This is a genomic window from Rhizobium sp. BR 249 (genome assembly GCF_047445895.1).
GTDB lineage: Bacteria > Pseudomonadota > Alphaproteobacteria > Rhizobiales > Rhizobiaceae > Rhizobium.
The window spans coordinates 1-113,571 of the sequence record NZ_JARWKX010000020.1 but is presented as its reverse complement, the minus strand read 5'-3'; the positions used below and the strand labels follow the sequence as shown (position 1 = coordinate 113,571).

The following is a 113,571-nucleotide window of genomic DNA, read 5'->3' as shown; positions in this document are numbered from 1 at the left end:
GTCGAAGCGGCCATAAAGATGCCGGTCGCCACGGCGCCACGAGCGCTGCACCACGTCGCGCAGGTCCGCTGGGATGGCGAGCCTGTCGAGCGTCTCCTCGTCGTTGACGATGTCGCCGACCAGGTCCATGCACATGTCATGCAGTTCCTGGCTAGGCTCTTCGATCTTCGTCTCGATCTCGTCGAGTGTGAACGTATAGGCGGCATCGTCGAGCCAATAGGGCTCGCCATACATTTCATGAAAGCCGAAGCCGACCGCCCGGGCCTTGTCCAGCCAGTCCGGGCGCGCCGGAAGCGTGATGCGCTTCATGCTAACCGCCGAAGCTGAAGGACGACCGGCCCCCGAAGCCCTGGCGGGCGACGGTGCGGGTGTTGACGTTGACGGGTTTCATCGTCTGGCGTGTCGGCGCAGCCACGTCGCTGCCGCCGCTTCTCACCGTCGTTACGAGTTCACCGGAGCGATTGCGGTAGATCGGCGACGCGCCGCCATAGGAGCCGCCGCCGCTCTCCTCCTGGCGCCGGCGGTAGGTGTAATAGTCGCCGATATTGTCGAGCGCCGAGGACAGGAGATAACCGGTGAGAAACGGCATGAAAAAGCTGCCGGTCGCGCCGAGATTGTTGGTGACCGTGGCCTTCGGCTGCTCCATGCATCTGCCCGCCCCGTATTCGGCTTCGCAGGCGGCCATGCCGTCGAAACGGGGCGCGGTCGCAAGATGGGCACGCATGGCATCCTGATAGGAGGCCTGGCACACCTGCTGGTCCATGCCGGTTGCCACGCACTGGTCGACGGAGGTGAACATCACCTGCGAGTCTGCAGGATCGTCTCCGCAGCCGGAAAGCATCATGGTGGAAACGGCAATGGTGCCGAGGGCAAGAACTGGCGGCCGGCGGCCGGTCAGGCGTCTGCGCATGGCGGCCTCCTCAGTAGGTCATGCAGGCGGCATTGAGGATACCGATCACGAGGGCGATGCCGCCGCCCCACAGACCTGCCGCGATTTCGCCGCGCGTGATCTTCTCGTGCAGATCCTGCATCGTGAAGTTGGCGATGAAGAAGCCGAGCACCTGCACCAGCGTGCCGATGGCCGCCCAGATGATGTAGTCGATGATGCTCACCGAATTGGCGGCGGCCGAGGCGAGCGGCAGGCTGAAGCCGAGGAGGGCGCCGAGGAAAGCGGTGACGGCGGCGAGGTTGCCCGCGCGGATCAGCTCGACTTCCTTGTGCGGGGTGAGCCGCGTGTAAACCGCGCCGAAAACCCCGTAGGCGGCGAGACCGATGGCAAAATAAATCAGGAAGGCTGGAAGTCCCGCCACATAATCGAGCATATAAAATTCCTCCATTGATAAATTGAAAGCTCTTCAAACCCGCCTGACATCGGCAGGCGCGATGCCGTAGCCGATCAGGAATTCGATGGAACTTCCCGCAAGGCTCTGGCCCTGATCGAGATCGCGCTCGACATTGAGAAGCAGCATCTCGCGCGTTCTGCCGAGCGGGCGGTAATAGAGCATGCAGGTCTGGTGAATGGATCGCTGCATCTCGCCGTCGTCGATGGTCTCGACGAATTGCACGAGTTCGGCGCGTTCCGGCCCTTCGCCCCAGAAGCGGTTGAAGACGATGCCGTCGGCATCATAGGAGGGCTGGCCGATCAGCCCGTTCGGGCCGGTCCATCGGTTCCATTCGCTCTGGCTGACCGGCACGACGCTGTCCCAGGGCCAGTAGAAGCTCACATCTTCGATGGCGTCACCCACCGCGCCCGAGGCCGACATGACCTGGACCATGCGATGCTCGTCGTCATAATAGCGGGAGAGGGTCGTGGCGGCGTCGAGCTGCACCTGGCCGTAGGCGGCGATGATGAACGGCCCGCTCTTCGGCAGAGGCATGGCGGGCGTGCCCGGCAGCGCGTCGGCTTCGAGCGACAGGAAATCGATCTCCAGCGCCCCGCCTATGCTGGCGCCGAGAGGGCCTCGCTCGGGCGCGAAAGTCTTGTCCTTGCCTCCGCCGAACCAGCCGATCATTGTACATCCCCCAGTTGAGCCCAGCCAATCGCGGCCGAACTCAACCGCATTTCGCTGATGTAGTAAAGTGTCTCGCCGCCGTTGAGCAGCAGGTCGTCCCGGCAGTTGAGGTCGGTGACGCCTTTGTTCAGCATACCGACCAAGGTCACTTTGTACTTACGCTTGAGGCTCAGGAACACCGAGCCGTAGCTGAGCGGCGCGGCGAGCTGCGGCACCAGCAGCGAGAAGGCGGTATCGGCTGAACCGGCCGAGAGCAGGCGCGCCGCGATCTCCGACGAACCGGGATCGCGCGCCGAACGGGACAGCAATTCCTCGGCCAGCGATCCCACCGCTTCGACGCGGGGACGGCGCTGCTTGACCATCTGCGCGGTACGGTCGTCCTGGAAATAGGCGACGATGTGGGCGGCGGGCGCGTGCTCTTCGGCAATCAGCACGGCGGCCAGCGTCTCGTCGTCGTTTGCCCCGCGGATGATGATCGACCTGGCTCCTGCCGCGCCCGCGCGCGTCAGCGCCTCGGCATCCGCCAGCCGCTCGGTGCGGATGTAATCGGCGAAATCGATCGACGGATTTTCGGTGGGTTCCTTGGCGATCAGCACGCTCATCGGCTCGTGCGCTTGCCGCTCGGTGTGCAGGAGGCGCAGGATTTGCAGGGTCTGCCCCTCCTGCCAGCCCATGACGATGACATGGTCGGCTCTTTCGCCGTAATCGCCCAATCCCCGCATGCGGTTCCTCCAGATCGTGCCTATGCCTGTCAACAATTTGCCGAGGACAGCGGTGAAGATCGCGATGCCGCCGGGAAGCACGAACAGGGCGACGAGCAGCCGGCCCGCCCCCGATCTCGGCGAGATGTCCCCATAGCCGACGGTCGTCGCCGTCACCATGTAGTAATAGATGAAATCGAAGACGTCCCCGACGATCCCGCTTTCCCCGGCGAGGGCGAGCAGCACGTAGGAGGCGACGAGATGGACTGTGAAAATCGATAGCAGCGCCGACCATGTCAGCTCGCTCAGCGATAGGTAGACACGCCGCAGGATCGAGCCGAGAAATATCAAGCGAGTCCATTCCCCTGTTGCCGACCGGACATATATCAACTTATGTAAGCACCGCAAACTTTAGATTGATACTGACGACTACTTTCAGCCGACGGAGGATCTTTTGGAGACCTGGACCCTAACGACCCTGACCCGCCTATTCGCAGCCGATCCCGATCCCTTGGGCGACGTTGACGTCTCCGTTCCCGATCAGGGCGACGTCATCTGCGTGACCCTCAAGGAAAAAGGCGATCTCGACGTCTTCGTGACGGTGAGCGGCGAACGCGACATCCTTGTCAGCGCCGTTCTTCTGCCATGCAAGGACGTTCCCAAACGGGAGGCTTTCGAGCGCATGGTGCTCAAGACGCATAAATTCGTGCCGCTTTCCAGCTTCGGCATCACCACCATCGGCGGCGAGGAATGGTATGAACTGTTCGGCTCGCTCTCGGCGCGCTCGCGGGCCGACACCATCGTCGAGGAGGTGGCGATTCTCGCCGCCAATGCGGTCGATGCGGCAAGAATGGTCGAAGAGTGGAAGAAGGGAGAAATTGCATCGTGAGCACCTGGGGCAAGATTTTCACCGCCATTCGCGGCGGCATCAACGAGGCGGCCGAAGCCGCCGCCGACAGCCAGTCGATGCGCATTCTGGATCAGGAAATCAGGGATGCCGAGCAGTCGCTTCGCCAGGCACGCTCGGATCTGGCAGGCATCATGGCGTCGAACAAGAGTGTCACGCGCCGGCTCGATGAGAGCCGCGCCAAGGAGTACAAGGATACCGAAAGCGCCAGGGCCGCCATTGCCGCCGGCCGGACGGATCTGGCCCAGGGGCTCGCGCAGCGCATCGCCAATATCAGGGCCGAGGTGCAGCGGGATCAGGACGAGCTCGATCGCCTGCTGCCGCGCCAGCAGCAGATGCTGCGCACCATCCAGGACACCGAAGCGCGCATCACGCAGATGAAGCGCGAGATCGAAAACGTCAAGGCGAACGAGTCGCTCCTGCGGGCGCAGTCGGCCATCGCGCACAGCCAGTCCGGGATCAACACCCGCCTCGGCAGCGCCGTCCAGAGCCTGGAGCGCATCAAGAAGCGCCAGGAAGCGATCGCCGGCCGGATCGAGGCGGGCGCCGAACTCGCCGCGCTCGAAGACGGCAGCGATCTCGACCGCCAGCTTCGTGAAGCCGGTATCGGCGGCGCCAGCCAATCGGCCGACGACGTTCTCGCCCAGCTGATGGCGCCCACCTCGGCCCAGCCGGTCTTGCTGCCGCCACCGTCGGACAAGAAATAATAGGGATTCGGCCAGGGCCGGCTTTGCCGCCGATCCTGGCCGGGTTTGCCCGCATCAGCCGTTCGTCAGAAGACGGCAGGCGCGGTCTATGCGCGACAGAGCTTCGATGAGCTCATTCTCCGAGGTCGCGTAGGAAATGCGGAAATAGGGAGACAGGCCGAAGGCCGAACCCGGCACGACGGCGACATGGGCCTCTTCGAGCAGGTAATCGGTGAAGTCGTGGTCGGCTTCGATCCTCCTGCCTTTCGGCGTCACCTTGCCGATCACCCCGGCGCAGCCGGAAAAGGTATAGAAGGCGCCTTCCGGCGTGCGGCACTCCAGGCCTTCGATGGCGTTCAGCGCAGCCACGACGATGTCGCGCCGGCGGCGGAAACTCTGCTGGCGCTCCTTCAGGAAATCCTGCGGCCCGTTCAGGGCCTCGACCGCGGCGGCCTGGCTGACGGAGGATGGGCAGGAGGTCGCCTGGCTCTGAATGACGGCCATCGCCTTGATCAGGGCTTTCGGCCCGCCGGCATAGCCGATGCGCCAGCCGGTCATGGCATAGGCCTTGGAAACGCCGTTGACGGTCAGCGTCCGGCTCTTCAGCCTCGGTTCGAGGGCGGCGGGCGTGACGAAGCGGAATCCGTCATAGACGATGTGCTCGTACATATCGTCCACCATCAGCCAGACATGCGGGTGACGGAACAGGACGTCGAGCAGCGGTCGGTAATCGTCAGCACTGTAGGCCGCGCCAGACGGGTTGGACGGCGAGTTGAGCAGCACCCAGCGCGTCTTCGGCGTGATCGCTTTTTCCAACTGCTCGGCCGTCAGCCGGAAGCCCGCCTTGGCGTCGCAGGGGATCAGGACGCTGGTTCCGCCTGAGATCTCGACGATATCCGAATAGGATGTCCAGTAGGGCGTCGGGATGATGACTTCGTCGCCGGGGTCGAGGCTTGCCATGAAGGCGTTGAAGAGGATCTGCTTGGCGCCGGTTGCAACCGTCACCTCGTCAAGCGCGTAGTCGACGCCGTTCTCCCGGCGGAATTTTTCGACGATCGCCTTCTTCAGCTCCGGCGAGCCGTCGAGGGCCGTATACTTCGTCTCGCCCCGGTCGATCGCCGCCTTGGCGGCGTTCTTGATGTTTTCAGGCGTATCGAAATCCGGCTCGCCGGCGCCGAGCACGATGACCGGAAGGCCGTCGCGCTTCATGGCCGCGGCGCGGGCGCCGATCGCAAGGATTTTCGAAACGCCGACGGAGGCGATGCGCGAGGCGGGCTTGAAGCCTGCCTCTTCGATCCGGGTGGTGATCGTCATGCTGCTCTCCGATCCTATTCGATGTCGAAGGAAACGCCTTGCGCCAGCGGCAGGGCCTTCGAATAGTTGATCGTGTTGGTGGCGCGGCGCATATAGGCCCGCCATGCATCCGAACCGGATTCACGGCCGCCGCCGGTTTCCTTTTCACCGCCGAAAGCGCCGCCGATTTCCGCGCCCGACGTGCCGATATTGACGTTGGCAATGCCGCAGTCGGAGCCGTCGGCGGCGAGGAAGCGTTCCGATTCCTGCATGTCGCGGGTGAAGATCGACGAGGAGAGGCCGGCCGCGACCGCATTATGATCTTCGATCACCGCGTCGAAATCGCTGTATTTCATGACGTAGAGGATCGGCGCGAAGGTTTCCTCCAGCACGGGGCCGGCCTGCTTCGGCATTTCGATGAGCGCCGGCTTCACGTAATAGCCGGCTTCATGGCCGAGGTCGACGCGCTCGCCGCCATGGACGGTTCCGCCGTGTTTTCCGGCCTCGGCGATCGCCTTCTGCATGGCGTCGAAGGCAGCCTTGTCGATCAGCGGGCCGACGAGGGCCGCGGATTCGAGCGGATTGCCGACCGATACCGACGCATAGGCCTTTTTCAGGCGCGGAACGAGTTCGGAGTAGACGCTTTCATGAACGAACAGGCGGCGCATCGTCGTGCAGCGCTGGCCGGCGGTGCCCATGGCGCCGAAGGCGATGGCGCGCAATGCCATGTCGAGATCGGCCGAGGGGCAGACGATGCCGGCATTGTTGCCGCCGAGTTCGAGAATCCCACGGGCGAAACGCTTGGCAAGACGCGGGCCGACTTCGCGGCCCATGCGGGTCGAGCCGGTGGCCGAGACGAGCGGCACCTTCGGGTGGTCGACCAGCACTTCGCCGATCGCCCGGTCGCCGATCAGCACCTGCGACAGGTTATCGGGGGCATCGCCGAAGCGGGTAAGCGCGCGCTCGAAGATCGCCTGGGCGGCAAGCGCGGTCAGCGGCGTCTTTTCCGAGGGCTTCCAGATGACCGGATTGCCGCAGACGATGGCAAGTGCTGCATTCCAGGCCCAGACGGCGACCGGGAAGTTGAAGGCGGAGATGACGCCGACGACGCCGAGCGGATGCCAGGTTTCCATCATGCGATGGCCCGGCCGCTCGGTGGCGATCGTCAGGCCGTAAAGCTGGCGGGAAAGCCCGACGGCGAAATCGCAGATGTCGATCATCTCCTGCACTTCGCCGAGCCCTTCCGAGGGGATCTTGCCGGCTTCGAGCGAAACGAGGCGGCCGAGATCGGCCTTGGAGGCGCGAAGCTCCTCGCCGAGGATGCGGATCAGCTCGCCGCGCTTTGGCGCCGGCACGAGGCGCCAGGTGCGGAAGGCCTTGTCGGCCTTTTCGATCCTGGCGGCGGCTTCTGATGCCGAGACGGTTTTCAGGCTGGCGACCTGCTCGCCGCTGACGGGGCTGTAGGACGGCATGTCGCCGCCGGTATAGAGATCCTTGGCGACGCCCAGCTTCTTCAGAAGTGCTGCGGCTTCCTTGGTGACGTCGATTTTCGTGGTCGCGATATTCATGAGCGAGCTCCTGTTTTCTCTTTTTCGACTGAGCCGAACCGCACGCTGCCGAGCCTGGCCGGCGAGGTGAGCGCTTTCAGGCCGGCGGCCATATGCTTTTGTTTTTCCGGGGTGTAGCGATCGTAGAAAGCCTGGTTGCGGCGGCCGATGGCGTGTTCGGCGCTGAAGCTGCCGTCATATTCGCCGACCGCGGTCTCGATCACCCAGTCGCGAAGCCGGCTTTCGAAGGTCTCGTCCTGCAGCAGGTGGCTGTCTTTGGGCACGACGAGGTTGAAGTGCACGCCGCCGTCGCCGATATGGCCGAAGTCGCAGATGGCGACGCCGGGGAATTTCGCCGGCATGTCGGCCCTCATGCGGTCGCAGAAGGCCATGATGTCTCCCCTGCGGAAGGAGAGGTCGAAGGCGATCAGCTTGCCGAGATGTTTGACGCCTTCCGACAGGCAATGACGCAGAGCCCAGATCTCCTGCGGCGGGCCGGGTAGGGCATCGGCCAGAGGTGCCGCCGGCAGTTCCCAGATCTCCGCCAAAGCGGCTTCGAGCACGGCGTCGAGCGGTTGTTCGCCCTCGCGCGGCGCCCAGGTTCTGCTGATCTCGGTCAGGATGACGTAATCGGGGACCTTGCCGCCCTGGAAGGGATTGCGCAGCGACGGCACATGCGCGAAGGCGGCTTTGACCGCGTTGGCGGACATGCCTTCGAAGGCGGAGAGGTAGGCGCCGAGCCTCTCTTCCATAGCCCGCAGCAGCGGCAAAACATGCGCGCCGCTTGCCGGCACCAGAAGCGCCGTCGCCACCTGCCGGGGCAGCGGCTCGAGATTCAGCACGCATTCGGTCACGATGCCGAAGGCGCCCGACGTGCCGATGAAGAGCTGCTTCCAGTCGACGCCGGTATTGTCCTTGCGCAGATGGCTTTGCAGGTCGAGCACGCTTCCCTGTTCGTCGGCGAGCACGACCGTCAAGCCAAGCGTGTTGCGGCGCACGTCGCCATATTTGAGGAAGCGGGAGCCGCCCGTGTTCGTCGCGACCATGCCGCCGATGCGGGGATCGGCGCCGAGATCGATCGGAAAGAACAAGCCGTGCTCTTCTAGCCGTCCGTTGAGCTCCGAAAGCAGCATGCCGGCATCGACCCGCACCGAGCGGTTGTCGAGATCGAGATCCATTCCGGCGCTGAGCCGATCCAGGCTGAGAACGGCCTCGTTTCCGGAGGCGTCGGGCGTCGAGCCGGAAACCAGCCCCGTATTGCCGGACTGCGGGATGAGCGGGATGGCGTGGCGCACACAATAGGCGACGGCGGCCGAGACCTCGGCGGTCGTTCTCGGCCTCAGCACCGCGGCAGCGCGGCCGCGGTCATAGCGCGCGCCGGTTTCATAGGCTTCCATCCCGGCCTGCGCCACGACGCCCTTATCGCCGAGGATGGCGGTCAGGGCATCGATATGTAAGCGCTCCAGCGTCATTCCGCGGCGACCGAAGACAGGGCGCCGAGGGACTTTTCGATGGAAGCGGCCTCGATGCCGGCATAGTGATCGAACTCGTTCAGCACCGTGGCGCCGAGATCGGCTTCGAAGCGCTTCTGGTTCGGGCTGGCGACGAATTCCTGCTGCGCGGTGTCGCCGAGGTTCGACTGGAAGATGCCGGCGGCGCTGACGGGGAGGAAGTCCTCGTAGACGATCGGGTCAAATCTGATGAAACCATCGGCGATCAGCGCGTCGAGATCGCGCGAGGCGAGCGGGCCGGCCGCGCGGCCCTTATCGGTCAGGGAATAGCTGAAATAGCCGAGGCCAGCCGCGCGAATGCCGGCCCAGCTGTCCGGGAAGCCTTCGAACGCCTTTGCCAGCGCCGCCTCGTATTCGCGGGCGTTGGAACCGTCTGCCGCTGGGCGGACGATCTTGCGGGAGGCTTCCAGCAGTTCGTCGTAAAGGGCGCGCCCCTTCGGCGTCAGCGCAATGCCGCGCTGCTCGATTTCGCCGAAGCGGGCGGTGTGCGAGCCCTCCTTCCAGCTGCTGTCGCCGGCGGCGAAGGAAACCGGTTCTTCCAGCGCCTTGAACGAGGTCTGGCGCAGCAGGATCGGGCACTTGCGCGTCGGCGGGCCCTCGACCACGGCCTTCGGCGCGATGCCGTATTCCGGCATCAGCGCCTGAACCCTGTCGATATCGAGCGTGCGGGGCGTCAGGTGGTTGATGTGCGGCCCCTTGAAGGAGACGACATCGGCGATCAGCCGGTGCGCATCGTGCAGGCGCTTGTACATGCCGGCATCGACATTGGCCTTGTCATGCCAGCGGAAGGTTTCGAGCACTTCGGAAACGAAGTGGCCGGCGTCCGCCTTGTCGAGCCCGCCGTTGCGTTCCGCCTTCTCGGTCAGTTCGACGGCGCCGGCCGTGAAGATCCGGCGCTTCGCCAGAACGGCCCCGGCCTCGGCGCGCAGGCTCTCGTCCTTGATCAGGTCCAGACGCAGGAGCGAAGTGAAGACGCGGAACGGGTTCTTCTTGAGCGCGGCTTCGCCGACCGGCCGGAAGGCGGTGGAATGGACGGGAACGCCCGCCGTGGAAAGATCGTAATAGCCGACGGGATACATGCCCATGACGGCGAAGACGCGGCGCATCATCGCCAGTTCGGCAGCGGTTCCCAAGCGGATGGCGCCATGGCGCTCCTCGGAGATGCGTTCGAGCGAATCGGTGGCGTCGAGGCGTTCCTTCAGATCGGGATCGGCGGCCAATGCCTCGTCGTTCACTCTTGCGACCAGTTCCATCAGCGTGTCGTAGGCCGGCACTTCCTGGCGATACATGGCGGACATGGCGGCGGAAAAGGCTGAGCGGATGTCGTCTGAGGAAACTAGGTTTTGCATGGCCACCTTCTTGAGGAAAATTCCGATTGGCTGGCGGCCACCTTATGCGTTGCAGTCCCCTTCGTGTTGTGAGATTAGATGTTCAGTTGATGCGGAAATGGAATGACCATGCGCCGAAGGTTGATACCCGACATCGCCAATCTGCAGGCTTTCGAATCCGCTGCGCGCCACGGAAACTTCACCAGGGCGGCGGCGGAACTCAACCTGACGCAAAGCGCAGTCAGCCGGCAAATCAGGGATTTGGAGGAGCAGACGGGGCTTCTGCTTTTCGAAAGGGTGCGCCAGCGCGTGGTGCTCTCGGAAGCCGGCGCGCGCTTTCTGCCCGATGTCCGCAAATTGCTCGGACAATCCGAAAAGCTCATGATCGGCGCCATGGCCGCCGAGCACATGAAGCAATCGCTGCACATCGCGACCCTGCCGACTTTCGGCGCCCGCTGGCTCGTGCCGCGGCTCGGCGGCTTCATGGCGCTCTCCGATGTCGCCGTCACGATCGAGTCCCGCTCGCAGCCCTTCGTCTTCGAGGAAGAGAATTTCGATCTGGCCATCCACTACGGCCAGCCCGTCTGGCCGCGCGCCACCTGCACCTTCCTGTGCAACGAGACCGTGCTTCCCGTCGTCAAGCGGGAGGTGGCGGAGAAATGGGCGCTCGAAGAGCCGGGCGGCCTGTCGGCGATACCGCTCATCCACCTGACGACCCGTCCGCGGCTCTGGTCGGACTGGTTCGACGCGCACGGCGTCGTCAGCGAGAACGCCTATCGCGGGCTGCGGCTGGATCAGTTCTCGATGATCATTTCGGCGGCCGTCGCAGGGCTCGGTGCCGCCTTGCTGCCCTCATATCTGATCGAAGAGGAACTGCGCAGCGGCATATTGGTCTCGCTGTTCGATCTGCCGATGGCGACGGAAAACAGCTATTACATCGCTGTTCCTGAGGAAAAGCAGCAGAACGCGGCCACGAAGAATTTCGTGGAGTGGCTGACGTCGCAGGTCGGAGGCGATATCCGCGCGTCGTGATCGCAGCCGATCAGGCGCGATCAGACCTCGTCGCGCTGGGCGCGCAGATTGGTGACGACGCGCCGGTTCTGCACCTTGCAGGAGCGTTCCGTGCAGTCGCGGACTTCGCGGTCGTTGCCGTAGCCCTTGGCCCACATGCGCCTTGCATCCACGCCCTTCGAGACGAGATAGGCCATCGCCGCGTCGGCGCGCTGCTGCGACAGCGTTTTCATCTTGGCCTCGGAGCCGGAATCGTCGGCAAATCCCTGCAGCTTGATCAGCCAGTTCGGATTTCTGGCGAGCCAGGCGGCCTGGCTGTCCAGCGTCGCCATGGCGACGGAATCGAGCCTGGCGGAGTCCTGGGTGAAATAGATCCGCCGGCCGACATTGAGAATGAAGTCCTCTTCGCTGCCGGCCGACACATTCTCGAAGCCGGGCGCGGGATCGTTGGTCTGGCCGGTCATCGGCGCCGCGGCCGGCTCTTCCACGGAAGCGATATCGGTGGTGGAGCAGGCGGAAAGCGCCAGCAGCATGGCCGCGGCGAGAAGGCGGCTCTTGTATCCGTTCGAAGCAGACATCAGGGCGTGTTCCTTATTCGACCGCGGTGACTTCGGTGACCGGAGGCGCCTGGTCGGCGATATGCGGCAGGACCTGCACGGCGGTGCCGATCGGGCAGCGCTGGTAGAGATCGATGGCATCCTCGTTGAACATGCGGATGCAGCCGCTGGAGGCATCCTTGCCGATGCTCCAGGGCTCCAGCGTGCCGTGGAAGCGATAGCCGGTGTCGACGCCGTCGCGATGCAGATACATGGCGCGAGGGCCAAGCGGGTTTTTCGGCGAGCCGCCGGCCACGAATTCAGGCAGTTCGGGATGGCGCTTGCGCATCTCCGGCGGCGGCGTCCAGCGCGGCCAGAGCGATTTGCTGTCGATCGTGGCGCGGCCGAACCATTTGAAGCCGTCGCGGCCGACGCCGACGCCATAGCGGATGGCGGTCTTGTTCTCCATGATCAGGTAGAGAAAATGGTGCCTGGTATCGACGACGACGGTGCCGATCGGCTCGCTGCTGAAATATTTGACGACCTGGCGATGCCATCGCCTGTCGATCTTGGCAAAGTTCGTCGCGCGAAACGTCACGCCGTTGTCGACCGATGTGCCGGCGAAAAAGGAAGAGGCCTGGGCGAAAGCCGGCCTGCCGACCGCGCCGGCGCCAAGTAACGCCAGACCGCCAAGCAAAATATCCCTGCGTGTCCCCACCATCGGCTATATCCCCCTTTAGCCCAAGCAGCGGAGTGGCAGTAAAGCAGATTTTTCATTTGCGACAATAGAAAATGCCGTCGCCGCAATTCTTTCTGCGACTGACGAGCGGCTTTTCCTGGCGAGAATATCCTCGAAACGCCGCGATGAAACTCAGCGCAGGGCTCTCCGGTGACGGGCCGAGGCAAGCCGATGCCGCTTGCCTCCGGCCCCAGTTTTAGCCTCAGGCGATGCCGCCGAGGCAGACATATTTGATTTCGGTGAATTCCTCGATGCCGTATTTCGAGCCTTCGCGGCCAAGGCCGGAGAGCTTGACGCCGCCGAAGGGCGCTTCGGCCGTCGAGATCAGTCCGGTGTTGACGCCGACCATGCCGTATTCCAGCGCCTCGGCGACCCGGAAGACACGGGCGAGATCCTTGGCATAGAAATAAGAGGCAAGGCCGAACTCGGTGTCGTTGGCCTGGGCGATGACATCGGCTTCGTCCTTGAAACGGAAGAGGGGAGCGACCGGTCCGAAGGTCTCTTCCTTGGCCACCGCCATGGCCGGGGTGATGTCGGCAAGCACGGTCGCCTCGTAGAAGCGCCCGCCAAGCGGGTGACGCTTGCCGCCGGCCACGACCCGGCCGCCCTTGGACAATGCATCGGCGACATGTTCCTCGACCTTGGCAAGCGCTGCCTCGTCGATCAGCGGACCGAGATTGATGCCCTCGTCGAAACCATTGCCTGTTTTCAGCTTGGTGACCGCCTTCGACAGCTTCTCGGCGAAGGCATCATAGACGCCCTCCTGGACATAGAGCCGGTTGGCGCAGACGCAGGTCTGGCCGTTGTTGCGGAATTTGGCGATCAGCGCGCCTTCGACGGCGGCATCGAGATCGGCATCGTCGAAGACGATGAAGGGGGCATTGCCGCCGAGCTCCAGCCCGAGCTTCTTGATGGTCGGCGCGCTCTGTTTGTAAAGCTCGGTGCCGACTTCGGTCGAGCCGGTGAAGGTCAGCTTGCGCACGATCGGGCTTGCGGTCATCTCGCCGCCGATGGCGCGGGCCGAGCCGGTCAAGACGCTGAACAGGCCCTTGGGGAAACCGGCGCGTTCGGCCAGCACGGCGATGGCGATCGCCGAAAACGGCGTCTGGCTGGCCGGCTTCAGCACCATGGCGCAGCCGGCGGCAAAGGCCGGTCCCGCCTTGCGGGTGATCATCGCATTGGGGAAATTCCAGGGCGTGATGGCGGCAACGACGCCGATCGGCTGCTTCATGACAAGGATGCGCTTGTCCTTCTGGTGGCCGGGAACGATGTCGCCGTAGAGACGCCGCGCTTCCTCGGCAAACCATTCGATGAAGCTCGCGCCATAGGCGATCTCGCCCTTGGCTTCCGCCAGCGGCTTGCCCTGTTCCGCCGTCAGGATGCGGCCGAGATCGTCCTGATGCTCCATCATCAGCTCGAACCAGCGCCTGAGGATGACCGAACGTTCCTTGGCGGTACGGGCTGCCCATTCCTTCTGGGCAAGCTCGGCCGCGGCAATCGCCGCCCTGGTCTCGGCAGCCCCCAGATTGGGAACGCGGCCGATGATCTCGCCGGTCGCCGGGTTGTCGACGGCGATGCCATTCTCCCCAGCCTCGATCCATTCGCCGCCGACCAAGGCGGCCTGACGGAACAATGTTGCGTCCTTCAATTGCATGACTGTCTCCTGCGATAGAGCATTTCCGAATTTCGAGTCGCGGCGATGCTCTATCTCTTTTCGTGTTTATGCAATTGCGTCAGATAAAATCGTTGCGCGGTTTTACTGCGCTCGTGCGCCGCCGGCCTTAGTCGAAGATCTTTTCGCCGCGGTACGATCGGACCCGGCGAGCCCGCATAGCCATGGTTCTGTCGACGAGACGGGCGGTCACATAAGCGAAACATAGGACCGCGCCGAGAAGCACGAAGAACGCCAGAGGGCCGTTCAACCCAAGCGATCCCGCGACCGGCTTGAAAACGCCGATGATACCCCGGTGCAGGATGTAGACGGGGTAGGAGATATAGCCGACCCAGGTCGCCAGGGCTTGCGCTCTTGCCGGCATCTCCAGGAAGAGCCCGAGCATCACGATGAGCGGCGCCAGGGCCATCGCGAACATCAAATCATAGTAAGGCCGCAGCACGGCGGGGACCGGAGCTGCAATGCAGATCATCAGAAGAAGGCACGGCGCCATGGCGATCCAGCCCTTCCTCCAGGCGGGTGTGCCACCGAATAAACGGCTGATGACGACGCCTGCGGTAAATGAAAACATCACCCTTGGGAGCCCGCCCACTGCCGAAGGCCACTCCCAGCCGATGTTCAGCAAGCCGTATTTCAGGCCGACAAAGGCCAAAAATGCAGCCGAGACCAACACGACTCCGCAAAGGGCACGGACGGAGAGCCGGAAAAGCCACAGCGCGAAGACGATATTCACCAACAATTCCCAGAACATCGACCATGCTGGGCCGTTGATTGGAAACATTCCCTGCATCGGCTTGGCTTGCAGGAAATACATGGGGCTCGGCAGGAAAAACGTGTTTGCCACCGTTGATGCCAGCAGGTCGATAACAGTCTGATCTCTCAGCCCCCAGCTCGTTAACAGCATGATCTGCAGGAGGCCGACCAAAATTCCGATCAGATAGAGCGGATAAAGGCGCTTGATCCGAGCCATCATAAAGGACTGGAAAAGCAGACCGCGCGAGAGCCGTTTTCCATAAATGTCCGCGATGATAAATCCGCTGAGGACGAAGAAAAAGTCGACGGCCAGATAGGCTGATGGAGCATATCGCTCCTGGAAATGCGTAGCGACGACACAAATGGCGGCAAAACCGCGCATCGCATCCAGCGTATAGTAGCGCTTGCGCTCGCCGACCGACGCTCCGAGGTCGGCGATCGTCGGTGGGGCAGAACCGTGGTTGAGACTAGCCATCTTGTAGATTGTCCTTCGGAGCCGGTGGATTGGAGCAGCGCCGAGGCGCCGTTCTGATGATTTGGGGGTTCGAACCGCCTCGGAGGGAGGGAATCACGCAGCCTTGGCGACCGCACCCCTATTACCTCTGCGCTGCCGGGCCTGCTTTATACTGCCGATCAAAACATTTAGCTGAGCTTTGCACATCACGAATATCAGGGCGCCGTAAGCAATGCCGCCTGCAAGGATTTCCGCAGCCAAACGCGGATACGGGGACCAGTGGGCCAGCAATTGGTGGAGGAGTATGACGACAGCAACCATTCCTGCACAGGCGATGCTCGGCCGGATGAATTGCGCCAGATAGGCCCGGATGCTCAGCTCTATGTGCTGCGAAACCTTCCAGCTGGTGATCGGCCAAAACAGCAGGACTTCGATCATGATCGCGAAAACAATCGTCGTCACGCCATAAGGGTAGAGAACCGCGATGGTCAGGAGGGTCAGGAGGTTTCGTGCCAGCTGGTAGTAAAACCACCAGTCCATCTCTCCCTGGCTCTTTATCAGGGATGCCTGCACGTAGCCGATCCCGGCCATCAAACCGATAACGCAGTAGAACCGGACAGGCCAAACGGCCTCGATCCAATGCGCACCGAAAATCGTCGTGATCGCATCGCCGGCAACGGCGGCAAGGCCAATGAACACCGGGTACGAAACCAGAGAGCAGCCAAATGTCGCCATCAGGAATGCTTCCCGGACTTTCTTCGGATCGGCCCGCAATGAAGACAGCAAGACATGCGTGACAGATGTCAGGCCACCGGCAATGACGTTGTTGATCATGTCGAACAGACGCTTCGAAAAGTTATAGATACCGAGCGCTGCCGGGCTCAAGAGCACGCCTATGAGCAGGTTGTCCAGGCTCATCGTCTGCAAGAACCGGGTGCCGGATGCAAAGAAGCCATAGTGAAGGAGGTCGTTGAGGCTCGATCTCTTCAGCTTGAGCCCCGGGAACCATCCCGCACCCCAGAAAGCGGCGCCGCATGATGCCGCCGTGGCGGCGATCTGTGCGATCGCAAGCCCCCACAAGCCGAAACCGGCGAGGACCAAAACAAGGCAGATGCAGGCAGACGTGATGGTCGCTATGACTGTGCGGACGGCGACCAGATGAAACGACATCTTCCTGTTGACGATCGCATTGGGAACGACGGCCGTGAAATCGAAGAAGACCTTCAGCCCCATGATGTAAATGAGCGGCGTGATTTGCTCATGTCCCACGTAAGCCGCGATCGACGAGGCAGCGAGACACAAAACGCCATAGACCAAAAATGAAAATGCAAGCGAAAGGGCGAAGATCGTATCGAGATGGCTGCGCCTTATCTCGGCTCTCTGGATGATCGCTTCGCCGAATGCAGTCGGTCCGAAACTGCCTGCGAACGACACAATGCTGAATGACAGCGCAACGAGACCGAAATCCTGAGGCTGGAGAACGCGAGAAGTCACCACGAAGACAGCGAAGGTGAGGACTGTCGGAATGAGGGTGCTGAGCGCCGACCAGAATGCGCCTGTCACGGCTGCGGCGGATCTGTTCTCACTGACATGGCTGAAGAGAATATCGTCGTCTTGTAAAACCGACAAACTGAGCTCCTACCGATAATCAGACTATGGAAGGTTGAGGGACGAGATCGGGGGCGGGAATGCTGGGACTTGGATTCATCGGTCGGCTCGACTTGTACCAAGTTCCGCCCATCTCATATGGCAGGCGAGACATTGCCGCGAAAATCTCGCCGGCATTCGTCGCTCTCTCCACCAGAGGGCTGTCGCCGGTCCGGCTGGCGATGAAGTCGTGCAGATCGCTTCCATCCCTCGCAACCGCGATATGCGGCTTGTTGAGCAGAAGACAGAGAATGTGACCGTGGAGATGGTTGGTGATGATGCGCTGCGCGCCGGACAGGATCTTGACGCCATAATCGACGTATCGAGCGGCGACGTCCTGGCGATGCTGGGCCATCATCTCTCTGCGGCTGAAGCCGTGCCGCAACGCTGACTTTACGACGCTCGATTTGCGCATGCGCGAGAAACTATCGGGACCGTTGACCCAATCGGTCAGAGGTCCATCAACGATCGCCCGCGCTTTGGCTATTTCGGCCCCGTCCTCTCCAGGAGGCTGCATGACATACAATACCCTGAGAGGATCGGCCTCGAAGGGTTTCAACGTCTCGATGCCGAATGCCGTGTCCGGGCCGGCCTCGACGTCACAGTCGAAGTTGGCCTTTGCCAGCTCGAAACTCCGATCGTCGCGCGTCACGCAGAAGAATTTGCGATGCCTCCCGATCGTATGTCTGGCGTATTCCCTGAGCGACTCGTTGGCGAAACGAATTGTTTGCGGCATCTGGATGATCGTTCGATCCGGATATTTCCACATCAAACGGTAGCGAACATCATCCCTGCCAGTTTGCGCGTCTCCAAAATCGCCGCATCCGCAAATGAATATTGGAGCATCGCCTGGTGTTGATTTTATCGCAGCAATACTTTCGGAGGCGCTACAAGTAAGTGACGGAAACCGCCCCGTTACTTCTATTAATACTTTCGCCAATCCGAGCCAGCTTGCATGGTGGCCGGGATCTTTATTTGATGGAAAGTTAATTATAATGTAAGGCTGCCCCGGCTTTACAAATTTCCTTACTATTTCAATCAACTTTTCTTTTTGTCGCCGTATTACAACTTCGCCGAGATGGTCCATATATACTACTTGCATTTTAAAAATTCAGACAGAACTACATCTGCGATTTCGGAGAGTCAATTGGATGCTTGGTTGCTTTAGGTTGTAACTGGGTAGGCAAATTGTCTCACCTCCCTGGCCGCCTACGAACACGAGGTTCGGGTGTCGGTGCTGCCTCATTCATGAGCTGCTTCGATAACGGCATGCGGAAATCCTCATCTAATCTTCTGTCCTCGCCGGCCTACCTTCCCAGCTGCCACCGAACCCGCACAAGCGCCGAACGGGCGCCTCCCAAGACGAAGTGGAGCTGACATGCATACCGATCAACTTGAAATCTCCCGCCGGGACTTGCTTATCTCGTCGGCCGCGGCGGTCGCGGTCACTGGGGCCGCGACCGCAGCAGCGGCGCAAACCGCTGGAGAAGAGATGGCTCTGACCTCCAAACTATCGCTCACCGTCAACGGCAAAAGCCACGCCATCGAAATCGACAATCGAACCACGCTGCTCGACGCCTTGCGGGAGCATCTTCACCTCACGGGGACCAAGAAGGGGTGCGACCACGGCCAATGCGGCGCATGCACGGTCATGGTGGACGGGCGCAGGATCAATTCCTGCCTGACGCTCGCCGTGATGCATGACGGCGACCAGGTGACGACGATCGAGGGGCTGGGCCAGCCCGGCGACCTCCACCCCATGCAGGCTGCCTTCGTTAAACATGACGGCTTCCAGTGCGGCTATTGCACGCCGGGACAGATCTGTTCTTCCGTAGCGGTGCTCGAGGAGATCAAGGCGAACATTCCGAGCCACGCCACAGGTGATCTCACGGCCCCCGCGCAGGTGACCCCCGCCGAGATCCGCGAGCGCATGAGCGGCAACATCTGTCGCTGCGGCGCCTACTCGAACATTCTCGATGCCATCGTCGAAGTCGCGGGGACGAGAGCATGAGAGCCTTCACCTACGAACGCGCGACGACGATAGAAGCCGCCGCCAAATCCGCTGCGGCCAATCCGAACGCCAAGTTCATCGCCGGCGGCACCAATCTTCTCGATCTCATGAAGCTGGAGATCGAAACACCGACGCATCTGATCGACGTCAACGGTCTCGGCGTCGACAGGATCGAGGCCACTGGGGAAGGCGGATTGCGCATCGGCGCGCTGGTCCGCAACACCGACCTTGCCGCCCACGAAACCGTCCGGCGCGACTACGGGCTTCTTTCTCGCGCGCTCGTCGCGGGGGCCTCGGGCCAGCTGCGCAACAGGGCGACCACGGCCGGCAACCTTCTGCAGCGGACGCGCTGTCCCTACTTCTATGACACCAACCAGCCGTGCAACAAGCGGCAGCCGGGCAGTGGCTGCTCGGCGATCGGCGGCTTCAGCCGCCAGCATGCCGTCGTCGGCACGAGCGAGGCCTGCATCGCCACCCATCCGAGCGACATGGCGATCGCCATGCGGGCGCTCGACGCCGTCGTCGAGACGGTCAAACCCGATGGCGGCCGCCGGTCCATCCCGATCGCCGAGTTTCACCGGCTGCCGGGCGACACGCCCCATATCGAAACCGTGCTCGAACGCGGCGAGCTCATTACCGCGGTTCTGCTGCCTCCGCCGATCGGCGGCCGGCAGATCTACCGGAAGGTCCGCGACCGCGCCTCCTACGCCTTCGCGCTCGTCTCCGTCGGCGCGGTCATCCAGCCCGACGGCACCGGCCGCGTGGCGGTCGGCGGCATCGCCCACAAGCCATGGCGGGTCGAAGCGGCGGATGCCGCGCTTTCCGGGGGAGCAAAAGCGGCGGCCGCCGCCCTTCTCGCGGATGCCCGACCGACCGAGCAGAACCGATTCAAGGTCGATCTCGTCGAGCGCACGCTCGGCGCGGTCATCGCCGAAGCCAAGGGATGAGAAGCCATGCAGTTCGATACGCCAGCAACGACCAATCCGATCGACCGTCTCAAGGTCGTCGGCCAGCCGGTTCACCGCATCGACGGCCAGTTGAAGACCACGGGCCAGGCCAAATATGCCTATGAGTGGCATGACCCGAACATGCCTTACGCCTACGGATATCCGGTGGGGGCGGCCATCGCCAAGGGCCGCATCAAGTCGATCGATGTCTCCGCCGCTAGGAAAGCGCCCGGCGTTCTCGCCGTCGTGACGGCGCCCGAGGTCGGCGAGCGGAAGAAGGGCAGGTTCAACACCGCCAAGCTCTTCGGCGGCGAGGAAATCCAGCACTATCACCAGGCAGTCGCCGTCGTCGTCGCGGAAACCTTTGAGCAGGCGCGCGCCGCAGCCGCGCTCGTCAACGTCGATTACATCGAGGAGAAGGGCGCCTTCGATCTGAGGGCGGCGATGGCTTCGGCGGTCAAGCCCGAATCCGGCGATCCCGATACATCAGCCGGCGATTTCGACGCCGCCTTCAAGGCTGCGCCCGTCACCGTCGACCTGTCCTATACGACGCCGGACCAGTCGCATGCGATGATGGAGCCGCATGCTTCCATCGCGGCCTGGGATGGCGACGAGCTGACGGTATGGGCATCGAGCCAGATGATCGACTGGTGGCGCTCGGACCTCGCGGCGACGCTCGACATCGACAAGGAAAAGATCCATCTGATGTCGCCCTTCATCGGCGGCGGCTTCGGCGGCAAACTGTTCCTGCGGGCCGACGCGGTGCTCGCCGCCTTCGGCGCCAAGGCTGCGAAGCGACCGGTCAAGGTCGCGCTGCCGAGGCCGTTCGTCATGAACAATACGACGCACCGGCCGGCGACGATCCAGCGCATTCGCATCGGCGCCGGGCGCGACGGCAGGATCACGGCGATCGCCCATGAGAGCTGGTCGGGAGACCAGCCCGGAGGCCAGCCGGAAACGGCCGTGAACCAGACCCGGCTGCTTTATGCCGGCGCCAACCGCATGACGGCGATGCGGCTTGCGACGCTCGATCTTCCCGAAGGCAACGCCATGCGGGCTCCGGGCGAAGCCCCCGGCCTCATGGCGCTCGAAATCGCCATGGACGAGATGGCCGAGAAGCTCGGGCTCGATCCCGTCGAGTTCAGGATCGTCAACGATACGCAGGTCGATCCGGAAAAGCCGGAGCGTCCCTTCTCTCATCGCAATTTCGTCGGCTGCCTGAAGCTCGGCGCGGAACGCTTCGGATGGAGCGGCCGCGGCAAGCCCGGTTCGCGCCGCGAGGGCAATTGGCTGATCGGCGTCGGTGTCGCGGCTGCCTTCCGCAACAATCTGCTGCTTCCCTCGGGCGCCCGTGTCCGCCTCGACCGGGAAGGCGTCGTCACCGTCGAAACTGATATGACCGACATCGGCACGGGCAGCTATACCATCATCGCGCAGACCGCGGCCGAGATGATGGGCGTCACGGTCGACAAGGTCGGTGTTCACCTCGGCGATTCCCGCTTTCCGGTCTCCGCCGGCTCCGGCGGCCAGTTTGGGGCCAATTGTTCCACGGCGGGCGTCTATGCCGCCTGCGTCAAGCTGCGCGAGGCGGTCGCCCGGAAGCTCGGCTTCAACTCCGAGGACATCGTCTTCGAGAATGGCGAAGTCAGGTCCGGCAACAGGTCGGTGCCGCTTGCCGAGGCCGCGGGCGCCGATGGCCTCGTCGGCGAGGATACGATCCAGTGGGGCAATCTCTCCGAGACGCACCAACAGTCGACCTTCGGAGCGCATTTCGTCGAGGTCGGCGTCGATGTCGCCACGGGCGAGAGCCGGGTACGCAGAATGCTGGCCGTCTGCGCGGCCGGGCGAATCCTCAATCCGATCACCGCGCGCAGCCAGGTGATCGGCGCCATGACTATGGGAGCCGGCGGCGCCTTGTCGGAGGAGCTTGCCGTCGACACCCGCCGCGGCTTCTTCGTCAACCATGATCTTGCCGGCTACGAAGTTCCCGTGCATGCCGACATTCCGCATCAGGAGGTGATCTTCCTCGATGAGACGGACCCGATGTCTTCGCCGATGAAGGCGAAGGGCGTCGGCGAGCTCGGGCTCTGCGGCGTCTCCGCGGCGATTGCCAACGCCATCCACAATGCGACGGGCATCCGGGTCCGCCATTATCCGATCACGCTCGACAAGCTGATCGGCGGTCTGCCCGATGTCGCATAGCGCAATCGACGTCTCGACGCCGGCCTTCATTCCCGGGTCCGTCCGGGCGCTTGCGACGGACGACCCGGCCGAGATTCTCGGCTTCGCCGCCGCCTGCCTCAGAGAGGGCGGCGATGTGGCGCTGGCGACCCTGGTCGAGATCCGAGGCGGAGCGGCGCGCGCGCTCGGATCGCACGTGGCGGTGGCGGCCGATGGCCGTTACTGCGGCTATGTCTCCGGCGGATGCGTCGAGGCTGCCGTCGCCTCTGAGGCGCTGCTTGCCGTGGCGGAGGGCCGTGACCGGACCGTCATGTTCGGCGACGGCTCTCCCTTCTTCGATATCGTGCTGCCGTGCGGCGGCGGCATCAGCATCGCCATCCATCTCTTGCGGGAAGGGACCGCGATCGAGCAGGTGCTCGATCGTCTCCGGAATCGCCAGCCGGCGGGGCTGCGCTATAACCCGGAGCGACAGTCGCTTCGGCTCGTCGACGCTCCCGAGCGGGCATGCTGGCAGGCCGATGATTTCCTGACGATCTATCGCCCGCGCACCCGCCTCGTCATCTCGGGACAGACGGTGGAGGCCAGCGCTGTTGCCCGTCTTGGCGCAGCATCGGATTTCGAGGTCTTCGTTCGCGCGGCCGGGCGATCCATCGTCGAGGACGCCGATGCCTTTACGGCGATCGTCTTCCTGCATCACGATCTCGACCAGGAGGCGCCGGTCCTCGAAGCGGCTCTCGGTTCGCCCGCCTTTTATGTCGGCGCGCTGGGAAGTACGAGGACGCAGCGGCGACGCGTCGAGCGCCTGAGGGAGCGCGGCTTCTGCAGCGATGATCTCAGCCGCATCAAGGCCCCGATCGGCATATTCGGCCCGACACGGGATTCGACGTCGCTGGCCCTGTCGATCCTCGCCGATGTCGCGGCCTGCCGGCTGGCGACCTATGGATGACCTGCTAGAGCAAGGAGTTTCCGTCGCCATCGTCATCCTTGCGGCAGGACGATCGAGCCGGATGGGCATGAGCGGCGCTCACAAGCTGCTTGCCGAATTCGACGGCGTGCCGCTCATTCGCCGGTCGGCGATCACGGCGGGCAATTGCCAGAGCTCGTCGGTCATCGTGGTCACCGGATACCGGCATGCCGAACTTCAGGCTGTTATCGCGGAGCTGCCGGTCAGGATCGTCCAGAATGCAGCGTTTTCTTCCGGCATTGCCGGCTCGCTCGCGCTCGGCGTTGCCGCTGCCGAGGCCGATCGGCCGGATGGGATCATGATCATGCTCGCCGACATGCCCGCTCTGACGGCGGCCGATCTCCGCGCCCTCATTGCCGCGTTTCGCCGTTGCGCAGGCCAAGCCATCATTCGCGCCGCCGCGCGGGGCAAGCCGGGCAATCCGGTGATTTTCCCCCGCGCGCTTTACGCTCGTTTGAAAGGCCTGACGGGGGACAAAGGCGCGCGCGAGCTGATCCGGAATTCGGGTCTGACCGTCGTCGATGTCGAGATCGGCGACGGCGCCCTCGTCGATGTCGATACGCCGGATGCCGTCGAAGCGGCGGGCGGCATATTGCGCGGCTGAAAACTCGCAGCGCGCCGTTATGATTTCGCGGAGATCGCGCTCAGCTCTTCGAGATCGAGATCCCGTTCCAGCTCGTCCAGCGTCTCGTCGTCGATGTCGCCGGCGCGGTGGAGCCGGATGAGTTCGCGGCGCCCGGTGGCGACGGCTTCGAGGATCAGGTCGAAATGGGCCTGGAGCAGGGGCGTGTAATGCTCCGTGCGGGCGGCATAGTCGACGATCGACACGGCCCGGCGCTGATACCTCTCCAGCAATTGCGGGTGGATCAGTTTGCCGTCGCCGTCATAGGCCCGGCTTTGCACGGTCACGAACTGCGCCTGGGCCATGGCGGCTTCCGCCTGGCTCATGGTCAGGCGCGCCTTTTCCGATTCCGGTTCGCTCAGTCTCGCCGAGCCGATCACATATCCCAATGTGGTGCCTTGCAGGAGAACGGTTCCGAGGATGACGGCAAAGGAGGTGACGAGGATGAAATCGCGGCCGGGGAAACCCGCCGGCACGCTGAGCGCCAGTGCCAGCGTGACCACGCCGCGCACGCCGGCCCAGCCGAGCACGGCGGAACCACGCAGGCCGAGCGGCGTGTGGCGACGAAAGCCCAGCGCATTGCAGAACCCGATCAGGAGATCGGAACCGAAGACCCAGGCGAAGCGCGCGAAGGCCAGCGCAAGCAGGATCGCGAGCATCGGCCATCCCATGGTGGCGATCACCACTTCGAAACCGCCGCCGCGTTCGACGACGCCTCTAAGCGAAAAGCCGATCAGGATGAAGACGGCGGCTTCCATGAGGAAAACGAGGACTGTCCAGAAGGATGTGCCGCGCATGCGCGTTGCGGCGGAAAGAACGGTGTGCTGGTGCCAGCCTGCGATCAGGCCCGCCGTCACCGTGGCGATGACGCCGGAGACGTGGATGAATTCGCCGAGCAGATAGGATGTCCAGGAGAGCAGGACTGTGGCGGCGATCATCAGGTACTCGTCGCCGAGGCGGCGCACGAGCAGGACCCATGTCGCGCCGACGGCAATGCCGACGAGCGCGCCGCCGACCGACAGCACGAAAAAGCTCGTCGCCGCTTCGCCGGCGCTGAAGGCGCCGGTGACGCCGGCGGCCACGGCGAAACGGAAGAGCACCAGGCCGCTCGCGTCATTGAGCAGGCTTTCGCCTTCGAGCAGGATCTGCAGGCGCCGCGGCAGCCTCACCCGCTCCAGCACGGCGCGGGCGGAGATCGCGTCCGGCGGCGAGACGATCGCCCCGAGAGCGGCGCAGGCGGCCCATGGGAGCGACGGGAAGAGAAGATGGGTCACCACGGCGACGACGACACAGGTGAAGAAGACCGCGCCGATGGCAAGCGAGGCGATGCCGATCATGTGGCGGCGCAGGCGCCTCAGCGCGATCGACCAGGCGCCATCCATCAGCAGCGGCGGCAGGAAGATCACCAGCACCAGCGCAGGGTCGACCTCGATGGTCGGCAGCCCCGGCACGAAGGCGAGCAGCGCGCCGCCGGCAAGCAGCGCCACGGACGGCGGCAGTTGAAGCCTGTGGGCGGCGTAATGCAGCGCGATGATCGCGACGAACATGCCGATGACGAGCTCGAACAAGTGTGTCGGGTCCATGCGCCTCCCCCGGACGGTGTTAAGACGGTCCTACTACAGAACGCCTTTTGCCGAAACCGTCAGCGGTGGCGCAAAGCGTCGAGCACCGCGAGAAATGCGGGTGAGGACTGGCGCCGGCTCGGATAGTAGAGATGGAAGCCGTCCCAGTGCGGCGAATATTTCCGCAACAGGCGCATGAGGCGGCCGTCTTCCACATAAGGCAGGATGATATCCTCGGGAATATAGGCGAGACCGAAGCCGTCGAGCGCTGCATCCAGCACGTCGAAGATATTGTTGAAGCCCACCTGGCCATCCACCCGGATCCTGAGTTCTCTGCCGTCTTCCTCGAACTCCCAGACGTAGAATGCGCCCGATGTCGGCAGGCGGAAATTGATGCAGCGGTGGTCGACGAGGTCCTGGGGATGCAGCGGTTCCGGATGGTTGGCGAAATAGGACGGCGCGCCGACGACGGCGAGACAGAAGTCGGGGCCGATGCGCGCCGAGATCATATCCTTCGCCAGGTGCTCGCCCATCCGCACGCCGGCATCGTAACGCTCCGTGACGATGTCGGTCAGGCCGTTGTCGAGCGCAAGCTCGACCTTCACATCCGGATAGGCGGGAAGAAATTTTCTAAGCTTTGGCCATAAGAAATGCCTGATCGCATAGTCGGAGGCGGCGATGCGGATGGTGCCGGCCGGCTTGTCGCGGAGCGCGCTCAGCGCATCGATCTGCATTTCGATCTCGTCGAAATGCGGAGCGATGCCCTCGAGCAGGCGTTCGCCGGCTTCGGTGGGCGATACCGCGCGCGTGGTGCGGGTGAGCAGCCGCACGCCGAGCCTTGCCTCCAGCTGGCGGATGGTGTGGCTGAGCGCCGATTGCGAGACGCCCGATTTGGCCGCAGCCCTCGTGAAGCTCCGCTCGCGTGCCACGGCCACGAAAGCCATAAGGTCATTGATGTTCTCACGAGGCATTCATGAATCCTCTTCATATGATTGCGCTCGTTATAACGTCCGAGTGATGGCTGGGACAGCATTTGATTGCGGCCTGCGGTAACGGCGCAATCAAACATTCGCGAAGGCTCGGCCGTCGCAATCAGCAAGGGGAGGATGTTCTTCGGTCTCGGCGGATGACCTCAGGGTGCGTCCTTTGCAGCACCCTTCCGCACTTCGTCTTCCATGACGATGCCGTTCAGCGCCGCGACATGGTCGCTCAGCATCGGCACGTAATCGTCGCCATGGCCGGTTGCTTCCGCATGCGTGTAATAATGCCGGGCGGCCGAGGCCATGACGGACATCACCTGCGCGTCGGCGGCCATGTTGTTGATGTAGCGCAGGTCTTTCGCGGCATTGGCGATGGCGAATTTATGGGCGTCGCGATCGCGCTCGACGACATAGCGCATGAAAGTTTCGAAGAAGCCGTTTCCGAGGCGGCTCGGGCCGATCACCTCGCGGATCATCTGAGGCGAGATGCCGACTTTGGCGCCGAGCGTCACCGCTTCGGAATACAGCGCGCCGTAGCTCATGCCGATGAAGTTCATCAGGAGCTTCATCTTGTGGCCGCTGCCGACAGGCCCCGTCCGGGTGATGCGGCCCGCCCAGCAGTCGATCACCGGCCGCACGCGCTCGAACAGCGCGTCGTCGCATCCGACCATGGCATCGAGCGTTCCTTCCTCCGCCTCCTTCGGCGTGCGCCCGAGCGGCGCATCGACCATACGCATTCCCCTGGAAGCGAGTTCGGCCGCGAGTCCTGCGGTCGAGCCGGGATCCGAGGTCGAGGTATCCACCACGATGAGGCCGGGCCTGGCGCTGGCGAGAATGCCGTCATCCGCGCCGATCACGGCTTCCACCTGCGCCGAGGTCGACAGGCAGATGAAAATGATGTCGCACCTTGCCGCCATGTCGCTCGGGCTTGCGGCCTCCTTCGCGCCCATCGACAGCAGGCTCTCCACGGGTTTGCGGTTGCTGCGGCCGCGCACCCACAATTCATAGCCTGCCTTGCGGATATTCTTTGCCATGCCGTGGCCCATGAAACCCAGGCCGATGAAGCCGATAACCGGTTTGTCACCCATGCTCGTTCCTTTCGCTCACGCTGCGTTGATGATCCGATGCCTTATCGATGGCGGGCGAGCCACGACATGTCGGGGTTGGCGACATCGCGCGGCAGATATTCCACGCCGATCGGCTGCCGCCAGCCGAGTTCGGCGACGCGCGACAGCACATAGCCGTAATCGAGCTCGCCGTGGTCAGGCGTTCCCCGGTCCGGCACCGACGCGATCTGGACATGGCCGATCAGCGGCAGCAGCGTCTCGAAGCGGCGGGTCACGTCGCCCTCGATGATCTGGATATGATAGAAGTCGAACATCAGGCGCAGATTGGGCCTGCCGACCTCGCGGATGATGTCGGCCGCCTGCTCCGCGCCGTTCAGGAAATAGCCGGGCGCATTGTAAGGATTGAGCGGCTCGATGAGGATGGTGACGGCTTCCCCGGCAGCATCGCAGGCATAGCCGAGATTTTCGCAGAATGCGCGCCGGGCGCGCGGCCCGCTGGAATTGCCGGCCATGACATGAACGGCCGATGCGGAAACCCCAGCGGCATAGGCAAGCGCTTCATCGATGGCCGCCCGCGCATCGGCTTCCCGGCCCGGCAGCGCGGAAAGACCGTTTTCCCCGATCGCGACATTGCCGCGGCTGGTGTTGAGGCCGAGCATCGAAAGACCGGTTTCCTCGAGCGCCGCCTTCGTTTCCGAAACGGGCACGCCATAGGGCCAGTGGCATTCCACCGCATCGAAACCGGCGCCTTTGGCCGCGCGAATGGCATCGGGGAGGGGGCGGTCGTTCCAGAGGAAGCCGAGATTTGCGGAAAACTTCATGCTTCCCACTCCACATTGAAATGCGTCACGATATCGGCAACCTGCCCCTTGTTCAAAAGTCGCGGGCGGCAGCCGCAGGTCAGCACCGCAAGCCGCGCATTGGCTTCCAGCTCCTCGATCGCGTTGCAGGCCGCTTCCACATCCTTGCCGGCGACGACGGGACCGTGATTGGCGAGCATCACCGCGGAGCGCTTTCCGGCAAGCCCCCGCACGGCTTCGCCCATGGCCGGATCGCCCGGCCGGAAGAAGGGCAGGAGCTTCACCCGGCCAAGCTGCATGACGGCATAGGGCGTCAGCGGCGGCAGAAAGTCGTCCTCATCGACATCGGGCATCAGCGACCACGCCACGGCATGGCAGGAGTGCAGATGGACGACCGCGCCCGCCTGGCTGCGCGTATCGTAGAAGGCGGTGTGCAGCGGCATTTCCTTGGTCGGCTGATCGCCGCTCAGATGCCGGCCCTCGGCGTCGAAGCGGCTGAGGCGGGAAGGATCGAGCCGGCCGAAGCTGGAGCCGGTCGGCGACACGAGCAGCCCGCCATCCGGCGTGCGGGCCGAAATATTGCCGGTCGAGCCATGGGTAAGGCCGCGGTCGAACAGAGATTTCGCCAGGGTGCAGATGAGTTCGCGCAGGCGGGATTCTTCTGTCATCTGTCGAGCACCGTAAGGGCCTTGGCGAAAAAGTCTTCGCTGCCGAAATTTCCCGATTTCAGGGTGATGGCGACATCGTGATTTCCGGTGCGGGCAAAACACCAGGGCACGCCGGGCGCGATTTCGGCCCCGACATCGAGCCTCGATATGCCGAGGCTCTTGGTCACGGCACCCGACGTCTCGCCGCCGGCGATGACGAAACGCCTGACGCCAAGATCCCTTGCCTTGGCGGCGCAGGCGGCGAGGGTCTCTTCGACGAGTGCACCGGCGCGTTCGGTGCCGAGCTTCTCCTGCGCTGCGCGCACGGCGTCCGGTGCCGCGGTGGCGTAGATGATCGGCGTGGCGGCGAGATCTTGGCGCAAGAGCCAGTCGAGGGCCGCCCCATGTCCATTTTCCGCGAGTTCGAGCGGGTCCAGTTTCAGGCTTGGCCGCGGCTCCGACAGAAAGGCCGAGACCTGGCGGTTCGTCATGGCCGAGCAGCTGCCGGAGAGAACGATGGCCGGCCCATTTTCGAAGCGGTGATCGCGGCCGGTCTCGTGGCGCGCGAGCAGACCCTGCTTCAGCCAGATCTCCGGCAGCGGCATGGCGATGGCGCTGCCGCCGGTCAGCAGCGTCATGTCATGGCAGGCCTCTGCGATCAGGAAGAGATCGTCATTCGCCACGGCATCGACGACGACGTGGGCAACGCCCTCGCTTCGCAGCAGCGCAAGCCTGTCGCGCAGCGCCGCCGCTCCCTTCGCCACGCTATGCCGGTTGGCAAGCCCGACGGGCGACGTCACCTGCGGCGCCAGCAGGCGCAGCAGGTTCGAATCGCGCATCGGCGTCAGCGGATGATCCTTCATCGGGCTTTCGGCAAGCGGCTGTTCGCCGACGAAGAGATTGCCCATGAAGATGGAGCGGCCGTTTTCGGGAAAGGCCGGACAATAGATCGTCTGCGTCGTTCCGAGAGCCTTCATCAGGGCTTCGGCGACCGGGCCGATATTGCCCTGCGGCGTCGAATCGAACGTCGAGCAGTATTTCCAGAAAAACCGCTCGGCGCCGGCCTTGCGAAGCCAATCGAGCGCGGTCTGCGTTTCGGCCACCGCTTCGCCGACCGGCGCGGTCCGGCATTTCAGCGCGATGATTTCCAGCGGCGCGGTGTCGGCAGGCGGCTCCTGCGGCACGCCGATCCTCAAGGACACCCGCACGCCGGATCGCGCCAGCAGGCCGGCGAGATCGGTCGCGCCGGTGAAATCATCTGCTATCGCGCCAAAATATGTCGTCATGGACTCCACCCGCTCCGATGATTGCGACCCGTTGCCCAGATCAATCACCCATATCCGGCAGTTTTCAAGCCCACATCTCGCACAATTCGGAGTTTGCCGGATCGAATGTCGATGGCCTGATGTGCGGCACAATCGCCTTTGACGACTGGGTTGACGGCAGCCTCTTTCGGCATTCCCGGGCGATGCCGGCGGCGACCTCGGCAAACCTTGATAACCAGGATTTCCGTGCAACCTCTTCGGGAGCGCCACATCCCGGATTTTTATCTCTCAAAAGATGATAAAAATAATCATATTATATTGACACAGCTTGCATCGCTCCATAGGTTCCGCCCGCATCTGAGACTGGGGACCAAGCAATGGCGCATGTTTTTTTGAATGTTTCTAATAATGTATCGCGAATTTATAGAGATACCCTATTTGCCACGACCGCGATCGTCCTGATCGGCATTGCAGCATCGCCGGCCGCCGCCCAGAGCGCTTCCACAGGTGACACCGCGACGACGCTGGAACCGATCGTCATCCAGGGTGCAGCCTCTGATAGCAAGACCGACCGGACGTCGGTGACTGCCAAGAACAGCGCCGGTGCGACCAAGATCAGCACGCCGCTCGTCGAGACGCCGCGTTCGATCTCCGTCACCACCGAGAAGGAAATCGAGCAGCGCGGCGCGCAGTCGGTCATCGAGGCGGTGCGTTACACGGCCGGCGTGACGACAGGAACGAGCGGCTTCGATCCGCGTTTCGACCAGATCTATATTCGCGGCTACAACGCCACGACGGTCGGCGACTATCGTGACGGACTGCGCCAGCCCTATATCAATTACGGCACGTTCCGCACCGATCCCTATCAGCTGCAGCGCGTCGAGGTGATCAAGGGGCCGGTATCGGTTCTCTACGGCTCGGGATCGCCGGGCGGTCTCGTCAACAAGATCTCTAAGCTTCCGACTGAAGAGCCGGTCCGTGAAGTCGGCATTACCTACGGCACCAAGGACCGGGTGCAGGGGATGTTCGATTTCGGCGGGCCGATCAGCGAAGGCAACGACGATTTCCTCTATCGCATCGTCGGCCTCGCCCGCCGCGGCGACACCAATTTCGATATTGCCGACGACCGCTATTTCCTGGCGCCGTCCTTTACCTGGAAGCCTGACGAGGGCACGACCTTCACGGTATACGGTCTGGCGCAGTCCGACGAAACCGACGCCAATGTCGGCGCGATCACGACCGTGGACGGCAGGATTCTCGATATCAGGCAGAGCGACCCCGACTATGACTACCAGAAGGTCAAGCAGCAGCAGGTTGGCTACCAGTTCGAGCATGAATTCGACAACGGCCTTACCTTCCGGCAGAACCTGCGTTATTCGCATCTCGATCTCAGGGCTCGCTACCTCGGCGTTACCGGCTGGACCGGGACCGTCGCGCATCGCGGCACGAATGCGATCCGGGACGAAATGAACGTCTTCCAGGTCGACAACCAGCTCGAAGCGAAGTTCGATACAGGTCCGCTTGCGCATACGATGCTGTTCGGGCTCGACTACACCAATCTCAAGTCGAGCTTTGGCTATGGCTTCGGAGCCGCCGATCCGGCATTCGACTTCGATATCGCCAATCCGACTTACGGAGTCTCGGGCTCAACACCGGACTATAATTTCCTGGCTTCCGATGCCGATATGCGGCAGGTCGGCATCTACGCCATGGACCAGGTCGAGGTCGGAAACTGGCGCTTCAACTTCGGCGGTCGGCAGACCTGGGTGGACCAGACGCGAGATTCGACCTTGCCCTCGGTCAGCTCGGAGGATGTCGACAAGAATGCCTTCTCCGTACAGGCAGGCGCGCTTTACCTCTTCGACAACGGCATCGCGCCGTTCGTTTCCTACGCGACCTCCTTCGATCCGGTCACCAACCGATCGGCAACCAACACAATTCTTCCGCCGACCAAGGGCGAGCAATACGAAGTCGGCGTGAAGTACCAGCCTCCCGGCTCCGATATCCTGCTCTCGGCCGTCGCCTATCACATCGTCGAGCAGAATAAGCCGAGGCTCGCCGACCCACTGACCTTTGCCTACGACTCCCAGGGCGAAGTGACTGGAAAGGGTATCGAACTCGAAGCCCGCGCGGCAATCGCCGACGGTCTCGATATCATTGCGGCCTACACCTACAACGACTCCGAAGTGACCGGGGGTAACAACGTCGGAAATACTCCTGCCGTGACCCCGACCCATATTGCGAGCCTGTGGGCGAACTATACCTTCCAGGAAAGCAATCCCTTCAACGGTCTGTCGGTTGGCGCCGGCGTGCGCTACATCGGCGAGACCTGGACGGATGTCGCCAACACCTCGAAAAATCCTGCGACTTTCTATGTCGATGCATCGGCCTCCTATGATTTCGGCGCGGTCGACAAGAAATACGAGGGCCTGACGGCAGCCTTCGCCATCCGCAATATTGCCGATGAGCGCGAAACAGTGTGCGAAGAGGGCTTCTGCTATCTCGGCCAGGGCCGCAACATGACCGGCACCTTGAAGTATCGGTGGTAGGCATGGCGGTGGAGATGAACGGGCCGTCAGAGCGTCCTTCGATCGCTGATCATTCCATCGCCCACCAGGCCGTCGATCTCGACGGCCTGGTGGGCGACGGCCCGTTCGCTTATTGCCGCGGCAAGCTGCTCAGTTCTCCCTCGCAGACAGGCCTGGTCGTTCCCTGCCGGGATCTCGGCGACCGTGACGTCTTTGACGGGATCATCGCCCGCTATGGCCAGAAGTTTCCGGGCAGCGACCGCCGCGCAATCGTCTCCATGTGGACGCTTTATTATTTCAGCATGCTGACGATCGCGCCGAGCGTCCATATGTTCGTGAACCGCATCGCGCTGCCGATGGAGATCGACCGGCTCTCACTCGTCTGCAACGAACAGACAGGCGAGCCGGAAGCATTCGTGATGTCCGCCAGTCCTGAGCCGACCACCGATCCGGCCGGCGAGCTTCACCGGCTGATGCTCGGCCATGCCGAGCCCGTCATCGCGGCGATCGCCGCCAATGCCGGCGTCGCGCCGAAGCTCCTCTGGAACAATGTCGCGGCCTATCTCTCCTGGATTCTGAAAGAGATCGCCCATCGCCATGAGCTCGCCCTCGTCGAAGGCGGCCTGGCGCTGCTCGATGACGCGCAATGGCCGGGCGGCGGCCGCAACCCGATGTTCGGCATGATCCGCATGGCACGCCAGCAATGCGGCCTCGAATTCGCCCGCCGCAAGGTCTGCTGCCTGCGCTACAACCTGCCCGGCGTCGGCGGCTGCGGCGAAGCCTGCCCGCTGCCGGACGGGCGGCATTGATCTCCTATACCTCGGCCTGAGTGGTTGCTGCCTGCCCCTCCTCCGCCTGCCGGCACCGACCCTGACAAGGATTGGGGGCAGCCATAGCCGCAAACCAAATATTACATTCCGTCTATGACGACACTGCCGCGCCCTCACGCCCGCCGGCGCAGAACGATCAGCAGCATCGGCGCTCCCACAAGGGCGGAGATCAAGCCGGCGGGCACCTGATAGGGGAAGGCGGCCATGCGGCCGGCCCAGTCGGCGATGACGAGCAGGGTCGCGCCGATGAGGGCGGCGGCGAGGAGCTGGGTGGAGGGGCGGCGAAGGCCGAGGCCGTGGGCGAGGTGCGGCGCCATCAGGCCGATGAAGCTCAAGGGGCCGACGACAAGTGTCGCGGCTGCCGTCATGATCGCCGAGAGCCCGAACAGGACCGCGCGCGTGGGGACGATCCTGAGGCCGAGTTCGCTTGCCGCCTCCGGGCCGAGTTGCAGCAGCGCAAGCCATCGGCTGGCGAGAAAGGTGGCGATGAGGCAGGCAAGCGCGATCGAGAGGGCGCTTGCGGCAACCGTATTGTCGACGAAATAGGTCGAGCCGGCCATCCAGCGGATGAGCGCGAGGCCGCGGGGATCGCCGCTTGCGGCAAGGACGCCGATCCCGGCATCGAGCATCGCGCCGAAGGCGATGCCGGCGAGCAGCACGCGGTTCGGGCCGAAGCCGGAACGGGCGCTCAAAAGGAAGATCAGCAGCAGCACGGCAAGCGCTCCGCCGCCGGCAAAGGCAAGCTGGACGGTGAGCCCCGGCGCGGTAAAGGCGAAGAGGGCGGCCGCGACGCCGAGGGTCGCCCCGGCCGATACGCCGAGCACTTCGGGGCTTGCCATTTCGTTTCCGGTCAGCCGCTGCAGGATCAGTCCGGTCACGCCGAGCACGGTTCCGGCGCCGAACGCCGCGGCGACGCGCGGCAGGCGAAGCGGTAGGATCTCGTCCCATGAGGCGGCCGGCAGCCAGCCCCAAGCGCCGTCGGGCGCGCGGCCGAAGAAGATCGCGGCGATCGCTAGTGCAACGACCGAGAGGAGCAGCAGGGCAAGCGGTGCCGTTTTGCGGCCGGTCGCAAGCCGTGGCGAGGTCATGGCAGGCAGCGCGCGCGAGGCGGTGGCGAGGCGCGGCAGAAGCGCTATCAGGATCGGCCCGCCGAGCAATGCCGTCACCGCGCCCGTCGGCACGAAATCTCCGGGAGCAAGAAGCTTGATGGTCTCGTCCGTCAGGAGAAGAAGGCCGGCGCCTGCGACCGGCGACCAGACCAATTGACTGAGGATGCGCCTGGCGCCGGCCAGCCGGACGATCTGCGGGGCGACCAGCCCGATGAAGCCGATGACGCCGACGGCGCTGGTGACGAGGGCGCTCAGCGCAATCGCGATCGCCAGGATGAAGCCCCGCGCCCATTTGATCGGCAGGCCGAGGCTGGTTGCGCCGGCATCGCCGAGCTGGCTCAGCGCCAGCGGCCGAGTGGCGAGAAGGGCAAGGGCGGCAAGTAGCGCCACCTTCGGCAGCAGCGACAGCGGGATCGCCCAGCTTTGCTGAGAGAGCGAGCCGGCGCCCCAGATGAAGATCCCTGAGAGATATTGATCGTTCATCAGAATGAGGATCGCCGCCGCCGCGCCGCACCAGAGGCCGATGATCATGCCCGACAGGATGAGGGAAAAGGGCGAAAAGCCGTGCCGGGCGCTGATCGAAAAGATGGCGAAAGCGGCAGCGGCGCTTCCGCCGAGCGCGACCGCGTCGCGGCCCCATCCCGCCAATGAGGGGACGGCGAGCATGGCGGAAACCAGCGCCAGATTGGCGCCCGCCGAGACGCCGAGCGTCGTCGGCGAGGCCAGCGGATTGCGCAGCACTTGCTGCAGGATCGTTCCCGACAGCGCGAGCGCGGCTCCCGTGATCAGCGCCGTCGCCATGCGCGGCAGCGTGGAATAGAGAAGCAGCAGGTGCTGAGCGTCGTAACCGCCCGTCGTCTCCAGATGCGGCAGCGCCGGCAGGAGATCGAGGACGGCCAGGCCGAGGCCTGAAAACAGCAGCAGCGCCGCAAGTGCCGGCGCGCCGAAGCGGGAAAATTGCGCGTTCATCAGGCGGCAGTCTCCAGAACATCGACCATCAGGGCCGAAAAGCGCAGCGCCTCCTGGACCATTCCAAACATCAGGACGCCTGGAACGACCGAGATCCGCTGCCGCCGGACGAAGGGAAGGCTGGTCCAGAGCGGGCTTTCGGAAAGCCGGGTCAGGACATCGGGCGGAAGCAGCGGGGACACGACGACGAGGTGGGCGTCTTCGCCGAGTTCGGCGAGTTGCTCCAGGCCAATCGTCTGAAATCCCCAATAGCTCGCCTTGCCGTTCCAGGCATTTTCCAGGCCGATGCGTCTCATGGCGCCGCCGTAAAGCCCGGGGCCGCCATAGATGCGCGCATGCCTCTGGTCGATGAAGTTGATGACGGCGACAGGCGGTGCGGACAGGCTTTTCACCCGCTCGCGCAACTGGCCGAACGTCGCATCGGCGCGGGACAGAAACGCCTCCGCTTGCCGCTGTCGCCCGAGCATGGCGCCGAGACGCAGCGTTTCGGCATAGGAGCGGTCGAGCGCATCGCCGTTCTCGGCATAGACGGTGAAGGTCTCCACGGGCGCGATGCGGGAGAGCTTTTCATCCAGCGCCGCCAGGAACGGCGTGCTGAGGATCAGCGACGGCCGGAGGCTGGTGAGAACTTCGAGATTGATCTCCGACGTGGTGCCGACATCGACGACATCAGGCGGCATAGACGGCTCGACAACCCATTCCGGCCAGTTCCGCAGCGCGGCGATCGCACGCGGCACGCTGCCGAGCGCCAGCATCGTCGATGCCAGTCCGTAATCGAGCGAGACGACGCCGCCGTCGCCGGCGCGCGCGACGAAAGGTGTGCTGGTCATTGCCAGCGCGCCCAGAAGAAAGTTCCGTCGTCTCAAAGCGCGGTCTCGCTCGGCTGTTTTCCGGCGAGCGGCTTGACCATGAACAGGCACGGATGGTCTTCGTGCCAGAGCTTGGCAAACACCTCCGCCCTGACGAAGCCGTTCCGGTCGTAGAAGCGGCGGGTCGCCTCGAATTGCGGTTCGTCGCGGCCGCGCGGCGCGAGTGTCTTGACCGTCAGCAGCCGGGCGCCCGATTGATGGGCGAAGCGTTCGGCCGCATCGACGAGATGCCGTCCGGCGCCATGGCCGTGATATTCCGGCCGCGTCGCGATCAGCGCGATCTCGACGGCGCCGGGCAGGTGCGGCTTCAGCGCGATCATGGCGGTGACGACATCCGCCTCGACATAGCCGAACACCGGCAGATCCTCGACCGCCTCCGCGCTCGCCTCGATGACCTCGGGCTCCGAAAACCAGTCGGGCAGGGCGCCCATGATCGATCGGCAGAGCTCCGCCTTGCCCGTCAGGATCTCAACTGTTCGTCCCATTTTTTCTCGTCTCCGGTCGGCCGATTTAAACTTGACTCCTGTTATCACCTTAAATTAGACACTGCAATCAAATCGTGTACCTTTGTTCAAAGGCAGCACCGAGGCCGAACCGACCAGCAACGACAGAGCCTGATTTTCCATTTGTAAAAAGGGTACAGGACAATGCGAGCATCGCATCGTGATGTGAACGGAAATGCGGTTGTCAACGCGATGATCGAAAACAAGGAAAAACTCCTTAAAACGATTGAAAGCGTTGTCAAATCAAGGTCATATTCTGAGGATATATTTCAGGATGGCGTCATCAAGGCTTACGGGGTGAATGTCGAAGGCATTCGTTGCCCCATCGGTTACGCATTCCGGATGGTCTATAACCTCGCGCTCGACGAGAGCCGGCGGCGGCGTCAGCAGATGAACAACTATAGGTCGATAGACCAGGTGCAGGAGATTACCGCTCCGATCCCGACCGTGCTCGACCAACTCGTCGCCGCCGAGACTTTACGCGATGTGCTCGCCTCGCTGGAAGCGCTGCCGAAGCGGACCAACGACGCCTTCATCCGCCATCGCCTGAACGGTGTGCCGCAGAAGGATATAGCGGCCGAACTCGGCGTCTCGAGGACGCTCGTCAATTTCATGATCAAGGCGGCGGAGCAGCATTGCCATTCGGCGATCACCGAACCCGCCGGCCCCGATCATGAACCTCGCCGGGATACTACCGCCGTGCGGCGTGCAGCGCCTGCTGCAGGTCGCTCCACAGCAGTTCCGGTTCTTCCAGCCCAACGGCGAAACGAATTGTCTGTTCGCTCACGCCGAACCGGATGAAGGTGGTCATCCGGTCGGGGATCTGCAGCGCGACCTTGGCCGGGACCACGAGTGTTTCCGGTCCTCCCCAGCTGACGCCGAGGCGGATCTCGCGCAGCGCGTTGACGAAGCGCGCCACATCGATGTCGGGCGTGAGGTCGAAGGCGAAGAGCCCGGCATAACCCGACAGCGTCGCCCGGCCGGGATGATCCTGAAAGGCTGGGTGGCGGACGCGCGCGATGTCGGGATGTTGCTTCAGCCGGTCGGCGAGCAGAAGCCCGCTGCGTTCATGTTCCTTGAGACGGACGCGCAGCGTACGCATGCCGCGCAGCAGGAGCCAGGCCTCGAAGGGCGAAAGCTTGGCGCCGACATAGGGATAGGAGGTCGAGTTGATCCTGGCGATCGCCTCCTTCGAACCGACGACGACGCCGGCGACCGTATCGCTGTGGCCGCCGAGATATTTCGAGGCGGCGTGAATGACGATATCGACGCCATGCTGGATCGGCTTCTGGAAGAGCGGCGTCGCCCAGGAATTATCGATGATCGTAGTGACGCCTGCCTCCTTCGCCATGGCTGACAGCGCCACGATGTCCTGAAGCTCGAAGACGAAGGAGGAGGGGTTTTCGAGATAGAGCAGCTTGGCGCCCGGCAGCGCCTTGCGCACCTCGTCATGGTCGGAGGGATCGACGAAATCCACGGTGACGCCGAGCCTGCCGAGCAGCTTCACGAGAAGGCGGTAGACGTCATTATAAAGGTGGCGGACGGCGACGACCCGGTCGCCCACTTCCACGAGGCTGAGAATGGTCGAGGTGATGGCGGCCGTTCCGCTGGAAAAGGCGCGCCCATCCTCCGCGCCTTCGAGGCGGGCGACCAGCAGTTCGAATTCGCGGACGGTCGGATTGTCGCCGCGCGAATAGATGAAGTTGCGCGCCCGGCCGGCGAAGACATCCTCCATCGCCTCATAACTGTCATAGGTGAAGAGCGAGGTCTGGAAGATCGGCGGCGACACGGCGTTGAAGGCGGCCGGGTCGACGGGCGTGAAGAGATCGTCGGCGGCCGCATGGGCGCCAAGGTCGCGCGGGCTGAAGGACTGGTTCATGATGATCCTTTCATGGACAAAAGCGGGGATGGGGACGGATAGCGCTCAGAGGTTCGGCCGAGCGCTGCCGAAGGGCGCCGAGCGACCTTGCCAGGCAGAAGCATGACAGCAGGCCGGTGAGCGCCGAGGCCAGGAACATGGCCCAGAGCAGGCCGGAAAAACCGAAGAAGGGCGGCAGGAGGGCAAGCAGCGGAAATAGAAGATATCCGTTCTGCGCCAGGCCGACGGCAAGGGCGGCTTTCGGCCTGCCCTGCGCCTGAAAGAGGATCAGCACGGTCTGCCGGATGCCGAACAGCAGGAAGGGGAGGTGGGTCGCGACGATCGCCTGGCCTGCGATCGACATCACGGATGCATCGTCGGTGAAGAATGAGGCGAGGTGTTCGGAAAAGATGATCGCCGCCAGTCCGTAGACGCCGCCGACCGCGCTGGTGACGGCGGTCAGCATGCGGGCTGACGAGAGCACCCGTGATATATCCCCGCGGCCCCAGGCAAAACTCAGGATGGCCTGCGCCCCGAGCGAAATGCCGATGACGGGAAGTGCGCCGACCGCAAGCAGCCGCAGGGCGATCCCGACCCCGGCAATGCCGTCTTCACCGTGATAAGTGCCGGCGACCGACAGCATCGCGGCGATTGCGCCGGCCGTCGCAAGGCTCGTCAGCGTCGTCGGCGCGCCCACGGCAAGCACCGGCCTGAGATGCCTGAGATCGCCGAACCGCCAGCCGAACGTCAGTCGGATCGTGCCGAGCCTTCTGGCATGATAGGCGCCGTAGATGGAGAGCGCCACGAGCTGGGAGAGGATCGTCGCAATCGCCACCCCCTGCAGGCCGAGACCGAAGCCGAAGATCATGATCGGGTCGAGGACGATGTTCAGCGCGAAGCAGGCGACCAGCGTCCACATGCTGAAGCGGGCATTGCCCTCGGCGATCGCCAGGAAATCGAGGATGATCTGCGCCATCGTCAGCGGGATCGAGACCGCGATGATGAGGAGATAATGCTGTGCAAGCGGCTCGATGGCGGGTGTCGCGCCGAACAGCAGGAAAGATGGGAACGCGACGATGGCGATGGCGCTTGCCGCGCCGAAGGCGATGCCGGCTGCAAGGCTGATCGAGGCAAGCGTGCTCGCCCTCGACCGGTCGCCGGCGCCGAGCGCCCGGCCGACCTCGGTCGCCACGCCGACGCCGATGCCTTCGCCGAAGGCGGCGACGAGCATCAGGATCGGCAGCACGATCATGATCGCGGCGATCTGGTCTTCGCCGATCATGCCGACGAAGATCATGTTGATCGTGTGATGCGCGGCATTGATCGACAGGCCGAACATGGCGGGTAGGCCGAGGCGCAGCAGCAGCCGGAAAAGCTGCGGGCTGGCAAGATCTTCCGGGGCAAGCCGCCGTTTCCGCAGGCTGCCGCTCATCTCGCTCATGTCGTTCATGATGCGGGCACCCAGAGATGATCACCGAAGAAGCGCTCGCGGGTCAGCATGACGAGAAGCGCCCGCTTGTGCGGAAAATCGAAATGCTTGACCTTGGCAAAGCCCGAGCGGTCGAGATTGCGGATCTGCTGCTCGTGGCTGGCGCGCGGCTCGCCGACGATGCGCCTGGTGCGGGGATCGTCGAGGAAGATGAAATGCATCAGCGAGGGAAGCCAGGCGCTGATCCATTTCTTGCCGCGATAATCCGGCTCGCCGATCGCCACATGCCATCCACGATCGTAATCGTCGGCATCATAATAGGGACCGAGCCGGTTCTCCTTGGCCCAGTAGACCTCGAAATAGCCGAAGGGAATATCGGCGAAACTGCCGATCAGCGGCAGGACATGCGGATCGGCGATCCTCTCTTCCAGGATCTCCCGGTGCTTGTCGATCGAGCCCGCATCCTCCCAGATCGTGTTGACCTGCTCGTCGTTCATCCAGCGATGGAAGACCGCAAGATCGGTCTCGGGATCGGCCACCCTGAAGCTGATATCCCGCTCCAGCCACGGGATGAAGCGCTGGTATACCGTGCCCTTCGGCTTTGCCGGCCGGCGCGGATGATAGCGGCCTGCCGTCATCTCCTGCACGGACGGCAGCGGATAGGACATCTGTGGCAGCCACGGGGAGGGCCATTGCCAGAGGATGGCGGAATCGAGCCGTCCGTCGATGCCTGAAATGTACCGGGGAAGGCTCGCCTGATGGCCTTCGAAAGCGACCGATTTGATCGAGCGGTCTTGCGCCGTCACCGCTTCGGCGGCCGCCATGAGAAGCTCCGCCGATTGCACGGGATTTCCCTCGTAGAAGGTCAGCGAGGCGATGCCGGCTTCGACTTGGAGGGCGACTTCGTGATTGCCGTGTGCGGTGTTGAGATGGACGATATTGGGGGCAAGCCTGACATAGCTGCGCGCCTGCAGAACCCGCCTTTGCTTGGCGGCGTCGAAATCCATGATGTTCTCCTTGATCGGCAGGGCTTTTGATGCTGCGAGCATGAAGCCCGCTCCTGCGCCGATTTGGTAGAATGACGATCCATCCCTGGGCGGATTTAGGGGTAAACGAAGAAAAAAATTCTCAGCAATTTTCTAAACTCCAGCAGGGGGGATCCGTCATTTGCGCATGACGACAATCTCTGCAGGAGCTTCGAATGGACAATCTTGAGCCCCGCGACGATCTCTGGATCGTCGTCCTCGACACCGAGCATCACTACTCGGTCTGGCCGCAGGACAAGCGGATTCCGGTGAGCTGGCAGGCGGCGGGTTTTGCCGGTTCGCGCCAGGAATGCCTTGCCCATATCCGCGACGTCTGGGCCGATCCGCGCCCGCTTTCCCTGCGCTCGGCCATATCAGCCGATGCGCGTCTCTGAAAAGGTCTGGATGGCAAGATGAACAAGCAGATTACCAATTTCGCCGATGCCCGCCCGACCGATGCTGTGGACGCCGTCTTCGAGAGCTTTCCGCTGACGATCGCGCAGAAGCGCATCTGGTCGCTGGAGCAGATCGGCAACTACACCGTCTTTCCCGACCAGATCATCGGGCTGCGATTGAGTGCCGCAATCAACGTCGAGACGCTTACCGGCGCCTGCCGCGCGCTCGTGGCTGAGAACCCGTCGCTGGCCACCCGCTTCCGCCGGCTGGCGGGCGGTCGCATCGAGCAGTATCGCGGCGCGTCGAACGCCGTGCCGATCGAAATCCTCGGCAAGGAAGGAGCCGCTCTTTCAGAGGCTGAAGCCTTGGCCGTGCGAAAAGCCTTCCGCGACAAGCGCTTCGATCTGCTGGAAGGGCCGGGTGCGCGCATCCAGATCATCCGGCTTGCCGATGGGCAATCACTGCTGACGATCGTGCTGCATCCGATCATCTCAGACGACCGGGAAAAATCCGTTCTTGCCGCTTCGCTGGCGCGCATTCTCGACGGCCAATCCGGCGGTGACATGCGGCCGGCGGAAATTTCGGCCGGAATGCGGGAGGAAGAATGGCTGGAGACGGATGCGGCGCGCGAAGCGCTCACCTATTGGCGCGAGACGATCGGTCTCGACTATGCGGCCTCGACCTTTCCCACCCGCTTCAACAGCGGCGGCCTTGCCGGCGTGGCGCGGGCTGAGCATCGGTTTGCAATCGAGCCCGAGCTGTGGGGCAGGCTCGAACAGCATGCGCAGGGCAAGGGATATCAGGTCGAGCGCGTGCTGCACGCCGCCTTCTGCGCGCTGCTTGCGCGTTACAGCGGCAACTATGCTTTGCTGACCGGCCTCCTTGTTGCGCGCGCCCGCAACGAGCATTTCGCCAGCCGCGGCCGCGCCGAACAGGTGCTTCCCCTCGTCCTGCCGCTCGCCTCCCGGCATTCGCTCGACGATGTCGTCGCGGCGATCTCGTCGGTGACGGAGGAGGGGCTTCGCCGGCTCGTGCCGCTGGAGCGCATCACGCAGGAACTGGTCGTCGATGAAGCGGCCGCCCAGGAGGCCGTGGTCAAGGCGCTGTTCGAATTCCGCGAACCCTATCCGGTCGTGAGAGATGCGGCGAATCTGGAACTATTAGGCGCGCGCGCCGACAGCGAGCTTTCCCTGGTCGTTGAGGCGCGTCTGGAAGGCGGCGCATTCGGGCTGGTCGATTACGCCCAGGATCTTTACGACGGCGCCCTGATCGCCCGCGTCGCCAAGCATTTCCGCCTGGTGCTCGAACAGATCGTCGCGCAGCCAAATCTCAGGATTAGGGATATCGAACTCGTCGGCAGCGACGAGCTCGACTGGTTGTCGGCCCCTTATGAGGACGACGCCGTCAACGATGACCGGCCGGTCCATGAGCTGATATCGGCCCATTCGCGCCGGACGCCTGAGAAGACCGCGATCGTCTATGGCGACGAGGAGTGGAGCCATGGCTGGCTGGAGGCGAGCACCAACCGCCTCGGGCATCGGCTGCGGCAGCTCGGCGTTCGTGCCGAGGTGACAGTCGCGATCTTCATCAAGCGTTCGCCGGAGGCGATCGTCGGCATTCTCGCCACGCTGAAGGCCGGCGGCGCCTATATCCCCGTCGAGCCCGACCATCCGCCGGCGCGCAACCACCACATCCTGCGCGACGGCGGCGTCAAGATCGTCCTGACCCACAGCTGGCTGCGCCACCGGCTGCCGGAAGAGCTCGATGCGATTATCCTCGAACTCGACAAGCTCGATCTCGACGGCGAGCCGGATACGCCGCTCTATCTTCCCACGCATAAGGATCAGCTCGCCTATGTCATGTACACCTCGGGATCGACCGGATTGCCGAAGGGTGTGGCCGTCGAGCATGGTCCGCTGACGCATCATCTGCAGAATACCTCGCGCGTCTACGGCATGAGCTCGGAGTCCCGCGAACTGCCCTTCCTGCCCTTCAGCTCGGACGGCGGCCATGAGCGCTGGATGAACCCGCTGATGGAAGGCGGCAGTATCATTCTTCCCGACCAGCCGCTCTGGACGCCGGAAGAGACGCTGACGGCGATGCGCAAGCACGGCGCCAACAATGCGAGCATTCCCACGACCTATCTGCAGCAGCTGGCGGAATGGGCCGACATTACCGACGGCGCGCCGCCGATGCGGCTTTACTCCTTCGGCGGCGAGGGGCTGGCGCAATCGACCTTCGACCTCCTGTCGCGGGCGCTAAAATCGGAATGGCTGATCAACGGCTACGGTCCGACGGAAACCATCATGACGCCGATGGTCTGGAAGGTGAGGGCCGGCACGAAGTTCCAGGGCGTCTACGCCCCGCTCGGCCGCGCCGTCGGGCTCCGGCGCGTCTACGTGCTCGACCCCGACCTCAATCTGTGCCCGATCGGCGTGACCGGCGAGCTTTATATCGGCGGCGAGGGCATTGCCCGCGGCTATCTCGGCAAGCCGGATACGACGGCGGACCGCTTCATCCCTGATCCGTTCTCGAAAGAAGGCGGCCGGCTTTACCGCTCCGGCGACCTCACGCGCTGGCGCGAAGACGGAACCGTCGAATTCGTCGGCCGCGTCGACCATCAGGTGAAGCTGCGCGGCTACCGCATCGAGCTCGGCGAGATCGAAGCGGCGCTGCTCCAGCAGCCGGGCGTCGGCGAAGCCCTGGTCGTGCTTCGCGACGACGATGCCGGCGAGAAAGCGCTGGTCGCCTATGTCGTTCCGAAGAAGGACGAGAGGCTCGATGTCGAGACTGTTCGATCCGGCCTCGAACGCAGCCTGCCCTCCTACATGGTGCCGGCGGCCGTGGTCGAACTCGAAAAGATGCCGACCAATCCGAACAGCAAGCTCGACCGTTTCGCGCTGCCCGCACCCCAGCCGGTCAAGCGCGCCATCGTCGAGCCGGCGACCGCGCTCGAAGAAGAGGTGCTGGATGTCTGGCGCCAGGTTCTCAAGCTGGAAGCGATCAGCGTCGAGGACAATTTCTTCGCGATCGGCGGCAATTCGCTGGGCGCAATCCGCATTCTTTCCCTGCTGCGCCAACGCAGGCCGAAGATCCCGCTCACCGTCGCCGATATCTTCAACAACCCGACCATTCGCGCCTTTGCCGGCGTGATGGAACAAGGGGAGGAGCGGGATCTTTCCGAGGTGATCGTGCTGCGGGCATCAGGCGCCAAGCCGCGGCTCTATTGCTTCCCCGGACTTCTCGTCAGCACCCGCGAATATGTGAAGCTCGTCGATTATCTCGGCGCCGACCAGCCGGCGACCGGCTTCATTTGCCATTCGCTGTCCGAGAAGAAGGAAGTCGGCGCGCCTGTCGAAGAAATCATCGAGAGCTATGTCGACTATATCAGGAAGCACAGCGGCGGCGCGCCCTGCACTTTCCTCGGCTGGTCCTGGGGCGGGCTTCTGGCCTATGAGGCTGCCCGCACGCTTGCCAACGAGGTCGACATCAGGATGATGGCGATGGTCGACGTCTGCGACCTCGGATCGGAATTTGCGATCGGCGCCAAGCCGAGGTTCCGGCCAGGTGAACGCGACGCGCTTCACCGGGACGTGCAGGCATGGCTGCAAAAGACGGCGATGCGCCCGGAATGGGACCGGCTGCTGTCGACGATGGATGCCGATACCTACGAGCAGTTCCTGCGCTTCGTCGGCGACGAGAAAGATCCGCTTCCCACCGACGGGCCTGATATCAGCAGCCGCGAACATACGTTCTGGGTGCTGATCGACAATGCCCTGATCTTCCGCAAGCACCGGCTCGTTCCCCATGACGTGCCGATCTATCCCTGGGCGGCCGATGACAGCCTCAACCGCGGCCTCAACCTGATCGATTGGCGCCGCCTGTCGCCACGCGCGCATGCGGCCGAGATCATCACCGGCACCAACCACCTGCACATGATCGGGTCGCCCGCCTTCCATTCAAGGCTTGCCCTGCGTCTCAAGGAAACAGAGAAGGATAACGCATGACCGTCGCTTTTACCCGCAGGGATGCCCTGAACGAGCCGCTCGATCTTGCCGGCATCGGCATCGGTCCCTCCAATCTGAGCCTTGCCTGCCTGCTGGAATCCGTGCCCGAGGTCCGCAGCCGCTTCTTCGAGCGGCGCGGCGCCTTCGACTGGCATCCCGGCATGATGATGCCCGGCGTCGAGCTGCAATCGTCCTTCCTGAAGGATCTCGTCACCCCGGTCCTGCCGACCAGCCGCTGGTCCTTCATCTCCTATCTGGTCGCCCATAAAAGGCTCTACGCCTTCCTGAACGCCAATTACGAGGCCGTCCCCCGGCAGGAATTCGCGCGTTACCTCGCCTGGGTCGCCAAGGGCGTGGAGGGCTTGCGCTTTTCGAGCGAGATCCGCGATGTCGAACACCGCGACGACCGCTTCGTCCTGCGCTTCGACAACGGCCAGGAAGAAGCGCGGAACCTGGTGATCGGCACCGGCTCTTCGCCCTTCGTGCCCGATTGGGCGAAACCCTTCCTCGGCGCGGATTGCTTCCATAACAGCGAGGCCAAAACGCGCATCGGCGATCTCGGCGCTTCCCGCGTCGTCGTGGTCGGCGGCGGCCAGAGCGGCGGCGAGGTGGTGGAAGCGCTGCTTGGCGATCCCGGTTCGATGACGGAACTGACCTGGATCAGCCGGCGCCATAATTTCGAGCCGATCAACGACACGCCGTTTTCGAACCAGGTCTTTTCGCCCGAATATGTGCAGGCCTATCTGAAACTCAGCGGCGAGCAGAAGCAGGCGGCGCTGAAGAACTCGATCCTGACCAGCGACGGCCTGTCGATTTCGACGATCCATTCGATCTATCGCCGCCTCTATGCGCTGCGTTATCTCGAGCCGGGTACGCTCAACGCATCTCTGTCGCCGAACCGCGACGTGATCCAGATGGAGCGGAACGGCAATGCCTATCGGCTCATCGTCCGCAACCATTTCGACGGCGGCATAGAAGTGCTGCATGCCGACGCCGTGGTTCTGGCGACTGGCTACAGGTTCCGGCTGCCGGATGCACTCGGCTCGCTCAGCGAAAGGATCAGTCTCGACAGAAACGGCTATCCCACGCTGAACGACGATTACACCATGCAGTGGACGGGGCCGAGAACCAACCGGCTGTTCGCGCAGAATGCCGGCCGCTATTCGCACGGCATCGCCGACTCGCAGCTCAGCCTCATGGCCTGGCGCAGCGCCGCCATCGTCAACACGCTTCTCGGCCGGCAGCATTTCGATGCCGAACCCGACAATGCGCAACTGGTCTGGGCGACGGAGGCAGCTTCCGCGATACCGCATCAGCTGCGCGCCGGCTATTCGGACGGCATGCTGTCGTCCTGAAACATGCGTGTATGAATGCCGGGGAGCCCTGATCGGGAGGAAATAGCCAGCGCGACGACGTGCTGGCTGCCACTCTCGATCAGACGGTGAAACCAACGCCGGTCGCGCTCGCCGTCATGGGCCGCAATCGGCAAGCCGTTCTCCCAGGAAAAGGAAACGCTGCGGGGATCTTCGCGCAAGCCCACGCCGAGCGCTTTGAGATGGCTCTCCTTGAGCGCCCAAAGTTGAACGGCGGCGCGTGGCCGTTCTTGCGCCGGCAATTCACCGAGCCAGCGTCGTTCATCCGAACTGCAATAGGCATCCAACGCCGCCTCTTCGATCTCTGCATCGGCGCGTTCGCAATCTATCCCGATGCGCTCGCATCCCGACGCAACCACGACCGCCACCATGCCGTCGGCATTGGCGAGGCTGAATTGCGGCGTATCGCGACCTTCAAGGCTCGGCTTGCCCTGTTCGTCTGCGACCAACACGATCTCACGCGGCGGCGTGCCAGTATGGGCGCTCAACAGCCGACGTAGGAGATACCGCCCGGCCATGAACGAGGTCCGATCGCGTTCGAACCGGTAGGCCGCGGCGCGCTCCAACTCATGCGATGAAAGCGACTGCCTCCAGCGCTTACCCTCGCCTTCGTTCTGCGGATATTGCCAAAGCACGACATCGATGGCGGCCGGTTGATTGTCTGATTGCTGCATGAGGCCAGTATGCGTACCGCTGCCCGATTGGCAATCAGGCAGCGGTTTAGGTCGGGCTCTATTCCGCGGCCTCAATGAAGCGATGGCGCTCATAGAGGAACTTCAGCACGGCTTCGCGGCATTTGAGGTACGTCCGGTCGGAGGCGAGTTCGATGCGGTTGCGGGGGCGGGGTATCGTGACGTCGAGCACTTCGCCGATGCGGGCCGCCGGGCCGTTGGTCATCATCACGATGCGATCGGACAGCAGCACCGCTTCGTCGACATCATGGGTGATCATGACAATTGTGTTGCCGAGGCGGGCGTGGATTTCCATCACCGCGTCCTGAAGATGGGCGCGGGTCAGTGCGTCGAGGGCGCCGAATGGCTCGTCGAGCAGCAGGATCTTCGGCTCCATCGAAAGGGCGCGCGCAATGCCGACGCGCTGTTTCATGCCGCCGGAGATTTCCGAAGGCCGCTTATCCCTCGCATGCGCCATCTGCACGAGATCGAGATTGGCCATGACCCATTCATGCCGCTCGGCTTTTGTCTTCGTCCTGCCGAAGACCTTGGAGACGGCGAGATTGACGTTCTCGTAGACCGTCAGCCAGGGCAGGAGCGAGTGGTTCTGGAAGACGACGGCGCGTTCGGGGCCCGGCTCGTTGACCTCGCGGTTTTCAAGAAGCACGGCGCCTGCGGAAACCGGGGTCAGGCCGGCAATGAGATTGAGAAGGGTGGACTTGCCGCAGCCCGAATGGCCGATGATCGAGACGAATTCTCCCTCCGATATAGTCAGGTTGATGTCTTTCAGGATCTCGGCGCGCACGCCGCCGCGATCGAAATGCTTGTCGATGCGATCGAGCTTCAGATAGGCGTTCATGGATATGTTCCTCAGTTGGCCGTGGCGCCGCGGGTGATGAGTTTGCCGAGGGCGGCCACCAGCTTGTCGAGCGCGAAGCCGACGACGCCGATATAGGCGAGCGCGACGATGATGTCGGGAAGGCGCGACGAGTTCCAGGCGTCCCAGATGAAGAAGCCGATGCCGACGCCGCCGGTCAGCATTTCGGCCGCAACGATGGCGAGCCAGGAAAGGCCGACGCCGATCCTGAGGCCGGTGAAGATGTAAGGCGCTGCCGAAGGCAGCATGATCTTCCAGAAAAATTCGAACTGGTTGAGGCGCAGCACCTCGGCGACGTTGCGGTAGTCCTGCGGAATGTTGCGGACGCCGACGGCGGTGTTGATGATGACGGGCCAGATCGAGGTGATGAAGATGACGAAGATCGCCGAAGGATTGGAATCCTGGAAGGCTGCGAGCGACAGCGGCAGCCAGGCGAGCGGCGGAACCGTGCGCAGCACCTGGAAGATCGGATCGAGGCCGCGCATCGCCCAGACCGATTGGCCGATGATCGCGCCGATGACGACGCCGGCGACCCCGGCGAGCCCGAAGCCATAAGCGACGCGCTGCAGCGAAACGAGCACGCGCCAGCCGAGCCCGATATCCTGGGAGCCGTAATTGAAGAAGGGATAGGCGATCAGGTCATAGCTGTCCTGCCAGACCTGATGCGGCGAGGGTAGGGACGCATCCGTGGAGGAACACAGCACCTGCCAGACGAGCAGGAGGAGTGCCAGCACGACGGTTGGCGGAACCACGTTGCGAAGTGCGGCCAGGCCCGCACGGCGAAAGTCGATCCGTGGTCCATGCCCGCCGGAAAACGGCAGGACCTTTGCCGCCCGCTTGACGGAGACGGCCGTGGAGGGATTTTGTTTATTTGCCAGGGCGGACATCGACGCGCTCCTCACGTGAAAAGGGGCCGGCGCGCTGATGGCGCGCCGGGGTGGGTCAGGAGACGGCCTTGATCGACAGGCTTTCGAGATAGGCCGCGGGATTTTCAGGGTCGAAGACCTTGCCGTCGAAGAAGGTTTCCTTGCCGCGGGAAGACGATGCCGGAATGTCGGCGGCAGCGACGCCGAGGTCTTTGGCCGCTTCGCGCCAGACGTCTTCGCGGTTCACCTGGTCGACCAGTGCCTTGACATCCGTCGTCGCCGGCAGATTTCCCCAGCGGATGTTTTCCGTCATGAACCAGGAATCGTGGCTCTTGAACGGATAGGAGGCGCCGTCCTTCCAGAACTTCATGTAGAGGTCGGTGGCCTTGGCCTCGCGGCCGTTGCCATAATTGATGTCGCCCTTGAGGCGGCCGAGCACATCCTTGGTCGGCACGTTGAACCACTGGCGCTTGCCGAGAATGTCGGCCATCTCCGCCTTGTTGTCCATGCTCTCGCACCACTGCTGAGCTTCCATGACGGCCATCAGCAGGGCCTTGGCGGCATTGGGATTCTTTTCGATCCACTCGGCGCGCAGCCCCAGCGCCTTTTCGGGATGGCCCTTCCAGAGTTCGCCGGTGGTGGCTGCCGTGAAGCCGATGCCCTGGTTGACGAGCTGCTCGTTCCACGGTTCGCCCACACAGAAGACGTCCATGTTGCCGACCTTCATGTTGGCCACCATCTGCGGCGGCGGCACGACGATGGTCGAAACGTCCTTGTTCGGGTCGATGCCGCCGGCGGCAAGCCAGTAGCGGATCCAGAGATCGTGGGTGCCGCCCGGGAAGGTCATGGCGGCCTTGATTTCTTTGCCGTCCGCCTTCTTCTTCTCGAAGGCCGCCTTCAGCTTGGAGGCATCGAGCTGCACGCCGGTTTCGGCATATTCCTTGGCGACCGAAATGCCCTGGCTGTCGAGATTGAGCCGGGCCAGGATCGCCATCGGCACCGGCTTGTTGTTCTGCGTCACCTTGCCGGTGTGCATGAGATAGGGAAGCGGCGACAGGATATGCGCGCCGTCGATGCCGTTGGCGGCGCCGCCGAGCACCAGATTGTCGCGCGTCGCACCCCAGGATGCCTGTTTGGCGACATCCGTTTCCGGCAGGCCATGCTTGTCGAAAAGGCCCTTCTCCTTGGCGATGATCAGCGGTGCGGAATCCGTCAGGGCGATGAAGCCCAGCTTGACGCCTTTCACTTCAGGGCCGGGCCCGGCTGCAAAGGCGCCGGACGGGAAGGCAGTCTTGACGGCGCCGATGAGGGCGGCCGCCGCAGTCGTCTTGAGCATGCTGCGCCGGGTGATGCCGGGTGTCGAATTCTTGGTCATACGCAGGTTCCCTCTGCTGGCTGAATTTGGACACAAAAAAACGCCGCCGGAATGCGTCCACGGGATGGGAGAATCCCGGATGGCAAACCTTGCGACGTCGGTGTCTTGCGTAAGCGCTTATGCCGCGCCTATCTGCCCCGGTCGCCGTTGACAGGGGCGCCTAGGAATACGCAATCGGTGTGCCAATTTTAGAGATCGTTGCTAAATATCAGAGAACAAACAAAAAATCGTCGTTTTCCGGTAGTGCTCATTTATTGAGCGGCGCGAAGAGGTGATAATTATTTGTGCGGTTTCGAGGCCGAGGTTTTTTGCAGGAGCGCGGTATTTGTGCAATGCACACAGGGGTGGCCAGTCGTGGTCACGGTATCGCAGCGCATGCCGCCCAGCTCCGTGAGTGCCGATTAGCACTCTATCAAATATTCAATGAGACATTTGGGCGAACGAAACGGTGAGATAGCCTTGAAGACGAAACGGTCCAGAACAAATGTCGAGCTCGAGAACCTGCTTCGCCAGCTTGGGCTGGCTCTGGAGGCGTCCGGTATCGGCATCTGGCAGCACAACATCGCGAAAAACCAGACGCGGTGGGATGAGCAGTTGAAGGCGATCTATGGCGTTCCCAAGGCTCCGCTCGATGTTATCTGGCTCGAAAGCGTCCATCCCGACGATCTCGCGCCGACCAATGAAATATTTCTGCGGGCGATCGAGACCAAATCGGACTATGCCTCCGAGTTCCGCATCACTCGGCCGGACGGGGCGATCCGCTATTTGCGCTCGCGCGCCCGCTATTTCGTCGATGCGGCCGGCGACCCTTGCTTCGTCGGCGCCGAATGGGACGTCACCGACGACGTGCTTCTCAACAAGGAGCTCGAAAGAAGCCGGGAGGAGGCGCGGCTCGCAGCCGATCACGACCATCTGACGGGACTCCTGAACCGGCGCAGCTTCGATTTTGCGCTCTCCGAATTTGCACGGAAGGAGAGCGTCAACGTCACGCTTTTCCACATCGACGTGGATCACTTCAAGGAAATCAACGATCGTTTCGGCCATGCGGTCGGCGACTTCGTTCTCTGCCATGTCAGCAGGATCCTCTTGAAAGCCATTTCTGCCGGAGGTGTTGCCGCGCGCCTTGGCGGGGATGAATTCGCAATCCTCATCCCGGAGGATGAGAGCGCCCGGATCAATGCGGTGCTCGATCATATCCAAGAGAGTTTGGGGAGCCCGATCCCGGTCGGCGATCAGACACTGATCGTCAGATGCTCGATCGGTGTTGCCAGTGCCGCAAGCGCTGATTTCGCCAAGCTGCTCTCGCATTCCGATCTGGCGTTGTATCACGCCAAACGGAACGGCCGGAATCGCGCCGAAGTCTTTTGCGACGAGATGGCTTCGGCGCTCGCCAACGAAAGGCAGCTCGTCCAGGATCTTCGTTCGGGGCTGGCGCTCGGCCAGATCCGCCCGTTCTACCAGGTGCAGGTCGATGCGAAGACATTCCGGATAAACGGTGTCGAGGCTCTGGCGCGCTGGCATCATCCGACAAGGGGAATACTGGCGCCAGCGCATTTCCTGTCGGTCGCCTCGTCGAACGGATTGGTCGCCGAACTCGACGATGTCATCCTGAAGGCCGTTCTGTCGGATATGGAATCCTGGGCGTCCTTGCTGGCGGGGATCCGGGTGTCCGTGAACCTTTCCGCCGACCGTCTCGACGATCCCGAATGGATATCGAAGCTCGGCTCCTTCGACATTCCGCCCGGCCGGCTGAGCTTCGAGCTGATCGAAACGATATTCCTGGACAGCCTGAGCGATCAGGTGCGCGAGAATATCCAGACGATCAAGTCCTTCGGCATCGACATCGAAATCGACGATCTCGGCTCGGGCCACGCCTCCTTGCTGGGCCTGCTCGAACTGCGGCCGGATCGCGTCAAGATCGATCGTCAGCTCGTGATGCCGATCCTGCAATCGGTGCCGAGCCGCCGGCTGGTGAGCTCGCTGGTCGACATCGCGCGGGCGCTTGATATGGAAGTCATCGCGGAAGGGGTGGAGACGCTCGACCATGCCAGGGTGCTAGCCGATCTCGGCGTCCACACCCTTCAAGGCTATGCGTTCGGGCGGCCGCAGTCCTATGCCGATCTGACGGCGCGATTGGAGCGGGAGGCGCTGGAATTCCAGCAGGCCGGCGCCATCTCGGCGTGCTGATGAGGCGCGTCGCTTCGACGCCTATTGGCGGCAGTTCCGCATGGACAGCATGCGCGATCTCCAGTTTCTCGCCCATCATCTCCATGACAGGGCGATGGTCTTGTCAGGCATGAGAAAGACTGCGGATTTCCCGCAATTGTCGCGCCGCGAACTGCAATGCCTTGGTATGACGGCGAACGGCCTTCTGGCAAAGCAGATCGGCGCCCGCCTGTCGATTTCGATGAGCGCCGTGCAGTTCTATCTCGCTTCGGCGCGCCGGAAGCTGACGGTCGCCACGACGAGCGAAGCGGTCGCAAGGGCCACCGCGCTTGAGTTGATATAAGCTTGTTCAGCGCCTGCCTTTCGTCCGTGTCGCCAGGACGTTGCGGATTGAGAAGCTGGAGTGAATCCTCAGCACGCCCGGCAAGGCCGACAGGATCTCCTTGTGGATCCGCTCGAATTCGCCCGCATTGGCGACTTCCACGCGCAGGAGATAATCCGAGCCGCCCGTCATCAGAAAACATTCGCGGATTTCCGGATGCCGGCGGACCGCTGCTTCGAAGCGGTCGAGATAATCTTCCGTCTGCCGTTCGAGGGTGATGTTGATGATCACGGCGATCATCGCATCCGCATTGCTCGTATCGAGAAGAGCCGTATAGCCGCGGATTACGCCCGTCTTTTCCATGATCTTGATGCGCCTGAGGCAGGCCGATGGCGAGAGGCCGACCTCGGCTGCGAGCTTGGCATTGCTCATGCGGGCGTCGAGGCGCAGGAGCCTCAGGATGTTGCGGTCTATTGCGTCGAGAGCGGCCACGATCGATTATTCCGAATTTTCATCGATTATGCGCATAATCTGCAAACTGCGCAATAATCAATGACAAAATGGCAGGCAATGTCGCTCATTATTTCATACACTCTTGAAAGAATTAAGAGGGCGGACATGGACGGCGATATTCTGGTTTCCCACGCGCACACTGCCACGATCATGCAGGGAGCCACGGGCTATCTCAAGATCGACCTCGCCGCCCTCGGCCGCAACTATCGCAAGCTTCTGTCGATGCTGGCGCCGGTGCGCGCGGGAGCCGTCGTCAAGGCCGATGCCTATGGCCTTGGCGCGGAGCGCGTCGCCAAAACGCTTTACGCTCAAGGCTGCCGGCATTTCTTCGTCGCTCAGTTCGTCGAGGCGGTCCGGCTCCGGCCGGCGCTTGCGCAGGACGCCCAGATTTTCGTGCTGAACGGCTTGCAGCCGGGCAATGAAATCGCCTGCGCCGAGATGGGCGTCGTCCCGGTTCTGAATTCGCTCGCCCAGTGGAAGCAATGGCAGGCGGCGGCGCGCGCGCTGAAGCGCTGCCTGCCTGCCGTCCTGCAATTCGACACCGGCATGTCGCGGCTCGGCTTTCCCCCGGAGGAAAGGGCCGAACTTGGGGCTGCGCTTCGCGACGGCGGCAATGTCGAGATCCTGTTCATCATGAGCCATCTGGCTTCTGCCGATGATGTGGATGGCGAGCAGAACGGCGAGCAGCTGGCGGAGATGGCCGGCATCGCCGAGGAGTTTCCGGGCTTCGATATTTCCTTTGCCAATTCCGGCGGCGTTTTCCTGGGCGACTCCTATCATGGCGTGCTCGCTCGTCCCGGCATCGCCCTTTACGGCGGCGCGCCGTATGCAGGCACTGTGAATCCGATGGAGCCGGTCGTCAGCCTCGACGTCGCCGTCGTTCAGACGCGCACCGTGCCATCGGGCACGAAGATCGGTTATGGCGGCGCGCATGTCACGCAAGGGGAAATGCGCCTTGCCACCATCGCCGCCGGTTATGCCGACGGCCTGCCGCGAAGCCTCGGCGACCGCGGCGCCGTCTTTTACCAGGGCATCCGCCTGCCGATCGTCGGGCGCGTGTCGATGGACAGCATCACCATCGACATATCGGCCCTGCCGGAAGGCACGCTGACGCTCGGCAGCCTTGTCGAAGTGCTCGGCCCGCATCAGACGATCGAGGACATCGCACGCGATGCCGGCACCATATCTTACGAAATCCTAACCGGTCTCGGCGATCGTTATCACAGGCAATATCGCTGAGCCCGCGGCTCCATCATTGGGAAGATCATGAAAGTCATCGTTCTGGGCGCCGGCATCCTCGGCGTCACCTCCGCTTATCAACTCGCCAAAGCAGGCCATGAGGTCACGGTCGTCGACCGTCAGCCCGGCCCGGCGCTGGAAACGAGCTTTGCCAATGCCGGCGAAGTCTCCTTCGGCTATTGCTCGCCCTGGGCGGCCCCCGGCATTCCCGCGAAGGCCATGAAGTGGCTGTTCATGAAACATGCGCCGCTCATCCTGCGCCCGAAATTCGATGTGGCCATGCTTTCCTGGATGACGAGGATGCTGTCGAACTGCACCTCCGAGCGCTATGCGATCAACAAGAGCCGCATGCTGCGCCTTGCCGACTACAGCCGCATTGCGCTCGCCGAGCTGCGCGCCGAAACCGGCATCGCCTATGACGAACGCATGCAGGGAACGCTGCAGCTGTTCCGCACGCAGCAGCAGCTCGATGCCTCGGCAAAGGACGTCAAGGCGCTCGCCGCCGACGGCATTCCCTACGAGGTCTTGGATCGGGATGGCTGCATTCGCGTCGAACCGGCGCTGAAGCACGTGCGCGAGAAGATCGTCGGCGGCCTGCTGACGCCGAAGGACGAGACAGGCGACTGCTTCAAGTTCACCAATGCGCTGGCTGCCAAAGCCGAAGCGCTCGGCGTCCGCTTCGCCTACGGCACGACGATCAAGGGGCTCGATGTCCAGGCCGGCCGCGTGCGCGGGGTCGTCACCGCTCGCGATCACGATCGCGATGGCGATGGCAATCACGAGCGCATGAGCGCGGATGCGGTGGTGGTCGCGCTCGGCAGCTATTCGCCGCTGCTGCTGAAGCCGCTCGGCATCAGCCTGCCGGTCTATCCGGTCAAGGGCTATTCGCTCACCATCCCGATCACCGATGCGTCGCGCGCGCCGGAATCGACCGTCATGGACGAGACCTATAAGATCGCGATCACCCGGCTCGGCGATCGCATCCGCGTCGGCGGCATGGCCGAAATTTCAGGCTATACCAACGATCTCGGCCTGGCGCGCCGCAGCACGCTGGAGCATTCCGTCACCGATCTCTTCCCCGGCGGCGATGTTTCCAAGGCTTCCTTCTGGTCGGGCCTGCGCCCGATGACGCCGGATGGCACCCCGGTCATCGGCCCGACGAAGATCATCGGCCTCTTCCTCAATACCGGTCACGGCACGCTCGGCTGGACCATGAGCACCGGTTCGGCACGGCTGATCGGCGATCTCGTCAGCGGCCGCGCGCCTGAAATCGACGCCAAGGACCTTGCCGTCAGCCGATACGGCTGAGCATCCGCAACATAAAAAGAAATTTGTATTACTATTTAAATCGGCTATCCCTAGCCTAGATCGTCTTGCGAGGGCACGCATGTCCGTTCATTCCGATAGGAGTACCGTCGGCAGTTCCATCCGGCAGCCGGCTCTGCAGAGCATGGTGCTTCGGGAAACCGCGCGGAGCGGAACGGACCTGGACGAGCTCTCGGAAGCATTGTCGACGCCGAAGGCCGCGATCAAGATGACGGCGGAACGCAATACGTCAATTGCATATAACTGCAATTTCATCTCGGTGGACGATGTCAGCGTCGCCGATTGCTACTATGAAGGCACGATCGTCGGCAAGCGGGACGGGGTCGTCGACAGGATGGCTATATTCCTGCCGACGACGGGGAATATGACTTTCGGAGGGAGGCGGGAGCCGATATATTCGGTGCCCGGTCGAGGTGTGATCCTGGAGCCCGGCGATGCAAGGGGCACCAGCATTTCCGGTCCCCGCCGTCACCTCTGCATGTTCATCGATCAGGCGAGGATCACCAGGCGCCTCACGCATATGTTCGAGCGGACGATCAACGGCGACCTCGATATTCATCCCGATATCGATCTTACAGCAGGTGCGGGGCTGGTATTGCAGCAGATCGTCGCGAACCTTCATGGCGGTCTTTCCGGAAACGGGCCGCTGCAGCGGTCGCCGCTGGCTGTTAACTCGCTCTGTGACGCGGCGATCTACCTGCTTCTGGAAGCCTGTCCCAACCGCTATTCGAACGAGCTGGAGCAGACGGCTCCGGCGCCGGCCCCGCGTCATGTGAAATGGGCGATCGACTACATGCAGGAACACATCGCCGAGCCGATTACGCTCGACGAGATCGCGTCGGCAGCCAAGGTGAGCATCCGGACCTTGCAACAGGGCTTCCGGCAGTTCAGGAACACGACGCCGATGTCCTATCTGCATGAAATCCGCATGCTGGCCGCCCACCGCGACCTATTGGAAACAGACGGAAGACAGGCCATCGCCGACATCGCGCTCCGATGGGGCTTCAGCCATCTCGGACGATTTGCAGCCGACTACCGGAAACGCTTCGGCCAATTGCCGTCGCAAGCCAGGAAGCGGTAGAAGCCGCTGAAGTTCAACCCGCCCGGAGCCGCCGGCGGACGATTCCGACGTGGAAGTCTGTGCCGTGCAGCAGGCCGGCATCGTTGAAATCATAGGTCGGGTTATGCAGCGGCGGGGAGTGTTCGCCATTGCCGAGGAAGACGAAGCAGCCCGGCACCTTCGACAGGAACTGCGCGAAGTCTTCCGATCCCGTCATCGGCTTGTCCGCGACGGCGACATTCGACGCGCCGTAGAGATCGCGCGCCAGGGCGAGCGTTTCCTCCGTCAAGGCAGGGTCGTTCATGAGAGGGACGAATTCCCGGGTGTAGAGAACCTCGGCCTTGACGTTATAAGTCATCGCCGTGCCTTCGGCGATCACGCGCATCTGCTTTTCGATCGTCTCGCTGATCTCGGAACGGAAGCTGCGGGCATCGCCGAGAATGCGGGCGATGCCGGGAAGGGCGTTTCGCGTGCCGTCGGTAATGAGTTCGGTGACGGAGACGACGCCGATATCGGCCGGGTCCAGCCGGCGCGACACGATGGTCTGCAGGTTGGTCACCAGCGCGCAAGCCGCGACGAGCACCTCATTGCCCCAGTGCGGCCGCGCGGCGTGGCCGCCGATGCCGGTCAAGGTAATCTCGAAATTGTCCTCGGCCGACATGATCGCTTCCGGACGCGTGCGGAAGCTGCCGACGCCGAGCCCCGGCATGTTGTGGATGCCGTAGATCTCGTCGAAGGGGAACCGTTCGAAGAGCCCATCGGCAATCATCGCGAGCGCGCCCTTGCCCCATTCCTCGGCCGGCTGGAAGATGAAGCGCACGGTGCCGTCGAAACCGGCTTCCTCAGCCAGGATCTTTGCCGCGCCGAGCAGCATCGTCGTGTGGCCGTCATGACCGCAGGCATGCATGATGCCTGGGTTTTGTGAGCGGTGCGGCAGGTTCGACTGCTCGTTGATTCTGAGCGCATCCATATCGGCGCGCAGCGCAATGGCGCGGTTGCCGCTGCCGCGCTTCAGCGTTCCCACGACACCGGTGCCGCCGACGCCTTCGGCGACCTCGTCGAAGCCGAACTCCCGCAGCTTGGCCGCAACGAAGGAGGATGTCCGTCGTTCCTCGAAGCCGAATTCAGGATGGGCGTGCAGATCGCGTCTCCATGCGGTCATTTCGGCATGAAGCGTGTTCCTGTCGATGCTCATGCCGGTGCTCCTTCCCCGGCGAGGCGGCGAACGACGTCGAGCAGGATGTTGGCGCCTGCGACGAGGTCTTCGTCGGCCGTAAATTCCTTCGGGTTATGGCTGATGCCGCCGGCGCTCGGGACGAAGATCATCGCCGAGGGGGCGATCCTTGCGATCATCTGCGCATCGTGGCCGGCGCCCGATGTCATCCGCCGGCAGGCGAGACCGCGCTCCCGCGCGGCCTTTTCGATGAGCGTCACGATCCCCTGGTCGAATTTCACGGGCTCGAACCGGGCAAGCCTTTCCACCGATATGCCGACCTGCTCCTCAGCCGATAGGCTTTTCAGGAAATCGGCGAGCGCGGCCTCTTCTTCCCTCAGCCGATCCTCGTCGGGATCGCGCAGATCGACCGTGAAGATCGCCCGCGACGGGATCACGTTGATCGCGTTCGGTTCGAAGCTCATGCAGCCCACCGTCGCGACGGTCGGGGTGTTCGACGCCTTTGCCCGCTCACGCAGGAAGGTGACGACCCGTGCTGCGGCGTGACCAGCGTCGCGGCGCATGGAAATCGGCGTCGTCCCCGCGTGGTTGGCGTCGCCAGTGATGGTCACGCGCTGCCAGGAAATGCCTTGAAGGTCTTCGACGGCGCCGACCGGAATGCCCTCGCGTTCGAGGACCGGTCCCTGCTCGATATGCAGCTCGATATAGGCATGGGGCTTCAGGAAACCCGGTTGATGCTCGCCGGCATAGCCGATCCGCTCGAGTTCGCGGCCGAGGACCGTTCCATCGCTGCCGATGGTGGCGAGCGCCGCATCGATATCCAGGCCTCCCGCATAGGCGAGCGATCCCATCATATCGGGCGCGTAGCGCACGCCTTCCTCATTGGTGAAGGCCGCCACGACGATCGGCCTGGATGGCGTCAGCCCTTCCGCTTTCAGCGTCTCGATGACTTCGAGCCCCGAAAGCGTGCCATAGCAGCCGTCATAGATGCCGGCGTCGATGACGGTGTCGATGTGCGAGCCGATGAGAATAGGAGCTTCGTCCGCCGCGCCATCCGGTTTCCATATGCCGAAGATGTTGCCGATGCGGTCGACGGCGACTTCGAGCCCCGCCTCCCCGATCCATGCCACGAACTGGTCGCGGCCGAGCTTTTCCGTATCGGAAGCCGCCAGCCGGACGAGCCGGCCGTCGCTATTCCGGCCGATCTCGCCGAGCGTCCTGATGCGCCGGAGGAGACGGGCCGCATCGATGGATGGCCTGGTCATGTCAAGGCTCCTTCCCGGTTTTTCGTGGCGACTGCGGCGGGCGACAGCCCGGTGATCTCTTGATATTTGCCGGGATCGGTCGCGCCTTCGGTGTTGACGACGAAGATGCGGGAGCGGTTGTCGATCGAGAGCGCCGCCTTGATCGCCGGGTCGGCGACGGCCTTGATGGCGGCTGCGAGGCCGACGCCGCCGCTTTCGCCGGCGACGATGGCGGGATCGCCGGCGACGGGACGGGCAAGGCGGTTCATGATCCCGGTAGCATCCGCCTCGTCCACCGTCATGAAGGCGTCGGCGGCGCGGGAAAGGATGCGCCATGCGACCAGCGAGGGCTCGTAGCATTCGAGCATCGCCATGACGGTCGGCTCGCCATGGGCGATCGTCACGGGATGTCCGGCGCGTGCGGTCTCGAAGAGGCATGCCGCGCGGGCGGGATCGACGACGGTGAAGACGGGACGCCGCTCGCCGAGCGCGATCGCCAGATGGCCGGCGACCGCCGCCGCAATGCCGCCGACGCCGGATTGAATGAACACATGCGTCGGCGGTTCCGGCATCTGCCGGAGCGCTTCCCGAACGAGCGCGGTATAGCCCTGCATCACCAGGCCGGGGATGCGTTCATAGCCCGGCCAGGAGGTATCCGAGACGATGGTCCAGCCTTTCGCCTCGGCGACGCGGGCCGCCTCGCGCACGGAGTCGTCATAGGTTCCCGCAACCCGGATCATCTCCGCGCCGAAGCGGGCGATGGCGGCGACGCGCTCGTCGCTGACGCCGGAATGGACGAAGATCGCGGCGCGCGCACCGACGAGCTGGGCTCCTTGCGCAACGGAGCGGCCATGATTGCCGTCGGTGGCGCAGGCGACGGTCATCCCGCGCGCAACGGTGCGGACTTCTTCCGAATGCAGCTCGGCCATATCGACTGCGCGCCCGAGCCGCCGCTCAGCCTCTTCGAGAACGAGGCGGATTACCGCATAGGCTCCGCCGAGCGCCTTGAAGCTTCCGAGGCCGAGGCGATGGCCTTCATCCTTGACGTGGATCGCGGCAACGCCGATCTCGCGCGCCAGTCCCGGCAAGGCGACGAGCGGCGTCGCCGCATGGTTTTCCCGGAGGGCGAGGTGGCGTTCCACCGCCTCGGCGGCGGCGATGCCGAGCGTTTCCGCATCGCTGGGGTCGAGCGGCAGGCGATAGTCTGGCGTGCTGTTCAAAAGAAACATGGCGAACCTCGATTTCCTGATTTCGCTGAACTCTATTGCAACAGAGGCGAAAAAGGCGCTGATATTCAGGCCTTCATTTGCAATTTTGTTTCATCGGAGCATGGATTTGAGCAAGCGCGTTCAGCCCTCCCATCTCGACGACTTCGACCGGAAGATCCTCGCCATTCTGCAGCGGGACAATATGACCCCGCAGCGCACGATCGGCGAGGCGGTGAACCTTTCGGCACCGGCCGTTCAGCGCCGGATCAAGCGGATGCGGGAGGAGGGTGTGATCCGGGCTGACGTTTCGGTCGTCGCGCCGGAGGCTTTGGGGCAGTCGATCACGATCTTCGTCGAGGTGGAGGTGATCAGCGAAACCGCCGATCAGATCGAGCGGGCGAAGACGGAATTCGCAGCCGCGCCCGAGATCCAGCAATGCTATTACGTCACCGGCGAGGCGGATTTCATTCTGGTGATCGTCGTTCCGTCGATGGCCGATTACGAGGCTCTGACGCGCCGGCTCTTCTTTGGCAACAATAACGTCAAGCGCTTCCGCACCTTCGTCGCGATGGATCGCGTCAAGGTCGGGCTTGATGTGCCGATCGGCTAGAACGATGCGGCGGCTGGTTTGCCGCCGCGTCGGAATGCAGTTTAGGCGGCGCGTTTCAGCGCATCGCCGATCGTCGAGACGATCGTGTCGATCTGGTCCTTCTCGATGATGAGCGGCGGCGACAGCGCGATGATGTCGCCGGTCACGCGGATCAGCAGGCCCTTATTGAAGCAATCGACGAAGACGTCATAGGCGCGGGTTCCGGGCGCTGCGGCTCGCGGCGCCAGTTCGATTGCGCCGACCAGGCCGAGATTGCGGATGTCGACGACGTTAGGCAGGCCCTTCAGCGAATGCAGGGCCTCCTGCCAGTGGTCGGCAAGCTCGGCTGCGCGCGTCAGCAGGCCTTCCTCCTCATAGATTTCGAGGGTGGCGAGGCCGGCGGCGCAGGCGACCGGATGGCCGGAATAGGTATAACCGTGGAAGAGCTCGATCGCATTGTCCGGCCCGACCATCAGGCCGTCATAAACCTTGCGGCTGGCAAAGACCGCGCCCATCGGGATCGCGCCGTTGGTGAGGCCCTTAGCCGTGGTGACGAGGTCGGGCACGACGCCGAAATAATCCACCGCGAACGGCGTACCGAGACGGCCGAAGCCGGTGATGACTTCGTCGAAGATCAGCAGGATGCCGTGCTTGTCGGCGGTGGCGCGCAGCTTCTCCAGATAGCCTTTCGGCGGCAGCACCACGCCTGCCGATCCCGACATCGGCTCGACGATGACGGCGGCGATGGTTTCGGCGCCGTGCAACTGCACCAGGCGCTCGAGATCGTCGGCGAGTTCCACGCCATGGGCGGGAAGGCCCTTGGAAAAGGCATTGCGCTCGATGTCGAGCGTGTGGCGCATATGGTCGGCCGGAATTTGCGGGAAGACACGGCGGTTGTTGACGAGGCCACCGACGGAAATGCCGCCGAAGCCGACGCCGTGATAGCCCTTCTCGCGGCCGATGATGCGGGTGCGGGTGCCCTGGCTGATGGCGCGCTGATAGGCGATGGCGATCTTCAGCGCCGTATCGACCGATTCCGAACCGGAGCCGGTGAAGAAGACCCTGTCGAGCTTGGCGTCAGCGCCGCCCGGCGCGTTCGCAGCCAGCTTGGCGGCGAAGTCGAAGGCGATCGGATGGCCCATCTGGAAGGTCGGGGCATAGTCGAGGGTCGCAAGCTGGCGCTCGACGGCCTGGGAAATCTTCTTGCGGCCGTGGCCGGCATTGCAGCACCAGAGCCCGGCCGTGCCGTCAAGCACCTGGTTTCCGTCGACATCGGTGTAATACATGCCGTCGGCGGCAGCGAGAAGCCGCGGCGCCGCCTTGAACTGCCGGTTCGCGGTGAACGGCATCCAGAAATTTTCGAGTATGGGCGCGTTCGTCTTGTTGATCTGGTCCATCCTGGCCTCCTTGGGAATGGCCGAGAATGGCGCGATTTTCGCTTTTCAAACAAGTCCTTTTCTTTGCTGGCATAACCCATTGAAAGAATGAGAACGGGAAGATATGTTTTCGATATTCTGGACAACAGAAACGAGCGCATTATGTCCATCGATATCGGCGGCCGCCTTCGCCATCTCCGCATCGCCCATAAGCTTTCCCAGCGCGAGCTCGCCAAGCGCACCGGCGTGCCCAATTCGACGATCTCGCTGATCGAATCGAACGCCTCCAACCCTTCGGTCGGAGCCTTGAAACGCATTCTCGACGGCATTCCGATCGGGCTTGCGGAATTCTTCGCCTTCGAGCCCGACCGCCCGAGGAAGGCCTTTTATGCGGCGGAGGAACTGGTGGAGATCGGCAAGGGCGCCATCTCGTTCAGGCAGGTCGGCGAAAACCTCTTCGGCCGCAGCCTGCAGATCCTCAAGGAATGCTACCAGCCCGGCGCCGATACCGGCAAGGTGCCTCTCGTCCACGAAGGTGAGGAGGGCGGGATCGTGCTCTCGGGCAGGCTTGAAGTGACCGTCGACGACGAGCGGCGCATCCTGGGGCCGGGGGACGCCTATTATTTCGAAAGCCGGCGCCCGCACCGCTTCCGCTGCGTCGGTCCGGTGCCCTGCGAAGTCATCAGCGCCTGCACGCCGCCGACCTTCTGATGCGTGTCAGCGGCCCTCGATACGGGCGAGCACGCCGTCGAGTGCTTCGCTCAGCGCGGCGATGCCGCCCTTCTTGTCGAAGTCGGACAGAACCTGCTCGTTCAATCCGCCCTTGGTCGCGAATTCGCGGCTCAGCGTGCTGAACGGCTCGGCGCCGGGGCCGCTTGCCTTCTGCGCCAGGCTTGCGAAGAGCGGGGCGATGTAGGCATTTGCTTTCGCTCTTTCGAGGCCGCTCTTTTCCAGCCAGACGCCGACGGTTTCCATGATTCCGAAATAGGTGGACATCATTGCGCTTGCGGCTGCGAGAAGGTCGTATTCCTTCCTCGACAGACATTGGACGGCCGTTCCAAGTGTGTCGAACAGCGCTGCGACCGTATCGTCGGGTGGATAAATGGCGGTGACGCCCTGGCGCGTTGCGACGAAGGGCAGGGGGATCGCCTGCACGAGATGCACGTCGGCGCCGATCCAGTCGAGGAGGGCCTGGCGCTCCGTTGCCGCGACGACGCTGACGACCGTCTGCGCGGCCCTGAACGACAGTTCCCGCACGACCTCCTCGGCGACCTGCGGCCGTATCGCCAGGAACACCATGTCGCTGCGATCGACGACATCCTGATTGTCCTTGGCGATTCTCACGGCGGCGAATTCGCCCTTTAGCGTCTCCGCGATGTGCGCGCTTCGCGGCGAGACGTGAATCTCGGCGGCGTAGACGGGCTCGGCGAGAAGCCCGCGAACCATCGCCTCGGTGATGACGCCGGTTCCGACGAAGCCGATGCTTTTGACATTCACCTGATCTACTCCGCGGCTCTGAGCGGCCCTAGCGCGACATCCGAAGCGCTCGGCAGGCGTCGTCTCATCGAGAAACTGACCGGACGGCAGAGCGAGCGACACGATCTCGTTGCTGAGCGTCTCATTGACGTCCTTTCAGCGCGCATTCGTTTCGCTTCAAATTCATCGGACACTTAGGTCCCTCTCTTTCGATGTGCCTGGCATTGGGCCAGAAATATGGCGTGCCGGCAACGTAATTTTTCGCTCCTCCTCATCGACGTGCCGTGGACTTATGTTTCGGCTCGTGGAAATCACCGGTGCGCAAGCGGTGGCTTGAAGCCGGGCGGCTTGAGGAAAGAGATCGTCTACGATATCCCAAGCATCTTGTCCCGACACAAGGAGCTTGGGAAATGCCATTCAACGCCGCACAGGTGACCGATCTCGGGAAGGCGCCCACGGCCTCGGATGTGATTCTGAAATTCATCCGCGATTCGATCGCGGACGGTTCGCTTGATGAAGGCGAGCCGATCCGCCAGGACGATGTCGCGCGCCTTTTCAACGTCAGCAAGATCCCTGTCCGCGAGGCGCTCAAACGGCTTGAGGCCGAAGGCCTGGTGGAGTTTCATCGCAACAAGGGCGCGATCGTCACAAGCCTTTCGGAGCCGGAGATCGCCCAAATTTTCGAGGTGCGCGCGATCCTGGAAACGAATGCCATCAAGCTCTCGATCCCGCACATGACGCAGGAGACCTTCAAGGAGGCGCTCGCCTATTGCGATGCTTTCGCTGGGGAAACTGACGTCGCCCGCTGGTCGGAATTGAACTGGCGTTTCCATAGCCGCCTTTACGAGGATGCGCGCCGGCCCTTCCTCGTCAGCACGATCCGTTCGGTCAACGATCGGCTGGAACGATATCTCCGGGTGCAGTTGACGCTGTCGCACGGCCAGCAGACGGCGGACCGCGAACACCGGCAAATCGTCGAGGCCTGCCGGGAGCGGGATGAGGACAGGGCAGCAGAACTGGTCTACGCCCACATCATGAGCGCGTGCCAATCGCTGCTCGAACATCTGCCCGGGAAAAGATCCCTTTAGGCGTCAGACGCCCGCTATCTTCGCTATGGCCTCAAACACGGAGCGGGGCATTTTCAGCCCTTCCGACGTGGGGGGATAGTCGATGCCGCTGACGCCGGGCACGAAGACGCCGTGGCCTTGCAGGCGGTTCGCCTGGCGGCGCGCGCGTTCGACAAGGCCGCGGTCAGCGCGTCCCGGCATCATCGCGACGACGGTCAACCCGACGGCGGGGCTGGTGCTTCCCGATCGGAAGGACGGCGTATCCAATGACCAGGGGCCGCCGGACAGGCCGGCCGACAGCATTTCCACCATCAGCGCCACATTGGCGCCCTTGCGCCCGCCGAAGGGAAGCAGGGCTCCGCCAAGCGCCTTTGCGGCATCCTGGGTTTCCTGTCCCGCTTCGTCGACGGCCCATCCCTCCGGGATGCTGCGTCCCTCGGCTGCGGCCGCGACGACGTTGACATAGGCGGTCGCGCTCGACGCTTGGTCGATGAGGAGCGGCGGCGATCCCTCTCCGAGCGGAAAGCCGAAGGCCATCGGGTTCGTGCTGTAGACGGCGGGACCGCCCGCTTTGGCGACCACCATGGCATTGGCATTGGTCGCGGCGATGCCGACGATCCCTTCGCCGGCGAGACGGCGAACGTAATAGCCGAGTTCTCCCGTCGTATAGCTGTTCGTTTGCGTGAAGACCGCGACGCCGAGCGTGCGTACCGCTTCGACCAGATCCTCGAAGGCAAGATCGAAACCGAGCTGCGCGATCCCTCGATCGGCATCCGCGGCGAAGAAGGCGGGATAGGGCCGCTCGCAGGTGGGGGCAGGATCGCGGTTGATGCGGCCCTCGCGGAAGCTGTCGAGGTAATCGACGAAATGTGGAAACCCGAGGGTTGGAGGTCCGTAAAGTGCTGCGGACAAGGTGGCGTCCACGAGAGAACGGGTGGTGGCTTGGCTGGCGCCTGCCGCGAGGCAAGCGCGTATCGCCAGGCTCTCGGCTTCCGCCAGATCGAATACGACCTCATCCGACATTTTGTATCTCCTCCTGTGTCTCTCCTGGCTGAGCGGCCGGTCTCAGGCTTCTTTAGCAAAAGTGGGGACACGCTGACAGGCAAAATGTACAGGTATGTCTATTTTCCGCCTTCCCTGGTTGACGGGTCTGCATTTTCAGATATCGTATACGATATTACAAAGCAATGCCCTATCCGGCGCGTTACGAGAAAAGCGGAAGGCCAGGCATTGCTCCCATGAAAACGAACTCGCAACCCACCAGAGGAGGAAGCAGAAATGGGATTCAAGAGAACGATTCACGCGGTCGATACCCACGCCGGCACGCCGATGCGCGTGATCACGGGCGGCGTTCCGCACATTCCCGGAAACTCCGTCTACGAAAAGATGAAATGGCTGGAGAGCAATGACGACCAGTTGCGCAAGCTGATGCTGCGCGAGCCGCGCGGCTATCCCGCCCATTGCTGCAACATCATCGTGCCGCCGTCTCACCCGGAAGCGGATGCGGGCTATGTCATCATGGAGCAGATCGAATATCCGATGATGTCGGGCGGCAACACCATCTCGGTGGTCACGGTCCTGCTCGAGATGGGCATGCTTCCGATGAAGGAACCTGTCACCGAACTGGTTCTCGAGGCGCCCGCCGGGCTCATTCGCATCAAGGCCGAATGCAGGGACGGCAAGGTCAAGAGCGTGACCTTCAAGAACGTACCGGCATTTGCCGCCCATCTCGATGCCGTCATCGACGTGCCGCATCTTGGAAAGGTCACTGTCGATGTCGGCTGGGGCGGCATGTTCTATGTCATCGCCGATGTCAGGCAGTTCAAGGGCCTTGAACTGATCCCGGCACATGGGCGGGAGATCGCGCGTGTTTCCGCGATGATCCGGCAGGCGGCCATCGAACAGTTGCAGGTTGCCCATCCGCATTATCCCGGCGTCGGCATTACGATCTCACAGCTGTCGGGGCCGACGGACGATCCGAACGCCGACTGGAAAAATACGGTGACGATGGCCACGGGCGATCTTTCCTGGGATGATCCCGCCACCTGGACCGGAGCGCTCGATCGTTGCCCCTGCGGCACCGGCACCTGCGCGAAGATGGCCGTTCTCCGTGCGAAGGGCGAGCTGCCGCTCAACCAGGATTTCCGCCATCAGGGAATCCTCGGCAACGTCTACACCGGCAGGCTGGTCGAAGAGGCAAGGATCGGCGACAAAGCCGCCGTCGTCCCGACGCTCTCCGGCACCAGCTGGATCTCCGGCCTGAATACGCTCGTTCTCGACAATGACGATCCCTTCACCGAAGGTTTCACCCCGGGAGACATCTGGGCTTAAAAAATCGGGCGCGCGACGGCATAGCCTCTGATGACGATCCCGCTTTCGTTTCGGATTTCATGTGGTTACAAGCTGAGCCAAGAACATTCGACCGAACGGAAGGCATCATGAAGCTCATGCGTCGCGCTCTCCTTGCATCCATCTGGGCGCTGATCGGCTGGAAAGCGGCATCGGCCAAAGAATCCGGCGAAGAAGCGGCGGCGCAGGCCGAGGCGTCATCGGTGACGCCCCGGCATGTCCTCTGTTTCCTCGGGAAGGAACGCGACCTGAGCGCCTTATCCGAAGCAGCATCAAAGGCAATCGGCGATTTCGCTGCCGGATTCAGCATCGACGAGGATTATTCCCAGGCCGAGCCCGATGACCGGATGAGCCGGTCGTTCGACGTCTGCTGGGACCGGGTCGAGCCCGATGCGTGGGATGCGGCGGACGAGCAGGCCGTCGCCGATCATCAATCCGTTCTCTATGTCCTCGGGCCGAGCATGGCGCAGGCCGACACGGTGAAGGTTTCGATGGTGGCGCTCCGCTTGGTCGAACGGATGATCGGCGCGGGAGCAGTCGCGGTGAAGGGCGAAAGCGCCGGCATCGCACACGGGCTCGATCGATGGAGAGAGCTGATCCGGCAGGGAGCCGAAGCGCAGAAGGCCGGCGACACGCTCGCGGCGCAGCGCATCGGCCGCCTGGCTTTCGCGAAGCGGCCGCTCTCGGCGCGCGGTTATCTGGAAAGCGTCGGCTTCCATCTCGTGGGGCTGCCGGAGGTTTATGTGCCGGAAACGGCCGGCAGCGAAAGACAGGTCGTCGCCATCATCGATGCGGTTGCCGAGGAAATCGCCAAGCACGGCCTCGATCCGACGCTGAAAGCGCGCGGCGCAAGCCTCTCCTTCGATTCCACCTATGAAGTGGACGAGTTCAAGTTCAATCCTTACGGCATCGTCAAGCTCGCCGGGTGAGCCGGCGGGAACAGCACTCAATCGGTCTGCTGTTCCAATGTCTTGGCAAGCTCTTCATAGTGGCGGGCCGATCCCGCATTTTTCTCGGCGGCATATTTGGCGCTGATGAGCCGCGCCGCTTCGGCCGCGATACGGAAGGCGTCGATCCTGTTTTGCGGGTCTGACTCGGTCTGCCCGCCGATGTCGCCGTCGCTGAAGTTGCCGGCTCTGTATCCGTCGGTCAGATCGACGACGCCGATCTCCGGAATGCCGTCCTTCATCCGGCCGAAGAAGGCGGCCCCGGCCTTGTCGCCGTCACGGCGGCGCAGCATTCCTTCTCCCGACGCCTTTCCCTCGACGCAGGCACCGATCCAGAAGGTGGGGCCGCTGGTGAGGGAGGCGGGTGCCACGAATTTGCAGTGGCTGCCTGGATCTTGCGTCCATTGAAGATCGGCCGCCGCCGCCCCGGCAGGCGCGTGCGCGCACACCATCGCGACCAGGGCGACAGCATGCAGCCGCCGCATGCCGCCGAAGACCCTTCCCGCCGTCGCTTCCTGCTCTTGGTATCCACGATCGTTCATTGCGATTCTCCCGGGAAAGCCGATCGGCCGAAGCAATGCACCATTGCCGGCCCGGCGACAACGGACTGAATGTCGTTGGATTGATTGATGCAATCGCGAAGGAGCCTGCGGCTACCGCATGTCGCCCGGAAGTGTGCAGCGGTTCCGGGATAACGACATGCGTCAAAACAAAGAGCTAAAGCGCATCGCATGAATCACGTTTGACGCGATGTGCTTTAGTTATATTTTATCGTGTCGCTCACGCGTGGACGATTGAAGAAGTGGTGATCGAAGCTGTAGCCGTTCTGCCCGGTAAAGTTCGAAAAGAATGCCGAGACCGGTGTCGTCAACGTGTATTCCACCCGGGTCAGCACGACCTGCACGCCCGTCTCCTGGATCTTTTTCGGTATGTCGATCGCGCTCGCCGTGCCGGAAGCGAGTGACGACGTGTTGAACGCGGCGGACCACTTGACGGTCGCCTTGCCGCTGTTGTCGACATCATTGACTGTCAGCGTGATCTTCAGTCCGGTGGTGTCATAAGGCTGCAGGATGAAGCTCGCGCCGGAAAGAACCTTGGCGACGTCGGTGCTCGTCCAGGTGCTTTGCTGCGCGATCATGTCGCCTGTGCTGGAGGCGATCTCGTCTATCTTGCGGCTGACTGTGAGGGCATGACCGAGATCGACCGTGCCGAACAGCAGCACGATCAGGATCGGCAGCAGCAGGGCGAATTCCACGCCGGAAGCGGCCGCGCGGTCTCGCGCAAGTCGACGGATGGCGGGTCGGGCGAGGCTGAGGAGGGCGAGGCTCCGTTTCATGATCATGTCAGAAGGGCTCATTGCGGAACAGGGCGGAGGACCCGAGGAGATAGCTGCCGTCCGAAAGCTTGGCGCTCGACAGGCTGAAGAAATTGACGGAGGCTTCCCAGGGCAGGAACGCCTGCACCAGAATGTAGTCGCTGCCCTTGCCGATATCATAAGTCTGGGTGACGGCGAGTTTGCCGTTGTTGTCGATCGGATCGGTGCTGGTGGCGGAGGAGAGGTCGGAAAGCACGCTGACCTTGACGACGAGACCGCTGGAGCAGCTGAAGGATAGCAGCATGTCGTCGCAAATTTTGCTCTTGAATGTAGCCAGTGTGATCTTCGAGGACGCGACCTCGCCGGTGCGGATCATCCGTGAGATCTTGTGAACCGAAGCGTCCAGCGAGGAGTTGACGAAGAACATCAGCGACACTTCGATAATGCCGAAGATCATGATGAAGAGCGGCAGGGCCAGGATCGCAAATTCGATCGCGGCCACCCCCTTGCGATCGCCGAGCAGGCGGCGAAACGATGCAAAGCGTTTTCTTGCGGTCATTGAGTCAGCCGGACTGCGGAGAGATATTGGGTAAAGAGCGTCGACAGGCCTTCCGTGATCTCCGTCGACGACGATGCTGATATGAACAGGCTCTTCGACGACGCGCAGTCGCCAAGCGCGTAGGGGATGTAATCCCGTCTGGTAATGCTGCTCGAAACGTCGCTGTCCATGGTGCCGCCCCAGGTGCTCTTCCAGTTGGCGCTTGCCATGGTCGAGCCGACGGTTGCGTTATAGCCCCAGTCCGTGGTGATCGGCAGATATTCGGTGTAGAGCACCGCCATCGTGTTGGATTGGTTCTTCAGATAGCCGCACCAGTCGGGATTGAGAGGCGCCACCTTGTTCCAGTAGGCCCCATATTTCCTATCCTTCGTTACCTTGTCGGTCACCCATTCGCGCTGCGACTGGACACCGTCCGTCAGCAGCAGAACCAGCTTGAGCGGCGCGCCCGAGGAGGTGCCATCCCCTCCGGCGCCGACTTTCTGCTTGAGCGTCGAAAGCGATACGTCGAAATAGGTGGCCGCCTTCGAGGTTGCGCTCGTAAGGCCGTAATTCGCGTCCGCGAGGCGGTTGCGCGCCTCGTCCGTGCTCAGCGTCGGGGTCAGAACTTCCGTAAGCGTATCGCCCAGACTGTATAATCCGACCTTGATCCGTTCATGATTCTCGTCGGATTCGTCGATCATGTCGAGCACTTCGCGGACGGCGTCCCCGGCGACGTCGGCGCGCAGTTTTATCTTCTTTTCCTTGCTGTAGTCGTAATTGGTGGCGTATGTCGTCTTGCCGATGGTGTGTGAATCGCCCGTGTGGCAGGCGAACTGGCATTTGATGCCGGCATACATGGCCGACTGGCCTGACGTCGTTGCCGCCAGCAGCATCGAAGGTGATGTGTCGATGACGATATAGACATTGAGATAGGACGTGGCCGGTCCCTTGACGGCGCTTGCCACGCTGACGGGGACGGTCTCGATATTGGCGATCTTCATGAACGTCGTCGGAACGGTGCCGCTCGCCGTCGCCGTGATGTTGTGGTTTGACGTATCGATGTCGATTTCGCCAAGCGTGTAGCTGTTGTCCACCTGCGCATGGAACCAGTCGGCAACCTTTTCCTTGAGAGCGTCGGTGTCCTCGGTGTTGTTGATCTGCTTGACCGCGGCGATCAGGGCCGCGTCGAGGTCGCTCTGCATCCTCTGCCGGACATTGTAGCTGCGAATATAGTCGAAGCTCGCGCCGACGGCGATGAGCATCGGCACGAGGCTGAGGGCGACGACGATCGCGACGTTGCCGCCCCTGTCCCTTCCGAGACTGCGAAGGGCGCTCACAATTCGATCGAGTGATGAAAGGGCCGACTTCAAAAAACACCGTGACGCAAGACAAAAAATAGCAAAAGCAAGATGTATCGAGAAGACTTGAGGGTTTGTTAATTTCCCGGTTCCTGACGGAAGATGAGTCGCCGACGCAGTGTTTGCTGCGCTTATTGGACAGGTTTGCGAATTATGGATATTCGCTGCGCCGGCGGCGCGAGTGGACCGAGCCTCGTTCAGCGCTGCATCAGGAGATCATACAAGCGTTTTTGAACCTCTTGCGAAGACATGTTCCTGTTGTTGAAAAAATCTCCCACCACGGCAATCCAACCTTCGGACATCTGGGTCGGCATGGCCTGGGATTGGGCGCTGACTTCACCCTTCCTGGCCTTGATCATCTCCAGTCCGAGCTTGCCGCAATGATCAAGCCCGGACGGGTCGACGTCGGTGCGCACGGGCAGCGATCCCTTTATCCGGCTGAACGCGACCTGATTGTCGCGATCGAGCACCATGCGGGCGAAGGCTTCCTGCCCCTCAGTGGTGCCGTCGCGATTGGTGAGCGGGAAGGCGAAGGCGTCGATCACCATGAAATAGGCGATCGACGTGCCGGGAACGAGGCTGCAATCGAAATCCTTGTCGACGCCGTAGCCGCTCGCCACAAGCTCGCCCTTGGCCCAGTCGCCCATGAACTGCATGCCGGCCTGACCCTTGCCGACTGCCGCAGTGGCATCGGCCCAAGTCTTTTCCTTTCGCTGCTCGAACGGCTCCACGTAATCGGAGAGATGCAGCAGCAGATCGAGCGCTTCGATCATGCGCGGATCCCGCACGAGTTCGGCATCGCCGCTCATGAGACGGGCGTAACCTTCCGGGCCGAACTTGTGATAGACGATGTCGTTGAAGATGAGAGAGACCTCCCATCGCTTGCCGCCGAGCGCGATCGGCACGCGTCCCGTCACCTTGATCTTTTCAGCCGCCTGGAAGATCTCCTCCCAGGACTGCGGCACCTTCACGCCCGCTTCGGCAAATGCCGCCTTGCTTGTCCAGAGCCAGTTTTCGGCGTGGATGTTGGTCGGGGCGAAGTAAACCTTTCCCTTGTAGGAGATACGGTCGAGAACCGTCGCCGGAATGACGTCCCGCCAATGGTCCGCCTCGGCGATATCGTCGATATCCTGCACGATGCCCATTTCCGGCAGTTCGCGCGATCCCTCGTTCGCATTCCACTGCATGACCGCCGGCGCGTATCCGTTGGCGATGCGGTCGCTCACCACGCGCTGGACGGCAACCTTGTTTTCTGCCGGCATATCCACCCATTTGTTGCCGGCTGCCGTCCAGGCCTTGCGGTAAACGTCGAGCGCGGCAGACTCGCTTTTCGAGATCCAGTAATGCACGACATCCACCGTCAGGCCTTGTTCCGCAAAGGCCTGCGTTGCAGGAGCAGCGGCCGCCAGAGCCGCGGCAAGCCATGCCCGTTTGATTCCCAGTTTCATTCCTTGCCCCTTTTCATTGATGATCCTGCCGCATCGCTCCCGTGCGCCGCTCACAGGACGGTTTCAGCTCGCAATTTTCGTGACCGCGCGGATATTTTTCGCGGGGCCGGACGGCGCAGCAATCGTTCGGTCGCCGCAGAAGCCGGTTCCGGCTTGGCATAGAGATAACCTTGACCGGTCTCGCAGCCGGCGTTCAGAAGGAAGGCGCGCTGCACCTCGTCTTCGATGCCTTCCGCAACACAGCGTTTGCCGAGGTTGCGGGCGAGATCGATGATCGCCCTGATGATCTGCTCCGAGCGAACATCCTTGCCGATCTCGGCAACGAAACTGCGGTCGATCTTGAGTTCGTCGAAGGGGAAGTCGCGCAAATGCACGAGCGAGGCAAAGCCGGTGCCGAAATCGTCGAGTGAGACCGAGACCCCGTGTTGGCGGAACCGGGAGATGGTTTCGGCGATCTGATTGGCGCCGCGATTTAGAAAGACATCTTCCGTGACTTCGATGGCGAAATCGCGCCAGTCGAGCCGGTTCGCCTTGACCGCCGCAGCTATGAAATCATAGCCGTCATGGCTGACGAGCAGGGCTTCCGGCAGATTGATGGCGACCGATCCAGCGATGAGCCCCGCCGCCTTCCATGCTTTGAGATCGCGCGCCACCGTATTGACGATGCAGCGCGTCATGCTTTGGATGAGGTGGCCCTCCATCAGCGGCAGGAAGCGGCCGGGCGGCAGAATGCCGAGCTGCGGGTGGCGCCAGCGCACCAGTGCCTCGAAGCCGAGATGCCCGCCCGTCTGCAGGTCGACCTTTTGCTGGTAGTAGACGACGAACTCGTCGCGGTCGGCGGCGAAGGCCAGCGCTGCGGCAAGCCGGTTCTGTTCCAGGCGCTGGGCGAAGGATGTTTCGTCGAAGATGACGGCCGTGTTGCGCTTGGCCTTGGCGGCGTAAAGCGCCACATCGGCAATGCGCATGAGGGTCGTCTCGTCGGAGGCGTGGCCGGGCACGACGGCGCCGCCGATACTCGCCGAAACCGGCAGCAGCCGCCCTTCGAAATGACATTCCGCCGCAATGGCGGCAACGGCGCGTGCGGCAATTCCTTCCAGCGTCGCGGCATCGGAAATGCCGGGAAGGAGAGCGGCGAACTCGTCGCCGCCGAGCCGGGCGACGACGTCGCCGGCGCGGAAGGTCTTCTGCAGCGCGGTTGCGACGTGGCTCAGTACGGCGTCGCCCGCCGGATGACCGAAACTGTCGTTGGTTGCCTTGAAGAAATCGAGATCGACCAGCAGCATCGAAAAGCCTGCGCCCGTTCGCTCGAGGGAAGAAAACAGCCCGTTCAATGCCTCGTTGAACGAGGACCGGTTGCCGAGGCCTGTCAGCGTGTCCGTATGCGCGAGATGGGTGAGCTTGATCTCGAAATCGAGCGTCCGGCGGTGCTCGGTGCGCAGCTTTACGAGGAGCGGTATGAAGAGGATGATCGTTGCCAGGATGAGCGTGGCCGCGGTGAGGCTGAGGAGCACGGCGCTGATGAGGCGGGTATGGTCGATGCTCACATCGCTCCGGTCGTGCGCACTGTCGATCAGGGCGCTGAACTGACGCATCAGCACGCTGTCGGAAGAAACGGCGAAATCGATCGGGCCCCAGAAACTGTAACGCTCCCGTCGCTCCTGCAATTTCGCGGCGACGACGCGTTCGGCCCTATGAAGAAAATCTTCCAGCCGTCCGTCGAGTTCGAGGCGCAATTTCTCGGCGGCCGGGTCCGGCCCGTTGAGCCGTTGGAGAAAGTTCGCTTCGACCTCGTCGTTCAGGTCGTTCAGCTCGACGCTCATGGCGCGAATCTCGTCGATCGCCTTTTGAACGTCCTCGACCATTGGCCGGATGATATATTCCGGCATGTTCGGATCGGTCGAGGCCCGCATGACCGCCCGCGTCTGGTTGGCAAGCTGCTGGAAGCGGATGAACTGGCGCCCGGTGAGATAGCTGATGTCCTGTTGCAGCGTATGGCGATCGAGGGCGACCTTGACCGTCAGGAAGGTCGCGCCGATCAGAACCGTCATGACGACGACGGCGGCGACGTAATGCCGCCCGATGGAGCGAATATATCTCGCCACGGATGAACGGGATTCGCCCGATGGCGCCGCTTTTTCGATGTCCGATCCTATCACCATTCACGCTCCATCAGGAAAACATAAGTGGGCTGAGCTGCCTCGGCCCGAGCGCCGGTGAGCCCGTCTTGAAATCCCTGCTGCTTCCAACGCGCAGGCTTCGCGCCAAACGCGTTCGCGCCGGAGAGTTGCGTCACGATGATTTTCCTGAAAATCGGCCGTCATGGCCCTGGTCCGCGCGCCGGGCACTGGCACGCCGGGAATATGAATCTGCCGTCGATCTCGCTGCAACCCTACGATCGCCGCCGACCGCAGCGCTGCCGCGGGAGCTCTTGGGACCGCGGCAGCGCGCGCTCGCTCAGGGCTTGCCGCGAGCGAATGCCGGCGCAATTCTGCGCCTCGAGAAATTTCAAACGACGGGAATGTTCCGGTTTTTTAGGGCCGGCGCCACCACGCCAACCGAGCTGCGCCGTGAAAAGCTGCCGTCATGCGGAGCCCCGATTATCTGCCATTTTCCTTCCCCCTCTGACCTGCGCCGTCTTCCTTGATGAGCGGCACGGATTGGCTCGTCCTGCAATCCGTCTTCATGGCGGAGAAGTTCAAGCAGCACCTCGTTCGAGCAATAAGCTGCGGAAGGTCTGGTTTCAGAAGCGTAAATGCTTTTGGAGAAAAGGCAATGAAACCAGCTCCTTGCAGGAAAACTGATATGAATGCGTCGCGTTTTGGCTAAGGGCTTCGGATTTCGGATAAAGCGGCTCCGTTCCGGAATCGTTTTCGCCGGCTTCGCCTCCAATCCGTCCTGCTGAACCCCTGAAATGTTTCCCGCCACGAATATGAAGGAACAGGCCGGCGGGTTTCTGCCGATAAAACTATCCATATTGCGCGCGGACGATCCGTATCGCGCGCCGAAAATTGCAATGTCGCCGGAGAATGAGCGATCTCTTAATTTTCTGACCGCAGTGTTCGAAACCGAGCGACGTGCTCGATTGCAGCGGACCCGCGCCCCCCAAATGACTTGGGCGGCTTTCTTGGAAGAACACCAGCCGGGTGGATGAGATATCCGGTTGTTACTCATGGTGAGTAAACGCATGACGAAGTCGTCGTCCCAACAGCCTCGGCCGCCTGCCCGTTTTACGGAAGTCTACGACGGCGAGGCAAAAGGAGCGCAGCATCAGGACGCCGCGATCGACCGGGAAGCGCTTCTCGACGCATTGCTGGGGCCATTTCCCCTTCCGCTTTTCTACAAGAATCCGCATGGCCGTTATATCGGCTGCAACAAGGCTTTCGAAGACTTTTGCGGCCACGGACGCGAAGAGATCATCGGGAAAACGGATTTCGATCTCAATGCGAAGCATCTGGCCGAACTCTATTCCGTCGAGAACGAGGCGCTCCTCGAAAGAGGTGGAGCCCAGCACTCCGAAAGAAAGATGCTCACCGCGAGCGGTGCGGTGCGTGATGTGGTCTGCAACAAGGCGGTGCTGTCAGGCGAAAACGACGTTCCGGCCGGCCTGATCGGCGCCGTCATCGACATCACCGAGCACAAGCAGGCGGAGCGGGAGCTCAAGAAGGCGCTCGAATTCGCGGAAGGCATCCTCACCGCCATCCCGGATGTTCTGTTCGAGGCAGATGAGGACGGCCGCTATCTCCAAGTCTGGACGAGAAATCCGGACCTGCTGGCCCAGCAGAAGGAGATGCTGCTCGGCAAGACGGTCAACGAGATTCTTGTGCCCGAGCAGGCGGCCATCGCGATGGAGGCCCTTCACACGGCCGGCCGGGAGGGCGTTGCCTACGGCCGATGCATCCGCATCTCCCTGCCGAATGGCGAAACGCGGTGGTTCGAGCTGTCCGTGGCCAAGCGACCGAGTGCAGATCCCACCGCCGCCACCACGCTCCTGGCATTCTCGCGTGACATTACCGAGCGAAAACAGGCGGAAGACGCCATCAACTCCGTGCGGACGCAATTGCTGAGCGTGCTCCAGACCATGCCAGACATGATCTGGGTCAAGGACATTGATGGCGTCTATCTCTTGTGCAACCACACCTTCGAGCGGCTGACCGGGCTGGCGGAAGCAAACGTTGTCGGAAAGACGGATTTCGATCTGTTCGACATCGAAAGGGCTCGTTTTTTTCGGGAATCGGACAAAGCTGCGATCAAGGCCGGCGAGTGCATCCTCAGCGATGAGGAATGGGTCGTTTCGCAGGACAATGGTCAATCCATTCTTCTTGAAACCCGCAAGGTGCCGGTCATGGATGCCGCGGGAGAAGTCGTCGGGGTTCTCGGCGTGGCGCGTGATGTGACCGAGCTGAATGCCTCGCGCCAGAAGATCCACCAGATGGCCTTTTACGATCCCTTGACCTCGCTGCCGAACCGGTCGCTGTTCAACGATCGGCTGCGGCAGATGATCACCTCGGCCGGATCGCGGGGCCAGCGGGCCGGCGTGATGCTGATCGACATCGACCACTTCAAGGTGGTCAACGATACGATGGGGCATCCCGTCGGTGACCAGTTGCTCTGCCAGGCGGCCGCGCGCCTCAATGCGAGCGTGCGCGATTACGACACCGTCGCGCGCCTTGGCGGCGACGAGTTCGCCATCCTGCTGCCGGATCTCAGGCAAGGCGACGATCTCGGCCGGATCGCCAGCGGCATTCTCGAGAAGTTCAAGGACGGCTTCCTGCTGGATGGCAAGGAGGTCTTCATTTCCTGCAGCGTCGGCATCGCGCTCTATCCCGGCGACAGCGCCGACGCCAATGATCTGGTGAAATACGCCGATTCGGCGATGTATCTCGCCAAGCGCTCCGGGCGAAACAATTTTCGCTTTTATTCCAAGGATCTGACGGCGAACGCCGAGGAGCGCATGCGGCTGGAATCGGAATTGCGCCGCGCGATCGAGCGCGAGGAACTGGAACTGCATTACCAGCCGAAAGTGCTTCTGGACAGCGGCGCGATGGTCGGTTCGGAAGCCTTGCTGAGATGGCGTCACGCCGAGATGGGCATGATCCCGCCCGACCGCTTCATTCCGGTCGCGGAAGATACCGGGCTGATCGTCGAGCTCGGGCGATGGGTGCTGCGCGAGGCCTGCCAGACCGCGGTCGAATTGAACGCCGAAAGCCAGGCGCCGCATAAGGTGGCGGTCAATCTTTCGGCCAAGCAATTCCAATCCGCCGGACTGGTAAAGTCGATCGCCGATATTCTCGGCGAGACCGGTTGCCGGGCGGAATGGATCGAAATCGAAATCACCGAAAGCCTTCTGCTCGATCAGAAGGACGAGACGCTGCAGACGCTCTCCGAACTTCGCAGCATGGGATTTTCGATCGCCATCGACGATTTCGGCACCGGCTATTCCGCGCTGAATTACCTCGCGCGCTTTCCGATCGACACGCTGAAGATCGACCGGTCGTTCATCAACAGCGCCGACAGGCGCAACGAGGAACTCGTCAAAGCGATCCTCTCCATCGCGCGCTGTCTTGGGCAGAATGTCGTTGCGGAAGGCGTGGAAACGGCCGAGCAGGCAGCCTTTCTTGCCGCGAACGGATGCGGCTCGGCGCAAGGGTTCCTTTACAGCCGGGCGGTGCCGAAAGCGGATATCATCGCGCTCAGGCAGCGCTCTCCTGCCGGCGGCTCCCATCCGGGCGAGATGTGGGTTCGCGGGCGAATTCCGTCATCAGGAACGCCATCGAGCGGCGTGCCGCTTGAAACGGAGCGCGCCGCCGGTGCCTCGGCCCTTAGTAAATGATGGGAAGCCGAAGTCCTGTCGTCTTCGGTTGCGCTATCCGATTGTCGCAGGTCTGTCCACTTGGCGCAGCAAAGCCGCAAAGTGAGCTGCGAGGCGCTCGAAAGTAGGGTTTTGTTAAGGCTGATCCGGCGTTTACTAGCAGACGAACAATACGCAACTCATTGAAATGAATGGCGAAGTGTTCCGGTTGACCGGCGATGAAGCACGCCGCAGCCCATGAGTGATCGGACCCGGAGACATGAACGTTTCCTGTCCTCCAGAATACGAAATATTGAAATGCGAATTGCTGAAATCATCCCCTTTCCAAATTCAGTTTCCGACACCGCAATTGGCGCTTCCGTGTCGCAGGCCGCAGGCGAGCCGTCCGGCGCTACAGAAATTGAGCAAATGCTTCAGGCGCGCGCCCGAATCCGTAAGGTGCTGGACGAGCTTGACCGGTTGAACGGCGAACTGAGCCAGTTGATCGTCGAAGGTTGATAGCAGCCGGCGGGATCGTCGCCGGTTCCGCCGCTTGCCTCATGCATGGAAGAACCTCTCCGTCGAGGCCGTCAGCGACGCCGTCTGGAATACGGCCGGCAGCATCATCGCGGCAAATCTGATGCTTGACGATCTCGAGAAGATATACGGCCTGCCTGCCTCGCGCTGAGATGTCCCGTATCGCGAGATATCACGGCGTCTGGCGAAGGGCTGCGATGACGCGGTCCCCCATGGAGGCGCAGCGGGCGCCGTCGAAGGGGAAGAGGGCCGAGAATGCGCCGGAGAGCTGTTTTTCGATCGACTGGCGCATCATCTTCCGCGCCCGGTGCAGCCGGGTCTTGGCGGTTTCGGGTTTGATGCCGAGATAGGATGCGGCCTCCTCCGTGCTCATGCCCTCGACCTCGCGCAGCACGAAGACGGCGCGAAATTCGTCCGGAAGGTCGTCGACGGCCTGTTCGAGGAGGTGGCGCGCCTGGCTCCGCGACAACTCTGTTTCCGGGTCGGTCGCGGAGAGCGAGGAGGGGAACTGGAGGACTTCGCCGCCCCGCGATGTCGTCTGCATGTCGATTTCCTCAAGCCCGGTGGTGTTCTTTCGTGCGCGCACGCGGCCCAGCGCCTCGTTGAGCGCAATCCGGGTCAGCCATGTCGAAAGCTCGGCCTCGCCGCGGAATGTCGCCAGATTGGTGAAGGCCTTGACATAGGCGGCCTGTACGACGTCTTCGGCTTCCCAATCGCTGCGGATGACGGCGCGCGCGGTGCGGAACAGGCGCTGATTGTGACGCTGGACGATGGCGCGGATGGCGGGCTCGTCACCCTGTCTTGCAAGGGGTACGAGCTCGGCATCTGATAACGTCGATACGTGCTGCCGGTGTGGCGCGACCGGAACCGCAATGGCTGTCATGCAAATCTCCGCATTGCTTTGCATCGGAGCCCGGCCTCACGGCCGGACGTCCAGTTTGCCGGTCATGGCGCGATGAAAACGGCAATAGAAATCGACCGTTCCCACCCTGCCGACCGTCATCCGCGCTTCCGATTTCGGCGGCAGGTCGACATCGAAGCTCTTGTCGCGCGCCGTCGCCGTGTGCCGGAATATATCATCGTTTCGCCAGACGATCACATCGCCGACATGCAGTTCGGCAGGCGCTGGGCCGAACTTCATGCCAGCGATAGTGAGCTGATAGTCCGCCGCTGAGGCAACTCCGCTGCTTGCCCAAAGCAGCGCAAACAGCAGCGTTTTCAGGAGCCGGCCCATCGCCGGCCTACTTGATCATCGAAGCGAGATGTTCGGCATGCGTCTGGTGTTGCTTGAACAGGGTCAGGCCTGTTTCCAGCAGCGATTTGAGCTCTTCGTTCTGCGCCGAAGGGATCAGCACCTTGGCGAGCGCCTCGTTGACCGACTTGTGATAGGCGACCTCGTTTTCGACGTAGGCCTTGTCGAAGGCGGCGCCGTCGAGGCCGTCAAGCGTCTTCAGTTCCTTGCTCGCCTGGGTCGAGAGCGACTGGCTGATCGCATTGTCCTCCGGCGTCACTTTCAGCTTCTTGACGAGGGCGAGCGCCTGATCGTTGACGGCCTTGTGGTCGCGCTCCATGGTCCTGGCGAATTCGACGACTTCAGGATTTTTGCTCTTCTTCAGCGCCTGTTCCGCGGCGGTGACATCGATCTGCCCCGCCGTATAGGCGATGTGGGCGATCTGAGGGTCGGTCGGCTTGGCATCGGCGGCGATCGAGGCGGTGCCGAGCGACGCTGCGATGAAGGTTGCGCCGAGAATTCGTTTCAACATGATCTGTCTCCTTATGTCGGATGGAAGCGAGCATTGGATGCAGATCGACCGAAAAGGTTCCCGGAAATTTTCGAAGCGCGAATGATTGCCGGGCCGCTTCAGTCCCTGGCGATGAAATGCTGAAGCACGATCGCATGATTGTGGGCCTGGTCTTTTGCCGCATAGAGAAGCGTGGCGTCCGATTGCCCGATCCAGCGTTTGAGTTCCTCGACGGCTGATGAATTCTCTTTGAGCTCGTCCCTGTAGCGGCGCTGAAATTCGCTCCATTTGGCGGGATCATGGCCGAACCATCGGCGCAGCGCCGGGCTCGGCGCGATGTCCTTCAGCCAGACGTCGACTGCCGCCTCCTGCTTTTTCAAGCCGCGCGGCCACAGCCTGTCGACCAGAATACGCCTGCCGTCCCTGTCTTCTTTCGGCTCGTAAATTCGTTTGATGTGCAAGGCCATTTGCTCATCCGCTGTGAAGGTGGTTCTGAACGAATACGCAGATGCAGGATTTGGTTCCACCCACGCCTGTGGTTGCTAAATAGTCACACTCGACTGCCTCTAAGCTGTCACATTTGATTTTTCGCGCACAACTGGTATTGCTCGGTCGTCTGTCGCTGATACTCTCCGATTCTCTCAACATTGCCAAAAGGATACCTGATGCGAAAGCTGGCGCCGTTGGTCCTTGTCGCAGTTCTTAGCGCATGCGCTCGGCCATCCGATGGCCCAACTGCCGGTAGTTTTTACAATGCCACTTCGCCGAATGGCAATGAACGAATCCCTGTCGTCAGGCTCTCGGAAGCGCCGATGGGTCCGGTTACGTCAGCCCCGCTTGCCTATGCCGCCACCGATACCGGCCTCAGCGCCATGCGCTCGAGCGGATTCGCCGACGGCCGCGAGATTGTCGAGCGCCGGCAGGATGCGCAGGAAATCCGCATCCGAGACGTCTCGAACAGGCACGCCGCGCACCAGCTGCTCATAGGCGTCGATGCGCCTTTCCGCGCCGGCGAGCGCTGACGTATTCTGGAAATAGGTGGCCGTCCAGCTCGTCAGCACTACGGCAGCCACAATCGTTTTTAACAAGGAATGGACGGACGAGACGCCCGAGAACGTTTTGAAGGTGTTGGGAGTCACGCGACGCCTAAAAGAAAAACGGCCGAGTGAACGCTTTGCCTTGGCCTGTCGATACGAACTGCCCTACGCTGCTGAGCTGATCGCATCCCAAGCTTTGAATGAGCTCCTGAAGAACCTGAGCTTTATACGGACCATCGACGACAGATCGCGTGTTCCCGTCGAAATTTCCTTCTTCCCTGAACATGTGCGGATCACTATGGGTCTCGGCTACCTAGAGCTGGAGATCAACTACGAGTCATTGAGGAGAACGCTGCAAACTCTTGCTTAAGGTGAAGATGCGCTCCGCCCCTTTCGTCCTGCAGCCGAGCGCAATCTTCGTCCAGAACGAGAAGCTCTATGTGTTTGATTACGGGCTTCGTTACTACATCTTGGACGATGAGGGCTGGCACCAATACGACATCCCGAAAGAGCTTTCGGCAAGGCCATTCAAGGGTGGCGGTGACAAAGTCGGGCGTTGATCGCTGTCGAGCGACTGATGAGCATCTGGAGCCAATATGTCTGTTACACCTCGGCGCCCCCTGCAGGAAGTCCTGGATGAGTTCGGGCCGCTCAAAGATGGTACAACGGTTTCTGCTTCGCAGGCTGAGGGCTATCGTGGGAGGTTGCCAGACGCCATGGTTGATTTCTGGATTGAGCATGGTCGTGGGCAGTGGCGCGATGGCCTCTTCTGGATTTGCGATCCCGAGCCGATCATGCCTGTTTTGAATACGTTGTTTGCCGGCGACCCGGAATTCGATGCCATAAGAATGGTGCCCTTCATGCGTGATGCATTCGGCGAAGTCAGCATCTGGCACCCTAAATTTAAGGTGATCACGCTCAACGTGAATCTTGGCACCGTCGCCACCACCGACATCACTACCAAGGTTGTCGAGGGCGTCCCTCCCTTCGATGATGATATGGCGGTAGCTGCCGCCGTGGACGCCAGTGTTTTCGATCTCCGTGGCTGGGTGGATGCTATAACCGGCAAGCCTGTTTTCGATTCTGTGCGCCGTCGGCTCGGTCCGATTACGGCTGATCAGGTCTACACCATGGTCCCGCATTTCCGCCTCGGCGGCGATGGCACGGCCAAGGATTTTTCAATCGGCGGCTTCATCGAATATCTGGGTGTTTTGTCCCAGATGGGATCCTTTACGTTGGAACGCTATATCGATCCGAAGGAAGGTGGTCGGGGTCCCTTTGGACATCTCGAAGCTGTTCGCACGATCGGTCATGACCGTCTTGTCGACGATTGATATGCGCTTGCCTTAGGTGCACTTGTATGATGAAGCCCACACCATGACAAACCCCGACGCCAATCTGTTGCGCACATTCATCGCCGACGAAAACCAAGCTTTCGCCGAGCGGCGGCAGGGGAAATTCTGGCCGGCTAATCATCATCGGATCGGCCCTTTGGCGGCCAAGGTTTCCGGATTGCTCGATCCGAATGAGCAAATCGATTTCTATTTCCATTTCATGCGCGTCGCCGCCGCGGTCCCTTCGGTCGGCGACAAGGAGATGCCGCTGCTGCTCGAGGCTTACGGGCGCATGCTGCCGTTTCTCGATCTTGGCGGCATCATTCAGATGTCGCGGCGGCATAAGCTGCTGTTCGTGTTCGGGTTCGACGATACCGGTGCCCTGCCGAGCGGCGAGACGGTTTCGGCCAAGGCGCTGAAGGCGCGCCTCAAGCTCATCACGCAGGTCGGCGCTTATACGACGATGCCCGCCCAGCGCGAGAAGAAGGCGAAGTTTGCTCCCTTCACGGACGAGGCGGTGCGCATCCTCGAGGTTTTCCGGCATCTCGGCTATCGCCACGACAGGCGCTATGGCGAAGATCTCTACAGCGTCACCGATCTGCGCTTTTGGGGTATGGTGTTCATCTGCCTGCTCAACAAGGCGACCCGTGCCGATCTCCTTGCCGATATGCTGGAGGGCAAATACGATCTCATGCGGCGCGCCGAGCAGCAGGCGATATTGCACCGTTATGTCGAGGCGGTCCTGCCCGATGTTGGGCCCGACGAAGAGCGTTTCCTCATGCTCGCACAACGGCTCAAGAAGATCGAGCTTGCGCGCCGCAACGCCACCGAATCCGTCGACCTGGCGCAAAGGCTGAAGTTGCCATTTGGCGAAGAGGAGGACTGGGAAATCCATATTGCGGTCCCGCTGCGCGGCACCGAAGACCATCCTCTGATCGCCCGGAATGCCGTACGATTGCATATCCGGCCAAATCCGGATTGGGAGTGGGAATTGAGTGCGCGCATCGCCGGGCGCGGGGAATTCTCGGAAGACGAAAAGAAGAGCTACAGGAACGAGCTCGGGTTTCCCCTTCTTGGGCGCGGAAACCTTCATGCTTTCCCCGCCTGGCTGAGACAGCTGCGTGAGAAAAACGGGCTGGATTTCGATATCGGCGCAGCCGACATCCGGGTTGGCCGCAAGCGGGCGGCAGCCAAACTTGTCGCCCGGTGGCTGGAGAGCTGACCCGTTCCGGCTTGACCGGCGCTTACCTCTCGAAGCGTGCGAGCATCGTCCTGAGCTGAAAGTTCTCGGCATTGAGCTGTTCGGCCCGCAACCGCTTGAGCCGCTTGTTTTCCGCTTCGAGAATGGCGATTTCCCGTTCGGGGATCAGATCGTTTTCAGTTTCGAATTGCAGGCTCGGATTCGCGCTGCCGATCGCGGTAGATAAGATCGTGGCGGCCGGCTTGCGTTTGGAATATTTTCGAGGGGCGTTCTCCGACACGGCTGCAGGCGCCGCCGGCGGGCTCTCTGACGCGGGTGCTAGGGCAACCGGGGTCGCGGTTTCTTGTTGTGCCGTTTCCGACGTCGGCGGTTCCGTGGCCTTCGCATCGATCAGGTTTTCGCCGGCGGGGAGGTTGTTCAGCGGATCGGGTCGCGTGTCGGGAGTTTCGGTCGGGGCTTCGACTGCATGGAACGGATGCGACGACTGGTCCTGCACTTCGCGGGCCAGAGCCTTGAAATCCGTGTCGCCCCAGATGGAGTTCGTCCGCGCCTTCGGCTGCCGTCGGCCCGACTTGAATTCGACGACGAATTTCCGTTGCGGCGTTTTCATCTATTCTTGACCTCAGGAAGCTGTCAAAGCCCGCCTGATCGGCGGCGCTGGGTTTCTGCTGGCACGGGAATATATTGCCTCGCCGCGCGCTTCAACCGACCAGTGCGGGAGAAATGCGGTTCTGCGAGGGCATCGCGGCTGCCGGCATCCTGAAATCCATCCGTTCCGCTCGAGCATGATCAAAATACGCAGAGACTATCCGTTCTGCGCGAAAAACAGTCGGCTGCGGAGGCGGCGAAGGATTTCCTTAAGCGTTACCGCCTTGGATGGGCTCGTCTTCTGTCACCGGCGTGATACCGGCTCGCTCGAATGTGGCAGTGGCGCGATAGGTCAGCAGGCATATGGAATAAGACATGGTTCATAGCAGTTTTGCTTTCATGCTCTGCCACGGGTCTTGCGGCAACGGTGCTTCGCGTTAGGGCTTGGGTAGGCATGGTGGAGACAACGAACAGCGCCGGGCAGGACATCAGGCATCGCGATCCTGATCAGAAAGCCAGATTCTGTGCTGAAATCGCGGCATTGGTCCCTGCCGTCATGAGCGGCGATCTGGCGGGGCGAATGAGCGCCGACTATGCGGATACAGATCTTCGTCGTTCGGCAGCCATCCTCAATGAGCTGATCGCGTCAATCGACGACAACCTGTCCGATTTCAACGCGGCGATGGATGCTCTCGCGCATGGAGATCTCCAGGCCGGCATGCGGGACAAACACCGCGGCGCGTTTGGACAATTGCAAAAGAACTTCAATCTCGCCCTGGTGACGATCCGAACGGTGCTGGGGGAGCGAGGTTCGGATCAGTTTGCGGACAGGGCGACGACATTCGGCCGGATGCTGGCGGGCTCCGCAGCGACTGAGGCCGCTTACGAAATCCGGGCCTCCGACGAGGATTCGCGGCCTATCCCTTCGCCGCCCCACGATCTCTGGCTGAAGCTTGCCGAGGCGCTGGCTCGCTTCTCGGCCTGAGCGGACAGCGCGCCACGACAGATAAGCATCGCGGCGCGGTAAGGGCTTTCCCTAGAAGGGATAATGCTGGGCGGAATCCTCCACCGTGATCCAGCGCAGATCGGTGAATTCTGCAATCGCCGCCTTGCCGCCGAAGCGGCCGTAGCCGCTGCCTTTGACGCCGCCGAAGGGCATTTGCGCCTCGTCGTGCAGGGTCGGTCCGTTGATGTGGCAGATGCCGGATTCGATCTGCGCCGCGACCGCCATGGCCCGCTTGACGTCGCGGCTGAAGACGGCCGATGACAGGCCGTATTCGGTGTCGTTGGCGATGTGGATCGCTTCCTCCTCGCCGGAGACGCGAATGATCGGCTTGACCGGGCCGAAGGATTCTTCCGAATAGATGCGCATTTCAGGGGTGACGTGATCGAGCAACGTCGCCTCGACCACGGTGCCGGAGCGCTTGCCGCCGGCCACGAGTTTCGCGCCCTTGGCCGTGGCGTCGGCGATCAGCTCCTCCATTTTCTTCGCCGCGTCGAGGCTGATCAGCGAGCCGAGTACGACATGGCCGCGCGGGTCGCCGGCCGGCAGCGCACTGGCGCGGGCGGCCAGTTTGGCGACGAACTGATCGGCGATCGCCTGGTTGACGATGATCCGCTCCGTCGACATGCAGATCTGGCCCTGATGCATGAAGGCGCCGAAAATGGCGGCATTGACGGCGCCGTCGATGTCGGCGTCGTCGAGAATGACGAGCGGCGCCTTGCCGCCGAGTTCGAGAAGGGCGGGTTTGAGATATTTGCCGCAGGTCTCGGCGATGATCCTGCCGACCTTGGTCGACCCGGTGAAATTGACGCGCCTGACAGAGGGATGGGCGATCAGCGCGGCGACGATCCCGGCCGCATCCTCGGGCGCATTGGTGATGACGTTGATGACGCCGGCGGGCAGGCCTGCTTCAGTCAGAGCCGTGGCGATCAGCCGGTGCGTGCCTGGGCATTGTTCGGATGCCTTGAGGATGACGGTGTTGCCGCAGGCGATCGGCATGGCGATGGCGCGGGTGGCGAGGATGACGGGCGCATTCCAGGGCGCGATGGCGAGGCACACGCCCGCCGGCTGGCGAATGCCCATGGCGAGTGTGCCCGGCTTGTCGGAAGGAATGATTTCACCCGAAATCTGCGTCGTCATGGCACCGGCCTCGCGCAGGATATTGGCCGCGAGCATGACGTTGAAGCCGGCCCAGGGCGCGGTCGCGCCGGTTTCCTCGATCATCAGCCGGGTGAACTCGCCGACCTTGGAATCCATGATGTCGGCAGCCTTCATCAGGATGGCGCGGCGCTGGCTGGGGCCGGTCTTCGACCACGCGCTGAAGGCGGCGGAAGCGGCATCGACGGCCGCGGCAACATCATCCAGGCTTGCGGCGGCGGCGCGGCTTGCGAGCTTCCCGGTGAAGGGATCGAGGCGATCATAGGTCCGGCCGCCGGAGGCCGCGCGATCCGCGCCGTTGATGAGAAGAGAGATATTCATCGTGGGTCTCCTGCGACAGAATGAAAGCCGAGGACTTTTGCATGGAAAGGGCTTCGCACCCCGCCGTCGGCGGTAGGATTAGCGCCGTTGATGCGGCGCGCGTCAAGAGCCCGGCATGGCCTCGGCGCCATGCCCGGCCGATGCGGAACGGGCTCCGCCACTCTTCACCAGCGTCGTCCCGCCGATGATCAAGGCCAGCGCCAGGGCGTCTGTCCAGAAGAGCTGTTCTTTCAGGAAGATGGCGCCGATCGCCATTCCGACGATCGGGATGAGATAATTGACGGTCGACGAAAATGCGGCGCTCGCACGCTTCGACAAAGTAAGCAGGGATAACCAGCCAAGCGTGGTGCCGATAACGCCGAGGGCGATGCAGGAATAGATCACGTTCAGCGGAATAGGCTTGTCGAAATCGGAAATATGGACGAACGGCACCAGGGTGATCGACGCAACGACCAGACTGAGAGTGGCCGTTCCTAGCTCGTTCGTGGGGCGAAAAAAGCGGACGGATACGATGGTGACGGCGATGCAAAGCGCCGCCAGCGTCAATGCGCCTAGGCCATATATCATGGCTGCGTCGAGATTTACCTTCCCGCGCGCATAAACAATCGCGAAGACACCGGCAAAACCGATCGCCAGGCCGGCAACCGCGCGGGACGTCAGCTTTTCGTCCTGCAGGCACAGATGCGCGATGATCGCCGAGAACATCGGCGTGAGCGCCATCATGACGGAAGCAAGGCCGCTGGGGACTGTTTCCTGGCCAAGCGTCATGAGGCCGAAGGGAAGGGAATTTCCGATCACGGCAAAGACGAGGATGGGCTTCCAATCACGAAAGATCCACCTGTAACCTCTAACCGAAAAGGCGGCCCAGCCGAGAAGCGCGAGAGCCCCGATCGCAAACCGCAGAAAGACGACGGTTCCGCTGGACATCGCCGTAAACGCCACCGTGGTGAGGCTATAGGCGCTGCCTCGGCAGAGAGCGAAAATAACCAGGAGAACGATGCTGCTGCCGGTCGATCGATCTAGTTTCATGGTCTCTTGTCAAGGTTGGAGGTCGGCCCCGCGCGCGAGGTCGCGGCCCTCCGTCGACGATCAGGCGAGCCGCGCGCTTTGTTTTAATTCATGGAGTGGCGTGAAGAAAATTCGATTTCGTCATGTGAGGAATGATCTGCATTCATAGATTGGCTTATGTGCGCTGGCGCATCGGCTGCCCTCAGCCGCGCGTGACGAAAGGACCGGCGGCCCGGGCAGCCTCCTTGCGTATTTGCCGATCCGCGTAGATCCCTTCGATCAGCCGCTTCAGCCACGTCGTTGCCGGGTCGCTCGCCATTTGCTTGTGGATGATCAGCGAGATCGGCATGGACGGGAGCGCAATAGGGGCCTTCGTCAGGCCGACTTCGCTTTTCTCATCAAGAGTGAGGAGAATGCTATCGGCGCAATGGGTGATCAGGTCGGAGCCTCGCAGCACCCAAGGTATCACGAGATAACTGGGTATCGTTGCCGCGACGTGCCGCTGTAATCCCATTTCGCGCAGAACTTTGTCCGCGAGCCCTTCGGACATGCCGTCGGCGGAGATCTGGATATGGGTGGCGGCCAAATATCGTTCGAGGGTCAGGGGTTGGCTGAGCAGTGGGCTGCCGCTCCATATCGCACAGACCAGATCGTCCCGGCCGACTTCGGACAACAGCAGGTTCTGGTCGTCCTGGTCGAAGTTGAGGACGATGGCGCAATCCAGCTTTCTCGTCAGGATCAGTCTTCCGACTTCCTCCTTGGATGTCGGCATCACGTTCAGAGTCGCGTGCGGGGCTTCCGCGCGGAAATGCTTGATCAGTTCGGGGATCACCATCGCGCCGTGATAGTCGATAAGCCCGACCCGGAAGACCCGTCTCGTCTGATCGGGTACGAACAGTTGATAGCGATCGATCGTGGCTCGGATGCTCGCTAGCGCGTCGGAAATTTCGGCGGACAATTCTATGGCCCGTGGGGTTGGCTTCATCGATCCGCCGTCACGAACGAATAATTTGTCCTTGAACAGCGCCCGCAGCTTGCCGAGGGAATGGCTGACGGCGGACTGCGTCCGCCCGAGGCGTTCGGCGGCCACCGTCACATTGCCCTCCCGCATGAGCACGTCGAACACGCGCAGAAGGTTGAGATCGATTCCGCTGAAGTTCATCAAACCTCTCCTGATGGAATGAGCCGCATTCATTTTTTACATTAGCATATCGAATTTGCTTCATCCATCTTCGCTCTCTACTATCGATCCGCGAGCGGACATAAGTCCGATTGGAAAACGAGAGCTGTGGCTATGGACGAGAGAAAGCTAAGGGATATACGCAGCGATATCGCGTATCTGAAGGATAAGATTTACGTCGATAATGCAGCGGTAACGCCGGTTCCGGAGCGTGTTCGGCTGGCAAGCGAACATTACAACACGATCATTGCAGAACAGCTCCGCGATGCGAAGGAAGCCTCGAAACCATACTTCGAGAAAGGCCGTGCCCTGGCCGCAAAACTCGTCGGCTCGTCACCGGAAAATGTGGCTTACGTCCAGAATACCTCGCATGGTCTCTCCCTGGTGGCGCTCGGTGTCGATTGGCGGCCGGGAGACAACCTGGTCGTCTGCGCGCAGGAGTTTCCTTCAAATTACCTATGCTGGGTGCAGTTGGCCGCCAGGGGTGTCGAAGTTCGCCAGATATCGTCGCCGGATGGGCGCCTGGAGCCGGATCAAATTCGCTCGGCGCTGGACAGCCGCACCCGCGTCGTCGCCCTGAGCCATGTGCAGTTCTACAGCGGCTTCAGGGCCGACATATCCACGCTGGGGGCTCTCTGCTCCGAGTTCGGCGCGATGCTGGTCGTTGACGGCACACAGTCGATCGGCGCCATCGATCTGGATGTCGGAGCAACAGGCGTCGACGTTCTCGTCGTCAGCGCGCATAAATGGCTTATGGGACCACGCGGGATCGGTTTTGCCACCTTCTCCGACCGAGCGCTGCGCGAGATCACGCCGCAGATCGTGGGCTGGCTCAGCGTAAACGACCCGTTTGCATTTCATCGGACGCTCGATTTCCTCCCCGATGCACGGCGGTTCGAGCCGGGGACGGCGAACGGATGCGGAATCCTGGGGCTCGCGGAACGCCTCGCTCAGATCGACGAACTCGGCATCGAATGGATAGAGAACCGCGTCCTGTATCTGAACGAACTGCTCTGCGAGACGGCTCTGCGTCACGGGATCCAGCCCGTGCACCAGTTCGAGCCCAGATCGCGCTCGGGCATTACGCTCCTGCGCAAACCAGGGATAGGAGCGGCCGAACTGCATTCGGCTCTCACCGCGCAAGGGGTTTATGCCAGCATCCGAAACGGTGCGATCAGGCTCTCCCCCCACTATTACAACACTGTCGAAGAGATGGAGGAGATTGTCTCGATCATGGTGTCGGCCGGGGGGCAAACGAATGAACGGCATGCTGTTTCGTTCTCGCGATAAATTTCGCGCGAAGTCATGATATTTCGATTGGCCGGCCAACTGCGGCAAGGCTGACAATACGAACCTGTCGAGCGCCTGCACCGGCTCATGCCTTTGCAGGCGCAAGCGTCTTTGCTTTGGCCCTCGGATCTCCGTGATGGATCGGTGGTGAGAGACGCCCACTTCAACTCAGCGATGAACGATTTCGACGGATGCGAAATACGCTGCCGGCCGGTCATGAGCTTCGAAATTGAATGAATACAGTGCATATTGTATATGACAACTATCGATTTGAATAATTCTATGGCCCGCGCGAATATTTCTAAGCAACCAAAAAGGGGAGGCGGAAATGACAAGAATGCTTTGCAATGCGCTGGTCATCGGAGGAATGGTCGCAGCCAATGCTGCCTGGGCTGGTGACTTGCCCAAGAACGACGATGTGCAGTCAACCGGGAAGCTGACCATCCTCAGCCCGATGAACTATGCGCCCTTCGAATTCGTCGGCGAAGACGGCAAGCCCGCGGGTCTCGATATCGAGCTTGCTCAAGCCATGGCCGATGAACTGGGCGTCAGCCTCGACATCGTCGTGACGCCTTTTCAGACAATGTTCCCCAGCATCGCGGCCGGCCGCGGCAAAATCGCCTGGAGTACCTTCACCGTCACTGGCGAAAGACTGAAGATCGTGGACTTCGTTTCGTTCCTGAAGTCGGGCATCGTTCTCATCACGCCGGCCGATAAGGTTTCGAAGTTCAAATCAAAAGACGATGTCTGCGGCGCAAAGATCGCCGTTCACGGCGGCTCGTCGGCGGATTTCGCGGTCGACAAATTGAGCGCGGACTGCAAGGCGGCCGGCAAGCCGGACATTCAGAAGGCGCTTTATCCCGAGCAGAAGGACACGATCCAAGCCGTTCTGGCCGGCCGGGCCGATGGTCGATTGGATGATACGACCGCGGCGATCTACTACGTCGATCACAGCAACAATACGATGGCGGTCGCGCCGGGCGAGTACTTCCCTCTTCCGCTCGGGGTGGCGGTGCCGAAAAACGACAAGCAAACCGCCGAGATGATGCAGAAGGCTTTTCAGCATCTTATCGACAACGGGACCTATCTGAAGATTCTCGACAAATACAAGATGGGGCCGGCGGCGGTGACGCATTCGGAGGTGATCACCAGCGCCGACCAGCTGCCGCAGTAAAGGCGGCGATGGCTTCGCGGCCGGTTTCGGATGCGAAGCCATTCGGTTTCCCTACGGAAATTCGCGTCAAGCCGGTCGAGTTCGGCCGGTTTGCGCCAATCGGATCGAGAACTATCATGTCGAAAACATCTGGAAAGGGCGTACAGGCCTCCGCGCAAATCAACGCCGACAGCCTGACGGTCGTGCCATTGCGCCATCCTTTTCGCGTCGCAGCCATAAGCATCGTCGCGGTTGGATTGCTCGCCGTCGCCTACGCGATCTTCACCAATCCCAATTTGCAGTGGCCGGTCGTCAGGCAGTATATGCTGCACCCCGTCATTCTCGAGGGGCTGAAAACAACACTGATATTGACGGTGGTCATCCTGTTTTGCGCCGTCGTGCTCGGCACCGCCGTCGCGCTGATGATGCTGTCTCCCAGCAGACTGCTTTCTGTCCCTGCGCGCGGATATATCTGGCTCTTTCGAGGGGCTCCAGCCCTCGTCCAGATCATATTGTGGTACAATCTGTCGCTCGTCTTTCGAACCATCACCTTATGGATTCCTGGGATCGGAACGGTATTTTCGGTGCCGATGAACGATGTGATGACGCCCATCACCGCCGGGGTCCTGGCGCTCTCCCTGCATGAATCCGGATATATGGCGGAGATTATCCGTGGCGGGCTCAAGTCTGTCGCCAAGGGGCAAACCGAAGCGGCGATTTCGCTTGGGATGACCCCTTCCCAACTGATGCGTCGCATCATCCTGCCCCAGGCGATGCGAATTATCATTCCTCCGACCGGCAACGAAGCCATCAACCTTCTCAAGATGACTTCGCTCGTGAGCGTCATCACGGTGGCCGACCTGCTCTATGCCGCCCAGTCCATCTATGCGCGGACCTTCGAGACCATGCCTTTGCTTCTCGTCGTCACCTGCTGGTACTTGATCATCGTATCCATCATGACGTTCGGCCAGTACCATCTGGAACAGTATTTCTCCAGGGACGAGCAGCCGCTTCGGAAGTCCTTCCTCGGCACTTTGATCAAGTCCGCCTTCAACTTTCGCCACCGGGAGATTGCAGCATGAGCGCGCTTATCTCGCATAAGGAAAAATTCGGAGTGGCGCAGAACGTCATGGTGCATGCGTCTGCCGTCCGGAAGTCGTTCGGGCACCTCGAAGTCCTGAAGGGCGTCGACCTCCAGGTTCCCGAAGGGTCCGTCGCCTGCATCATCGGTCCGTCGGGATCGGGCAAGAGCACCTTCCTGCGGTGCATCAACCACCTGGAGGAGATCAACGGAGGCCTTCTATTGGTGGACGGTGATTTCGTCGGCTACCGGCTCGAAGGTGATAAGCTCTACGAACTGTCCGCAGCGGCGATTTGCAGGCGGCGTGCCGACATCGGCATGGTGTTCCAGCAGTTCAATCTCTTCCCCCATATGACCGTTCTGGAAAACCTGATCGAAGCTCCGACGCGTGTTCGTGGGGAGGATGCCGCCAGCGCCAGGAGACATGCTCTCCAGCTTCTCGATCGAGTCGGCCTGAGCGAGAAGGCGGGTTCCTACCCTCGAAGCCTTTCGGGCGGACAGCAGCAGCGCGTTGCAATCGCCCGCGCGCTGGCCATGAAGCCGAAGGTTCTGCTGTTCGATGAACCCACTTCCGCGCTCGATCCCGAGCTCGTCGGCGAGGTCCTGGCGGTCATGAAGGATCTGGCCACCAGCGGCATCACCATGGTGGTCGTCACCCATGAGATCGGTTTTGCCCGCGACGTTGCCGATCAGCTCGTTTTCATGGATGGCGGTGTCGTCGTCGAGACGGGAGAGCCGCGCGAGATGATCGCAAATCCCAAGTCCGCGCGCACGCGCGAATTTCTGGCGAGAGTTCGCTGATGAAGGCGTGCGCCGTTGGCGCGCATTCGTAACATCGATCATGGATACAGAACATGCAAAAGATAGATACCGCAACCGCTCCGAAGGCCATCGGGCCCTATTCTCAGGCAATCGCTCACAACGGCTTCTTGTTCGTGTCGGGCCAGCTTCCGTTGGACCCGGCGACCGGAAACATATCCGGCGAGACCTCGGCCGAGCAGGCTCGTCAATGCCTTGATAACCTGCGGGCCATCGCCGAGGCTGCCGGGGCCGATATGAGCAAAGTCGTCAAGACGACAGTGCTTTTGGCCGATCTGGCGGCATTCGCAGCGGTCAACGACGTCTATGCCGGTTATTTCAGCGACCCCTTTCCGGCACGAGCTTGCTATCAGGTCGCGGCACTCCCCAAAGGCGCCCTCGTCGAGATCGAGGCCGTGATAGCGCTGGAATAATGCCCGCGCAGTTTGGTGTCGGATATCCGGCTTTCAACTCGGACGCGGCATGCGTTGCAGCCGACGCCGCCGCGCAATTTTTTTCTGCGATCCGCCGATAAGCCGGGAAAGAACCGGTATCTGCGGGCGAATATGGCCCGGATGGCTCTCCGATTTAACCAAGATCAAACGAGTTTGGCCGTATGGTCAATTCGTTACATGTCTTGGAAGGTGGATCCAACGCGGTGAATGGCATCTGGACGCAATTTGGTGGCAACCTTTCTTTCGTGTGCCTGGCAATTTCGCTTTGGGCGCATTTCTCGATCCAGTTTCAGCGTCGGTCGTCCACCCAGGAAAAGATCGCCTTCGGTATCGTAGCCGGCGGCGCCTCCGTCGGGTCCATATTCCTGGCCGTCGAATTCAACTCCGGCATCTACATCGACCTTCGCTTTGCCCCGCTCGCCCTGGCCGGCATGTTCGGGGGGCCGATTGCGGCGGCTTTTGCCGCTTCGCTGGCGATCGCCTTTCGTTTCGTCGTCGGCGGCGCGGCCATGATCGACGGGATCATCGCGATCCTTGCTGCGACCGGCATCGGTCTGGCGGGTCATTTCTGGACGCGAAAGAGATCTCCGGAGTTCCGGGACGTTGCGTTGCTGAGCCTTGGCCTCGGCATTGCGCTGGTCGCGTCGATGGCCTTGCTTCCCACCCTGGTGAATGCCCATGTGCTGGCCGGCGTCGGTTTTCCGCTGACATCGTTGAATTGCCTGGCGACGGTGCTCGGCGGTTTCGTTCTCCTGAAGACGCAGCAATGGGAACTGGAGCGGAGCATATTGGTGACCGCGTTTTCGCAGTCGCCCGATTATCTCTATGTGAAGGACCGGAACAGCCGCTTCATCACGGTCAATGAAAACATGACCCGCCTCTTCCGTTTCCGGACGACGGCGGAGATGACCGGATTGTCGGATTTCAATCTGATGTCGCCGCCGCTCGCGGAAGAACTGTATCATCTCGAACAGCAGGTGATGGAGACGGGGAAGCCGCTGATCGACTCCACCGAACGGATCGAAGGCCGGTTCCTGCTCGCTTCCAAAGTGCCGCTGAGGGACAAGCAGGGGCGGGTGATCGGCCTTGCCGGCGTGACGCGCGATATGACCGAGCGGACCGCGCTGGAGCGCGAGCTGCGCGAAAGCAAGAACCTGCTGTCGCATGCGATGGCGAATATGTCCGACGGCATCGCCATGTACGACGGCAAAGGCTTTCTTATCTTCTGCAATGATCAGTACCGCGACGCCTTTCCGCTGTCCGGGGACGCCCGCGTGGTCGGCGCGCATATCAGCGACATCCTGCGCCGCGTCATCGAAACCGGCGAGCGGCCCGCTATCGCGGAGCTTGATCCGGAGGAGTGGATGAAGGCCGCCAGCGCCTCGCTGCACAGCAACAAGGACGAAGAGGTTCAGCTTCACAACGGCGATTGGCGCAGCATCCGGACGAGAATTGCCGGAGACGGCACGGCGATGGCCGTCGTCTCTGATATCACGGCGACGAAGCAGGCGGAAATCGCGCTCAGGCTGTCTGCGGAGCAACTGAAAAATCTCGCCGAGACCGACGGGCTCACCGGCATCGTCAACCGTCGGGCCTTCGACGAGACTTTCGCGCGCGAGACAGCCGGCAGCACCAGGAGAAACACGCCGTTCAGCCTGCTGATGGTCGATATCGACCGCTTCAAGGCTTATAACGATACTTACGGCCATCCCGCCGGAGACCAGTGTCTGCGCGTCGTCAGCAAGTGCCTGCGCCACTCCGTCAGCCGCCCGGCGGATATCGTCGCGCGTTACGGCGGCGAGGAATTCGTGGTGTTCCTCCCCGATACCAGCGCCAAGGGCGCGATGATCGTTGCCGAACAATTCGCACGCCGCCTTGCCCAGGAAAACATCGCGCATTCCGGCAGTGAATTCGGGCGGGTAACGGCGAGCATCGGCATAGCCTGCGCAACGGGAGCTGTCTTGAGGACCAACCCGAACCGTCTCCTGACGGAAGCCGATGCCGCGCTCTACGATGCCAAGACGCAGGGGCGCAATCGCATCCTGGCCCATTCGCCCAATCCGGACCGGCATGTCATGAAGGATGCGGGTTAGCCGTATCGCGCGGACGCGGCGCCTTTCTTGATAGATTTTTTCTATCGAACCATCGTTTGTGCGGCCTTGATGTTTTTCCGGCTTCGACGATACAGGGCGCATGGACACAAAATTCATCGGTAAGAAATCGTCGGCAGCCGGCGGCTGGGGCGCCCTGAAGAGTTGCGGCAAGCAATTGCTGCAAAGCGGCATGCCCATCTCCGGGGCGCGGACGATGCTGAAGGCGAACCAGCCTGACGGTTTCGATTGCCCGGGCTGCGCCTGGGGCGATCCGGAACACGGATCGTCGTTCGAATTCTGCGAAAACGGCGTGAAGGCCGTCGCCTGGGAGGCGACGGAGAAGCGGGCGACACCCGCCTTCTTCGCGGCGAACACCGTCACCGAGCTTCGCCGGCTGTCGGATTACGAGCTGGAGCTCAACGGCCGCCTGACGCATCCGATGCGCTACGACGCGGCGAGCGACCGTTACCTGCCTGTTGCCTGGGAGGACGCCTTTGCCGAGATCGGCAGCATCCTCAAAGGTCTCGACAATCCCAACCGGGCGGAGTTTTACACGTCGGGCCGGGCGAGCAACGAGGCGGCCTTCCTCTATCAGCTGTTCGTGCGCGTTTACGGCACCAATAATTTTCCCGATTGCTCCAACATGTGCCACGAGGCGAGCGGCATCGCCATGAAGCAGGCGGTCGGCGTCGGCAAGGGCACCGTGCTTCTGGAGGATTTCGAAGAGGCCGACGCTATCTTCGTCATCGGCCAGAACCCCGGCACCAACCATCCCCGGATGCTCGGCGACCTCCGCCGCGCGGCGATACGCGGCGCGCGCGTCGTCGTCTTCAATCCCCTTCGCGAGCGCGGCCTGGAGCGCTTCTCCGATCCGCAGGACAAGATCGAGATGCTGCGCGGCGGCTCGACCGACATCGCCAGCCACTACCTGCAGCCGCATCTCGGCGGCGACATGGCCGCGGTCAGGGGCATGGCGAAGGCGGTTTTGGCCGCGGAAGACGCGGCTGCCGCCGCCGGCCTGCCCTCCGTCCTCGACCATGCGTTTCTTGCCGAACATTGCGCCGGTTTTGCCGAATACCGGGCAGCCGTCGAGGCGACCGGCTGGGCCGAGATCGAGGACCAGTCGGGACTGCGCCGCGAGGAGATCGAAAAGGCGGCCGAGGTCTATATCAAGGCCGAACGGGTGATCTGCACCTGGGCGATGGGTGTCACCCAGCACCTGCATTCGGTGGCGACGATCCGCGAGATCGCCAACTTCATGTTCCTGCGCGGCAATATCGGCAAGCCCGGCGCCGGCCTCTGCCCGGTTCGCGGCCATTCCAACGTGCAGGGCGACCGCACCGTCGGCATCAACGAAAAGCCGTCGGACGATTTCCTCGATGCGCTGGAGAAGCACTTCGGCTTTGCCGTTCCCCGCGACCATGGCCATAATGTGCTTGCCGCAATCGGGGCGATGCTCGACGGTTCGGCCGAGGCTTTCATCGGCCTTGGCGGCAATTTCGCGCGCGCCACACCCGACAGCGCGCTCGTCGAAAAGGCGCTGCGGCGGCTGAAGCTGACGGTCCATATCGCGACCAAGCCCAACCATTCGCATCTCATGCCGGGCGAGACGGCCTTCATCCTGCCGTGCCTGGGGCGCACGGAGATGGACCGCGATGCCGCGGGCGGCTCCCAGCTCGTCAGCGTCGAGGATTCGATGAGCATGGTGCATGGCTCCGCCGGCATCAACCGGCCGGCCTCGCCGCATCTTCTCTCGGAGGTTGCCATCATCGCCGGCATGGCGCAGGCGACGGTCGGTTCCGCCGTGGTCGGCTGGGCGGAACTCGCCGGTGACTACGATCTTATCCGCGATCATATCGAAGCGACCATTCCGGACTTCGAAAACTATAACGAGCGCCTGCGCAAGCCGCGCGGCTTCCACCTGCGCAATGCGGCGGCGCATCGGGAATGGCAGACGCCGGCCGGCAAGGCGGCGTTTTCGTCCGAGGCGCTTCCTGACGAGACGGTGCACCAGCGTGCGCGCAAGGGCGAGGGCCGTTTCGCCCTGCAGACGTTCCGGTCGCACGACCAGTACAATACCACCGTCTACGGCCTCGACGATCGATATCGCGGCGTCTATGGAGAGCGGCAGGTCATCTTCATCCATCCCGAGGATCTGGAGGCGATGAATGCGAAAGCCGGCGACCGGATCGACGTGGTCGGCGAGCACGATGACGGCATAGCGCGCATCGCTGAGGATTTCCGCTTCGTGCCCTATGACATTCCGAGAGGCAGTATCGCCGGCTATTATCCCGAATTGAACGTGCTCGTGCCGCTTGGCAGCGCCGGCACGGAGAGCGATACGCCAACCTCGAAATCGATCATGGTCTCCTTCCGCCGGCGAAACGCCGCGTGAGCGAAGAGGCGCCGGAGGCCGCCCGTTTTCTCGCCCTCGTCGCCGCGGCGCAGGAGCGGGATAGCAGGCTCACATCCATACAGGCGGGCCTCCTCGTTGCGGCGGAACTGGGGATTGCGCGTGACAGCCGCTCCTTTGCGCGCATGCTGGGGATCGCGCATTCCCTCGTGCTGCGGGATCTCAACGCGCTCGCCGAGCGCGAAGGCGTGCTCGAGATCGTCAAGCGGGACCCGAGGACGATGAGAGTGCATTACGCGCTGACGTCTACCACGTCGCCGTAAGCGGCGTCCCTATCGGTGGCCGACACGCTTTCTGGTGTCGGAAGGATATTCTCCGTATGTCGACCTGTAGACCGCGGAAAACCGGCCGAAATGAAAGAAGCCCCATTTCAGACAGATTGCCCTCATGGTCTCGTTGCTCTCGGGATCGAGCAGGTCCTGCCGCGCCGCGCGCAGGCGCAGTGTCAGCAGGTAGGCAGCGGGAGAGGTTCCCCTGAATGCGCGAAAGCCGGTTTCGAGCGCCCGGCTGGATACGCCGGCGGCTTCGGCGACCTTCGGCATGGTGATCGGCTGGTCGATGTTGGCCTGCATGAATTCGATCGCCTTGCGGATATGCCTGGGAGCGATCAACGCTGGTCCCTTGTCCAGGAAGTGGGAGAGGCGATTGGGCACCATGCGCACGACCAGCTCGGCCAGCGCCTGCGTCATATGCGCCATGGCGATCGGCGATTGCAGCAGCGGCCCGTCATCGCGCATGCCGATGGCGATCGTTTCCGTCAGGCTGGCGATCGTGCGGCCGGCCGGCGTGGAGAGATCGAGTTCGGGCAGGAGATCGAGAGAGCCGCTGAACGGTATCTCGAAGGTCTGGCCGATCGTCTGAAGGATGACGGACCAGTTGATCAGCAATTCATCGATGACATTGGACTGACCGTGCATGATGACGCTGTCAGGCTCGAAATTGTTATAGAGCAGCAGTTTTCCCTCTCCCGCCTCGGCGACGCGGGACCCATAGGTTACGCCCATGCCGCCGCTGCGCGGCACGACGATCGACAGATATTCGGCTGTATCCACCGTCGGCTCGATGTTGAACTGAAACTCCGCCTCGTGATAGCCGGTGAGCAGAACCGCGCTTTCGGTCGCGGAAAAATCCAAGCCCCAATGAAAGTCCTGAGAGCGGCCGACAGGCTCGGCATCGAATGCGCCAAAGGCGCCGCCAAGGGTTTCGACCATGTTGTCGAAGGATGAACCGCGAAATCGAAACGAGAATGGCGGAGGGGTGTTTTCGGACATGCTGCTCCCGGTGCGTGATTATGTCGACGGCATCCGACATACATGGATGCCGGTTTGACGCATGTTCTTCTTGCGGCCGCGCAGGTCGCCATTGACCACTTCCTCCGTCGCCTCGGTACAGGCGGAGGGGTGATAGGAAGCTTAGCCTGATGTTACACGATCCGAGTTCGGAGTGCAGCAAGTCGGCCGCATCAAACTGCGGGTTTGATGGTGCGTTCTAGCCGGGCGCGGGTGCAAATGTGATCGAGGGGGGGCGCGAGGTTGCCTGCCGAAGGATATCTAGTGGACCGCTGAGATGGCCTTCGGCAGGCAGACAGGCAAGCATACGCACAGGATGGGGTGCGTATGGATGTATCCTTCCATCCTCTTGGGGTGACGAATGGATGGATTTCTTTGGGACCGCGGACCATCATGGACCCGGTCAAAAGTCATCTTATTGTTCCGCAGCGATCGAGCAATTATCGGGTCACGATATTATTGGCCGATCGATCTTTCGCGACGCAGTCTGGACTAAACTTGCGCAAAATGTATAGGCGGGCTCTCTCCCGGAGCGCCGTGCTTCCTTTCGGGCGCACGAGGGAGCGAACACTTTCAATCCTTGCATCCGCTTTTCGAAAAGCGATTCCGATTTTTGGACTAAACATCCGGGCCGGCCGTTCGAGGCGCTGACCTGCGCAAAGCCGACACAGATCTCAAATTTCTCATTTGGCATAAGCGAAATAGCGTTGGTCGGGGATCGCGCCGCTCGCTCGTTATTCGTGCGCTTTGGCGGGTGCGCCGGCAATGCTCCTGCGGACATGGCGAACCGCGGTCCAGACGGCAAAGAGCACGAGCGGGATGGCGCCGAGAACGGCGAGCTTCGTCACGTGCGGATCGACGCCGAGAGCGGAAATGCTTTCGAGGCAGATCTTGGCGAGGCCGATGGCATAATAGGTGATGGCGATGACGGAGAAGCCTTCGACCGCCTGCTGAATATGCACCTGGATGCGCGCCCGCTCTTCCATCGAGGTCAGCAGCGAGGCGTTCTGGTCTTCGAGCTGCACCTGCACCGTGGTTCTCAACAGGTCGCCGGCGAGGCTGACGCGTTCGGCCAGTTCGTCGAGACGGCGTTCGGCGGCGCGGACCGAGCGGACGGCCGGCTGGAATCGCCGGTCGATGAAGGTGCCGATCCGCTGACGCTGCTCGGCGCGCTCCTCGCGAAGCTCCGACAGGCGGCTGGCGACGATCTCGGCATAGGCGTTCGTCGCGCCGAAACGGTGGCGGGCGAGTGCGGAAAAGTTGAGGACATCGGAGGAGAGTCTGGTCACTTCGGAAAGCAGCGCCTTGTCGACTTTGACGGCGCTCTGCATATGCGCGATCAGGAGGTCGAGGCGCCGGTCGAAGGCCGAAAGTTTCGACACCGTCTCGCGCGCCATCGGCAGCGCCAGAAGCGCCATCATCCGGTAAGTCTCGATCTCCAGGAAGCGCCTCACCATGCGGCCGGTGCGATAGGCGTTGAGGTTTCGATTGAAGAACAGGAATTCGACGAAACCGCTGTCGCTCAGCCGGAAATTCGAATGCACTTCCGCATCGCCGCCGCCGACCTTGGATGCGACATAGTCGAGCTTCGGTTTTTCGAGAGCCTGCCCGTCCTTCTCGTCGCGAACCAGCACGCGGACGGCGGCAATGACCTTGCCGTCGATCTGCCGGCAGCAGGTCTGAAAGGCTTCAGGCGGGTTGCTGCCGGGTTCGGCGGATGCGGGAATGACGAAGGTGAGGGTCAGGAATTCGGTATGGGCTTCCCATTTCAGCCGGCCGCCGCCGAAGCGGCCGATGCCGTGGCTGCCCTGGTGTGTCGTGGAAACATCCTCCAATCCCGGCAGAGAAGCGGGAAGCGGAGGAGGGGCGTTGTCGCCGACGATGGCGACGTGCCAGACATCGGTGTCGCCATCAAAATAAAGCGACGGCCGCGCATGGAGCTCGTTGTGTAACTCCTTGCGCAGCGGATGCTCGGACGCCAGTGGCATGCCTCTCCCTCACGGAGCTTCAGAGCGCGACCGAAAGGGCACTATTGCGTTGGTGAGCCGCCTCTTGCGAGTTCACCATAGCGCTGGCAAGTTGACGGAAAGTGACGAGGCCCAGAGTTTCCCCGGATGGCGAAATCACTCTGGCATCGCCTTCCGGCGCAGACGCCAGCATCCGGACGGCTTCTTCGACGGTCGTTCCCGCCGCAATCGCCAGCCCGACCGGCGCCGCACCGGAGTGCACCGGCGTCATGACGGCTTCGACGTGGATGACGCGGCCCCGGTTCACTTCCTTGACGAAGTTGGCGATGTAGTCGTCGGCCGGGCGCAGGACGATGTCCTGGCTGGTGCCCTGCTGGATGACTTCGCCGTCGCGCAGGATGGCGATCTGGTCGCCGAGGCGCAAAGCCTCGTCGAGATCGTGGGTGATGAAGACGATGGTCTTCTTGATCTCCTTCTGGATGTCGAGAAGGACCGTCTGCATATCCGTGCGGATCAAGGGGTCGAGCGCCGAATAGGCCTCGTCCATCAGAAGCACCGGCGCATCGTTGGAAAGTGCGCGCGCCAGGCCGACGCGCTGCTGCATGCCGCCGGAAAGCTGGTTCGGATATTTCCGCTCGAAGCCCTTCAGCCCGACGCGCTCGATCCAGCGCATGGCGATTTCAACGGCTTTCGCACGCTCCATGCCCTGCACTTCGAGGCCGAAGATGGTGTTGTCGAGGACATTGCGGTGCGGCAGAAGTGCGAACTTCTGGAACACCATCGCCGTCTGCTGCCGGCGAAACGTCCGCAATTCGGCTTCGTTCATCTTCACCACGTCGACGCCGTCGACCAGCACTTCGCCTGACGTCGGATCGATCAGGCGATTGATGTGGCGGATGAGCGTCGACTTGCCCGAACCGGAAAGGCCCATGATGACCTGAATGCAGCCGGAGGGAATCTCGACATTGATATCCCTGAGGCCGAGGACATGACCGTGTTTTTCGTTGAGTTCGGTCTTCGTCAGGCCCTTCTGGACCGCGTCGACATAGGTCGTGGGATTGGGGCCGAAGATCTTGTAGAGGTGGCGGATCTTGATGCCGCCGAAACGATGCTCAGCCATGGACGGTCTCCTGATGCTTCTGGAGCCTTTTGCCATAAGCCTGGCTGACCCGGTCGAAGATGATGGCGATGCCGACGATGGCAAGGCCGTTGAAAATGCCCAGCGTGAAATATTGGTTGGCAATCGCCTTCAGCACCGGCTGGCCGAGGCCCTGGACGCCGATCATGGAAGCGATGACCACCATGGCGAGCGCCATCATGATCGTCTGGTTGATGCCGGCCATGATGGTGGGAAGCGCCAGCGGCAACTGCACCTTGAACAGCTTCTGCGATCGCGACGTCCCGAAGGCGTCGGCCGCTTCCAGCACGTCCTTGTCGACCAGACGGATGCCGAGATCGGTGAGCCTGATCATCGGCGGGATGGCGTAGATGACCACGGCGATCAGGCCTGGCACCTTGCCGATGCCGAGCAGCATGACGACCGGGATGAGATAGACGAAGCTCGGCATCGTCTGCATGACGTCGAGGATCGGGTTGACGATACGCTGCAGCCGGTCTGAGCGGGCCATCAGGATGCCGATCGGAATGCCGATGGCGATGGAGAGCACGGTACAGACGAAGATCATCGAGACCGTCCGCATCGTGTCGTCCCACATGTCGAAATAGCCGATCAGCAGCAATGTGACGAGACAGCCGACGACGATCTTCAGGCTGCGGCTCGCAAACCATGCGATGACGAGGATGATCGCCGTAATGATCGGCCAGGGCGTCTGCGTCATGAAGCGCTCGGCGGCGATGAGGAAATGCTGGAGCGGGACGAAGAGGCTCTCGATGCCGTCGCCATAGCTGCGCGTAAAGGCACGAAAACCGTCGTCGATCGCCTTCTTCAGATTTCGAAGCGCGTCGTCGTTCATGTGTGGGAATTTATAAAACCATTCCATTCGGATCCCCTTTTTCTTCAAAGAGCCGTGGCAGTCTTTTTGATTTTATCGGCAGCGAGAGGCGGTGCGCTTTCGCGCACCGCGTTAGTCAATGTTAAAGCGCAGCTTCGATCTTCTTGGCTGCTTCAGGCGAGACCCACTTGGTCCAAATGTCCTTGTTTTCTTCAAGGAAGTGCTTGGCGCCGTCTTCGCCGGTCGCCTGGTTGTCGGTCATCCAGGCCATCAGCTTGTTGACGGTGTCGTTGGACCAGGAGCGCTTCTTCAGGTAGTCCATCACCTCAGGCCCGACCTTTTCGGAGAAGGGCTTGGCAACCAGGGTGACGACGTGGTCGACCGGCCACGCTGCGGCCTTCGGGTCGGGGCAATCGGCAACGGTGATGCAACGCTTCCATTCGGCGGCATCCTCCGGCACGCCGGCTTCCAGCTTGACCATCGCGTATTTGCCAAGCAGTGCGGTCGGCGCCCAGTAGTAGCCGACCCAGCCTTCCTTGCGTTCGTAAGCCTTGGCGATCGAGCCGTCGAGACCGGCAGCCGAGCCGGTGTCAACGAGCGTGAAGCCCGCCTTCTCTGCGTCGAAGGCCTTATAGAGCTGCGAGGTGACGACGGTGCCGCCCCAGCCCTGCGGGCCGTTGATGATGGCGCCCTTCTTGGCATCCTCGGGATCGGGGAAGAGTTCCGGATGCTTCAGCACGTCGCCGATCGTCTTGATATCGGGATGCGCGTCGGCGATGTATTTGGGAATCCACCAGCCCTGCACGCCACCGTCCGGCAGCGGCGAGCCGACCTGGACGATACGGCCTTCGTCAGTGCCCTTCTTGACGACGTCGGGCAGCAGGTCGATCCAGGCTTCGGGCGCGATATCCGGCTGGCCCTTCTCGGCCATGGAGGTGATCGTCGGGACGGTGTCGCCGACGGTGATGTCGGCCTGGCAGCCGTAGCCTTCGTTCAGGATGAACTTGTCCAGGTTGGAGAGAACTTCGGCGCTCTGCCAGTTCATGCTGGCGATGGTCACGCTGCCGCATTCGGCGGCGCTGGCGAAAGACGCGCCGCCGATCAGGCCGAACGTCAAACATGTCGATACAAGTAGTTTCTTCATTCTCGTTCCCTCTGCTTAACGGCTTGTGTTGTCGAACGGGGCGCCGCAGAACCCGTTCCAACGGTTGTCAGGAAGGTTCTCCCATACTCACCGATTTCTTGAATGCCGCCGAAAGGCCACTGGCGACCGAAGCGTCGAACCCGGCGGCGCGCATCGTTTCGATGGCTGCCGCGGTGGTGCCGCGATAGTCGAGAAAGGCCTGAACGACGTCATCGGGACATTCGTCGCTGCGATCGAGCAGCCGGCCGGCGCCCGATATCACCGTGTTGACGGCACGGCGCGCAACCTCGGCCGGCAGGCCATGAGCAACGGCGTCGCGCATCATGGCCGCGGCAAGCAGCGCCGGGAATGCCGGCCCGGAGCCGGTAAGGCCGGTGAGGTAATCGATGTCGCTTTCCCTTGCGACCTCGTCCTCAGACCCGCAGGCTTCGAAAATGGCGCGGACGACGGCCCGGTCATCCCCGGTGATGCCGCTCGCGCCGATCCAGGGCGTATAGGATTTCGCCACTTCCGCAGCGGCATTCGGCAGGGCGCGCACGACGCGGCCGGTCTTGTGGCGCTCCGAAAGGGCGCTCAGGCGAATGCCGGCCATGACCGAGATGACGAGCTTGCCGGCGGCGTCGACTTGAAGCGGATGCCAGTCGTCCGGGCGGACGGAGAGAAGGATCACGTCCGAGCGGTCGGCAAGCTCCTGGCTGTCGGCGGTCCAGAAGGAATCCGGGAAGCGCTGCGGCTGCTCTCTGCGATAGGAGAGGCAGAGATTTTGAGGATCGACCAGGCCGGAATCGAGGATCGAACCGGCGATGGCTCCACCGAGCCAGCCGCCGCCGCCAATAATACCGATCCTCAAGGAAACGCTCATCTCGGTTTCCTCTAGCCGGGCCTATAGCCATGCCGGGCGAAGAAGCGGTCGAGCTCCCTCTGCTGCGGCACTTCGCCCGTGTAGATCGCGATATATTCCGGAATCCGTTTCATGCGGATGGCGAGTTCCTCCCTCGATTGCATGGAAATGTAGCCGATCTGAACGAGGTAAGTTGTCCGCGCTCTGACATCTGATGTCGTTTCTGGTACCCCGAACCGCATGAACATGCGTTTGAGCGCCTCCATGCGAATTTGATCGGCCTGCTGGACCTCGGCCAGGAGTTCGTCCGACTGCAGCGCCCAGCTACGTACGGCAAACTCGAATTTGGCGTCGAAGAGGTCGGTGTTCAGCCAGCAATCGAAAACGTTGAGCATCGCTTCGGCCAGCGATTCCGCGTAGGCTTCGGACTGCTTGACGATATTGCCGGTGTTTTTCTCGCGCCATCGCGCCACGAGTGCGCTCAACAGTTCCTCCCGATCCTTAAAGAACCAGTAGAAGCTCGTTCGTGAGAGGTTGAGCTTCTTCGCCAGGGGCAGAATTTTCACCGAATCCACGCCTGAATCCAGAAGGGAGTGGTAAGCCGCTTCCAGCCATCCCTCCTGTGATCCGCGCCAGCCAGTGTCGTTCAAAGCCTGATCCATAGATAATCTCCTATCAAATTCCGGAGCCTTGCGCAAGAAAAATGTACACAAGTGTCGAAAATAACGACTTACTTGTTTTCAGCATTGACACATATGTACATTGCACTTAGCGTCTCGTCTGACATATTTTTAATACGGAACCACGGCCCATGTCGAACGATCCTCTCCTTCAGCCCTACCAGCTCAAGCATTTGAAGTTGCGTAACCGTATCATCGTCACCTCGCACGAGCCGGCCTATCCCGAGGACGGCATGCCGAAGGAGAAATACCGGGCCTATACGGTGGAGCGCGCCAAGGGCGGCGTGGCCCTGACGATGACGGCGGGCTCGGCCGCCGTTTCCAGGGACAGCCCGCCCGTCTTCAACAACCTGCTGGCTTACAAGGACGAAATCGTGCCCTGGATCAGGGAGATGACCGACGCCGTGCATGAAGAGGGGGCGGCGATCATGATCCAGCTCACCCATCTCGGCCGGCGCACGCGCTGGGACAAGGGCGACTGGCTGCCGGTCGTCGCTCCATCCCACCATCGCGAGGCTTCGCATCGCGCCTTCCCGAAGAAGATGGAAGACTGGGACATCGAGCGCATCATCAAGGATTTCGCGGATGCGGCCGAGCGCATGAAGGCCGGCGGCATGGATGGAATCGAGCTGGAGGCCTACGGCCACCTGATCGACCAGTTCGCGTCTCCGCTGACCAACGAACTCGACGGCCCCTATGGCGGCGCGCTCGAAAACCGCATGCGCTTCTGTCTCGATGTGTTCAAGGCGATCCGCGAGAGGGTCGGGAACGAATTCATTCTCGGCGTGCGCTATACGGCGGACGAATGTCTGCCCGGTGGCAACGGCCAGGCCGAAGGCATCGAGATTTCGAAGCGGATGCGCGACAGCGGCCTCATCGACTATCTGAACGTCATTCGCGGCCACATCGACACCGATGCCGGCCTGACCGACGTCATCCCGATCCAGGGCATGGCGAACTCGCCCCATCTCGATTTTGCCGGTGAAATCCGCGCCGCGACCAACTTCCCGACCTTCCACGCCGCGAAGATTCCCGACGTCGCCACCGCGCGTCATGCGATCGCGGCCGGCAAGGTCGACATGGTCGGCATGACCCGCGCGCACATGACCGACCCGCACATCGTCCGCAAGATCATCGAGAAGCGGGAAGAGGATATCCGCCCCTGCGTCGGCGCCAACTACTGTCTCGATCGCATCTATCAGGGCGGGGCTGCCTATTGCATCCACAATGCCGCCACCGGCCGCGAGCTGACCATGCCGCATATTCTTGCGAAGGCCGATCATAAAAAGAAGGTCGTCATCGTCGGCGCCGGCCCGGCTGGTCTGGAAGCGGCGCGCGTCGCCGGGGAGCGCGGCCATGAGGTCGTCGTCTTCGAAGCGGCGAACAATCCGGGCGGCCAGATCCGGCTCACCGCCCAGAGCGAGCGCCGCAGGGAAATGATCAGCATCATCGACTGGCGCATGAGCCAGTGCGAGAAATACGGCGTCACCTTCCACTTCAACAGCTGGGCCGAAGCCGACACGATCGAGGCCGAAAATCCTGACGTCGTCATCATCGCCACCGGCGGCCTGCCGCATACGGAAGTTCTGACGAACGGCAACGAGCTGGTGGTCTCCTCATGGGACATCATTTCCGGCGACGTGAAGGCCGGCTCCAACGTGCTGATCTTCGACGATGCCGGCGATCATGCCGGCCTGCAGGCGGCGGAGTTCCTCGCCAAATCGGGCGCCAAGGTCGAGATCATGACGCCGGACCGGTCCTTCGCGCCGGAGGTCATGGCCATGAACCTGGTGCCCTATATGCGTTCGCTCCAGAAGTACGACGTGACCTTCACCGTTACCTATCGCCTGGAGGCCGTCGAAAAGAGCGGCAACCAGCTCGTCGCTCATATCGGCAGCGATTACGGCGGCATTGCCCGGCAGCACAGCTACGACCAGATCGTCGTCAATCACGGGACCATCCCGCTCGACGAGCTCTATTTCGAACTGAAGCCCAAGTCGAAAAACCTCGGCGAGATCTCGCACGACCAGCTTCTGCAGGGGGAGCCGCAATCCGTCATTCGCAATCCCGAGGGCAAATTCCAGCTGTTCCGGATCGGCGATGCCGTCGCTGCGCGCAACACGCATGCCGCTGTCTATGACGGTCTGCGCATCGCGAAGGATATATGATCGCAATAACTGCCGGCTGCCAGCCGATCGGGAGAGGATGATATGAGTGTGCGTAATGAAAGCCTCCAGCACTTCCTGGAGGCGGCTTCCCTGGCTTTCGGCCAGTTCGCCGAGGCTCCGGAAGCCCGCCGCTCGGTCGGTCAGATCTTTGCGGCGCTGGAACGACCGGGAACGGCGCGCGCGGGCAAGGGAAGCCGGTTGCCTGTCTGCGCTCACCTCGATATGGCGCTCGCGGTCGATACGTCCTATGCTTGCCTGACGCGGTTGATCGAGGGGTTCAAAGGCATCGAGCCAATGCTTGAATGGGGTCGACGCACCAAGTATGACCACACGGCCAGCGACAATTTCGTCGATGGGCATGCCAATGCCATGATCGTCGGGCCGGGCGGATTGGAGGAGCGAAGCGACCTGTGGTTCGGCGTGACGTTGATGGCGCCTCACGTGCGCTATCCCGATCACGACCATGCGCCGGAGGAAGTCTATCTCGTGCTTTCCAAGGGGGAGTTCCAGCAGGGGGAGGGGAACTGGTTTTCGCCTGGTATCGGCGGATCGTTCTACAATATTCCCGGGATCAAACATGCCATGAGGTCGGTGGAGACGCCGCTCTTCGCCTTCTGGGTGCTGCTTGCCGATCGGCCGCATTGACGGCCTGAAGTCTGAAGCATGTCGCGCAAAGCCGTGCAGCGGTTTTGCGATAACGGCATGCGTGAAACAAAGAATTAGAGCGCGGGCCAAGCGAATCTGAAAGATCGCGGCGCGCTTTGGAATAAAAGGGGTTCGCACATGAAGATTCTCGTCCCAGTCAAACGGGTTGTCGACTACAACGTGAAGATCCGGGTGAAGCCGGATGGCACGGGTGTCGAGCTTGCCAATGTGAAGATGTCAATGAACCCGTTCGACGAGATCTCGGTGGAAGAGGCTCTGAGATTGAAGGAGGCCGGCAAGGCCGAGGAAGTGGTGGTGGTGTCGATCGGCCCCGCCAAGGCCGAGGAGACGCTGCGGACGGCACTTGCCATGGGCGCCGACCGGGCGATCCTGGTCGAGACCGAGGATGCCGTCGAACCGCTCACTGTGGCCAAGATCCTGAAGGCGGTCGCCGATGCCGAACAGCCGGGCTTGATCATCACCGGCAAGCAGGCGATCGACGACGATTCGAACCAGACCGGCCAGATGCTGGCGGCGCTCTTGGGTTCGGCCCAGGCGACCTTCGCCTCGAAGATCGAGATCGGTGACGGCAAGGCGACGGTGACACGCGAAGTCGATGGCGGCCTGCAGACGATCGAGATCAAGCTGCCGGCGGTCGTCACCACCGATCTGCGTCTGAACGAACCGCGTTATGCCTCACTGCCGAACATCATGAAGGCGAAGAAGAAGCCGCTCGACAAGAAGGTTCCTGCCGATTTCGGTGTCGATACGACGCCGCGGCTGAAGGTGCTGAAGACCGAGGAGCCGTCTGGCCGCAAGGCCGGCGTCAAGGTCAAGTCGGTCGCCGAACTGGTCGACAAGCTCAAGAACGAAGCCGGCGTGCTCTAAGGTTCGAAAGGAATATCACCATGACCATTCTTCTTCTGGCCGATCATGACAATGCCAGCCTTTCCGACCAGACCGCCAAGGCGCTGACSGCKGCMAGCCAGATCGGCGGCGATATCCACATTCTCGTTGCCGGCAAGGCTGCCAAGGCTGCGGCCGATGCGGCGGCCAAACTCTCCGGCGTCTCCAAGGTGCTGCTCGCCGAAAGCGACGAGCTYGCCAACAATCTGGCCGARCCGCTTTCCGACCTGATCGTTTCGCTGGCCGGTTCCTACGACACGATCCTCTCGGCCGCCACTTCGGTCGGCAAGACGGTGCTGCCGCGCGTGGCCGCTCTTCTCGACGTCGCCCAGGTCTCGGAGATCATCGAGGTCGTTTCATCCGATACCTTCAAGCGTCCGATCTATGCCGGCAATGCCATCCAGACGGTGCAGGCAAGCGATGCCAAGAAGGTCATCACCGTGCGCACCGCTTCCTTCGCCTCCGCTGGTCAAGGTGGTTCGGCAAGTGTCGAGGCGATCCCGGCTGTCTCTAATCCGGGCCTGTCGCGTTTCGTCTCCGATGCGCTGTCGGCCTCGGAACGTCCGGAACTGACCTCGGCGAAGATCATCATCTCGGGTGGCCGGGCACTCGGTTCTGCCGAGAAGTTCAAGGAAGTCATCCTGCCGGTTGCCGACAAGCTCGGCGCCGCCGTCGGTGCATCGCGCGCCGCCGTCGATGCCGGCTATGCCCCGAACGACTGGCAGGTCGGCCAGACCGGCAAGGTGGTCGCGCCCGATCTCTATATCGCCGCCGGCATTTCCGGGGCGATCCAGCATCTGGCCGGCATGAAGGACAGTAAGGTGATCGTCGCCATCAACAAGGATGAGGAGGCGCCGATCTTCCAGGTTGCCGACTACGGCCTCGTCGCCGATCTCTTCGACGCACTGCCGGAGTTGCAAAAGGCGCTCTGAGCGGGGGAACCGAACGTGGCTCGCGTCGTAGGACGTCCAATCAAACCTGGTGCCGACCTTCTCCTCAACGATGATACGAAGCCGGCCTATGTTCGGCTGCACGACATCGGGAGGGAAAGGCGTCCGCAGCCGCTGCAGGAATTCCTCAATGGCGTCGGCGGGCTGATGCTGTCGGCGGAAGCCCCTGCCGTTGCCAGTTTCGTCGCCGGCAAGGTTCTCCAGAAGCTGCTCAAGACAGGCAAGATGCGCGCCGAGGGCCAGCCTCTTCCGGGCGCACCGGAAGGCCTTGATGATGCCGTCGCCCATCTTGCAAAATCGGGACGGAAATACGAGGCGCTCGCCGGCCAATTCCGCAGCCTCGCCGACAGCCTGCTCTGGCGGCGCGGCCGCTCCGGACCCTTCGCCAGCCTGAATTTCGGCAATACGCATTCCCATGCGGTCGTGGTCGGGCCTGGCGGCATGGAGGAACGCGCCGATCTCCGGCTCGGCGTCATTTATATGAATCGCTACACCCGGTTTCCCGATCATGTTCAGACACAGCCGCGCGCTTTCCTTCTGCTGTCGCCGGCGGAAATCTCCCTTGGCGATTCCCAGTGGTTTTCTGCCGCGACCGGCACAGTCTTCGCAAACGACGCCGGGCAATCCTTCGCGATAAGATGCACGGCCCGCCCGCTTCTCGCGGTCTGGTGCCAGGTCGAACCGGAGACGAATGGATGAGCGAGATGACTGACCTGCCCGAACGCGAGAGCATGGAATTCGACGTCGTGATCGTCGGCGCCGGTCCTGCCGGTCTGGCGGCGGCGATCCGGCTGAAGCAGGTCGATCCGGAACTGTCGGTGGTGGTGCTGGAGAAAGGCGCTGAGGTCGGGGCGCATATCCTCTCAGGCGCCGTCGTCGATCCGATCGGCATCGACCGGCTGCTGCCCGGCTGGCGCGAGGATGCCGATCATCCCTTCAAGACCGAGGTGACGGCCGATCATTTCCTGGTGCTCGGCCCGGCCGGCTCGATCCGTTTGCCGAACATGCTGATGCCGCCGCTGATGAACAATCACGGCAATTACATCGTCTCGCTCGGAAACGTCTGTCGCTGGCTGGCGACCAAGGCCGAAGAACTCGGCGTCGAGATCTATCCGGGCTTTGCCGCAACCGAAGTGCTCTACAATGAGGCGGGTGCGGTGATCGGTGTCGCCACCGGCGACATGGGCATCGAGAGGAACGGCGAGCCCGGCCCGAACTATACTCGCGGCATGGAACTGCTCGGCAAATATGTGCTGATCGGCGAGGGCGTGCGCGGTTCGCTCGCCAAGCAGCTGATCGCCAAGTTCGATCTACAGAAGGATCGCGAGCCGCAGAAGTTCGGCATCGGCATCAAGGAGCTCTGGCAGGTCAAGCCGGAGAACCACAGGCCGGGCCTGGTGCAGCACTCCTTCGGCTGGCCGCTCGGCATGAAAACCGGCGGCGGCTCCTTCCTCTATCATCTCGAAGACAATCTGGTGGCGGTCGGCTTCGTCGTCCATCTGAACTACAAGAACCCCTATCTCTATCCCTTCGAGGAGTTCCAGCGCTTCAAGACCCATCCGGCGATCCGCGGCACCTTCGAGGGCGGCAAGCGGCTCTCCTATGG

Annotated in this window: 106 protein-coding genes and 2 pseudogenes (1 of these 108 only partly in view); 46 read left to right on the top strand and 62 right to left on the bottom strand. The window is 62.2% G+C overall.

Going from position 1 to position 113,571, the window contains the following annotated elements:
* The 5 genes in view from QD408_RS19150 to QD408_RS19130 are tightly spaced (at most 33 nt apart) and all read right to left on the bottom strand, a layout consistent with a single transcriptional unit that may run on beyond the window.
* Nucleotides 1-309: the 5' end (the start) of a glutathionylspermidine synthase family protein gene (locus tag QD408_RS19150; RefSeq protein ID WP_414140386.1), read on the bottom strand. Its footprint begins 849 nt before the window's first position; 309 of the gene's 1,158 nt are visible here — the first part of the coding sequence; its start codon is at nt 307-309; the stop codon falls past the left edge of the window.
* A gap of 1 nt (nt 310) precedes the next feature.
* Nucleotides 311-910: a DUF1190 domain-containing protein gene (locus QD408_RS19145; RefSeq protein ID WP_414140385.1), complete on the bottom strand. Its 600-nt coding sequence runs from the start codon at nt 908-910 to the stop codon at nt 311-313.
* Between the two features lie 10 nt (nt 911-920).
* Nucleotides 921-1,322 carry a DUF350 domain-containing protein gene (locus tag QD408_RS19140; protein WP_088684277.1) on the bottom strand — a complete coding sequence of 134 codons (402 nt, stop codon included), beginning with the start codon at nt 1,320-1,322 and terminating at the stop codon, nt 921-923.
* Nucleotides 1,323-1,355: 33 nt separating this feature from the next.
* Complete coding sequence (locus tag QD408_RS19135; RefSeq protein WP_088683980.1) at nt 1,356-2,012, bottom strand: YjfK family protein; 657 nt, start codon at nt 2,010-2,012, stop codon at nt 1,356-1,358.
* The gene (locus QD408_RS19130) at nt 2,009-3,064 is read right to left on the bottom strand and encodes an ion channel (RefSeq protein WP_088683981.1); all 1,056 of its coding nucleotides are present in this window, start codon (nt 3,062-3,064) and stop codon (nt 2,009-2,011) included. The genes QD408_RS19135 and QD408_RS19130 overlap by 4 nt, the downstream gene beginning before the upstream one ends.
* A 103-nt stretch (nt 3,065-3,167) precedes the next feature.
* Here QD408_RS19130 and QD408_RS19125 point away from each other — a divergent pair, with 103 nt between their 5' ends.
* Both QD408_RS19125 and QD408_RS19120 read left to right on the top strand, forming a co-directional pair.
* Nucleotides 3,168-3,602 (top strand): YjfI family protein, encoded by a 435-nt coding sequence (locus QD408_RS19125; protein ID WP_088683982.1) that lies wholly within the window; start codon nt 3,168-3,170, stop codon nt 3,600-3,602.
* Nucleotides 3,599-4,327 carry a PspA/IM30 family protein gene (locus QD408_RS19120; protein WP_088683983.1) on the top strand — a complete coding sequence of 243 codons (729 nt, stop codon included), beginning with the start codon at nt 3,599-3,601 and terminating at the stop codon, nt 4,325-4,327. Before QD408_RS19125 ends, QD408_RS19120 begins: the two co-directional genes overlap by 4 nt.
* Before the next feature lie 54 nt (nt 4,328-4,381).
* Here QD408_RS19120 and QD408_RS19115 read toward each other — a convergent pair whose 3' ends face one another.
* The 4 genes from QD408_RS19115 to QD408_RS19100 are packed head-to-tail and all read right to left on the bottom strand — an operon-like array spanning nt 4,382 to nt 10,012.
* Entirely contained in the window at nt 4,382-5,620 is a 1,239-nt protein-coding gene (locus tag QD408_RS19115; protein WP_414140384.1) for a pyridoxal phosphate-dependent aminotransferase, read from the bottom strand.
* A gap of 14 nt (nt 5,621-5,634) precedes the next feature.
* On the bottom strand, nt 5,635-7,167 hold the full coding sequence (locus QD408_RS19110; protein ID WP_414140383.1) for an aldehyde dehydrogenase family protein: 1,533 nt from the start codon (nt 7,165-7,167) through the stop codon (nt 5,635-5,637).
* The gene (locus QD408_RS19105; RefSeq protein WP_414140382.1) at nt 7,164-8,618 is read right to left on the bottom strand and encodes an FAD-binding oxidoreductase; all 1,455 of its coding nucleotides are present in this window, start codon (nt 8,616-8,618) and stop codon (nt 7,164-7,166) included. The genes QD408_RS19110 and QD408_RS19105 overlap by 4 nt, the downstream gene beginning before the upstream one ends.
* Nucleotides 8,615-10,012, bottom strand: coding sequence for a VOC family protein (locus QD408_RS19100; protein WP_414140381.1), 1,398 nt, complete (start codon nt 10,010-10,012; stop codon nt 8,615-8,617). Before QD408_RS19100 ends, QD408_RS19105 begins: the two co-directional genes overlap by 4 nt.
* A gap of 96 nt (nt 10,013-10,108) precedes the next feature.
* Between QD408_RS19100 and QD408_RS19095 the strand changes: the two genes are divergently transcribed.
* Nucleotides 10,109-11,017, top strand: coding sequence for a LysR family transcriptional regulator (locus QD408_RS19095; RefSeq protein WP_088683988.1), 909 nt, complete (start codon nt 10,109-10,111; stop codon nt 11,015-11,017).
* 20 nt (nt 11,018-11,037) lie between these two features.
* Here QD408_RS19095 and QD408_RS19090 read toward each other — a convergent pair whose 3' ends face one another.
* The 6 genes from QD408_RS19090 to QD408_RS19065 all read right to left on the bottom strand — a co-directional run bounded on the left by QD408_RS19090 (nt 11,038) and on the right by QD408_RS19065 (nt 17,884).
* A complete protein-coding gene (locus QD408_RS19090; RefSeq protein ID WP_088683989.1) occupies nt 11,038-11,574 on the bottom strand; it encodes an OmpA family protein in 537 nt (178 codons plus the stop codon).
* A gap of 13 nt (nt 11,575-11,587) precedes the next feature.
* Complete coding sequence (locus QD408_RS19085) at nt 11,588-12,253, bottom strand: L,D-transpeptidase (protein ID WP_414140380.1); 666 nt, start codon at nt 12,251-12,253, stop codon at nt 11,588-11,590.
* A gap of 220 nt (nt 12,254-12,473) precedes the next feature.
* Complete coding sequence (gene gabD, locus QD408_RS19080) at nt 12,474-13,925, bottom strand: NADP-dependent succinate-semialdehyde dehydrogenase (RefSeq protein ID WP_414140379.1); 1,452 nt, start codon at nt 13,923-13,925, stop codon at nt 12,474-12,476.
* Nucleotides 13,926-14,052: 127 nt separating this feature from the next.
* The gene (locus tag QD408_RS19075; protein WP_414140378.1) at nt 14,053-15,171 is read right to left on the bottom strand and encodes an acyltransferase family protein; all 1,119 of its coding nucleotides are present in this window, start codon (nt 15,169-15,171) and stop codon (nt 14,053-14,055) included.
* A gap of 93 nt (nt 15,172-15,264) precedes the next feature.
* Complete coding sequence (locus QD408_RS19070; RefSeq protein ID WP_414140377.1) at nt 15,265-16,779, bottom strand: lipopolysaccharide biosynthesis protein; 1,515 nt, start codon at nt 16,777-16,779, stop codon at nt 15,265-15,267.
* Nucleotides 16,780-16,798: 19 nt separating this feature from the next.
* Nucleotides 16,799-17,884, bottom strand: a complete 1,086-nt coding sequence (locus tag QD408_RS19065) for a polysaccharide pyruvyl transferase family protein (protein WP_414140376.1) — start codon at nt 17,882-17,884, stop codon at nt 16,799-16,801.
* Nucleotides 17,885-18,175: 291 nt separating this feature from the next.
* Between QD408_RS19065 and paoA the strand changes: the two genes are divergently transcribed.
* The 5 genes from paoA to QD408_RS19040 are packed head-to-tail and all read left to right on the top strand — an operon-like array spanning nt 18,176 to nt 23,504.
* Complete coding sequence (gene paoA / locus QD408_RS19060) at nt 18,176-18,808, top strand: aldehyde dehydrogenase iron-sulfur subunit PaoA (protein ID WP_414140375.1); 633 nt, start codon at nt 18,176-18,178, stop codon at nt 18,806-18,808.
* Entirely contained in the window at nt 18,805-19,755 is a 951-nt protein-coding gene (locus tag QD408_RS19055) for an FAD binding domain-containing protein (RefSeq protein WP_414140374.1), read from the top strand. Before paoA ends, QD408_RS19055 begins: the two co-directional genes overlap by 4 nt.
* A 6-nt stretch (nt 19,756-19,761) precedes the next feature.
* Complete coding sequence (paoC, locus tag QD408_RS19050; protein ID WP_414140373.1) at nt 19,762-21,957, top strand: aldehyde oxidoreductase molybdenum-binding subunit PaoC; 2,196 nt, start codon at nt 19,762-19,764, stop codon at nt 21,955-21,957.
* Nucleotides 21,947-22,882 carry an XdhC family protein gene (locus tag QD408_RS19045; protein WP_414140372.1) on the top strand — a complete coding sequence of 312 codons (936 nt, stop codon included), beginning with the start codon at nt 21,947-21,949 and terminating at the stop codon, nt 22,880-22,882. The genes paoC and QD408_RS19045 overlap by 11 nt, the downstream gene beginning before the upstream one ends.
* Nucleotides 22,875-23,504, top strand: coding sequence for a nucleotidyltransferase family protein (locus QD408_RS19040; RefSeq protein WP_414140371.1), 630 nt, complete (start codon nt 22,875-22,877; stop codon nt 23,502-23,504). Before QD408_RS19045 ends, QD408_RS19040 begins: the two co-directional genes overlap by 8 nt.
* A 17-nt stretch (nt 23,505-23,521) precedes the next feature.
* Here the strand turns inward: QD408_RS19040 and QD408_RS19035 are convergent, their stop codons facing one another.
* The 6 genes from QD408_RS19035 to otnK all read right to left on the bottom strand — a co-directional run bounded on the left by QD408_RS19035 (nt 23,522) and on the right by otnK (nt 29,864).
* Nucleotides 23,522-25,105 (bottom strand): Na+/H+ antiporter, encoded by a 1,584-nt coding sequence (locus QD408_RS19035; RefSeq protein WP_414140370.1) that lies wholly within the window; start codon nt 25,103-25,105, stop codon nt 23,522-23,524.
* Nucleotides 25,106-25,164: 59 nt separating this feature from the next.
* A complete protein-coding gene (locus QD408_RS19030) occupies nt 25,165-26,055 on the bottom strand; it encodes a LysR family transcriptional regulator (RefSeq protein ID WP_414140369.1) in 891 nt (296 codons plus the stop codon).
* 161 nt (nt 26,056-26,216) lie between these two features.
* Nucleotides 26,217-27,152: an NAD(P)-dependent oxidoreductase gene (locus tag QD408_RS19025; RefSeq protein WP_414140368.1), complete on the bottom strand. Its 936-nt coding sequence runs from the start codon at nt 27,150-27,152 to the stop codon at nt 26,217-26,219.
* A 41-nt stretch (nt 27,153-27,193) separates the two neighbouring features.
* Nucleotides 27,194-27,952 (bottom strand): hydroxypyruvate isomerase family protein, encoded by a 759-nt coding sequence (locus tag QD408_RS19020; protein ID WP_414140367.1) that lies wholly within the window; start codon nt 27,950-27,952, stop codon nt 27,194-27,196.
* Nucleotides 27,949-28,599 carry an aldolase gene (locus QD408_RS19015; protein ID WP_414140366.1) on the bottom strand — a complete coding sequence of 217 codons (651 nt, stop codon included), beginning with the start codon at nt 28,597-28,599 and terminating at the stop codon, nt 27,949-27,951. Before QD408_RS19015 ends, QD408_RS19020 begins: the two co-directional genes overlap by 4 nt.
* The gene (otnK, locus tag QD408_RS19010) at nt 28,596-29,864 is read right to left on the bottom strand and encodes a 3-oxo-tetronate kinase (protein ID WP_414140365.1); all 1,269 of its coding nucleotides are present in this window, start codon (nt 29,862-29,864) and stop codon (nt 28,596-28,598) included. Before otnK ends, QD408_RS19015 begins: the two co-directional genes overlap by 4 nt.
* Before the next feature lie 356 nt (nt 29,865-30,220).
* On the opposite strand from otnK, the gene QD408_RS19005 reads away from it, so the two are divergent.
* Complete coding sequence (locus QD408_RS19005) at nt 30,221-32,392, top strand: TonB-dependent siderophore receptor (RefSeq protein ID WP_414140364.1); 2,172 nt, start codon at nt 30,221-30,223, stop codon at nt 32,390-32,392.
* Nucleotides 32,393-32,394: 2 nt separating this feature from the next.
* On the top strand, nt 32,395-33,180 hold the full coding sequence (fhuF, locus tag QD408_RS19000; protein WP_414140363.1) for a siderophore-iron reductase FhuF: 786 nt from the start codon (nt 32,395-32,397) through the stop codon (nt 33,178-33,180).
* Nucleotides 33,181-33,314: 134 nt separating this feature from the next.
* Here the strand turns inward: fhuF and fhuB are convergent, their stop codons facing one another.
* From fhuB to QD408_RS18985, 3 genes are read right to left on the bottom strand one after another with little or no spacing between them, the layout of a single operon-like run.
* Complete coding sequence (gene fhuB, locus QD408_RS18995) at nt 33,315-35,279, bottom strand: Fe(3+)-hydroxamate ABC transporter permease FhuB (RefSeq protein WP_414140362.1); 1,965 nt, start codon at nt 35,277-35,279, stop codon at nt 33,315-33,317.
* Nucleotides 35,279-36,109 carry an iron-siderophore ABC transporter substrate-binding protein gene (locus QD408_RS18990; RefSeq protein WP_414140361.1) on the bottom strand — a complete coding sequence of 277 codons (831 nt, stop codon included), beginning with the start codon at nt 36,107-36,109 and terminating at the stop codon, nt 35,279-35,281. The genes fhuB and QD408_RS18990 overlap by 1 nt, the downstream gene beginning before the upstream one ends.
* Nucleotides 36,110-36,141: 32 nt before the next feature.
* On the bottom strand, nt 36,142-36,633 hold the full coding sequence (locus tag QD408_RS18985) for a GNAT family N-acetyltransferase (protein ID WP_088684013.1): 492 nt from the start codon (nt 36,631-36,633) through the stop codon (nt 36,142-36,144).
* 162 nt (nt 36,634-36,795) lie between these two features.
* Between QD408_RS18985 and QD408_RS18980 the strand changes: the two genes are divergently transcribed.
* The gene (locus QD408_RS18980; protein ID WP_414140360.1) at nt 36,796-37,452 is read left to right on the top strand and encodes a sigma-70 family RNA polymerase sigma factor; all 657 of its coding nucleotides are present in this window, start codon (nt 36,796-36,798) and stop codon (nt 37,450-37,452) included.
* Here QD408_RS18980 and QD408_RS18975 read toward each other — a convergent pair.
* From QD408_RS18975 to QD408_RS18965, 3 genes are read right to left on the bottom strand one after another with little or no spacing between them, the layout of a single operon-like run.
* Nucleotides 37,343-38,530, bottom strand: coding sequence for a PLP-dependent transferase (locus QD408_RS18975; protein ID WP_414140359.1), 1,188 nt, complete (start codon nt 38,528-38,530; stop codon nt 37,343-37,345). The genes QD408_RS18980 and QD408_RS18975 overlap by 110 nt on opposite strands.
* A 10-nt stretch (nt 38,531-38,540) precedes the next feature.
* Nucleotides 38,541-39,959, bottom strand: coding sequence for an MATE family efflux transporter (locus QD408_RS18970; protein ID WP_414140358.1), 1,419 nt, complete (start codon nt 39,957-39,959; stop codon nt 38,541-38,543).
* A complete protein-coding gene (locus tag QD408_RS18965; protein ID WP_414140392.1) occupies nt 39,956-40,945 on the bottom strand; it encodes a GNAT family N-acetyltransferase in 990 nt (329 codons plus the stop codon). Before QD408_RS18965 ends, QD408_RS18970 begins: the two co-directional genes overlap by 4 nt.
* Before the next feature lie 194 nt (nt 40,946-41,139).
* Between QD408_RS18965 and QD408_RS18960 the strand changes: the two genes are divergently transcribed.
* The 3 genes from QD408_RS18960 to QD408_RS18950 are packed head-to-tail and all read left to right on the top strand — an operon-like array spanning nt 41,140 to nt 46,721.
* Entirely contained in the window at nt 41,140-41,358 is a 219-nt protein-coding gene (locus tag QD408_RS18960) for an MbtH family protein (RefSeq protein WP_414140357.1), read from the top strand.
* A gap of 18 nt (nt 41,359-41,376) precedes the next feature.
* A complete protein-coding gene (locus QD408_RS18955; RefSeq protein WP_414140356.1) occupies nt 41,377-45,366 on the top strand; it encodes a non-ribosomal peptide synthetase in 3,990 nt (1,329 codons plus the stop codon).
* The gene (locus QD408_RS18950) at nt 45,363-46,721 is read left to right on the top strand and encodes a lysine N(6)-hydroxylase/L-ornithine N(5)-oxygenase family protein (protein ID WP_414140355.1); all 1,359 of its coding nucleotides are present in this window, start codon (nt 45,363-45,365) and stop codon (nt 46,719-46,721) included. The genes QD408_RS18955 and QD408_RS18950 overlap by 4 nt, the downstream gene beginning before the upstream one ends.
* Here the strand turns inward: QD408_RS18950 and QD408_RS18945 are convergent.
* Genes QD408_RS18945 through QD408_RS18930 form a run of 4 tightly spaced genes read right to left on the bottom strand, consistent with a single transcriptional unit; the run spans nt 46,694 to nt 50,528 of the window.
* Nucleotides 46,694-47,413 (bottom strand): 4'-phosphopantetheinyl transferase family protein, encoded by a 720-nt coding sequence (locus tag QD408_RS18945; protein WP_414140354.1) that lies wholly within the window; start codon nt 47,411-47,413, stop codon nt 46,694-46,696. The genes QD408_RS18950 and QD408_RS18945 overlap by 28 nt on opposite strands.
* Nucleotides 47,414-47,471: 58 nt before the next feature.
* On the bottom strand, nt 47,472-48,269 hold the full coding sequence (locus QD408_RS18940; RefSeq protein WP_414140353.1) for an ABC transporter ATP-binding protein: 798 nt from the start codon (nt 48,267-48,269) through the stop codon (nt 47,472-47,474).
* An 11-nt stretch (nt 48,270-48,280) separates the two neighbouring features.
* The gene (gene ntrB, locus QD408_RS18935) at nt 48,281-49,174 is read right to left on the bottom strand and encodes a nitrate ABC transporter permease (protein WP_414140352.1); all 894 of its coding nucleotides are present in this window, start codon (nt 49,172-49,174) and stop codon (nt 48,281-48,283) included.
* A gap of 55 nt (nt 49,175-49,229) precedes the next feature.
* Nucleotides 49,230-50,528 (bottom strand): CmpA/NrtA family ABC transporter substrate-binding protein, encoded by a 1,299-nt coding sequence (locus tag QD408_RS18930; RefSeq protein WP_414140351.1) that lies wholly within the window; start codon nt 50,526-50,528, stop codon nt 49,230-49,232.
* Between the two features lie 459 nt (nt 50,529-50,987).
* Between QD408_RS18930 and QD408_RS18925 the strand changes: the two genes are divergently transcribed.
* Together QD408_RS18925 and QD408_RS18920 are read left to right on the top strand one after the other, a co-directional pair.
* A complete protein-coding gene (locus QD408_RS18925; protein ID WP_414140350.1) occupies nt 50,988-52,715 on the top strand; it encodes a putative bifunctional diguanylate cyclase/phosphodiesterase in 1,728 nt (575 codons plus the stop codon).
* Nucleotides 52,716-52,731: 16 nt separating this feature from the next.
* Nucleotides 52,732-53,037: pseudogene (locus QD408_RS18920) on the top strand (helix-turn-helix domain-containing protein); the annotation flags it as partial.
* Between the two features lie 6 nt (nt 53,038-53,043).
* Here QD408_RS18920 and QD408_RS18915 read toward each other — a convergent pair.
* A complete protein-coding gene (locus tag QD408_RS18915) occupies nt 53,044-53,508 on the bottom strand; it encodes an Lrp/AsnC family transcriptional regulator (protein WP_414140349.1) in 465 nt (154 codons plus the stop codon).
* A 126-nt stretch (nt 53,509-53,634) separates the two neighbouring features.
* Between QD408_RS18915 and alr the strand changes: the two genes are divergently transcribed.
* The 3 genes from alr (at nt 53,635) to QD408_RS18900 (ending at nt 57,175) form a co-directional block, all read left to right on the top strand.
* On the top strand, nt 53,635-54,768 hold the full coding sequence (gene alr / locus QD408_RS18910) for an alanine racemase (protein WP_414140348.1): 1,134 nt from the start codon (nt 53,635-53,637) through the stop codon (nt 54,766-54,768).
* A gap of 27 nt (nt 54,769-54,795) precedes the next feature.
* On the top strand, nt 54,796-56,076 hold the full coding sequence (locus QD408_RS18905) for a D-amino acid dehydrogenase (protein ID WP_414140347.1): 1,281 nt from the start codon (nt 54,796-54,798) through the stop codon (nt 56,074-56,076).
* Nucleotides 56,077-56,155: 79 nt separating this feature from the next.
* Entirely contained in the window at nt 56,156-57,175 is a 1,020-nt protein-coding gene (locus QD408_RS18900) for an AraC family transcriptional regulator (protein WP_414140346.1), read from the top strand.
* 13 nt (nt 57,176-57,188) lie between these two features.
* Here QD408_RS18900 and QD408_RS18895 read toward each other — a convergent pair whose 3' ends face one another.
* Genes QD408_RS18895 through QD408_RS18885 form a run of 3 tightly spaced genes read right to left on the bottom strand, consistent with a single transcriptional unit; the run spans nt 57,189 to nt 60,801 of the window.
* Nucleotides 57,189-58,349: a M20 aminoacylase family protein gene (locus tag QD408_RS18895; RefSeq protein WP_414140345.1), complete on the bottom strand. Its 1,161-nt coding sequence runs from the start codon at nt 58,347-58,349 to the stop codon at nt 57,189-57,191.
* Nucleotides 58,346-59,593 (bottom strand): Zn-dependent hydrolase, encoded by a 1,248-nt coding sequence (locus QD408_RS18890; protein WP_414140344.1) that lies wholly within the window; start codon nt 59,591-59,593, stop codon nt 58,346-58,348. The genes QD408_RS18895 and QD408_RS18890 overlap by 4 nt, the downstream gene beginning before the upstream one ends.
* A complete protein-coding gene (locus QD408_RS18885) occupies nt 59,590-60,801 on the bottom strand; it encodes a diaminopropionate ammonia-lyase (RefSeq protein ID WP_414140343.1) in 1,212 nt (403 codons plus the stop codon). The genes QD408_RS18890 and QD408_RS18885 overlap by 4 nt, the downstream gene beginning before the upstream one ends.
* A gap of 106 nt (nt 60,802-60,907) precedes the next feature.
* On the opposite strand from QD408_RS18885, the gene QD408_RS18880 reads away from it, so the two are divergent.
* Complete coding sequence (locus QD408_RS18880; protein ID WP_414140342.1) at nt 60,908-61,390, top strand: Lrp/AsnC family transcriptional regulator; 483 nt, start codon at nt 60,908-60,910, stop codon at nt 61,388-61,390.
* 41 nt (nt 61,391-61,431) lie between these two features.
* Here QD408_RS18880 and QD408_RS18875 read toward each other — a convergent pair whose 3' ends face one another.
* A complete protein-coding gene (locus QD408_RS18875; protein ID WP_414140341.1) occupies nt 61,432-62,766 on the bottom strand; it encodes an aspartate aminotransferase family protein in 1,335 nt (444 codons plus the stop codon).
* A gap of 141 nt (nt 62,767-62,907) precedes the next feature.
* On the opposite strand from QD408_RS18875, the gene QD408_RS18870 reads away from it, so the two are divergent.
* Nucleotides 62,908-63,456 carry a cupin domain-containing protein gene (locus QD408_RS18870; RefSeq protein ID WP_064696882.1) on the top strand — a complete coding sequence of 183 codons (549 nt, stop codon included), beginning with the start codon at nt 62,908-62,910 and terminating at the stop codon, nt 63,454-63,456.
* A 6-nt stretch (nt 63,457-63,462) separates the two neighbouring features.
* Here the strand turns inward: QD408_RS18870 and QD408_RS18865 are convergent, their stop codons facing one another.
* The gene (locus tag QD408_RS18865; protein WP_414140340.1) at nt 63,463-64,242 is read right to left on the bottom strand and encodes a pyrroline-5-carboxylate reductase; all 780 of its coding nucleotides are present in this window, start codon (nt 64,240-64,242) and stop codon (nt 63,463-63,465) included.
* Nucleotides 64,243-64,631: 389 nt separating this feature from the next.
* Here QD408_RS18865 and QD408_RS18860 point away from each other — a divergent pair, with 389 nt between their 5' ends.
* Nucleotides 64,632-65,309 carry a GntR family transcriptional regulator gene (locus QD408_RS18860; protein WP_414140338.1) on the top strand — a complete coding sequence of 226 codons (678 nt, stop codon included), beginning with the start codon at nt 64,632-64,634 and terminating at the stop codon, nt 65,307-65,309.
* 3 nt (nt 65,310-65,312) lie between these two features.
* On the opposite strand, the gene QD408_RS18855 is transcribed toward QD408_RS18860, so the two are convergent.
* A complete protein-coding gene (locus QD408_RS18855; protein ID WP_414140337.1) occupies nt 65,313-66,311 on the bottom strand; it encodes an Ldh family oxidoreductase in 999 nt (332 codons plus the stop codon).
* Between the two features lie 255 nt (nt 66,312-66,566).
* On the opposite strand from QD408_RS18855, the gene QD408_RS18850 reads away from it, so the two are divergent.
* Nucleotides 66,567-67,619, top strand: a complete 1,053-nt coding sequence (locus QD408_RS18850; RefSeq protein WP_414140336.1) for a proline racemase family protein — start codon at nt 66,567-66,569, stop codon at nt 67,617-67,619.
* Nucleotides 67,620-67,726: 107 nt separating this feature from the next.
* Nucleotides 67,727-68,566, top strand: a complete 840-nt coding sequence (locus tag QD408_RS18845) for a hypothetical protein (RefSeq protein ID WP_414140335.1) — start codon at nt 67,727-67,729, stop codon at nt 68,564-68,566.
* 17 nt (nt 68,567-68,583) lie between these two features.
* Here the strand turns inward: QD408_RS18845 and QD408_RS18840 are convergent, their stop codons facing one another.
* From QD408_RS18840 to QD408_RS18805, 8 genes are all read right to left on the bottom strand, one after another.
* On the bottom strand, nt 68,584-69,126 hold the full coding sequence (locus tag QD408_RS18840) for a hypothetical protein (RefSeq protein WP_088684040.1): 543 nt from the start codon (nt 69,124-69,126) through the stop codon (nt 68,584-68,586).
* A gap of 215 nt (nt 69,127-69,341) precedes the next feature.
* Nucleotides 69,342-69,926, bottom strand: a complete 585-nt coding sequence (locus QD408_RS18835) for a TadE/TadG family type IV pilus assembly protein (RefSeq protein ID WP_414140334.1) — start codon at nt 69,924-69,926, stop codon at nt 69,342-69,344.
* Between the two features lies 1 nt (nt 69,927).
* Complete coding sequence (locus QD408_RS18830) at nt 69,928-70,458, bottom strand: TadE/TadG family type IV pilus assembly protein (RefSeq protein ID WP_088684042.1); 531 nt, start codon at nt 70,456-70,458, stop codon at nt 69,928-69,930.
* Nucleotides 70,455-71,807, bottom strand: coding sequence for a TadE/TadG family type IV pilus assembly protein (locus tag QD408_RS18825; protein WP_088684043.1), 1,353 nt, complete (start codon nt 71,805-71,807; stop codon nt 70,455-70,457). The genes QD408_RS18830 and QD408_RS18825 overlap by 4 nt, the downstream gene beginning before the upstream one ends.
* Before the next feature lie 185 nt (nt 71,808-71,992).
* Nucleotides 71,993-73,243 carry an ABC transporter substrate-binding protein gene (locus tag QD408_RS18820; RefSeq protein ID WP_414140333.1) on the bottom strand — a complete coding sequence of 417 codons (1,251 nt, stop codon included), beginning with the start codon at nt 73,241-73,243 and terminating at the stop codon, nt 71,993-71,995.
* A 50-nt stretch (nt 73,244-73,293) separates the two neighbouring features.
* Nucleotides 73,294-75,402 (bottom strand): putative bifunctional diguanylate cyclase/phosphodiesterase, encoded by a 2,109-nt coding sequence (locus QD408_RS18815; RefSeq protein WP_088684045.1) that lies wholly within the window; start codon nt 75,400-75,402, stop codon nt 73,294-73,296.
* Nucleotides 75,396-75,536 (bottom strand): hypothetical protein, encoded by a 141-nt coding sequence (locus QD408_RS18810; protein WP_414140332.1) that lies wholly within the window; start codon nt 75,534-75,536, stop codon nt 75,396-75,398. Before QD408_RS18810 ends, QD408_RS18815 begins: the two co-directional genes overlap by 7 nt.
* Nucleotides 75,537-75,748: 212 nt before the next feature.
* On the bottom strand, nt 75,749-76,429 hold the full coding sequence (locus QD408_RS18805) for a hypothetical protein (protein WP_414140331.1): 681 nt from the start codon (nt 76,427-76,429) through the stop codon (nt 75,749-75,751).
* Here QD408_RS18805 and QD408_RS18800 point away from each other — a divergent pair.
* From QD408_RS18800 to QD408_RS18790, 3 genes are all read left to right on the top strand, one after another.
* Nucleotides 76,428-79,073 carry an EAL domain-containing protein gene (locus tag QD408_RS18800; protein WP_414140330.1) on the top strand — a complete coding sequence of 882 codons (2,646 nt, stop codon included), beginning with the start codon at nt 76,428-76,430 and terminating at the stop codon, nt 79,071-79,073. The two genes, QD408_RS18805 and QD408_RS18800, sit on opposite strands and share 2 nt — an antisense overlap.
* Before the next feature lie 276 nt (nt 79,074-79,349).
* Nucleotides 79,350-79,550: a hypothetical protein gene (locus QD408_RS18795; protein WP_088684046.1), complete on the top strand. Its 201-nt coding sequence runs from the start codon at nt 79,350-79,352 to the stop codon at nt 79,548-79,550.
* Nucleotides 79,551-79,584: 34 nt separating this feature from the next.
* A complete protein-coding gene (locus tag QD408_RS18790; RefSeq protein WP_414140329.1) occupies nt 79,585-79,719 on the top strand; it encodes a hypothetical protein in 135 nt (44 codons plus the stop codon).
* 21 nt (nt 79,720-79,740) lie between these two features.
* Here the strand turns inward: QD408_RS18790 and QD408_RS18785 are convergent, their stop codons facing one another.
* The 5 genes and pseudogenes from QD408_RS18785 to QD408_RS18765 form a co-directional block, all read right to left on the bottom strand.
* Entirely contained in the window at nt 79,741-80,451 is a 711-nt protein-coding gene (locus QD408_RS18785; protein WP_088684047.1) for an RNA polymerase sigma factor, read from the bottom strand.
* Nucleotides 80,452-80,487: 36 nt separating this feature from the next.
* The gene (locus QD408_RS18780; RefSeq protein WP_414140328.1) at nt 80,488-80,802 is read right to left on the bottom strand and encodes a cupredoxin family copper-binding protein; all 315 of its coding nucleotides are present in this window, start codon (nt 80,800-80,802) and stop codon (nt 80,488-80,490) included.
* 7 nt (nt 80,803-80,809) lie between these two features.
* Nucleotides 80,810-81,331, bottom strand: a complete 522-nt coding sequence (locus QD408_RS18775; protein WP_088684049.1) for a DUF4142 domain-containing protein — start codon at nt 81,329-81,331, stop codon at nt 80,810-80,812.
* A gap of 98 nt (nt 81,332-81,429) precedes the next feature.
* Nucleotides 81,430-81,777, bottom strand: a complete 348-nt coding sequence (locus QD408_RS18770; protein WP_414140327.1) for a DUF488 domain-containing protein — start codon at nt 81,775-81,777, stop codon at nt 81,430-81,432.
* A 426-nt stretch (nt 81,778-82,203) separates the two neighbouring features.
* Nucleotides 82,204-82,383: pseudogene (locus tag QD408_RS18765) on the bottom strand (hypothetical protein); the annotation flags it as partial.
* A 46-nt stretch (nt 82,384-82,429) separates the two neighbouring features.
* Here QD408_RS18765 and QD408_RS18760 point away from each other — a divergent pair.
* From QD408_RS18760 to QD408_RS18745, 4 genes are read left to right on the top strand one after another with little or no spacing between them, the layout of a single operon-like run.
* The gene (locus QD408_RS18760; protein WP_414140326.1) at nt 82,430-82,717 is read left to right on the top strand and encodes a hypothetical protein; all 288 of its coding nucleotides are present in this window, start codon (nt 82,430-82,432) and stop codon (nt 82,715-82,717) included.
* Nucleotides 82,710-82,907, top strand: coding sequence for a hypothetical protein (locus tag QD408_RS18755; protein WP_414140325.1), 198 nt, complete (start codon nt 82,710-82,712; stop codon nt 82,905-82,907). The genes QD408_RS18760 and QD408_RS18755 overlap by 8 nt, the downstream gene beginning before the upstream one ends.
* Nucleotides 82,908-82,943: 36 nt before the next feature.
* Nucleotides 82,944-83,681 carry a GAD-like domain-containing protein gene (locus QD408_RS18750; RefSeq protein ID WP_414140324.1) on the top strand — a complete coding sequence of 246 codons (738 nt, stop codon included), beginning with the start codon at nt 82,944-82,946 and terminating at the stop codon, nt 83,679-83,681.
* Nucleotides 83,682-83,724: 43 nt separating this feature from the next.
* Nucleotides 83,725-84,903, top strand: a complete 1,179-nt coding sequence (locus tag QD408_RS18745; protein ID WP_414140323.1) for a hypothetical protein — start codon at nt 83,725-83,727, stop codon at nt 84,901-84,903.
* Between the two features lie 22 nt (nt 84,904-84,925).
* Here QD408_RS18745 and QD408_RS18740 read toward each other — a convergent pair whose 3' ends face one another.
* Entirely contained in the window at nt 84,926-85,492 is a 567-nt protein-coding gene (locus tag QD408_RS18740; RefSeq protein WP_414140322.1) for a hypothetical protein, read from the bottom strand.
* A gap of 432 nt (nt 85,493-85,924) precedes the next feature.
* Here QD408_RS18740 and QD408_RS18735 point away from each other — a divergent pair, with 432 nt between their 5' ends.
* A complete protein-coding gene (locus tag QD408_RS18735; RefSeq protein WP_414140321.1) occupies nt 85,925-86,455 on the top strand; it encodes a chemotaxis protein in 531 nt (176 codons plus the stop codon).
* Between the two features lie 51 nt (nt 86,456-86,506).
* Here the strand turns inward: QD408_RS18735 and QD408_RS18730 are convergent, their stop codons facing one another.
* The 3 genes from QD408_RS18730 to QD408_RS18720 form a co-directional block, all read right to left on the bottom strand.
* Nucleotides 86,507-87,952, bottom strand: a complete 1,446-nt coding sequence (locus QD408_RS18730) for an aldehyde dehydrogenase (RefSeq protein ID WP_414140320.1) — start codon at nt 87,950-87,952, stop codon at nt 86,507-86,509.
* 102 nt (nt 87,953-88,054) lie between these two features.
* Complete coding sequence (locus QD408_RS18725) at nt 88,055-88,981, bottom strand: DMT family transporter (RefSeq protein ID WP_414140319.1); 927 nt, start codon at nt 88,979-88,981, stop codon at nt 88,055-88,057.
* A gap of 181 nt (nt 88,982-89,162) precedes the next feature.
* Nucleotides 89,163-90,122: a LysR family transcriptional regulator gene (locus QD408_RS18720; RefSeq protein ID WP_414140318.1), complete on the bottom strand. Its 960-nt coding sequence runs from the start codon at nt 90,120-90,122 to the stop codon at nt 89,163-89,165.
* Between the two features lie 132 nt (nt 90,123-90,254).
* Here QD408_RS18720 and QD408_RS18715 point away from each other — a divergent pair, with 132 nt between their 5' ends.
* The 8 genes from QD408_RS18715 (at nt 90,255) to QD408_RS18680 (ending at nt 99,686) form a co-directional block, all read left to right on the top strand.
* On the top strand, nt 90,255-91,430 hold the full coding sequence (locus tag QD408_RS18715) for an aminotransferase class V-fold PLP-dependent enzyme (protein ID WP_088684078.1): 1,176 nt from the start codon (nt 90,255-90,257) through the stop codon (nt 91,428-91,430).
* 328 nt (nt 91,431-91,758) lie between these two features.
* The gene (locus QD408_RS18710; RefSeq protein ID WP_414140317.1) at nt 91,759-92,604 is read left to right on the top strand and encodes an ABC transporter substrate-binding protein; all 846 of its coding nucleotides are present in this window, start codon (nt 91,759-91,761) and stop codon (nt 92,602-92,604) included.
* Nucleotides 92,605-92,612: 8 nt separating this feature from the next.
* Nucleotides 92,613-93,665 (top strand): amino acid ABC transporter permease, encoded by a 1,053-nt coding sequence (locus QD408_RS18705; protein ID WP_414140316.1) that lies wholly within the window; start codon nt 92,613-92,615, stop codon nt 93,663-93,665.
* Entirely contained in the window at nt 93,662-94,465 is an 804-nt protein-coding gene (locus QD408_RS18700) for an amino acid ABC transporter ATP-binding protein (RefSeq protein ID WP_088684080.1), read from the top strand. Before QD408_RS18705 ends, QD408_RS18700 begins: the two co-directional genes overlap by 4 nt.
* A 53-nt stretch (nt 94,466-94,518) precedes the next feature.
* Nucleotides 94,519-94,896 (top strand): Rid family detoxifying hydrolase, encoded by a 378-nt coding sequence (locus QD408_RS18695; protein WP_088684081.1) that lies wholly within the window; start codon nt 94,519-94,521, stop codon nt 94,894-94,896.
* A gap of 182 nt (nt 94,897-95,078) precedes the next feature.
* Nucleotides 95,079-97,010, top strand: a complete 1,932-nt coding sequence (locus tag QD408_RS18690; protein WP_414140315.1) for a diguanylate cyclase — start codon at nt 95,079-95,081, stop codon at nt 97,008-97,010.
* Between the two features lie 100 nt (nt 97,011-97,110).
* Nucleotides 97,111-99,405: an FdhF/YdeP family oxidoreductase gene (locus QD408_RS18685; protein WP_414140314.1), complete on the top strand. Its 2,295-nt coding sequence runs from the start codon at nt 97,111-97,113 to the stop codon at nt 99,403-99,405.
* A complete protein-coding gene (locus tag QD408_RS18680; protein WP_414140313.1) occupies nt 99,402-99,686 on the top strand; it encodes a hypothetical protein in 285 nt (94 codons plus the stop codon). The genes QD408_RS18685 and QD408_RS18680 overlap by 4 nt, the downstream gene beginning before the upstream one ends.
* Before the next feature lie 9 nt (nt 99,687-99,695).
* Here QD408_RS18680 and QD408_RS18675 read toward each other — a convergent pair whose 3' ends face one another.
* From QD408_RS18675 to QD408_RS18645, 7 genes are all read right to left on the bottom strand, one after another.
* Nucleotides 99,696-100,694: an AraC family transcriptional regulator gene (locus QD408_RS18675; protein WP_414140312.1), complete on the bottom strand. Its 999-nt coding sequence runs from the start codon at nt 100,692-100,694 to the stop codon at nt 99,696-99,698.
* 752 nt (nt 100,695-101,446) lie between these two features.
* Nucleotides 101,447-102,700 (bottom strand): DUF3422 domain-containing protein, encoded by a 1,254-nt coding sequence (locus tag QD408_RS18670; RefSeq protein ID WP_414140311.1) that lies wholly within the window; start codon nt 102,698-102,700, stop codon nt 101,447-101,449.
* A 19-nt stretch (nt 102,701-102,719) separates the two neighbouring features.
* The gene (locus QD408_RS18665) at nt 102,720-103,799 is read right to left on the bottom strand and encodes a quaternary amine ABC transporter ATP-binding protein (protein WP_088684087.1); all 1,080 of its coding nucleotides are present in this window, start codon (nt 103,797-103,799) and stop codon (nt 102,720-102,722) included.
* Nucleotides 103,792-104,679, bottom strand: a complete 888-nt coding sequence (locus tag QD408_RS18660; RefSeq protein ID WP_088684088.1) for an ABC transporter permease — start codon at nt 104,677-104,679, stop codon at nt 103,792-103,794. Before QD408_RS18660 ends, QD408_RS18665 begins: the two co-directional genes overlap by 8 nt.
* A 94-nt stretch (nt 104,680-104,773) precedes the next feature.
* Nucleotides 104,774-105,775, bottom strand: coding sequence for an ABC transporter substrate-binding protein (locus tag QD408_RS18655; RefSeq protein ID WP_414140310.1), 1,002 nt, complete (start codon nt 105,773-105,775; stop codon nt 104,774-104,776).
* Nucleotides 105,776-105,842: 67 nt separating this feature from the next.
* On the bottom strand, nt 105,843-106,637 hold the full coding sequence (locus QD408_RS18650; RefSeq protein WP_414140309.1) for a pyrroline-5-carboxylate reductase family protein: 795 nt from the start codon (nt 106,635-106,637) through the stop codon (nt 105,843-105,845).
* An 11-nt stretch (nt 106,638-106,648) separates the two neighbouring features.
* Complete coding sequence (locus tag QD408_RS18645; RefSeq protein ID WP_088684091.1) at nt 106,649-107,278, bottom strand: TetR/AcrR family transcriptional regulator; 630 nt, start codon at nt 107,276-107,278, stop codon at nt 106,649-106,651.
* 149 nt (nt 107,279-107,427) lie between these two features.
* Between QD408_RS18645 and QD408_RS18640 the strand changes: the two genes are divergently transcribed.
* From QD408_RS18640 to QD408_RS18615, 6 genes are all read left to right on the top strand, one after another.
* A complete protein-coding gene (locus tag QD408_RS18640; protein ID WP_414140308.1) occupies nt 107,428-109,464 on the top strand; it encodes an FAD-dependent oxidoreductase in 2,037 nt (678 codons plus the stop codon).
* Nucleotides 109,465-109,506: 42 nt separating this feature from the next.
* Nucleotides 109,507-110,109, top strand: coding sequence for a dimethylsulfoniopropionate lyase (locus tag QD408_RS18635; RefSeq protein ID WP_414140307.1), 603 nt, complete (start codon nt 109,507-109,509; stop codon nt 110,107-110,109).
* 138 nt (nt 110,110-110,247) lie between these two features.
* Nucleotides 110,248-110,997, top strand: coding sequence for an electron transfer flavoprotein subunit beta/FixA family protein (locus QD408_RS18630; protein ID WP_414140306.1), 750 nt, complete (start codon nt 110,248-110,250; stop codon nt 110,995-110,997).
* A gap of 20 nt (nt 110,998-111,017) precedes the next feature.
* Entirely contained in the window at nt 111,018-111,947 is a 930-nt protein-coding gene (locus QD408_RS18625; RefSeq protein WP_414140305.1) for an electron transfer flavoprotein subunit alpha/FixB family protein, read from the top strand.
* A 15-nt stretch (nt 111,948-111,962) separates the two neighbouring features.
* Nucleotides 111,963-112,664: a dimethylsulfonioproprionate lyase family protein gene (locus tag QD408_RS18620; protein WP_414140304.1), complete on the top strand. Its 702-nt coding sequence runs from the start codon at nt 111,963-111,965 to the stop codon at nt 112,662-112,664.
* On the top strand, nt 112,661-113,571 hold a 911-nt coding region (locus QD408_RS18615; RefSeq protein WP_414140303.1), incomplete at its 3' end, for an NAD(P)/FAD-dependent oxidoreductase. The genes QD408_RS18620 and QD408_RS18615, both read left to right, overlap by 4 nt.

Excerpts from the sequence above, each read along its gene's own strand:
- QD408_RS18695 (WP_088684081.1), top strand. The coding sequence starts at position 94,519 with ATGCAAAAGATAGATACCGCAACCGCTCCGAAGGCCATCGGGCCCTAT.
- QD408_RS18840 (WP_088684040.1), bottom strand. The coding sequence starts at position 69,126 with ATGAACGATCGTGGATACCAAGAGCAGGAAGCGACGGCGGGAAGGGTC.
- QD408_RS19085 (WP_414140380.1), bottom strand. The coding sequence starts at position 12,253 with ATGGTGGGGACACGCAGGGATATTTTGCTTGGCGGTCTGGCGTTACTT.
- QD408_RS18980 (WP_414140360.1), top strand. The coding sequence starts at position 36,796 with ATGCGAGCATCGCATCGTGATGTGAACGGAAATGCGGTTGTCAACGCG.
- QD408_RS18945 (WP_414140354.1), bottom strand. The coding sequence starts at position 47,413 with ATGCAGCAATCAGACAATCAACCGGCCGCCATCGATGTCGTGCTTTGG.
- QD408_RS18635 (WP_414140307.1), top strand. The coding sequence starts at position 109,507 with ATGAGTGTGCGTAATGAAAGCCTCCAGCACTTCCTGGAGGCGGCTTCC.
- QD408_RS18835 (WP_414140334.1), bottom strand. The coding sequence starts at position 69,926 with ATGATCATGAAACGGAGCCTCGCCCTCCTCAGCCTCGCCCGACCCGCC.
- QD408_RS18675 (WP_414140312.1), bottom strand. The coding sequence starts at position 100,694 with ATGTCCGAAAACACCCCTCCGCCATTCTCGTTTCGATTTCGCGGTTCA.
- QD408_RS18870 (WP_064696882.1), top strand. The coding sequence starts at position 62,908 with ATGTCCATCGATATCGGCGGCCGCCTTCGCCATCTCCGCATCGCCCAT.
- QD408_RS18725 (WP_414140319.1), bottom strand. The coding sequence starts at position 88,981 with ATGAAACTAGATCGATCGACCGGCAGCAGCATCGTTCTCCTGGTTATT.
- QD408_RS18975 (WP_414140359.1), bottom strand. The coding sequence starts at position 38,530 with ATGAACCAGTCCTTCAGCCCGCGCGACCTTGGCGCCCATGCGGCCGCC.
- QD408_RS18800 (WP_414140330.1), top strand. The coding sequence starts at position 76,428 with ATGACGAAGTCGTCGTCCCAACAGCCTCGGCCGCCTGCCCGTTTTACG.
- QD408_RS18750 (WP_414140324.1), top strand. The coding sequence starts at position 82,944 with ATGTCTGTTACACCTCGGCGCCCCCTGCAGGAAGTCCTGGATGAGTTC.
- QD408_RS18875 (WP_414140341.1), bottom strand. The coding sequence starts at position 62,766 with ATGGACCAGATCAACAAGACGAACGCGCCCATACTCGAAAATTTCTGG.
- QD408_RS19025 (WP_414140368.1), bottom strand. The coding sequence starts at position 27,152 with ATGGGTGACAAACCGGTTATCGGCTTCATCGGCCTGGGTTTCATGGGC.
- QD408_RS18640 (WP_414140308.1), top strand. The coding sequence starts at position 107,428 with ATGTCGAACGATCCTCTCCTTCAGCCCTACCAGCTCAAGCATTTGAAG.
- alr (WP_414140348.1), top strand. The coding sequence starts at position 53,635 with ATGGACGGCGATATTCTGGTTTCCCACGCGCACACTGCCACGATCATG.
- QD408_RS18795 (WP_088684046.1), top strand. The coding sequence starts at position 79,350 with ATGCGAATTGCTGAAATCATCCCCTTTCCAAATTCAGTTTCCGACACC.
- QD408_RS19020 (WP_414140367.1), bottom strand. The coding sequence starts at position 27,952 with ATGAAGTTTTCCGCAAATCTCGGCTTCCTCTGGAACGACCGCCCCCTC.
- QD408_RS19035 (WP_414140370.1), bottom strand. The coding sequence starts at position 25,105 with ATGGACCCGACACACTTGTTCGAGCTCGTCATCGGCATGTTCGTCGCG.
- fhuF (WP_414140363.1), top strand. The coding sequence starts at position 32,395 with ATGGCGGTGGAGATGAACGGGCCGTCAGAGCGTCCTTCGATCGCTGAT.
- QD408_RS18930 (WP_414140351.1), bottom strand. The coding sequence starts at position 50,528 with ATGACCAAGAATTCGACACCCGGCATCACCCGGCGCAGCATGCTCAAG.
- QD408_RS19015 (WP_414140366.1), bottom strand. The coding sequence starts at position 28,599 with ATGACAGAAGAATCCCGCCTGCGCGAACTCATCTGCACCCTGGCGAAA.
- QD408_RS18855 (WP_414140337.1), bottom strand. The coding sequence starts at position 66,311 with ATGTCGGATGAGGTCGTATTCGATCTGGCGGAAGCCGAGAGCCTGGCG.
- QD408_RS19045 (WP_414140372.1), top strand. The coding sequence starts at position 21,947 with ATGTCGCATAGCGCAATCGACGTCTCGACGCCGGCCTTCATTCCCGGG.
- QD408_RS19005 (WP_414140364.1), top strand. The coding sequence starts at position 30,221 with ATGGCGCATGTTTTTTTGAATGTTTCTAATAATGTATCGCGAATTTAT.
- QD408_RS18660 (WP_088684088.1), bottom strand. The coding sequence starts at position 104,679 with ATGGAATGGTTTTATAAATTCCCACACATGAACGACGACGCGCTTCGA.
- QD408_RS18780 (WP_414140328.1), bottom strand. The coding sequence starts at position 80,802 with ATGGGCCGGCTCCTGAAAACGCTGCTGTTTGCGCTGCTTTGGGCAAGC.
- QD408_RS19110 (WP_414140383.1), bottom strand. The coding sequence starts at position 7,167 with ATGAATATCGCGACCACGAAAATCGACGTCACCAAGGAAGCCGCAGCA.
- QD408_RS18805 (WP_414140331.1), bottom strand. The coding sequence starts at position 76,429 with ATGCGTTTACTCACCATGAGTAACAACCGGATATCTCATCCACCCGGC.
- QD408_RS18990 (WP_414140361.1), bottom strand. The coding sequence starts at position 36,109 with ATGACCAGCACACCTTTCGTCGCGCGCGCCGGCGACGGCGGCGTCGTC.
- paoC (WP_414140373.1), top strand. The coding sequence starts at position 19,762 with ATGCAGTTCGATACGCCAGCAACGACCAATCCGATCGACCGTCTCAAG.
- QD408_RS18950 (WP_414140355.1), top strand. The coding sequence starts at position 45,363 with ATGACCGTCGCTTTTACCCGCAGGGATGCCCTGAACGAGCCGCTCGAT.
- QD408_RS18655 (WP_414140310.1), bottom strand. The coding sequence starts at position 105,775 with ATGAAGAAACTACTTGTATCGACATGTTTGACGTTCGGCCTGATCGGC.
- fhuB (WP_414140362.1), bottom strand. The coding sequence starts at position 35,279 with ATGAACGCGCAATTTTCCCGCTTCGGCGCGCCGGCACTTGCGGCGCTG.
- QD408_RS19115 (WP_414140384.1), bottom strand. The coding sequence starts at position 5,620 with ATGACGATCACCACCCGGATCGAAGAGGCAGGCTTCAAGCCCGCCTCG.
- QD408_RS18710 (WP_414140317.1), top strand. The coding sequence starts at position 91,759 with ATGACAAGAATGCTTTGCAATGCGCTGGTCATCGGAGGAATGGTCGCA.
- QD408_RS19105 (WP_414140382.1), bottom strand. The coding sequence starts at position 8,618 with ATGACGCTGGAGCGCTTACATATCGATGCCCTGACCGCCATCCTCGGC.
- QD408_RS19145 (WP_414140385.1), bottom strand. The coding sequence starts at position 910 with ATGCGCAGACGCCTGACCGGCCGCCGGCCGCCAGTTCTTGCCCTCGGC.
- QD408_RS18735 (WP_414140321.1), top strand. The coding sequence starts at position 85,925 with ATGGTGGAGACAACGAACAGCGCCGGGCAGGACATCAGGCATCGCGAT.
- QD408_RS18970 (WP_414140358.1), bottom strand. The coding sequence starts at position 39,959 with ATGAACGACATGAGCGAGATGAGCGGCAGCCTGCGGAAACGGCGGCTT.
- QD408_RS19055 (WP_414140374.1), top strand. The coding sequence starts at position 18,805 with ATGAGAGCCTTCACCTACGAACGCGCGACGACGATAGAAGCCGCCGCC.
- QD408_RS18890 (WP_414140344.1), bottom strand. The coding sequence starts at position 59,593 with ATGACCAGGCCATCCATCGATGCGGCCCGTCTCCTCCGGCGCATCAGG.
- QD408_RS18895 (WP_414140345.1), bottom strand. The coding sequence starts at position 58,349 with ATGAGCATCGACAGGAACACGCTTCATGCCGAAATGACCGCATGGAGA.
- QD408_RS18685 (WP_414140314.1), top strand. The coding sequence starts at position 97,111 with ATGGACACAAAATTCATCGGTAAGAAATCGTCGGCAGCCGGCGGCTGG.
- QD408_RS18690 (WP_414140315.1), top strand. The coding sequence starts at position 95,079 with ATGGTCAATTCGTTACATGTCTTGGAAGGTGGATCCAACGCGGTGAAT.
- QD408_RS18940 (WP_414140353.1), bottom strand. The coding sequence starts at position 48,269 with ATGAACGCCTATCTGAAGCTCGATCGCATCGACAAGCATTTCGATCGC.
- QD408_RS19075 (WP_414140378.1), bottom strand. The coding sequence starts at position 15,171 with ATGGCTAGTCTCAACCACGGTTCTGCCCCACCGACGATCGCCGACCTC.
- paoA (WP_414140375.1), top strand. The coding sequence starts at position 18,176 with ATGCATACCGATCAACTTGAAATCTCCCGCCGGGACTTGCTTATCTCG.
- QD408_RS18820 (WP_414140333.1), bottom strand. The coding sequence starts at position 73,243 with ATGAAACTGGGAATCAAACGGGCATGGCTTGCCGCGGCTCTGGCGGCC.
- QD408_RS18860 (WP_414140338.1), top strand. The coding sequence starts at position 64,632 with ATGCCATTCAACGCCGCACAGGTGACCGATCTCGGGAAGGCGCCCACG.
- QD408_RS19065 (WP_414140376.1), bottom strand. The coding sequence starts at position 17,884 with ATGGACCATCTCGGCGAAGTTGTAATACGGCGACAAAAAGAAAAGTTG.
- QD408_RS18850 (WP_414140336.1), top strand. The coding sequence starts at position 66,567 with ATGGGATTCAAGAGAACGATTCACGCGGTCGATACCCACGCCGGCACG.
- QD408_RS19140 (WP_088684277.1), bottom strand. The coding sequence starts at position 1,322 with ATGCTCGATTATGTGGCGGGACTTCCAGCCTTCCTGATTTATTTTGCC.
- QD408_RS18905 (WP_414140347.1), top strand. The coding sequence starts at position 54,796 with ATGAAAGTCATCGTTCTGGGCGCCGGCATCCTCGGCGTCACCTCCGCT.
- QD408_RS18815 (WP_088684045.1), bottom strand. The coding sequence starts at position 75,402 with ATGGTGATAGGATCGGACATCGAAAAAGCGGCGCCATCGGGCGAATCC.
- QD408_RS18720 (WP_414140318.1), bottom strand. The coding sequence starts at position 90,122 with ATGAACTTCAGCGGAATCGATCTCAACCTTCTGCGCGTGTTCGACGTG.
- gabD (WP_414140379.1), bottom strand. The coding sequence starts at position 13,925 with ATGCAATTGAAGGACGCAACATTGTTCCGTCAGGCCGCCTTGGTCGGC.
- QD408_RS18630 (WP_414140306.1), top strand. The coding sequence starts at position 110,248 with ATGAAGATTCTCGTCCCAGTCAAACGGGTTGTCGACTACAACGTGAAG.
- QD408_RS18770 (WP_414140327.1), bottom strand. The coding sequence starts at position 81,777 with ATGGCCTTGCACATCAAACGAATTTACGAGCCGAAAGAAGACAGGGAC.
- QD408_RS19135 (WP_088683980.1), bottom strand. The coding sequence starts at position 2,012 with ATGATCGGCTGGTTCGGCGGAGGCAAGGACAAGACTTTCGCGCCCGAG.
- QD408_RS18965 (WP_414140392.1), bottom strand. The coding sequence starts at position 40,945 with ATGGATTTCGACGCCGCCAAGCAAAGGCGGGTTCTGCAGGCGCGCAGC.
- QD408_RS18785 (WP_088684047.1), bottom strand. The coding sequence starts at position 80,451 with ATGACAGCCATTGCGGTTCCGGTCGCGCCACACCGGCAGCACGTATCG.
- QD408_RS18885 (WP_414140343.1), bottom strand. The coding sequence starts at position 60,801 with ATGTTTCTTTTGAACAGCACGCCAGACTATCGCCTGCCGCTCGACCCC.
- QD408_RS18670 (WP_414140311.1), bottom strand. The coding sequence starts at position 102,700 with ATGCCACTGGCGTCCGAGCATCCGCTGCGCAAGGAGTTACACAACGAG.
- ntrB (WP_414140352.1), bottom strand. The coding sequence starts at position 49,174 with ATGTCCGCCCTGGCAAATAAACAAAATCCCTCCACGGCCGTCTCCGTC.
- QD408_RS18645 (WP_088684091.1), bottom strand. The coding sequence starts at position 107,278 with ATGGATCAGGCTTTGAACGACACTGGCTGGCGCGGATCACAGGAGGGA.
- QD408_RS19090 (WP_088683989.1), bottom strand. The coding sequence starts at position 11,574 with ATGTCTGCTTCGAACGGATACAAGAGCCGCCTTCTCGCCGCGGCCATG.
- QD408_RS18985 (WP_088684013.1), bottom strand. The coding sequence starts at position 36,633 with ATGGGACGAACAGTTGAGATCCTGACGGGCAAGGCGGAGCTCTGCCGA.
- QD408_RS18705 (WP_414140316.1), top strand. The coding sequence starts at position 92,613 with ATGGCTTCGCGGCCGGTTTCGGATGCGAAGCCATTCGGTTTCCCTACG.
- QD408_RS18715 (WP_088684078.1), top strand. The coding sequence starts at position 90,255 with ATGGACGAGAGAAAGCTAAGGGATATACGCAGCGATATCGCGTATCTG.
- QD408_RS18740 (WP_414140322.1), bottom strand. The coding sequence starts at position 85,492 with ATGAAAACGCCGCAACGGAAATTCGTCGTCGAATTCAAGTCGGGCCGA.
- QD408_RS18700 (WP_088684080.1), top strand. The coding sequence starts at position 93,662 with ATGAGCGCGCTTATCTCGCATAAGGAAAAATTCGGAGTGGCGCAGAAC.
- QD408_RS18745 (WP_414140323.1), top strand. The coding sequence starts at position 83,725 with ATGACAAACCCCGACGCCAATCTGTTGCGCACATTCATCGCCGACGAA.
- QD408_RS18775 (WP_088684049.1), bottom strand. The coding sequence starts at position 81,331 with ATGTTGAAACGAATTCTCGGCGCAACCTTCATCGCAGCGTCGCTCGGC.
- QD408_RS18955 (WP_414140356.1), top strand. The coding sequence starts at position 41,377 with ATGAACAAGCAGATTACCAATTTCGCCGATGCCCGCCCGACCGATGCT.
- QD408_RS19040 (WP_414140371.1), top strand. The coding sequence starts at position 22,875 with ATGGATGACCTGCTAGAGCAAGGAGTTTCCGTCGCCATCGTCATCCTT.
- otnK (WP_414140365.1), bottom strand. The coding sequence starts at position 29,864 with ATGACGACATATTTTGGCGCGATAGCAGATGATTTCACCGGCGCGACC.
- QD408_RS18730 (WP_414140320.1), bottom strand. The coding sequence starts at position 87,952 with ATGAATATCTCTCTTCTCATCAACGGCGCGGATCGCGCGGCCTCCGGC.
- QD408_RS18650 (WP_414140309.1), bottom strand. The coding sequence starts at position 106,637 with ATGAGCGTTTCCTTGAGGATCGGTATTATTGGCGGCGGCGGCTGGCTC.
- QD408_RS19095 (WP_088683988.1), top strand. The coding sequence starts at position 10,109 with ATGACCATGCGCCGAAGGTTGATACCCGACATCGCCAATCTGCAGGCT.
- QD408_RS18845 (WP_414140335.1), top strand. The coding sequence starts at position 67,727 with ATGAAGCTCATGCGTCGCGCTCTCCTTGCATCCATCTGGGCGCTGATC.
- QD408_RS18665 (WP_088684087.1), bottom strand. The coding sequence starts at position 103,799 with ATGGCTGAGCATCGTTTCGGCGGCATCAAGATCCGCCACCTCTACAAG.
- QD408_RS18830 (WP_088684042.1), bottom strand. The coding sequence starts at position 70,458 with ATGACCGCAAGAAAACGCTTTGCATCGTTTCGCCGCCTGCTCGGCGAT.
- QD408_RS18900 (WP_414140346.1), top strand. The coding sequence starts at position 56,156 with ATGTCCGTTCATTCCGATAGGAGTACCGTCGGCAGTTCCATCCGGCAG.
- QD408_RS19030 (WP_414140369.1), bottom strand. The coding sequence starts at position 26,055 with ATGCCTCGTGAGAACATCAATGACCTTATGGCTTTCGTGGCCGTGGCA.
- QD408_RS18960 (WP_414140357.1), top strand. The coding sequence starts at position 41,140 with ATGGACAATCTTGAGCCCCGCGACGATCTCTGGATCGTCGTCCTCGAC.